This is a genomic window from Tenacibaculum mesophilum, assembly GCF_003867075.1.
GTDB lineage: Bacteria > Bacteroidota > Bacteroidia > Flavobacteriales > Flavobacteriaceae > Polaribacter > Polaribacter mesophilus.
Genome location: NZ_CP032544.1, coordinates 610,001 through 725,343, shown reverse-complemented (window position 1 = coordinate 725,343; position 115,343 = coordinate 610,001). Strand labels below are relative to the sequence as shown.

Annotated in this window: 111 protein-coding genes, 1 other RNA gene, 1 pseudogene and 1 riboswitch (2 of these 114 running past the window's edge); of the genes and pseudogenes, 66 read left to right on the top strand and 47 right to left on the bottom strand. The window is 31.3% G+C overall.

The annotated features are described in order from the left end of the window. The 4 genes from D6200_RS03385 to D6200_RS03375 form a co-directional block, all read left to right on the top strand. Positions 1–562, top strand: partial view of a pirin family protein gene (locus D6200_RS03385; protein ID WP_047788796.1) — the 3' portion only. 311 nt of this gene lie to the left of the window's left edge; only the last 562 of its 873 coding nucleotides appear in the window; its start codon lies off the left edge, out of view; it ends in the stop codon at positions 560–562. Between the two features lie 67 nt (positions 563–629). Beyond that, positions 630–1,520 (top strand): pirin family protein, encoded by an 891-nt coding sequence (locus D6200_RS03380; RefSeq protein ID WP_073184013.1) that lies wholly within the window; start codon positions 630–632, stop codon positions 1,518–1,520. A gap of 68 nt (positions 1,521–1,588) precedes the next feature. Then, positions 1,589–1,645 carry a hypothetical protein gene (locus D6200_RS15555; RefSeq protein ID WP_394364656.1) on the top strand — a complete coding sequence of 19 codons (57 nt, stop codon included), beginning with the start codon at positions 1,589–1,591 and terminating at the stop codon, positions 1,643–1,645. Positions 1,646–1,815: 170 nt separating this feature from the next. Then, a complete protein-coding gene (locus tag D6200_RS03375) occupies positions 1,816–2,004 on the top strand; it encodes a hypothetical protein (protein ID WP_047788794.1) in 189 nt (62 codons plus the stop codon). Positions 2,005–2,065: 61 nt separating this feature from the next. Here the strand turns inward: D6200_RS03375 and D6200_RS03370 are convergent, their stop codons facing one another. The 3 genes from D6200_RS03370 to D6200_RS03360 all read right to left on the bottom strand — a co-directional run bounded on the left by D6200_RS03370 (position 2,066) and on the right by D6200_RS03360 (position 4,800). Continuing rightward, positions 2,066–3,037: an NAD-dependent epimerase/dehydratase family protein gene (locus D6200_RS03370; protein WP_073184183.1), complete on the bottom strand. Its 972-nt coding sequence runs from the start codon at positions 3,035–3,037 to the stop codon at positions 2,066–2,068. 2 nt (positions 3,038–3,039) lie between these two features. Beyond that, positions 3,040–3,825: an SDR family NAD(P)-dependent oxidoreductase gene (locus D6200_RS03365; RefSeq protein ID WP_073184011.1), complete on the bottom strand. Its 786-nt coding sequence runs from the start codon at positions 3,823–3,825 to the stop codon at positions 3,040–3,042. A 126-nt stretch (positions 3,826–3,951) separates the two neighbouring features. After that, a complete protein-coding gene (locus D6200_RS03360; protein ID WP_164505158.1) occupies positions 3,952–4,800 on the bottom strand; it encodes a helix-turn-helix domain-containing protein in 849 nt (282 codons plus the stop codon). A 37-nt stretch (positions 4,801–4,837) separates the two neighbouring features. On the opposite strand from D6200_RS03360, the gene D6200_RS15255 reads away from it, so the two are divergent. Next, positions 4,838–5,032, top strand: coding sequence for a hypothetical protein (locus tag D6200_RS15255; protein ID WP_164505157.1), 195 nt, complete (start codon positions 4,838–4,840; stop codon positions 5,030–5,032). Between the two features lie 323 nt (positions 5,033–5,355). Here D6200_RS15255 and D6200_RS03355 read toward each other — a convergent pair whose 3' ends face one another. After that, complete coding sequence (locus D6200_RS03355; RefSeq protein ID WP_073184006.1) at positions 5,356–6,375, bottom strand: helix-turn-helix transcriptional regulator; 1,020 nt, start codon at positions 6,373–6,375, stop codon at positions 5,356–5,358. A gap of 150 nt (positions 6,376–6,525) precedes the next feature. Between D6200_RS03355 and D6200_RS03350 the strand changes: the two genes are divergently transcribed. The 15 genes from D6200_RS03350 (at position 6,526) to D6200_RS03280 (ending at position 24,887) form a co-directional block, all read left to right on the top strand. Continuing rightward, positions 6,526–6,981 (top strand): phosphatase domain-containing protein, encoded by a 456-nt coding sequence (locus D6200_RS03350; protein ID WP_125064364.1) that lies wholly within the window; start codon positions 6,526–6,528, stop codon positions 6,979–6,981. A 28-nt stretch (positions 6,982–7,009) separates the two neighbouring features. Beyond that, entirely contained in the window at positions 7,010–7,657 is a 648-nt protein-coding gene (locus D6200_RS03345; protein WP_073184004.1) for a hypothetical protein, read from the top strand. A gap of 145 nt (positions 7,658–7,802) precedes the next feature. Further along, the gene (locus D6200_RS03340) at positions 7,803–8,099 is read left to right on the top strand and encodes a S26 family signal peptidase (RefSeq protein WP_208857159.1); all 297 of its coding nucleotides are present in this window, start codon (positions 7,803–7,805) and stop codon (positions 8,097–8,099) included. A gap of 709 nt (positions 8,100–8,808) precedes the next feature. Next, entirely contained in the window at positions 8,809–10,200 is a 1,392-nt protein-coding gene (locus tag D6200_RS03335) for an RtcB family protein (protein WP_073184000.1), read from the top strand. A 100-nt stretch (positions 10,201–10,300) separates the two neighbouring features. Next, complete coding sequence (gene prfH / locus D6200_RS03330; RefSeq protein ID WP_073183998.1) at positions 10,301–10,993, top strand: peptide chain release factor H; 693 nt, start codon at positions 10,301–10,303, stop codon at positions 10,991–10,993. Between the two features lies 1 nt (position 10,994). Then, positions 10,995–11,510, top strand: a complete 516-nt coding sequence (locus tag D6200_RS03325) for a tetratricopeptide repeat protein (protein ID WP_047788785.1) — start codon at positions 10,995–10,997, stop codon at positions 11,508–11,510. 797 nt (positions 11,511–12,307) lie between these two features. Beyond that, positions 12,308–13,408, top strand: a complete 1,101-nt coding sequence (locus D6200_RS03320) for a slipin family protein (protein ID WP_047788784.1) — start codon at positions 12,308–12,310, stop codon at positions 13,406–13,408. 626 nt (positions 13,409–14,034) lie between these two features. Continuing rightward, positions 14,035–14,976 carry an alpha/beta hydrolase gene (locus D6200_RS03315; protein WP_073183996.1) on the top strand — a complete coding sequence of 314 codons (942 nt, stop codon included), beginning with the start codon at positions 14,035–14,037 and terminating at the stop codon, positions 14,974–14,976. A 64-nt stretch (positions 14,977–15,040) separates the two neighbouring features. Continuing rightward, on the top strand, positions 15,041–15,406 hold the full coding sequence (locus D6200_RS03310) for a hypothetical protein (RefSeq protein ID WP_073183993.1): 366 nt from the start codon (positions 15,041–15,043) through the stop codon (positions 15,404–15,406). A gap of 29 nt (positions 15,407–15,435) precedes the next feature. After that, a complete protein-coding gene (locus D6200_RS03305; RefSeq protein ID WP_073184181.1) occupies positions 15,436–16,548 on the top strand; it encodes an MBL fold metallo-hydrolase in 1,113 nt (370 codons plus the stop codon). Between the two features lie 39 nt (positions 16,549–16,587). Beyond that, entirely contained in the window at positions 16,588–17,520 is a 933-nt protein-coding gene (locus D6200_RS03300) for a helix-turn-helix domain-containing protein (protein ID WP_047788767.1), read from the top strand. A gap of 182 nt (positions 17,521–17,702) precedes the next feature. Further along, positions 17,703–18,485, top strand: coding sequence for a carboxypeptidase-like regulatory domain-containing protein (locus tag D6200_RS03295; protein ID WP_073183991.1), 783 nt, complete (start codon positions 17,703–17,705; stop codon positions 18,483–18,485). 79 nt (positions 18,486–18,564) lie between these two features. Continuing rightward, positions 18,565–20,046 (top strand): S41 family peptidase, encoded by a 1,482-nt coding sequence (locus tag D6200_RS03290; protein ID WP_073183989.1) that lies wholly within the window; start codon positions 18,565–18,567, stop codon positions 20,044–20,046. A gap of 101 nt (positions 20,047–20,147) precedes the next feature. Further along, on the top strand, positions 20,148–23,816 hold the full coding sequence (gene purL, locus D6200_RS03285; protein WP_073183987.1) for a phosphoribosylformylglycinamidine synthase: 3,669 nt from the start codon (positions 20,148–20,150) through the stop codon (positions 23,814–23,816). A gap of 645 nt (positions 23,817–24,461) precedes the next feature. Beyond that, complete coding sequence (locus D6200_RS03280) at positions 24,462–24,887, top strand: helix-turn-helix domain-containing protein (protein ID WP_073183984.1); 426 nt, start codon at positions 24,462–24,464, stop codon at positions 24,885–24,887. Between the two features lie 288 nt (positions 24,888–25,175). Here the strand turns inward: D6200_RS03280 and fabG are convergent, their stop codons facing one another. The 8 genes from fabG to D6200_RS03240 all read right to left on the bottom strand — a co-directional run bounded on the left by fabG (position 25,176) and on the right by D6200_RS03240 (position 33,039). Continuing rightward, positions 25,176–25,922 carry a 3-oxoacyl-[acyl-carrier-protein] reductase gene (gene fabG, locus D6200_RS03275; RefSeq protein WP_073183981.1) on the bottom strand — a complete coding sequence of 249 codons (747 nt, stop codon included), beginning with the start codon at positions 25,920–25,922 and terminating at the stop codon, positions 25,176–25,178. Positions 25,923–26,003: 81 nt separating this feature from the next. Further along, positions 26,004–26,876, bottom strand: coding sequence for a succinate--CoA ligase subunit alpha (gene sucD, locus D6200_RS03270; RefSeq protein WP_047788761.1), 873 nt, complete (start codon positions 26,874–26,876; stop codon positions 26,004–26,006). 74 nt (positions 26,877–26,950) lie between these two features. Continuing rightward, positions 26,951–27,871 carry a UDP-3-O-(3-hydroxymyristoyl)glucosamine N-acyltransferase gene (locus tag D6200_RS03265; RefSeq protein WP_073183978.1) on the bottom strand — a complete coding sequence of 307 codons (921 nt, stop codon included), beginning with the start codon at positions 27,869–27,871 and terminating at the stop codon, positions 26,951–26,953. A gap of 45 nt (positions 27,872–27,916) precedes the next feature. Further along, positions 27,917–28,483, bottom strand: a complete 567-nt coding sequence (efp, locus tag D6200_RS03260; protein WP_047788759.1) for an elongation factor P — start codon at positions 28,481–28,483, stop codon at positions 27,917–27,919. Positions 28,484–28,529: 46 nt separating this feature from the next. Next, complete coding sequence (gene lpxA / locus D6200_RS03255; protein ID WP_047788758.1) at positions 28,530–29,315, bottom strand: acyl-ACP--UDP-N-acetylglucosamine O-acyltransferase; 786 nt, start codon at positions 29,313–29,315, stop codon at positions 28,530–28,532. A 1-nt stretch (position 29,316) separates the two neighbouring features. Further along, positions 29,317–30,708, bottom strand: a complete 1,392-nt coding sequence (locus D6200_RS03250) for a bifunctional UDP-3-O-[3-hydroxymyristoyl] N-acetylglucosamine deacetylase/3-hydroxyacyl-ACP dehydratase (protein ID WP_073183976.1) — start codon at positions 30,706–30,708, stop codon at positions 29,317–29,319. Next, the gene (lpxD, locus tag D6200_RS03245) at positions 30,701–31,741 is read right to left on the bottom strand and encodes a UDP-3-O-(3-hydroxymyristoyl)glucosamine N-acyltransferase (RefSeq protein ID WP_047788756.1); all 1,041 of its coding nucleotides are present in this window, start codon (positions 31,739–31,741) and stop codon (positions 30,701–30,703) included. The genes D6200_RS03250 and lpxD overlap by 8 nt, the downstream gene beginning before the upstream one ends. 65 nt (positions 31,742–31,806) lie before the next feature. After that, positions 31,807–33,039: an HD domain-containing protein gene (locus D6200_RS03240; RefSeq protein ID WP_083574828.1), complete on the bottom strand. Its 1,233-nt coding sequence runs from the start codon at positions 33,037–33,039 to the stop codon at positions 31,807–31,809. Between the two features lie 152 nt (positions 33,040–33,191). Here D6200_RS03240 and porX point away from each other — a divergent pair, with 152 nt between their 5' ends. Genes porX through D6200_RS03220 form a run of 4 tightly spaced genes read left to right on the top strand, consistent with a single transcriptional unit; the run spans position 33,192 to position 36,816 of the window. After that, entirely contained in the window at positions 33,192–34,739 is a 1,548-nt protein-coding gene (gene porX / locus D6200_RS03235; protein WP_073184179.1) for a T9SS response regulator signal transducer PorX, read from the top strand. 50 nt (positions 34,740–34,789) lie between these two features. After that, a complete protein-coding gene (gene tsaE / locus D6200_RS03230) occupies positions 34,790–35,203 on the top strand; it encodes a tRNA (adenosine(37)-N6)-threonylcarbamoyltransferase complex ATPase subunit type 1 TsaE (protein ID WP_073183971.1) in 414 nt (137 codons plus the stop codon). Positions 35,204–35,209: 6 nt separating this feature from the next. Then, complete coding sequence (locus D6200_RS03225) at positions 35,210–36,406, top strand: alanine dehydrogenase (RefSeq protein ID WP_047788753.1); 1,197 nt, start codon at positions 35,210–35,212, stop codon at positions 36,404–36,406. Positions 36,407–36,444: 38 nt separating this feature from the next. Continuing rightward, on the top strand, positions 36,445–36,816 hold the full coding sequence (locus tag D6200_RS03220) for a DUF4258 domain-containing protein (RefSeq protein ID WP_047788752.1): 372 nt from the start codon (positions 36,445–36,447) through the stop codon (positions 36,814–36,816). On the opposite strand, the gene D6200_RS03215 is transcribed toward D6200_RS03220, so the two are convergent. The 3 genes from D6200_RS03215 to D6200_RS03205 are packed head-to-tail and all read right to left on the bottom strand — an operon-like array spanning position 36,813 to position 40,043. Further along, positions 36,813–37,406, bottom strand: a complete 594-nt coding sequence (locus tag D6200_RS03215) for a YdeI/OmpD-associated family protein (RefSeq protein ID WP_073183969.1) — start codon at positions 37,404–37,406, stop codon at positions 36,813–36,815. The genes D6200_RS03220 and D6200_RS03215 overlap by 4 nt on opposite strands. Continuing rightward, positions 37,406–37,834, bottom strand: coding sequence for a VOC family protein (locus tag D6200_RS03210; RefSeq protein ID WP_073183967.1), 429 nt, complete (start codon positions 37,832–37,834; stop codon positions 37,406–37,408). The genes D6200_RS03215 and D6200_RS03210 overlap by 1 nt, the downstream gene beginning before the upstream one ends. 13 nt (positions 37,835–37,847) lie before the next feature. Continuing rightward, positions 37,848–40,043, bottom strand: coding sequence for a RecQ family ATP-dependent DNA helicase (locus tag D6200_RS03205; RefSeq protein WP_047788749.1), 2,196 nt, complete (start codon positions 40,041–40,043; stop codon positions 37,848–37,850). 146 nt (positions 40,044–40,189) lie between these two features. On the opposite strand from D6200_RS03205, the gene D6200_RS03200 reads away from it, so the two are divergent. The 4 genes and pseudogenes from D6200_RS03200 to lptB all read left to right on the top strand — a co-directional run. Continuing rightward, a complete protein-coding gene (locus D6200_RS03200; RefSeq protein WP_047788748.1) occupies positions 40,190–41,161 on the top strand; it encodes a KpsF/GutQ family sugar-phosphate isomerase in 972 nt (323 codons plus the stop codon). A 1-nt stretch (position 41,162) separates the two neighbouring features. Next, positions 41,163–41,984 carry a twin-arginine translocase subunit TatC gene (tatC, locus tag D6200_RS03195; RefSeq protein ID WP_047788747.1) on the top strand — a complete coding sequence of 274 codons (822 nt, stop codon included), beginning with the start codon at positions 41,163–41,165 and terminating at the stop codon, positions 41,982–41,984. Beyond that, positions 41,959–42,306, top strand: coding sequence for a carboxymuconolactone decarboxylase family protein (locus D6200_RS03190; protein WP_047788746.1), 348 nt, complete (start codon positions 41,959–41,961; stop codon positions 42,304–42,306). The genes tatC and D6200_RS03190 overlap by 26 nt, the downstream gene beginning before the upstream one ends. 86 nt (positions 42,307–42,392) lie before the next feature. Next, positions 42,393–43,127: pseudogene (gene lptB / locus D6200_RS03185) on the top strand (LPS export ABC transporter ATP-binding protein); the annotation flags it as partial. A gap of 539 nt (positions 43,128–43,666) precedes the next feature. Here lptB and D6200_RS03180 read toward each other — a convergent pair. Next, complete coding sequence (locus tag D6200_RS03180) at positions 43,667–44,413, bottom strand: CDP-alcohol phosphatidyltransferase family protein (protein WP_073184177.1); 747 nt, start codon at positions 44,411–44,413, stop codon at positions 43,667–43,669. Positions 44,414–44,518: 105 nt separating this feature from the next. On the opposite strand from D6200_RS03180, the gene D6200_RS03175 reads away from it, so the two are divergent. After that, positions 44,519–45,496, top strand: a complete 978-nt coding sequence (locus D6200_RS03175) for a YheT family hydrolase (RefSeq protein ID WP_073183965.1) — start codon at positions 44,519–44,521, stop codon at positions 45,494–45,496. 83 nt (positions 45,497–45,579) lie between these two features. Further along, positions 45,580–46,767, top strand: a complete 1,188-nt coding sequence (locus D6200_RS03170) for a lipoprotein N-acyltransferase Lnb domain-containing protein (protein ID WP_240627197.1) — start codon at positions 45,580–45,582, stop codon at positions 46,765–46,767. Here the strand turns inward: D6200_RS03170 and aroQ are convergent. The 3 genes from aroQ to D6200_RS03155 form a co-directional block, all read right to left on the bottom strand. Beyond that, a complete protein-coding gene (aroQ, locus tag D6200_RS03165) occupies positions 46,744–47,160 on the bottom strand; it encodes a type II 3-dehydroquinate dehydratase (RefSeq protein ID WP_073183962.1) in 417 nt (138 codons plus the stop codon). The two genes, D6200_RS03170 and aroQ, sit on opposite strands and share 24 nt — an antisense overlap. 97 nt (positions 47,161–47,257) lie before the next feature. Further along, positions 47,258–47,734 carry an outer membrane beta-barrel protein gene (locus tag D6200_RS03160; RefSeq protein ID WP_073183960.1) on the bottom strand — a complete coding sequence of 159 codons (477 nt, stop codon included), beginning with the start codon at positions 47,732–47,734 and terminating at the stop codon, positions 47,258–47,260. 193 nt (positions 47,735–47,927) lie between these two features. After that, the gene (locus D6200_RS03155; RefSeq protein WP_073183958.1) at positions 47,928–48,449 is read right to left on the bottom strand and encodes a hypothetical protein; all 522 of its coding nucleotides are present in this window, start codon (positions 48,447–48,449) and stop codon (positions 47,928–47,930) included. A 96-nt stretch (positions 48,450–48,545) separates the two neighbouring features. Here D6200_RS03155 and xerA point away from each other — a divergent pair, with 96 nt between their 5' ends. Further along, the gene (gene xerA / locus D6200_RS03150; protein ID WP_073183955.1) at positions 48,546–49,472 is read left to right on the top strand and encodes a site-specific tyrosine recombinase/integron integrase; all 927 of its coding nucleotides are present in this window, start codon (positions 48,546–48,548) and stop codon (positions 49,470–49,472) included. A 20-nt stretch (positions 49,473–49,492) separates the two neighbouring features. Here the strand turns inward: xerA and ffs are convergent. Next, positions 49,493–49,591, bottom strand: an RNA gene (ffs, locus tag D6200_RS03145) — signal recognition particle sRNA small type. Positions 49,592–49,768: 177 nt separating this feature from the next. Between ffs and D6200_RS03140 the strand changes: the two genes are divergently transcribed. The 4 genes from D6200_RS03140 (at position 49,769) to D6200_RS03125 (ending at position 54,901) form a co-directional block, all read left to right on the top strand. Then, a complete protein-coding gene (locus tag D6200_RS03140; protein WP_073183952.1) occupies positions 49,769–50,296 on the top strand; it encodes a DUF4199 domain-containing protein in 528 nt (175 codons plus the stop codon). A 79-nt stretch (positions 50,297–50,375) separates the two neighbouring features. Then, positions 50,376–51,332, top strand: coding sequence for a glycosyltransferase family 2 protein (locus tag D6200_RS03135; RefSeq protein WP_073183949.1), 957 nt, complete (start codon positions 50,376–50,378; stop codon positions 51,330–51,332). A 33-nt stretch (positions 51,333–51,365) separates the two neighbouring features. After that, positions 51,366–53,075: a phospho-sugar mutase gene (locus D6200_RS03130; protein ID WP_073183947.1), complete on the top strand. Its 1,710-nt coding sequence runs from the start codon at positions 51,366–51,368 to the stop codon at positions 53,073–53,075. After that, positions 53,075–54,901, top strand: a complete 1,827-nt coding sequence (locus tag D6200_RS03125; RefSeq protein ID WP_047788738.1) for an ABC transporter ATP-binding protein — start codon at positions 53,075–53,077, stop codon at positions 54,899–54,901. Before D6200_RS03130 ends, D6200_RS03125 begins: the two co-directional genes overlap by 1 nt. A gap of 30 nt (positions 54,902–54,931) precedes the next feature. Here the strand turns inward: D6200_RS03125 and D6200_RS03120 are convergent, their stop codons facing one another. The 5 genes from D6200_RS03120 to D6200_RS03100 form a co-directional block, all read right to left on the bottom strand. After that, on the bottom strand, positions 54,932–56,356 hold the full coding sequence (locus tag D6200_RS03120) for a CCA tRNA nucleotidyltransferase (RefSeq protein WP_047788737.1): 1,425 nt from the start codon (positions 56,354–56,356) through the stop codon (positions 54,932–54,934). A 34-nt stretch (positions 56,357–56,390) separates the two neighbouring features. Next, positions 56,391–58,391 (bottom strand): LTA synthase family protein, encoded by a 2,001-nt coding sequence (locus D6200_RS03115; RefSeq protein WP_073183945.1) that lies wholly within the window; start codon positions 58,389–58,391, stop codon positions 56,391–56,393. A 72-nt stretch (positions 58,392–58,463) separates the two neighbouring features. Then, on the bottom strand, positions 58,464–59,018 hold the full coding sequence (locus D6200_RS03110) for an L-threonylcarbamoyladenylate synthase (protein WP_073183943.1): 555 nt from the start codon (positions 59,016–59,018) through the stop codon (positions 58,464–58,466). 2 nt (positions 59,019–59,020) lie between these two features. Then, positions 59,021–59,986 carry a Stealth CR1 domain-containing protein gene (locus D6200_RS03105; RefSeq protein WP_073183941.1) on the bottom strand — a complete coding sequence of 322 codons (966 nt, stop codon included), beginning with the start codon at positions 59,984–59,986 and terminating at the stop codon, positions 59,021–59,023. Between the two features lie 8 nt (positions 59,987–59,994). Then, positions 59,995–60,810 (bottom strand): 2,3,4,5-tetrahydropyridine-2,6-dicarboxylate N-succinyltransferase, encoded by an 816-nt coding sequence (locus D6200_RS03100; RefSeq protein ID WP_028891899.1) that lies wholly within the window; start codon positions 60,808–60,810, stop codon positions 59,995–59,997. Positions 60,811–60,930: 120 nt separating this feature from the next. Between D6200_RS03100 and ruvX the strand changes: the two genes are divergently transcribed. The 9 genes from ruvX to D6200_RS03055 all read left to right on the top strand — a co-directional run bounded on the left by ruvX (position 60,931) and on the right by D6200_RS03055 (position 67,768). Then, a complete protein-coding gene (ruvX, locus tag D6200_RS03095) occupies positions 60,931–61,341 on the top strand; it encodes a Holliday junction resolvase RuvX (protein ID WP_047788732.1) in 411 nt (136 codons plus the stop codon). A 54-nt stretch (positions 61,342–61,395) separates the two neighbouring features. Then, a complete protein-coding gene (gene def, locus D6200_RS03090; protein ID WP_073183938.1) occupies positions 61,396–61,980 on the top strand; it encodes a peptide deformylase in 585 nt (194 codons plus the stop codon). Positions 61,981–62,006: 26 nt separating this feature from the next. Beyond that, positions 62,007–62,429, top strand: coding sequence for a DUF5606 family protein (locus tag D6200_RS03085; protein ID WP_047788730.1), 423 nt, complete (start codon positions 62,007–62,009; stop codon positions 62,427–62,429). A gap of 3 nt (positions 62,430–62,432) precedes the next feature. After that, on the top strand, positions 62,433–63,212 hold the full coding sequence (mazG, locus tag D6200_RS03080) for a nucleoside triphosphate pyrophosphohydrolase (protein WP_073183936.1): 780 nt from the start codon (positions 62,433–62,435) through the stop codon (positions 63,210–63,212). 456 nt (positions 63,213–63,668) lie between these two features. Continuing rightward, on the top strand, positions 63,669–64,403 hold the full coding sequence (locus D6200_RS03075) for a (S)-benzoin forming benzil reductase (RefSeq protein ID WP_073183934.1): 735 nt from the start codon (positions 63,669–63,671) through the stop codon (positions 64,401–64,403). Positions 64,404–64,426: 23 nt separating this feature from the next. Next, entirely contained in the window at positions 64,427–65,059 is a 633-nt protein-coding gene (locus D6200_RS03070) for a hypothetical protein (RefSeq protein ID WP_073183932.1), read from the top strand. A gap of 9 nt (positions 65,060–65,068) precedes the next feature. Then, complete coding sequence (locus D6200_RS03065) at positions 65,069–65,662, top strand: FEKKY domain-containing protein (protein WP_073183930.1); 594 nt, start codon at positions 65,069–65,071, stop codon at positions 65,660–65,662. Between the two features lie 137 nt (positions 65,663–65,799). Beyond that, complete coding sequence (locus D6200_RS03060; protein WP_073183928.1) at positions 65,800–66,225, top strand: hypothetical protein; 426 nt, start codon at positions 65,800–65,802, stop codon at positions 66,223–66,225. A 145-nt stretch (positions 66,226–66,370) separates the two neighbouring features. Continuing rightward, the gene (locus tag D6200_RS03055) at positions 66,371–67,768 is read left to right on the top strand and encodes a gluzincin family metallopeptidase (protein WP_073183926.1); all 1,398 of its coding nucleotides are present in this window, start codon (positions 66,371–66,373) and stop codon (positions 67,766–67,768) included. A gap of 100 nt (positions 67,769–67,868) precedes the next feature. Here D6200_RS03055 and priA read toward each other — a convergent pair whose 3' ends face one another. The 4 genes from priA to D6200_RS03035 all read right to left on the bottom strand — a co-directional run bounded on the left by priA (position 67,869) and on the right by D6200_RS03035 (position 71,916). Further along, entirely contained in the window at positions 67,869–70,313 is a 2,445-nt protein-coding gene (gene priA, locus D6200_RS03050; protein WP_073183924.1) for a replication restart helicase PriA, read from the bottom strand. Beyond that, a complete protein-coding gene (locus D6200_RS03045) occupies positions 70,313–71,023 on the bottom strand; it encodes a hypothetical protein (protein ID WP_073183922.1) in 711 nt (236 codons plus the stop codon). The genes priA and D6200_RS03045 overlap by 1 nt, the downstream gene beginning before the upstream one ends. A gap of 107 nt (positions 71,024–71,130) precedes the next feature. After that, the gene (locus D6200_RS03040) at positions 71,131–71,352 is read right to left on the bottom strand and encodes a VF530 family protein (protein ID WP_073183920.1); all 222 of its coding nucleotides are present in this window, start codon (positions 71,350–71,352) and stop codon (positions 71,131–71,133) included. Positions 71,353–71,370: 18 nt separating this feature from the next. Beyond that, positions 71,371–71,916, bottom strand: coding sequence for a TlpA family protein disulfide reductase (locus tag D6200_RS03035; RefSeq protein WP_073183919.1), 546 nt, complete (start codon positions 71,914–71,916; stop codon positions 71,371–71,373). A gap of 300 nt (positions 71,917–72,216) precedes the next feature. On the opposite strand from D6200_RS03035, the gene gcvT reads away from it, so the two are divergent. Continuing rightward, positions 72,217–73,299: a glycine cleavage system aminomethyltransferase GcvT gene (gene gcvT, locus D6200_RS03030; protein ID WP_073183917.1), complete on the top strand. Its 1,083-nt coding sequence runs from the start codon at positions 72,217–72,219 to the stop codon at positions 73,297–73,299. Positions 73,300–73,559: 260 nt separating this feature from the next. On the opposite strand, the gene D6200_RS03025 is transcribed toward gcvT, so the two are convergent. The 4 genes from D6200_RS03025 to D6200_RS03010 are packed head-to-tail and all read right to left on the bottom strand — an operon-like array spanning position 73,560 to position 77,871. Then, a complete protein-coding gene (locus D6200_RS03025; protein ID WP_047788721.1) occupies positions 73,560–74,666 on the bottom strand; it encodes an efflux RND transporter periplasmic adaptor subunit in 1,107 nt (368 codons plus the stop codon). Positions 74,667–74,687: 21 nt separating this feature from the next. Then, on the bottom strand, positions 74,688–75,932 hold the full coding sequence (locus D6200_RS03020) for an ABC transporter permease (protein ID WP_073183915.1): 1,245 nt from the start codon (positions 75,930–75,932) through the stop codon (positions 74,688–74,690). Between the two features lie 2 nt (positions 75,933–75,934). Beyond that, positions 75,935–77,164: an ABC transporter permease gene (locus D6200_RS03015; protein ID WP_073183913.1), complete on the bottom strand. Its 1,230-nt coding sequence runs from the start codon at positions 77,162–77,164 to the stop codon at positions 75,935–75,937. A gap of 2 nt (positions 77,165–77,166) precedes the next feature. Then, positions 77,167–77,871, bottom strand: a complete 705-nt coding sequence (locus tag D6200_RS03010; RefSeq protein WP_073183911.1) for an ABC transporter ATP-binding protein — start codon at positions 77,869–77,871, stop codon at positions 77,167–77,169. A 149-nt stretch (positions 77,872–78,020) separates the two neighbouring features. Between D6200_RS03010 and D6200_RS03005 the strand changes: the two genes are divergently transcribed. Further along, positions 78,021–78,434, top strand: a complete 414-nt coding sequence (locus D6200_RS03005) for a thiol-disulfide oxidoreductase DCC family protein (RefSeq protein ID WP_073183909.1) — start codon at positions 78,021–78,023, stop codon at positions 78,432–78,434. A 63-nt stretch (positions 78,435–78,497) separates the two neighbouring features. On the opposite strand, the gene D6200_RS03000 is transcribed toward D6200_RS03005, so the two are convergent. The 3 genes from D6200_RS03000 to D6200_RS02990 form a co-directional block, all read right to left on the bottom strand. Beyond that, entirely contained in the window at positions 78,498–79,583 is a 1,086-nt protein-coding gene (locus tag D6200_RS03000) for a YncE family protein (protein ID WP_073183907.1), read from the bottom strand. Between the two features lie 4 nt (positions 79,584–79,587). Then, the gene (locus D6200_RS02995; RefSeq protein WP_073183904.1) at positions 79,588–81,468 is read right to left on the bottom strand and encodes a TonB-dependent receptor plug domain-containing protein; all 1,881 of its coding nucleotides are present in this window, start codon (positions 81,466–81,468) and stop codon (positions 79,588–79,590) included. A gap of 31 nt (positions 81,469–81,499) precedes the next feature. Next, positions 81,500–81,695, bottom strand: a riboswitch (cobalamin riboswitch). Between the two features lie 9 nt (positions 81,696–81,704). Then, complete coding sequence (locus tag D6200_RS02990; protein ID WP_073183903.1) at positions 81,705–82,643, bottom strand: ABC transporter substrate-binding protein; 939 nt, start codon at positions 82,641–82,643, stop codon at positions 81,705–81,707. A gap of 101 nt (positions 82,644–82,744) precedes the next feature. Here D6200_RS02990 and D6200_RS02985 point away from each other — a divergent pair, with 101 nt between their 5' ends. From D6200_RS02985 to D6200_RS02960, 6 genes are all read left to right on the top strand, one after another. Next, on the top strand, positions 82,745–83,248 hold the full coding sequence (locus D6200_RS02985; protein WP_047788714.1) for a bifunctional adenosylcobinamide kinase/adenosylcobinamide-phosphate guanylyltransferase: 504 nt from the start codon (positions 82,745–82,747) through the stop codon (positions 83,246–83,248). A 3-nt stretch (positions 83,249–83,251) separates the two neighbouring features. After that, a complete protein-coding gene (gene cobT, locus D6200_RS02980) occupies positions 83,252–84,289 on the top strand; it encodes a nicotinate-nucleotide--dimethylbenzimidazole phosphoribosyltransferase (protein WP_073183900.1) in 1,038 nt (345 codons plus the stop codon). A gap of 2 nt (positions 84,290–84,291) precedes the next feature. Beyond that, a complete protein-coding gene (locus tag D6200_RS02975) occupies positions 84,292–85,062 on the top strand; it encodes an adenosylcobinamide-GDP ribazoletransferase (protein ID WP_125064363.1) in 771 nt (256 codons plus the stop codon). Further along, a complete protein-coding gene (cobC, locus tag D6200_RS02970) occupies positions 85,047–85,574 on the top strand; it encodes an alpha-ribazole phosphatase (RefSeq protein WP_073183898.1) in 528 nt (175 codons plus the stop codon). Before D6200_RS02975 ends, cobC begins: the two co-directional genes overlap by 16 nt. 12 nt (positions 85,575–85,586) lie before the next feature. Beyond that, positions 85,587–86,699 carry an ABC transporter substrate-binding protein gene (locus D6200_RS02965; RefSeq protein WP_073183896.1) on the top strand — a complete coding sequence of 371 codons (1,113 nt, stop codon included), beginning with the start codon at positions 85,587–85,589 and terminating at the stop codon, positions 86,697–86,699. A gap of 140 nt (positions 86,700–86,839) precedes the next feature. Beyond that, the gene (locus tag D6200_RS02960; RefSeq protein ID WP_073183894.1) at positions 86,840–87,250 is read left to right on the top strand and encodes a DUF6896 domain-containing protein; all 411 of its coding nucleotides are present in this window, start codon (positions 86,840–86,842) and stop codon (positions 87,248–87,250) included. 46 nt (positions 87,251–87,296) lie between these two features. Here the strand turns inward: D6200_RS02960 and D6200_RS02955 are convergent, their stop codons facing one another. The 8 genes from D6200_RS02955 to D6200_RS02920 form a co-directional block, all read right to left on the bottom strand. Further along, positions 87,297–87,905, bottom strand: coding sequence for an alpha-ketoglutarate-dependent dioxygenase AlkB family protein (locus tag D6200_RS02955; protein ID WP_073183892.1), 609 nt, complete (start codon positions 87,903–87,905; stop codon positions 87,297–87,299). 132 nt (positions 87,906–88,037) lie between these two features. Beyond that, complete coding sequence (locus tag D6200_RS02950) at positions 88,038–89,234, bottom strand: hypothetical protein (protein ID WP_073183889.1); 1,197 nt, start codon at positions 89,232–89,234, stop codon at positions 88,038–88,040. Positions 89,235–89,318: 84 nt separating this feature from the next. Beyond that, positions 89,319–91,766 carry a M1 family metallopeptidase gene (locus tag D6200_RS02945; RefSeq protein WP_073183887.1) on the bottom strand — a complete coding sequence of 816 codons (2,448 nt, stop codon included), beginning with the start codon at positions 91,764–91,766 and terminating at the stop codon, positions 89,319–89,321. Between the two features lie 103 nt (positions 91,767–91,869). Beyond that, positions 91,870–94,602 (bottom strand): IPT/TIG domain-containing protein, encoded by a 2,733-nt coding sequence (locus D6200_RS02940; protein WP_073183884.1) that lies wholly within the window; start codon positions 94,600–94,602, stop codon positions 91,870–91,872. A gap of 81 nt (positions 94,603–94,683) precedes the next feature. Continuing rightward, positions 94,684–95,235 carry a DUF4252 domain-containing protein gene (locus D6200_RS02935; RefSeq protein ID WP_073183882.1) on the bottom strand — a complete coding sequence of 184 codons (552 nt, stop codon included), beginning with the start codon at positions 95,233–95,235 and terminating at the stop codon, positions 94,684–94,686. A 57-nt stretch (positions 95,236–95,292) separates the two neighbouring features. Beyond that, positions 95,293–95,808 carry a DUF4252 domain-containing protein gene (locus tag D6200_RS02930; protein WP_047788704.1) on the bottom strand — a complete coding sequence of 172 codons (516 nt, stop codon included), beginning with the start codon at positions 95,806–95,808 and terminating at the stop codon, positions 95,293–95,295. A 40-nt stretch (positions 95,809–95,848) separates the two neighbouring features. Continuing rightward, entirely contained in the window at positions 95,849–96,319 is a 471-nt protein-coding gene (locus tag D6200_RS02925; protein WP_047788703.1) for a hypothetical protein, read from the bottom strand. After that, on the bottom strand, positions 96,306–96,815 hold the full coding sequence (locus D6200_RS02920) for an RNA polymerase sigma factor (protein ID WP_073183879.1): 510 nt from the start codon (positions 96,813–96,815) through the stop codon (positions 96,306–96,308). The genes D6200_RS02925 and D6200_RS02920 overlap by 14 nt, the downstream gene beginning before the upstream one ends. Before the next feature lie 158 nt (positions 96,816–96,973). Between D6200_RS02920 and D6200_RS02915 the strand changes: the two genes are divergently transcribed. Further along, on the top strand, positions 96,974–98,422 hold the full coding sequence (locus D6200_RS02915) for a S41 family peptidase (RefSeq protein ID WP_073183876.1): 1,449 nt from the start codon (positions 96,974–96,976) through the stop codon (positions 98,420–98,422). A 162-nt stretch (positions 98,423–98,584) separates the two neighbouring features. Here D6200_RS02915 and D6200_RS02910 read toward each other — a convergent pair whose 3' ends face one another. Both D6200_RS02910 and D6200_RS02905 read right to left on the bottom strand, forming a co-directional pair. Next, entirely contained in the window at positions 98,585–99,478 is an 894-nt protein-coding gene (locus D6200_RS02910) for a DUF72 domain-containing protein (RefSeq protein WP_073183874.1), read from the bottom strand. Beyond that, complete coding sequence (locus D6200_RS02905; protein WP_047788699.1) at positions 99,475–100,434, bottom strand: patatin-like phospholipase family protein; 960 nt, start codon at positions 100,432–100,434, stop codon at positions 99,475–99,477. The genes D6200_RS02910 and D6200_RS02905 overlap by 4 nt, the downstream gene beginning before the upstream one ends. Before the next feature lie 150 nt (positions 100,435–100,584). On the opposite strand from D6200_RS02905, the gene D6200_RS02900 reads away from it, so the two are divergent. The 6 genes from D6200_RS02900 (at position 100,585) to D6200_RS02875 (ending at position 108,901) form a co-directional block, all read left to right on the top strand. Beyond that, the gene (locus tag D6200_RS02900; protein ID WP_073183872.1) at positions 100,585–101,631 is read left to right on the top strand and encodes a WD40/YVTN/BNR-like repeat-containing protein; all 1,047 of its coding nucleotides are present in this window, start codon (positions 100,585–100,587) and stop codon (positions 101,629–101,631) included. A 178-nt stretch (positions 101,632–101,809) separates the two neighbouring features. Then, positions 101,810–104,755: an amidohydrolase family protein gene (locus D6200_RS02895; protein WP_073183870.1), complete on the top strand. Its 2,946-nt coding sequence runs from the start codon at positions 101,810–101,812 to the stop codon at positions 104,753–104,755. A 19-nt stretch (positions 104,756–104,774) separates the two neighbouring features. Then, positions 104,775–106,073 carry an amidohydrolase family protein gene (locus D6200_RS02890; RefSeq protein WP_073183868.1) on the top strand — a complete coding sequence of 433 codons (1,299 nt, stop codon included), beginning with the start codon at positions 104,775–104,777 and terminating at the stop codon, positions 106,071–106,073. A gap of 603 nt (positions 106,074–106,676) precedes the next feature. Beyond that, on the top strand, positions 106,677–107,474 hold the full coding sequence (locus tag D6200_RS02885) for a TrmH family RNA methyltransferase (RefSeq protein WP_073183865.1): 798 nt from the start codon (positions 106,677–106,679) through the stop codon (positions 107,472–107,474). A gap of 178 nt (positions 107,475–107,652) precedes the next feature. Next, positions 107,653–108,192: a hypothetical protein gene (locus tag D6200_RS02880; protein WP_047788694.1), complete on the top strand. Its 540-nt coding sequence runs from the start codon at positions 107,653–107,655 to the stop codon at positions 108,190–108,192. Between the two features lie 94 nt (positions 108,193–108,286). Then, on the top strand, positions 108,287–108,901 hold the full coding sequence (locus tag D6200_RS02875) for a hypothetical protein (protein WP_047788693.1): 615 nt from the start codon (positions 108,287–108,289) through the stop codon (positions 108,899–108,901). A 54-nt stretch (positions 108,902–108,955) separates the two neighbouring features. On the opposite strand, the gene D6200_RS02870 is transcribed toward D6200_RS02875, so the two are convergent. Next, positions 108,956–109,921 carry an IS110 family RNA-guided transposase gene (locus tag D6200_RS02870; RefSeq protein ID WP_073184959.1) on the bottom strand — a complete coding sequence of 322 codons (966 nt, stop codon included), beginning with the start codon at positions 109,919–109,921 and terminating at the stop codon, positions 108,956–108,958. Positions 109,922–110,329: 408 nt separating this feature from the next. Between D6200_RS02870 and D6200_RS02865 the strand changes: the two genes are divergently transcribed. The 7 genes from D6200_RS02865 to chrA form a co-directional block, all read left to right on the top strand. Continuing rightward, positions 110,330–110,659, top strand: coding sequence for a hypothetical protein (locus D6200_RS02865; protein ID WP_073184948.1), 330 nt, complete (start codon positions 110,330–110,332; stop codon positions 110,657–110,659). 990 nt (positions 110,660–111,649) lie between these two features. Beyond that, complete coding sequence (locus D6200_RS02860; RefSeq protein WP_073184944.1) at positions 111,650–112,468, top strand: AraC family transcriptional regulator; 819 nt, start codon at positions 111,650–111,652, stop codon at positions 112,466–112,468. A 75-nt stretch (positions 112,469–112,543) separates the two neighbouring features. After that, positions 112,544–113,023, top strand: a complete 480-nt coding sequence (locus D6200_RS02855) for a hypothetical protein (protein WP_073184942.1) — start codon at positions 112,544–112,546, stop codon at positions 113,021–113,023. Continuing rightward, a complete protein-coding gene (locus D6200_RS02850) occupies positions 113,020–113,598 on the top strand; it encodes a phosphatase PAP2 family protein (protein ID WP_073184940.1) in 579 nt (192 codons plus the stop codon). Before D6200_RS02855 ends, D6200_RS02850 begins: the two co-directional genes overlap by 4 nt. Before the next feature lies 1 nt (position 113,599). Next, on the top strand, positions 113,600–114,079 hold the full coding sequence (locus D6200_RS02845; protein ID WP_073184937.1) for a DoxX family protein: 480 nt from the start codon (positions 113,600–113,602) through the stop codon (positions 114,077–114,079). Then, positions 114,064–114,612 carry a phosphatase PAP2 family protein gene (locus D6200_RS02840; RefSeq protein ID WP_073184935.1) on the top strand — a complete coding sequence of 183 codons (549 nt, stop codon included), beginning with the start codon at positions 114,064–114,066 and terminating at the stop codon, positions 114,610–114,612. The genes D6200_RS02845 and D6200_RS02840 overlap by 16 nt, the downstream gene beginning before the upstream one ends. Then, positions 114,591–115,343, top strand: partial view of a chromate efflux transporter gene (chrA, locus tag D6200_RS02835; RefSeq protein WP_073184932.1) — the 5' portion only. Its footprint extends 363 nt past the window's final position; 753 of the gene's 1,116 nt are visible here — the first part of the coding sequence; its start codon is at positions 114,591–114,593; the stop codon falls past the right edge of the window. The genes D6200_RS02840 and chrA overlap by 22 nt, the downstream gene beginning before the upstream one ends.

Below are 115,343 nucleotides of genomic sequence, written 5' to 3'. Positions count from 1 at the left end.
AGTTTTACACAAAGAGTTTCATGAAACCGAATGGAGTAAAACAGGAGGAGAGTTTCAAATGGTACAATTATGGGTAAATTTACCGGCTAAGGATAAAATGAGTTCGCCAAAATATCAAGCAATTGCTAATGCAGAAATGGCTAAAATACCTTTAGCAGATGGAGGAGGAGAAATAGAGGTAATTGCAGGAGAGTATAAAGGAAATAAAGGACCTGCATTTACATTTTCGCCAGTTAATATGTTTAATGTAAAGTTGAAGAAAGGAGTAAAAACACAGTTAACCTTTCCTAAAAACTACACTACTGCTATTTTATCAGTTGAAGGTAGTGTTAAAGTGAATGAATCAAACAATATTTTAGAGGATTACTTTGCATTATTCAAAAATGACGGAGATACTTTTACTTTAGAGGCTTTAGAAGATGCTATAATTTTAGTATTAAGCGGAGAGCCTTTAAACGAACCTATTGCGGCACACGGTCCGTTTGTAATGAATACTAAACAAGAGTTAATAGAAGCATTTCAAGACTTCAATACTGGAAAGTTTGGTTATTTAGAAGATTAACAATAACTTTAAAAGGCAACTCTTTGATTTAGAGTTGCTCTTTTTATTAAACCCTTAGGTATATAAAATGTCTAACACGAAACTAATAATTGAAGAGCGAGCAGCAAATATTGGTAATTTTCTAGTAGGTCGCTTGTTGCCATTTCGGCAAAAACGAATGGTAGGTCCTTTTATTTTTATCGACCATATGGGACCAGTAAAACTTACCGAAAATGATAATTTAGATGTTGATATGCATCCTCACATAGGTATATCAACTCTTACTTTTTTGTTTGAAGGAGCTATAGTACACCGTGATAGTATCGGAACTGAAATAGAAATAACTCCAGGAGCTGTAAATTGGATGACAGCAGGAAAAGGAGTAGTACATACAGAAAGAACTCCTAAAAGATTAAGGAATTCAACTAAGAAGCTTCATGGGTTACAAATATGGGTAGCTTTACCTTTAAGTGAAGAGCAATGTGAACCTTCTTTTACACATGTTTCCGAAAATGAAATTCCTAATTGGGAAGATGAAGGAGTTCAGTTTAAGCTCATCGCAGGAAAAGCGTTTGGAAAGCAATCTCCTGTTCCAGTATATAGTCCACTGTTTTTTATAGAAATTAAATCGAGTGAGAAGAAAACAATTACTATAGGAGAACATTTGTTTGGTGAAAGTGCCTTATATATTTTAGAAGGAAGTATTATTAGTGATGGACATACTTATGAGTCCAAAAAATTATTAGTAGCAAAAGACAGTACCTTGTGTTCTTTTGAAATTACAGCAAATTCTACTGTTTATATTTTTGGAGGAGAGCCATTTCCAGAAGAACGCTTTATAGAGTGGAATTTTGTGGCTTCTAATAAAGAATTGATAGAGCAAGCTAAAGAAAACTGGAAAAATAATAAGTTTCCTTCTGTACAAAACGAAACTGAACGAATCCTCTTACCAGAACAAAGACGTTTTGGGAGGAGTTAATAGTGTAATAAACAAAAAACATATGAAAACAGGTAGATTAAGAAGCATTTAACGATGGTGTTTTAGCTATTCTAATTACCATTATGTCAGTAGAAATTAAAGCTCCCAGAAGATACTACATTTAAAGGACTATTAGCTCCCGTATTTATATAAGTTAGGAGTTCTTATGGAAAAGTAATTCAAAAAAAATATGGTTTTTCCTTACTAAAAATATGGTTTTTTTTATAGTAAACTCTTTTTTAAAGGTTATTTTCGGAAAACAAAATAATATTTATAACCCCCAAAATACTTTATAATGAAAAAAGTAATTTTAAACGTAAAAGGATCACAAGAGTTAACAAAAACAACCTTAAAGAACATTAAAGGAGGAAATGCAGTACCTTTTCCTTTTCCTAAAGAATGTGGAGGAGATGGTTCTTTTATTTATCAAGATGGAGTAAAGGTATGTTGTTACAGACCTACCACTATGGACTATATTTGTTAAAAATTGTTTAATATAGGATATAAGGAAAAAGACTTTAGTTTATAAACTAAAGTCTTTTTTGTTAATTGTTTTTGATTTTGGAAAAATAGATAATAGCATCATCTATAGCCTTATTAATAGGTAGATATTCAATCTTTAAATCTCTTACTGACTTAGTATTAGAGAAAAAGTTGTTTATACATAAAGCACGCATATTCGTTAAACTTAAAGAAGTTTTTATACCCATACTTCGGAGAACATCTCCAAAATAACCTATCATAATAAGTATAAACTTAGGGATTTGAACCATCAAAGGTGATTGATTGGTTACTTGGTTAAGCTTATTAAAAAAATCTTTATAACTAAGGTTCTCGTTTGCTAATAAGTATTTTTCTCCAAAAGAATTTGTAGTTAGTACTTTTATAATGCCATTAGCAACATCTTTTACATGCACAAAGTTTTTTCCTCCAGGAGGATAAAATATTACTTTCTTTTTCCACCCCATATATATTATTTTTCCTGAACTTGGTTTAGTATCGTAAGCTCCTAACATAAAAGTAGGATTTACAATAGCTGTTTTTATCTTATGGTTATTTTTTAACAAATACTTTTCAGCTTCAAATTTACTTTTTGCATAATATGATTGTTTAAAAAGTTTACTCATTTTATTATTTTCAGCCCCCGGTTTTTGTAAAGAACCATACCCTAAAGTATTGGCGGTGCTCACGAAAACAAAGCGTTTAACATTACACATTATAGCAGCATTGTATAATTGTATGGTAGTGTTACAATTTATTTTCTTATAATCAGAATACCTCAATAAATTTTGACTAGTTGTTGCTGCAACATGTATTACTACGTCTAGATTATTTAATAAAGAAGTAAAGTCTATAAATAAATCACCTTCAATTAATTTTAAGTGTTTATGTTCTTTTCCTTTATAGTTTTGTTTTTTTCTGGTAAGACCAATAACAAAATAACCTTGTTGTAAAAGTTCATGACATAAATTAGTACCTAATAAACCATTAACTCCAGTAATAAAAATTCGTTTCATTTTTAAGCTTCTCTTTTTATTATACTTGTCATCATAGGTATTTTTATCCAATTAGGTAAAAGAATAGAAATAAACCAAATCATTGGGTTTATGACTATAAAAGCTTTTCGTTTAAACATTTTTTTTATTGAATACTTAGCAACCTTTTTTGGATCTAACAAGGTTAATTTACCTAAAAAGCCTTGTTTTTTTATTCTTGCAGTAATTTCTGGATTTGTTTTCATAGCTCCAGGGTTTATAACACTAACAGAAACATTAGTGTTTTTTAGCTCTTCTGAAAGACCTAATGAAAATGAGTGAACAAAAGCTTTTGAAGCAGGATAAACTGTTTTATAACCTAGAGGGGAAAAAGCAGCAATGCTTGATACATTTAAAATATATGATTTTTTTTGCTCTTTTAAATTAGGAAGTAATTGATGTGTAAGTATTGTTATTGCTTTTATATTGACTTGAATTATATTATTAATATAATTAAGAGAAACGTCTTCTATTTTTTTTGTTCCACCAGTACCAGCATTATTAATTAGAATATTAATAGCGTATTTTTCCTTTAAATAACTAGTTAATGATTTAAGGTTAGCATCTGAAGAAAAATCAGTTTCATAATAGGCTACTTTAACATTGTAGTATGTTTCAATTAGGTTAGCCAGTTTATTTAAATTCTGTTTAGGAAGACTAATTAAAATGAGATTGTGTTTTCTTTTGGCCAATTCTAATGCAAAAGCTTTTCCTAACCCTTGACTTGCTCCTGTAATAACTGCAAACGTATTATCTGTATATTCTTTCATTTGTCTTTTTTAAAATATGTAAACAAAATTAGAACAAGAGATGATTTAAAATGCCCTTGTTTATAAATGAGGACAGGAATTCAAACTACTTGCAATCAATGATTTAAACACTCGTATTGTTCTGTGTTATAAACTAGAACTTTGTTTTTTAAATTCCGAAGGTGTTTGATTTGTAAGCTTTTTAAATGTAGTATTAAAAGCAGTTTTAGAACTAAAACCAGACTCAAATGCAATACCTAATATAGATAGTTTTTCAGAAGATTTATCCATTAATAATTTTTTAGCTTTTTCTATACGATAACTATTGATAAACTGATAGAAATTTTGATTAAATCCATTATTAATAACATATGATAATTGGTGCGATGTTATTTGCATTTCTTCCGCTAAAGAAGCCAAATTAATGTTGTTATCTAAATACAAATGTTTAGTTTTCATCAAAGCATTTAATTTAGCTTTTAATATAACAAGCTCTTTGTCTTTAATAATTTTTCGTTTATTAGTATCAATTTCATCATCATCATCATTCTCAATAGCAATAATATCTTCACGGTGTTTTTGATTACTCGGAAAAATTTCTTTTTGTTTTAAGGAGTTGTAAGTCATAAACAAGACAACACCTAACGTAATAATGTTTAGGTATAGGTTTAAGGGTAGTCCAATATAAACAAGGTTAAAAACACTTATAATTAAAACTAGAACCATAATTACAAGAATAATATTTTCTAACCATTTCAAATTAATTTCATCAGTATTAGATGAAAACAAAGTTATTTTTCGCTGATGAATACGAAGTCTTAAAAACGATTTTGTAGTAAATATAATCGCATTAACAAGTATTAATGTTACTAATAAAAACTGATAATTAATAATCGAGATGTAATCATAAATAATTGCAATTAAATAAACTATTGGTATAATAAATACCGTGCTGTCTTTAAACGTAAAACTATAATTAGGATTAGAAAAAAACAAAACACTGATATATAGTAGTATAGGGGTGAAAAATTGTATGAATGAAATTAGTAAGTTTAGAAAAAGACCAAAAGGTTCTGTCTTTGTTAGCAAAACAATTTCTTCTAACCAAAAACTTGACCATAAAAATAAAGTTATCCCAAACCAAATATTAGCTTTTTTATTTACTCTCAATGGGTTTGAAAGCATGATAAAAGAAAGTAGTATTAATGAAGAAAAAACAAGTATTTGAATAAAATAGATAAGCAATTAATTTTGTTTTTCACAAATATAAGTTCTTATCTCTAATTTAATAGGGTCTAACACTTAAGTTTTTTTATTAATTAACCGTAGTATTACTTAGACTTTTTTAGTTGGTAATAATTCCTCAGGAAAAGGGAATAAAATTGTTAAGTTTTTCTCTGCGGCAATATATGTATTTACCAAATCTAAATTTAATACAGACCCTATTACCGATTGGCACTGCCATTTGCCAAATGGCTATACTTCTGATAATTAAAAAACTAAATAATATATTCGGATTAAAAGTTCGCTTTTTTGTACTAAAGAATAAAGCTACAGTTGTGTCTGCTTTTTAATAGCGTATCTGTTTAGAGAGTTTTCTAGTTTCTGAATCATTCTTTTTCTAAGTTTTTCAGGTTTTAATACTTCTATACTATCACAAAAGCCCAAAATTAAACGTTCCAATTCATAATTAGGAATAACTAAAATATTAAAGATAGCCCCGTCATCTGTATATTTTATCAATCGTTGAGATTTATGAAAAGGTTTCGTGAGTACATAAGGAGTATTTGCTTTATCTACCCAAAAAGCAATACGCTGTGGTTTCGTATTTGAAACTGTGACACCTACAACATCTTTATAATAAACATCACCATTAATTGCTTTGTCTATATAGGTTGTGTTTTCAACTTCCGCTACAGAATTTATACGATCTAAAGCTAAGGTTGTTTCTTTACCCTTTACGAGTGCTAATAAAAACCATCTATTATTAAACTCCTTTAATAATTGTGGGTGCAAGGTTATTGTACTGGCTTTTTCTGCTTTAAACGACTGATAATTTACTTTTAATACTTTTTTTTGCTGTATGGCATTGTATAAAGGATCTATAAATAACAAGCCTTTAAGTTGCTCATTTTTATCTAGATGAATGATAGCTCTATTATTTTTTTGAGAAGAATATACCGAATCTTCTAAACGTTGTAGCACTCCATCCATTTCTTTGAATAAAGAAAAGTCTTTAAACTGACGTAATACTTGAATGGCATCATTCATCACCTTTACATCGTTTTCAGTCACAGGAATATTCATAATAGAATATCCTTCTTCAGCATAACGGTAATATTTTCGTTGATAGACTTCAATCGGAGCATTATACCCTAATTTATCACTACGCATCAATTGAATATCTAACTGAACCGTTCTCTTACTCACATAAATATCTTTTCCTTCGTATTCGTATAAGGCATCAGAACAAGCATCAATTAAATCATTCAAAGTCCAAGTACGCATTGTGTTTCGAAGGCATTGATCAATTGTTTTGTATCGAATTAGGGCATTTTTATTAGAAGCCATTTTATAATTTTTTAGTAAAAATGATAAATTCTTTTTTGGTACGCAAAAAGATTGCGTAATACAATAAAATATTTGCAGTGTGATTAAGAAAAAGAAGTCGTTTAAGTGGGAAAATTGCTATGAACATAAAAATATTTAAACCGCAGAAAAATGAAAAAACTAAAAAATGAATATAGAAATCAAGATGAAGCTTTACCAAAAGCTATTATTTGTGATTTAGACGGAACTTTATCTTTGATACATAACAGAAGTCCTTTTGATGGAAGTAGGTGTGAACAAGATTTACCTAATGTGCCTATCGTTAATTTAGTAAAGAATTACCAACAATTAGGATATAAAATACTTCTTTTATCAGGTAGAGAAGCTAAATATCAACCAGAAACAGAGTCTTGGTTAAAAAAACATGAAATAGCTTATGACACACTATGGATGCGTAAATCAAAAGATAATAGGAAAGATGCGATTATTAAAGAAGAGGTATTTAAAAGAAAAATAGAGCATAAGTATTTTATTGAGTTTGTTTTAGATGATAGAAATCAAGTGGTTGATTTATGGAGAAAGGAATTAAAACTTCCTTGTTTACAAGTGTTTTATGGTGATTTTTAAAAAATCAAGAACAATTAATTAAAAAATAATGGAAAGAAAAATAACTCAAAAGTTAAAACAAAAGGCATATCAGCTTTTGGTAGATAAAATTGACATAGAAGTTTTTGAAAGCTTTTTATACAAACTGGTAGAAAATAACGAATTCAATAGTAAAGATTTACTATTTGACTTTATAAATATTAATTATAAATCTAATGATTATAGAAGAAGGTTATTAAACCTTATAAAAGATAACAGCTCTGAGAAAGAACTATTAAGTTTAGAAGTGTATTCTTTATGTTTGACACTATCAAGGTCTAATGAAAATGAGGTTGTTTTAAGTGCAATTAATTCATTATCAGGTTTAAATTCACAAACTGAATATCAATACGATATATTATTTGAATTTTATATGTTAAATGACAATATTTTAGGGGATGGTTTCTATTATTATTCATTAACAAATGAGCAGGTAATAGATAGAGCAAAATTATTTTCAGAAAAAGTCATTTCAAAATTTAATTCATTCAAAGAAAATGAAGATTGGTATGGATTTTTAAATTGCGAAATAGAAGTAAAAAATGATGATAAGGTATTAAAACAAAATAATGTTATAAAAGAAGTAAAACTAGATGAAAACAAAAGTTTAATAAGAAAGAGTATCGATTTATTTAAACAAGCTTTAGGAGTAGATTAAACTAGTAATACTTAATTTAAAATCAATCTAATAGGTAAAACCAACTAAAAATATCATATTTGCAGCAGTTCATTGAAATGGCTTGGTAATTTTATGAGATATGTAAGGCAATAGTGTTTTACATAATTTATAAAATATGATACTAATGAATTGGAAAATTCAAAAATTAAATAATGGAGAAACCATTATTTCAAAAGAGCCAGGTAATTCTATGTTGCCTATTTTAAAATCTAAACAACCAGTAAAACTAAAACCAATAAACTGGGAAGATTGTAAGGTTGGTGATATTGTGTATTGCAAAGTTCGTGGAAACTGTTTTACGCACCTTGTAAAAGGAAAAAACAATAAAAGAGGGTTACAAATAGGAAACAATCATGGAAGAATAAACGGATGGACTAAGAATGTATATGGAATAGTAGTAGAGATATTACCAATGCCATAGGCATTTTAAGAAAGAAAAAAAAAGAGAATGAAGGTTCTCCATATTTTATAAATTAATTAAACGAAATTTAACCTATGCCAATGCAATTTATACACATATCGGACGCTCAAAAGCGATTTTTATGGAGTTATCAATAAGGTTATTGTAGTATAAAATCACTAAAAGCGTCCAAATTATATAATTTGGACGCTTTTTTTTATAAAAAACTTCAAGTCTTTGAAAGTTACATGTAAAATGCTACATAGCTTACAACCAACAGGTTACTAGTCTGAAGAAATTCGGATAAGATACTTATATCTTTATTTTAGTGTAAGTGTTTGATTTTAAGTAAAATAAAACCGTTTTAAACTTGTGTAATTCAAAAAAGGCTCACATCTTTGCACCAGTAATTTTTATACAGAGCGCAGTTCAAGTATAAACATACTCAACAACAAAATAATAATTTTTAAAAACGAAGTAAGCATGTTCAAATATCAATTAAACATAAGTACAGTAAAAGAACCAGGTTCTTTTGTACACATGCTTCGCGATTTTCTTCATACATAGAAATAATAATAACCTATATATGAAAAATCCGAAGCCTCAATAACGTTTCGGATTTTTTTATGCTACACATTTCCGCATAGTTTTCAATTTCCGAAGCAAAGAGAAAAATATTGATACAAAGCACTAATTAGAAAATTGGTGCCCAACATTATAATGTCTCAACATGGGAAATAAACTAAAAGGAAAAGATCTAATCAAATTAGGCTTTCCAAAAAACAATAGTATAAATATTGCCTTAGGGCAAATTAACCGATATAGAAAAAAAGAAAAGAAAGAACGCATTTTAGAAGAAGCAAAAAATGTATTGCTTTATCCAGAAAAATATCAAGGAAATGCTATTTGGGGTAAAGTTGCTGAAGGTTTAACCAAGCCTGTTGAAATTAAAATGCATGAATTACGAAATACAAGAGCTCCGTTTTCTATTTATGGAGAAAATGAAATTGATGAGCAAGCTAAGTTTCAGTTGTACGATGCTTTAAAATTACCAATTGCGGTACAAGGAGCTTTAATGCCTGATGCACATTCAGGGTACGGATTACCCATAGGTGGCGTGCTTGCTACTGAAAATGCAGTAATTCCGTATGGGGTAGGAGTAGATATTGGCTGTAGAATGGCATTGAGTATTTTTCCGATGAAAGCTTCTTATTTAAAAGGGAAGCAACATCAATTAGAAAATATCTTGAAGGAACATACCAAGTTTGGAATGTATGAAACACATGATAAAAAACAAGACCATGAAATTTTTGAACGGAATGAGTTCCAAGACATCCCCTTACTAAAACGGTTAAAAGTAAAAGCATATAATCAATTAGGAACTTCTGGAGGTGGAAATCACTTTGTGGAGTTCGGAATGGTAACTATAACAGATGAACACAATGAATTTAATGTGCCTGTAGGAGAGTATGTGGGATTGTTAACGCATAGCGGATCACGTGGATTGGGAGCAAACATTGCAAAACACTATACCTATTTAGCGAGTAAACAATGTCCGTTACCTAAAAATGTACAACATTTAGCATGGTTAGATTTAGATACGCATGACGGACAAGAATATTGGCTAGCAATGAATTTAGCAGGTGATTATGCCAAGGCATGTCATGATAATATTCATAAACGAATTGCAAAGTTATTAGGAATAAAACCTTTAGCAATGATTGAGAATCATCACAATTTTGCTTGGAAAGAACAGCTAAATGGAGTTGAATGTATTGTACATAGAAAAGGAGCAACACCTGCTAATAAAGGAGCATTGGGTATAATTCCGGGGTCTATGACCGCACCAGGATACATTGTTAGAGGTTTAGGGAACCAGGAGAGTTTACAATCGGCATCACACGGAGCAGGAAGAAAACATTCAAGAAGGAAGTGTAAAGAGAAATTTACCAAAAGTGATATTAAGCATCAATTAAAAATGAATGAAGTTACGCTCATTGGAGGTGGAGTAGATGAAGCTCCTATGGCGTATAAAAATATCAAAAAGGTAATGGCTAATCAACAAGAGTTAGTTGAAGTATTAGGCACTTTTACACCGAAAATCGTACGAATGGATAAGTAAAAAGAATCGTCATTCTGAAAGAGATAACAACTGAAGCAATCTGCTTACCGATTAACAGATTGCTTTGTTTCACTCGTAATGACAGGAATAGGAAATTAAAATGAACATAAAAATAATACAATTTACAGCGGGTCGTGGACCTTCGGAATGTTGCTGGGTAGTAGCAAAAGTGCTAAAAGCATTTATAAAAACTGTAGTAGAACATAAGATAACGTATGACATTCTTCATAAAGAAAATGGAATAGAGAATGGCACCATACAATCAGTAAGTGTTCAACTCAAAGGAAATAACCTGTCTTTATTTTTAAAAGATTGGTTGGGCACTATTCAATGGATAGGAAAATCAACCTTTAGAAAATACCATAAACGCAAAAACTGGTTTATAGGTTGTTTTGAATTGGAATATAATAATGAGTTAACTATACAAGAAAAAGACATCGAGTTTCAGGCAATTAGAAGTTCTGGACCTGGTGGACAACATGTAAACAAAGTAAGTTCGGCTGTTAGAGCTAAACATAGCACAACAGGAATTCAAGTATTGGTTTCAGAAAGTCGTTCACAGCATCAAAATAAAAAGATAGCTATACAACGCTTAAAAACCTTGATAGCAAATCATAATGTGCATCAATTACAAAACACCATAAAACAAGAATGGGAGAACCATTTAGATTTAGAAAGAGGAAATCCAGTAAAAGTATTTGTAGGAACTGACTTTAAAGTTAAAAACAACAAAAAAAGATTTAAAACAACGCGTAATCAATTAAAAAGCGATTTGCGTAAACAATTAGAATAAGATGAAAACATTAGCAAACAATTACATATTTAAAGCATTAGATGCTTTTCCATATGAATTAGAAGAAACCATGGAGGCATTAACATATGCTTTGGCGTATGAAGAAAAAAATGTAGTCGCGTTGTGCTTAATGGGACGCATTTACGCTGAGCACTTAGGTGATTTTGAAAAAGCAAAACTGTATTACAAAGAGGCTTTAGCAGAAAATATGTATGCTTTTAACGTATATCCACATTATATTAATGTGTTATTATGGAATGAAGACTATGAAGAAGCTGAACGATTCATTGATTTCGCATTAACCGTAAAAGGTTCCGATAAAGCTATTTTATATACTGGTAAAGCCCAATTATATGAACAGAAAGAAGCGTATAAAAAATCATTACAAACTTTAAAACTTGCTAAGAAACACACGTATAATAGTGACTATATGCGAACTGTAAGAGAACATATAGAACGTGTAGAGGATAAACTTCCTAAGAAAAAGAAGAAAAAAATTAAGAAAAATCAAAAATAATTTTTAGTACGCAAAAACATTGCGCAATACAGTGTAATATTTGCAGTGTAATTATGAAAAAGATGTTTGCTGTGAGATAAAAATTGCTATGAAAAGCCTCATTATAACAAAGGGTATAATGAGGTAGTTATAAAAGTTCATTTACATATTATAAATAAAAATATCAAGCAAGTCTTGTTGCGTGTTTCTGTATAGCACCATTGTATACACTCTTACAGTATTTGTATTAGAATTGTATATGCAACTAGTCTTGAAGGTTTTGATTATTCACCAAAAAATAATCGCACTCTATGTACGCAGGTTCGAATCCTGCCATAACGAAAGTTATGTAGCTAAGTCCGGTTAAAGCAATAGAGAAAATTCGTGTGGGTTCGAATCCCACTATCCGAAAGGATATGGCGGAATGGTAGACGCGCTAGATTTCGGTTCTAGTAATTATGGTAAGCCTAACGGCTGTCGGTTCGAGTCCGACTTCACGACTTGAGAAAAGTCATCAGGAAGCTCATCACCTTGTAAAACTGATGAACTAAAAGTGTTGAATGTTTAATGAGTTTTTAAATAAACACTTATAAACGTACTTTGAAATAATAACCATTACATAAACAATGTATTGATTTTTAGTATGTCAGTTATAGTATCAATTAGTATAACCCATGTAGTAAACAACAATACAAAAGCTATGCAATCTTATTATTTCCGTGGACTTATAAGCATTAACATTCAGTACTTTTTACAAAAACAAACAAATTTCTCCATGGTGAGAAAACAACGTATAAACAATTAAAAACAAAAAGATTATGAAAAGAATAACAATTAATCAAGGAAAAGTAGGATTAGTATTTAAAAAAGGAGATTACATAAAGGTAATTAAAGGGGGTACACATTGGTTAGGATTTAATCAAACAGTGGCAGTATATGATTTAACAAAAGATTTTTATGCATCAGTAGCTTTAGAGGTGTTGTTGCAAGACGCAACTTTAGCAGCAATGTTAGAAGTTGTTGAAGTACAAGACAACGAGTTAGTTTTTATGTATGAAAACAACAACTTTAAAAGAGTTTTAAATGCAGGAAGACACGTTTTCTGGAAAGGATTTATTACTAGAACCTTTCAAAGAATAGATATAAGCAAGATTGAGATTACTGAAAAAGTTGATGCTTCTTTATTCAGTAATTATGAAGTAAGCAAATATGTTAGAACTTTTGAAGTTGCTGCCTACGAAAAAGCGGTGTTGTTAGTGAATGATACCTATCAAAAAACATTGGTAGGAGGGACGTATAGGTTTTGGAAAAATGAAACAACTATTAAAATAGCGAAAGTAGACACCAGACAATTACAATTAGAAATTGCAGGTCAGGAATTGTTAACTAAAGACAAAGCAAATGTTAGAGTTAACTTTTATACGCAATACAAAGTAATTGCTATTGAAAAAGCGTTATTGGCTAACAAAGACTATGAAAAACAATTGTATGTAAACATGCAATTGGCATTAAGAAAATATGTAGGGCACTACACATTAGATGAATTATTAGCAAATAAAGAAGATGTTTCTACAGCTGTTTTTGAAGAAACCAAATCGAATGCTGAAAAATTAGGTGTAGTAATTCAAGGTTGCGGAATTAGAGATGTTATTTTACCGGGAGAAATGAAAGAAATCATGAATCAGGTATTAGTAGCACAAAAGCAAGCCCAAGCTAATATTATTACCAGAAGAGAAGAAACAGCCTCAACAAGAAGCTTATTAAATACTGCTAAATTAATGGAAGACAACGAAATGTTGTTTAAGTTAAAAGAAATGGAGTATGTAGAAAAAATTGCTGATAAGATTGGAGAAATTACAGTTACTGGAAACGGAAATGTAATTAAACAGTTAAAAGAAATATTTGTAGCTAATAAATAATTACATTGGCAAAATTAGAATTTTAGAAGTTTAGAAGATAGTTTTCAGACGGAGATATAAGAATTATATTTAACATAATATTTAAAAATATAATTCAAAAAGTTTAGACAAAATAAGCTATAGATTTCAGCAAGTTTATAGTCGTAACAAATATTCTCTTAATTTTACGTATCTCAGACAAACGAAATGTTTATATGTTTCAGAAACTTCAACGAATATTAATCACTTTTAAAATAGATTATTACAGGTTATATACATGTGGATATGAATAAAATTACAGTGTCGTAAAATGACTGTAACAAATTTGTAGATACTATAAAACATATCTACAATTAAATAAAAAACACTTCGTCATTCTACTTACACAATTCAAAATGAATCATAATTAATATTATGTAAAATAGAAATTAAATTATTTAACCATTAATACCTTTAGAAATTTCTTCTTGCAATAAATTGTTTTAACCAAAATGTGTAAGTCTGATACCAAAATGTATAAGTATTGTAGGATAATACGGCTATAAATTTGCATTGTAATTAATTCTATAGCTGTACAGTTGCTATAAGCAGAATCAAGAGCAAAAAAGTATAACAGATAACACAATATCGACTAAAAAATAAAAACGATGAACAATTTAAAAGCAGGAAAAAATAGTGTGACATTCACGTCATTTGGAGTAGAATTAGCAGGAGATCTTTACCTACCTAAAGGATTTGATTCAAACAAGAAGTACAAAGCCATAATAAGTGCTAGTCCGTTTCCACAAGTTAAAGGACAGATTATGGCAACCTATGGACCAGAAATGGCAAAAAGAGGGTTTGTTTTTTTGGGATTTGATTATTTAGGAATGGGAGATTCTCCAGCATTACCAGGAGAATATAAAAAATCTAGATACATGTTTAGATTAATAGAAAATACTTGGGATGCAGTATCTTATCTCGGTACACTTCCTTTTATAGAAGAGATTGAAGGACTAGGTGTTTGTCAGGGTGGTTCTATCATTGCATCAGCAGCAGTTACAGACCATAGAATTAAGAAAATAGCAATGGTTTCTGGTATGATGGCAGCAGATGGTTTTCAATGGTTAGGTAGAGAAGTTACAGATCCTATGATTGCAGCTGCTAATGATTCTATGCAAAAACAGTACGAAACTAGAGAACCTGATTATTATGCTCCATTTGGATTAGATGATGAAATGACTAAAGAAGAGTTTGTTACTACTGCCGCTTACCCAGTAATGGCAGAAGAAACGTATAATTACTATGGGAAAAACGGTGAAAAAGGCCCTGGAACTGTTAAAAATGCTTCAAACATACATATTGCAGACCAAGCCATGCAGTCTTTAATTTCTATTGGAGAGGCTTATGCAGATAAAATTGTACAACCAAGTTTAGTAATATATAGTACCAATGCATCTACTGCCCCCTGCTCTACCCAATTTATAGCAAAACTTACTAATGATAACACAACATTAGCATTTGATGAGTTTACTCATGTAGATTTTTATTATAAGCCTGAAGCTGTAAAAGCATCAACAGATGCTGTAGCAGAATTTTTTAATAAATAATTTAGATAGAATTTTTACAAGTATTAAACTCCTAATCGATTAATAACGTCTTAAGCTTTTCAATATGAAAATACAAGAACTAGAAACACTAGTGAAAGGACAGAAAGTACATCAAATTAAATGTGGTAATCATCGTTTTATTGATATCACTATCGTCGCAATTGAAGGACGTTTTTTTGTACGTCAGTATAAGTTCGGAAAACGAAGCTGGCATCATGCTTTTTTAAAGCATCCTGAAGGTACTATGAAAACTGGTAACACAGTTGTAGATATTGATGGTGTTATTCCTACGGATTTAGAAGAAATAAACCCTAAAGTAAATAAAGCATATCTAAAATTATTAGGATTGATTTATCCAGTAATGCGATTGACTTTTGACACAAAAAAACATGAAGCGTCTACTTTAGAACTTATTCCCAAAAGTCTATGAAAAATAGTATACAAAAAATTATAAAAAAAATGTTGATTACCCTCTTATCACTTATTGGTATTTTGATAGTTGCTTACGTTTTGATTGTCAAATTTTATCCTTCTTTCGGTGGCGACGTCACAAAAAAAGATTACCAATCTTATACTAGTTCTAAACAATACGAAAATGGCAAATTCCGTAATAAGGATGCAAACGTTCCGCAAAATTTAGGGTTTAATGATATGGTAAAATTATCTTGGAAATTCTTTACTACCAAAGTTAAAAACGGAAGACCAAAGCAAGACTTACACGTTCAAAAAATAGATTCGATAAATGTTGCTGATTATAAAGGTGACACACGCTTCATTTGGTATGGGCATTCGGCTTTCTTAATGCAAACACAAGGAAAAAACATTCTAATTGACCCAATGTTTGGTAAAGTAGCTGCACCAATGAACTTTTTAGGTGAAAATCGTTTTAATAAAGAGATACCTCTAGAAATTGAGAAATTACCTAAAATAGATGCTGTAGTCATTTCCCACGACCATTACGATCATTTAGATTATGAAAGTATTGAAAAGCTAAAATCAAAAGTAGAACACTATTTTGTTCCACTAGCCGTTGGAGTGCATTTAAAAGCTTGGGGAATTTCCGAAGAAAAAATTACGGAACTTGATTGGTGGGGAGAAACAACATATAAAGGTTTGCAGTTTATCTGTACACCATCTCAACATTTCTCTGGTAGAAAAATGAATAATCATCAGAGTACTTTATGGAGTTCATGGATAATCAAAACACCAACTGATAACATCTTTTTTAGTGGAGATAGTGGTTATGGTGAACACTTTACAGAAATCGGCAACAAATATGGACCATTCGATTTTGCAATGCTAGAATGCGGACAGTACGATGAGCAATGGCAAGACATACATATGCTTCCAGAGCAAACTGCGCAAGCAGGCGTAGATTTACAAGCAAAAAAAATAATGCCAATTCATTGGGCCGGTTTTAAACTGGCATTACACTCTTGGACAGACCCAATTGAACGTGTTACTAAAAAAGCAAATGAACTAAACATACCTTTGGTAGCACCAAGAATTGGCCAAACATTTACCATAAATAATATCGAAAACAGTGATTCCAGCTGGTGGAATGAATATTGATAATAAATCGTAGATTTACAAAGTACAGAAATCATGAAAATGTCAAGTCTTAACTTCAATTCCATAACAGAATTCCACGACCATTTTAGTTTAAAAGTTCCTGAAAATCCTTTATTTAGTATTATCCATACTGAATTAGAAGAAGATGAATATGAGAGTTGTGAAGCTTATGCTTTTGACGAACCTGTAGAAATAAATTGCCAGTTTTATGGTATCAGCCTAAAGAACATTATTTCAGGGGAACTCTCTTATGGACGTACTAAATATGATTGTACTAAAGGAACAATGTTGTTTACAGCGCCAAACCAAACTTTAATATTTAAAGATTTGGTGTTTAGTTCAGAGAGTTATCATATAGCATTTCATAAAAATTATATACAAAGCCTTGATATTTATGAAAAAATCAAGACCTATAATTTCTTTAATTACAATGTAAACGAAGCACTTCATCTATCACCTAAAGAAGAAGAGATAGTAAAAAATATTTTCAAGAGTATTAAAGCCGAATATTATAATAATCATGATGAGTTTAGCAAAGAAATCATTATTTCTCAATTAGAAACTTTATTAAAGTATGCTGATAGATTTTACAAAAGACAGTTTTTAAATAGAACTGATGATAACAAGATTTTAATTACCAAATTTAAAGATATATTAAACACCTATTTTGAACAAAACTTATTTGCTGAAGAGGGAATCCCTACTTTAGATTGGATGGCTACACAATTAAATGTAAGTCATCGTTATATGAGTGACACTATAAAAGCTGAGACAGGAAAGACAGCTGTAGACCAAATCAATTTATTTTTAGTTGATGAAGCTAAAAGTTTATTGTTGAATCCAAATTTTTCAATATCTGAAACGGCATATAAACTGGGGTTTGAATATCCTCAATATTTCACTAGAGTTTTTAAAAAAAAGGTAGGAATGAGCCCAAAAGAATATATAAAAAAGTATTCTTCTTTGAATTAGATTTTAACTAATTGTTTCCATTCCATACATATTTTTGTCACTACTTTATTCTAACGAAAAAGAGTCACCCTCCTCTCCTATTTAATATAATCTATTATCATAGCTTGAAATGATTATATGTAGAGGGATTAATTTCACATATTATTAACGAGAACAAAGCCTATTATTCTTATTTTCGCCCTATGCAAAAACGATTATTATTCTTAATAGCAATAGTATTTAGTCTATCTATTCAATCACAAGATAAATTAAAAGGGCAAATAATAGATTCAGAATCTAAAAAACCTTTAAGTGCGGCTCATATTTTAAATCTTAATAGCGTAGTAGGTACTATTACTAATGAAAATGGGCTCTTTGACCTTGTTGCTCAAGCAAACGATACCGTTCTAGTTTCTTATTTAGGTTATGCTTCTATTAAACTAAAAGTTACTAATGATCTTTTAAAAGGAAATGAAGTTGTTATATCTTTAGAGGAAAAGCCAGAAGAGGTAAAAGAAGTTGTAATTAAGTCAACTGAACTAATTGGTGTTTTAGAGGTAGATATAAAACAAGTTCCAAAAGATCGTTTTACTAGAATACATATTAATGGATTGCCACAAACGTATGAAGTTGGAAGGCCTCAAAAAATTTCCTCTCCTATTGCTAAACTCTTAAATCCGGTTGATTTGGTATATAACCTATTCGGAAGCAAACCTAAACAGCTTAAAAAATTAAAGAAGCTTAAAAAAGAAGACGATTTGCGTAAAATGTTAGCTGGTAAATTTGATCGTGAAGTTATGATGGAATATCTTGAAATGGATAGGACTGAGTTAAATAAGCTATTATCTGACTGTAACTATTCTGAATACTTTATAAAAAAAGCCAGTGACCTACAATTAATTGAAGCTGTTTTAAATTGTTACGAAAACTATAAAACAGTAAAAAAAGGTAAAATAGAAAGAAACAGAATACCTGATAAAAATTAATTTTTTTGTAAAAAAAATAGGGTAAGTGATATTTTATATGTTATATTGTTTATAAATTAATATATAATTACTTTAAATAATGAAAAAAATCATATTACTATCCTTTATGTTTACAATTCTTTTAAGTTGTAGTAAAGATGATAAACTAGCTGAACCAGTAGATGAAGTTAAACTAAACAATAAAGTAAATAATTTTGTATGGAAAGCCATGAACTCATGGTACAATTGGCAAGAAGATATTTCTAATTTAGCAGATAGTAAAGATGATAATATAAATGAGTATTATACTTACTTAAACTCATACGGTACTCCAAACGATTTATTTAAAAGCTTACTGTATAAATATCAAGAAGTAGATAAGTTCTCTTGGTTTATTGAAGACTATATTGAACAAGAAAAGGCTTTTCAAGGTACTAGTACTAGTTTTGGCTTTAGACCTACGTCCATAAAAATTAATGATACCAATATTATCTTATTAGTAACTAAAGTATCTGAGAATTCACCAGCTTCAGAAAAAGGATTAAAAAGAGGTGATATTATAATTGGTATAGATGGTCAAAAATTTACTACAACCAACTTCGATGCACTTATAAAAAATTACTATAATGAAACTGCCGAATTTATTTTAGGTGAAAATGATGGAGTTACTGAAAAATCAAAAATAACTTTAACTAAAAGAGAAGTTAATGATAATGCTATACAGCTAGCTAAAATTTTTAATAATATAAATGGTAAAAAAGTAGGTTACTTAGTTTACAATGGGTTTAGGTCATCTTACGATAAAGAACTTAATAATGCCTTTGCTAATTTTAAAGCAGAAGGAATACAAGAGTTAATATTAGACTTTAGATACAATGGAGGTGGCTCTGTATTAACTTGTGGATACTTAGCCAGTATGATTTACGGTGAAGGAGCTGCAGAGCAAGATGTTTTTGCTAAAACTATTTATAACAAAAAACATACTGACAGAAGCTTTTTATTACCTTTTTTAAATGGTATTTTTCAGTATGACTCTGATGGAAATTACTTAGAAGGTCAAGATATTCCTTTAAATAGACTCACAGGGCTTTCTAAAATTTATGTTATAACTTCAAGTAATACAGCTTCTGCTAGTGAAATGATAATAAATGGCTTAAGACCTTATATTGATGTGGTTACTGTTGGTAAAACTACCTATGGTAAAAATGTTGGATCTATTACGTTATATGATTCTCCAACTACAGATTACACCGATAAAAGCAAAGCTAATACTACTCACAAAATGGCTATGCAACCTATTACTTTCCAAATATTTAACAAGTTAAATCAAAGTGATTATGTTAACGGTTTTGCTGCAGATATAGATATTAATGAATTTGCCAGTTGGGATAATTTTTTACCATTTGGAAATGAAAACGAAATTTTATTAAAATCTGTTTTAGATAACATAAAAGGTATAGCTTCAAAAGCTCAAAAACCTTCCAATATACAGGTGATAGATAATTTACAAAAAAATCGTTTTGAACAAGAAATGTATTATGAAAGTGATTTTTTAAAAAATATTAATCATCTTAATCTTTAAACGAAAAAAGCAGCAAAATTTTGCTGCTTTTTTTATGCTTTTATTTCATCCAAAAGAATTAAATTTACACCTTTCAAAAACATACACAAACACAACTAACAATGATTCATTTCTTTGGAAACGTAAACAGCAAGGTTTTTGCTGTTCAAACAACAGAAGAATTAACATCTGAAACAATTTCGAAGTTAACTTGGTTATTTGGCAACCAACCGAAAATAAACGCGGCGTCTCTTGACGCCTTTTTTGTTGGCCCTAGAGCAGCTATGATTACTCCTTGGAGTACCAACGCTGTTGAAATTACTCAAAATATGGGAATTTCTGGAATTATCAGAATTGAAGAATTTGATGCAGTAGCTAATGATTTTTCTGACTTCGACCCAATGATTTCTCAAAAATTTGATGGATTAAACCAAGAAACTTTTACCATTGATATTCAACCTGAACCAATTTTAGAAATTGATGATATTGCTACTTATAACGAGCAAGAAGGATTGGCGTTGAGCGATGAAGAAATTGGGTATTTAGAAGAAGTAGCTACCAAAATTGGAAGAAAATTAACCGATTCTGAAGTATTTGGATTTTCTCAAGTAAATTCAGAACACTGCCGTCATAAAATTTTCAACGGTACTTTTGTTATTGATGGTGAAGAAATGCCAACTTCTTTATTCAAGTTAATTAAAGAAACCTCTAAGCAAAACCCTAACGATATTGTATCTGCTTATAAAGACAATGTTGCTTTTGTTAAAGGTCCAAAAGTAGAGCAATTTGCTCCTAAAAGCGCAGATAAACCAGACTTTTACGAAACAAAAGAATTTGAATCTGTTATTTCATTAAAAGCTGAAACACACAACTTCCCTACTACTGTTGAGCCTTTCAATGGTGCTGCAACAGGTTCAGGAGGTGAAATTCGTGATAGATTAGCTGGAGGAAAAGGATCGTTGCCATTAGCAGGAACAGCTGTTTATATGACTTCTTACTCTCGTTTAGAAGAAAATCGTCCTTGGGAAAAAGGAATGGACGAACGTAAGTGGTTATACCAAACTCCTATGGATATTTTAATCAAAGCTTCTAACGGAGCTTCTGATTTCGGTAATAAATTTGGTCAGCCATTAATCTGCGGTTCTGTTCTTACTTTTGAACATGAAGAAGATGCTCGCAAACTTGGTTTCGATAAAGTAATTATGCAAGCAGGTGGTATCGGATATGGTAAAAAAGAACAAGCATTAAAAGATACTCCACAAGAAGGAGATAAAATAGTAATTTTAGGTGGTGAAAATTACCGTATTGGTATGGGAGGAGCTGCGGTTTCTTCTGCTGATACTGGAGAGTTTTCAACAGGAATTGAGTTAAACGCAATTCAGCGTTCAAATCCTGAAATGCAAAAACGTGCTGCCAATGCGGTTCGTGGTATGGTAGAAAGTGATGAAAACTTTATCGTTTCTATTCACGATCACGGAGCTGGTGGACACTTAAACTGTTTATCAGAATTAGTAGAAGATACTGGTGGAAAAATCGACTTAGATAAACTACCTGTTGGGGATCCTACCCTATCTGATAAAGAGATTATCGGTAACGAATCTCAAGAACGTATGGGATTAGTAATTGCTGAGAAGCATATCGACACCCTTAATAAGATTGCTGAACGTGAGCGTTCACCAATGTACACTGTTGGTGATGTTACTGGTGACCACCGTTTTACTTTTGAATCTAAAACCAATGGAAACAAACCAATGGATTTAGCTTTAGAAGATATGTTTGGTAGTTCTCCTAAAACGATTATGACTGATAATACAGTTGATCGTAATTATGCTGATGTTGACTATTCTAAAGAAAACTTCACTAACTACTTAGAACAAGTTTTACAATTAGAAGCTGTTGCCTGTAAAGATTGGTTGACGAATAAGGTTGACCGTTGTGTTGGAGGAAAAGTAGCGAAGCAACAATGTGTTGGTTCTTTACAAATTCCATTGAACAATGTCGGTGTAATGGCGCTAGATTATAAAGGTAAAGAAGGTATTGCTACTACGATTGGGCACTCTCCTATTTCTGGATTGATTGATCCTGTAGCTGGAAGTAAAAACTCAATTGCTGAAGCATTAACGAATATTGTTTGGGCACCTTTAAAAGATGGTTTACAATCGGTTTCATTATCAGCAAACTGGATGTGGCCTTGTAAAAATGAAGGTGAAGATGCTCGCTTATACAAAGCTGTGAAGGCTATTTCGGATTTTTCAATCGATTTAGGAATCAATGTTCCAACAGGAAAAGATTCTTTATCAATGAAACAAAAATATCCTAATGAAGAAGTAATTTCTCCAGGAACTGTTGTTATTTCAGCTGCGGCTAACTGTAATGATATTACTAAAGTAGTAGAACCTGTTTTACAACCAAACAAAGGAGATATCTATTACATCAATTTATCGCAAGATGATTTTAAATTAGGAGGAAGTTCATTTGCGCAGATACTAAACAAATTAGGAAACTCTGCTCCTACGATTACTAATAATGAGTTCTTTAAATCAACATTTAATGTTTTACAGAATTTAATTAAGGAAGGAAAAATTGTTGCAGGTCACGATGTTGCATCTGGGGGATTGATTACTACTTTATTAGAATTGTGTTTTGCAGATGTAAACATAGGTGCGAACTTAGATTTATCAACTTTAAATGAAGCTGACAGTATCAAGTTGTTATTTGCTGAAAACTCAGGAATTGTTTTCCAAGCAACTGACGCTTCTATAGAACAAACTTTAGCTGATAATAACATCGAGTTCTTTAAAATTGGTTCGGTAATTGAATCTGATCGATTAAATATTAAAAATGGTTCTGATATTTTTGCTTTATCAATTGCTGAATTAAGAGATACTTGGTATGAGACTTCTTATTTATTAGATCAAAAACAAACGGCTAATGGTTTAGCTAAAAATCGTTTTGATAATTATAAAAATCAACCTTTACAATATACATTCCCAACGCATTTTACAGGAAAGCTTGCTGATACTGTGGGTACTATAACTAACAGACCTAAAGCAGCTATCATTCGTGAAAAGGGTTCAAACTCTGAACGTGAAATGGCAAATGCTATGTATTTAGCTGGTTTTGATGTGAAGGATGTTCACATGACTGATTTAATTTCTGGTCGTGAAACTTTAGAAGATATTCAATTTATTGGAGCTGTTGGAGGTTTTTCTAATTCAGATGTTTTGGGTTCTGCTAAAGGATGGGCTGGAGCATTTTTATATAATGAAAAAGCGAACACTGCTTTGAAAAACTTCTTTAACAGAGAAGATACACTTTCTGTTGGTATTTGTAACGGGTGTCAATTGTTTATGGAGTTAGAATTAATCAATCCAGAACATAACGAACACGGTAAGATGTTACACAACGATTCTAAAAAGCACGAAAGTTCATTTACATCTGTAAAAGTTCAGGAAAATAATTCAGTAATGTTATCTAGTTTGGCTGGAACAGAATTAGGAGTTTGGATTTCTCACGGAGAAGGAAAGTTCAATTTACCTGAAACTGAAGATAATTATAATATTGTTGCTAAGTATGCATATGAAGGATATCCTAACAATCCAAACGGTTCAGATTATAACACAGCAATGCTATGTGATAAGACTGGTCGTCATTTAGTAACTATGCCACATATTGAACGTTCTACTTTCCAATGGAACTGGGCTAACTATCCACAAGACAGAAAAGATGAAGTTTCACCTTGGTTAGAAGCTTTTGTTAATGCAAGAAAATGGATAGAAAATAAAAAATAAGTAGAATACTACATTCTCAACTACAAAAAGCACTCTGTAAACAGGGTGCTTTCTTTTTTTACAAAAGTAAACAACAAAACATATAGTTTACACTTGTTAACTATCTAATTATGGTAACATTTGTAATATTCTTCTTATTTAACTTCTATTTCTAAGTACATAATAAATTTATATAAGCACTTTGAAAGGATATAATTAAACTCATAAGTAATTTAAAGTAATTATTGAAGTATTATAAAGGTTATAGCCTTATTTATATTTATTTAAACTATTACTTCTGAAGAGTCATTATTATTAACCTTAAAGTTGCTTATTTGATGTTTAAGTCAGTTAAATAAGGATAAATGGTTATTTAAACACATTATATTTATTAAAAAAAAGAGATTTTTACATTTATAAACTTAACAAAACAAATAATTAGTTTAATTACAAATGTAAATAAAGATATTTAACAAAAGAATAAGTTTTCTCTATACCTAACCCTTAAAATATTGTTTTACAGTAATTTAAACGTTATTTGTTAAAGTGTTTAATCGCCTTGTTTTGAATTATTTTGAAGAAATATTAAATTTTTCTTGTCTACATTTATAAAACAATATATATTTACAATCGTAAACAATTCCTAATGTTTACATAAGTAAATAAATGATTGAAAGATTAAAACAGATATTAGACTATTACAATTTATCAGCGTCAAGCTTTGCTGATAAAATTGATGTTCCAAGATCTAGCATTTCTCACCTATTATCAGGAAGAAATAAACCGAGCTTAGATTTTATTATAAAAGTTGAAACGGCTTTTGATGAAGTTGATCTAAATTGGTTAGTGTATGGTAAAGGCAGTTTTCCTCCAAATGTAAAAAATCAAGAGAAAGAGATAAATATAGAGAAAAATGAAGCTCCTTCTCTGTTTACTGAAAATGTAGTATTTGACCAAGAACCCGAAAAAAAATCAAATACGAAATTCTCAGAGAGTACTATGAAACCAAAAGAATCAGCCGCTTTTAGAGAAATTAAAAATATTTTAGTTCTATACGATGATGGAACCTTTGAAGATTACAAAAAAAAATGATCGCATAAATGATTCCCTTATAATCCCAAAAGAATTTAATGAATTGTAAAATTCAAATAACCCCTCAGTATTTGTATCCCCCAACAAATCGTTTGAATTTTATGAGTCATTAAAAAATAAACTCCCCCTAAAACTTATATCCTCTTTAAGTTGAGTTTATAGAAATTGTCCCCCAAGGCAAATCCCTCGTGCTTGCCCGCTTACAAGCAAATCAACCCATTAAAATAGAAAAAGCCTGTATTATAAAAATAACACAGGCTTTTTTACTTTTTATATTTAAGTCAAATCTTATGTTAACATTCCTCCGTCAACTGATAATGTTTGACCAGTAATATATGAACTCATATCAGATGCTAAGAATACACAAGCGTTTGCAATATCTTCTGGAGTACCACCTCTTTTTAAAGGAATTTCATTTCTCCAACCTTCAACTACTTTTTCATCTAATTTTGCAGTCATTTCAGTTTCAATAAAACCGGGAGCTACAACGTTACTACGAATATTACGAGAACCTAACTCTAAAGCTACAGATTTTGAGAACCCTAAAATTCCTGCTTTTGAAGCTGCATAATTTGCTTGACCTGCATTTCCTTTTAATCCAACTACAGAACTCATATTGATAATTGAGCCTGCACGTTGCTTCATCATCGGACGAATCACTGCTTTAGTTAAATTGAAAACTGATTTTAAATTTACTTCGATTACTTTATCAAAATCTTCTTCAGAAATACGCATTAATAAATTATCTTTTGTAATACCTGCGTTGTTTACTAATACATCAATAGTTCCGAATTCTGCTAAAACATTTTTTGCCAACTCTTGAGCTGCATCAAACTCTGCCGCATTAGATTGATATCCTTTAGCGTTTACCCCTAATTCTTTTAATTCATTTTCTAAAGCAGTTGCTGCTTCCACAGAAGAACTATAAGTAAATGCAACATTACACCCTTGGTTTGCAAACTCTAATGCAATTCCTCTACCAATTCCTCTAGTAGCTCCTGTAATAATTGCTGTTTTATTTTCTAAAAGTTTCATTTATTAGTTGTTTTAATAGGGTCAAATATAAAAATAAATTCCCGTTATAAACGGGAATCTATTCTAATATGTATATGTTTATTAAGCTAAAACCTTAGCTACCATTTCTCCAATTTTAGCAGGAGACTCTACAACGTGTACTCCATTTTCAGCTAAAATCTTCATTTTAGCTTGTGCTGTATCATCTGCACCACCAACAATAGCACCTGCATGTCCCATTGTTCTACCAGCTGGAGCAGTTTGACCTGCAATAAAACCAACAACTGGTTTACGATTTCCATCAGCCTTAATCCATCGAGCAGCTTCCGCTTCTAAATTACCTCCAATTTCACCAATCATTACAATTGCTTCAGTTTCATCATCATTCATTAATAACTCAACAGCTTCTTTAGTAGTAGTTCCAATAATTGGATCTCCACCAATACCAATAGCTGTAGTAATTCCGTAACCCTGTTTTACAACTTGATCAGCAGCTTCATACGTTAAAGTTCCTGATTTAGAAACAATACCTACTTTACCTTTTTTGAAGATAAATCCTGGCATAATTCCTACTTTAGCTTCTTCCGGAGTAATTACTCCTGGACAGTTAGGTCCTACTAAAGTACAATCTAACTTATCAATGTAAGCTTTTACTTTTACCATGTCTGCAGTAGGAATTCCTTCGGTAATACAAATAATTACTTTAATTCCTGCTTCAGCAGCTTCCATAATAGCATCAGCAGCAAATGCTGGTGGTACAAAAATAATAGAGGTATCAGCTCCTGCTTTTTGTACAGCCTCATCAACTGTATTAAAAACTGGCTTTCCTAAATGCTCTTGACCTCCTTTACCTGGTGTTACACCTCCAACTACGTTTGTTCCGTAATCGATCATTTGGCCAGCGTGGAAAGTTCCTTCGCTACCTGTAAAACCTTGAACTATAATTTTTGAATCTTTATTTACTAAAACACTCATTGGTTTGCTTTTTATTATTTTTTTAAGACAGACAAAAATAACTTTTTAATTGTGTTTTCACAATTAATTTTACGTTACTTTTTTTGTTTATTAGTTTCGTTTTTTAAATAAATTACTTCACGCATTTTTTGACGGTATTCTTTTTGAGGTGTACCAAAATAGACTCCCTTTTTTAAAGATTTCATCACACCTGTTTGTGCCATTAAAACGGTTCCTTTTTCTATAGTTAAGCCACTAACAATTCCTACTTGTCCCCAAATAGTTACTTCATCTTCAATAACAGTACATCCTGCAATACCTGTTTGAGCTGCTATTAAACACTTTTTACCTATTACTGTATCATGACCTATATGAACTTGATTATCTATTTTTGATCCAGCACCTATTAAAGTATCTCCGGTTACACCTCTATCAATTGTACAAGAAGCTCCTAAATCTACATTATCTTCAAGTACTACTCTACCTCCAGAAATTAGTTTATCAAAACCTTCTGGTCTGTTTTTATAATAGAATGCATCTGCTCCTAAAACTGTATTGGCATGGATTGTTACATTATCTCCTATTATACAGTTATTGTTAATTGACACATTTGCATGTATTAAACAATTTTTTCCAATTTTTACGTTTTCTCCTATGAAAACGTTTGGTTGTATAACAGTTTTTTCTCCTATAATAGCAGATTCAGCAATACTACTTTTTGAAGCTATAAAAGGGTTGAAATATTTTGTTATTTTATTAAAATCTCTAAAAGGATCTTCAGAGATTAATAATGATTTACCTTCAGGGCAATCTACTTTTTTATTTATTAGTATTGTTGTAGCAGCTGAATTTAATGCTTTATCGTAGTATTTTGGATGATCTACAAAGACTATATCTCCTTTTTCTACTACATGAATTTCATTAATTCCTGTTATAGGAAAACTATTTTTTCCTACAAACTTTACATTTAGTAAAGTAGCAATCTGCTCTAAGGTTTGAGGCTGTTTAAATTTCATCTTTAAAAAGAAATTCCCGCCAAAGCGGGAATAATAATAGTATATTTATTCTTTGATACGCTCTGTGTAAGCTCCTTTTTCTGTATCTATTTTTATTTTGTCTCCTTCATTTATAAATAAAGGAACATTAATTCTCGCTCCTGTTTCAACAGTTGCTGGTTTTGTAGCATTTGTTGCAGTATTACCTTTTACACCTGGTTCAGTATGAGTTACCTCTAAAATAACATGAGAAGGCATTTCTACTGATAACGGCATTCCATCTTCAGTATTAATCAAAACAGTAACAACTTCTCCTTCTTTCATTAAATCTGGAGCATCTAATACTGATTTTTGAAGTGTAATTTGGTTATAATCTTCCGTATTCATGAAGTGATATAGATCTCCTTCAGGGTATAAATACTGAAACTTATGTGTTTCTACACGAACGTCATCAATTTTATGTCCTGCAGAAAAGGTATTATCAATTACTTTTCCGGAGGTAACGCTTTTAAGTTTCGTACGAACAAAAGCAGGTCCTTTTCCTGGCTTTACATGTAAAAACTCAATAATTTTGAATATGTCGTGATTATACTTTATACATAAACCTTTTTTAATATCTGATGTTGATGCCATTTATTTTGATCTTTATAGTATTGCTCTTTAAGTGCAATTTTAATAATTAATTTGCTTTAAAATATCCTTTCATGATTCCACGATGCGAATCTTTGATAAACTGAATAATCTCATCTCTTTCTGAAGTTGCTTCCATTTCAGCCTCTATAATATCTATAGCCTGAGTATTATTATAATTTTTTTGAAACAATATACGGTAAACGTCTTGAATTTCTCTTATTTTTTCAGTGCTAAATCCTCTTCTTCTTAATCCTACAGAATTGATCCCCACGTATGATAAAGGTTCTCTTGCTGCTTTTACATAAGGAGGAACATCTTTACGTACCAAGGATCCACCTGTTACAAAGGCATGATTACCTACAGAAGCAAATTGATGTACTGCCACCATACCTGCTAACACTACATTATCACCAACAGTTACGTGTCCTGCTAATGTTGAATTATTTGAAAAGATACAATTATCTCCCACTTTACAATCGTGCGCAATATGACAGTAAGCCATTATTAAACAGTTATCACCAATAACTGTTCTCATTCTATCAAGTGTTCCTCTATTAATTGTTACACACTCTCTTATGGTTACATTATCTCCTATTTCTACAGTCGTATCCTCATCATTATACTTTAAATCTTGAGGGATTGCTGAAATTACAGCTCCTGGAAAAATTCGACAATTTTTACCGATGCGTGCACCTTCCATGATAGTTACATTAGAACCTATCCATGTTCCTGATCCAATTTCTACATTTGCATGAATAGTTGTAAAAGGTTCAATAACTACATTCCTAGCTATTTTTGCTTGAGGGTGAACGTACGCAAGTGGTTGATTCATATTATTTTACTTTTGAAATTTGTGCCATAAGCTCTGCTTCACACACCAATTTTCCATTAGCGTATGCATAAGCTTGCATATGAGCAATACCTCTTCTTATTGGAGTTATTAATTCACTTTTAAATATTAATGTATCTCCTGGTAATACTTTTTGCTTGAATTTAACATTATCCATTTTCATGAAGTATGTTAAATAGTTTTCTGGGTCAGGAACTGTATTTAATACTAAAACTCCTCCACATTGTGCCATAGCCTCCACTTGAAGAACTCCTGGCATAACTGGTGCTCCAGGGAAATGTCCAACAAAGAAATTTTCATTCATTGTTACATTTTTCATACCTACCACATGTTTGTCTGATAATTCAATAATTCTATCAATCAATAAAAATGGTGGTCTGTGAGGTAAAATATCCATTATTTTATGGATATCCATTAATGGTGGTTGGTTTAAATCATAAGAAGGAACATTGTTTCTTTTTTCCTTTTTTATGATTTTAGCTAATTTCTTAGCAAAAGCAGTGTTTACAGAATGCCCTGGCTTGTTGGCTATTACTTTTCCTTTAATTCTAACGCCTGCTAAAGCTAAATCACCAATAACGTCTAACAATTTATGACGTGCAGCTTCATTAGCCCAATGTAATGTTAAGTTGTCTAAAACTCCGTTAGGCTTTACTGTTATGTTGTCTTTATTAAAGGCTTTTTTTAACTTTTCCATTGTACTGTCAGACAACTCTTTGTCAACATAGACAATAGCGTTATTCAAATCTCCACCTTTAATTAAATCATTTTCTAACAACATTTCAATTTCGTGTAAGAAACTAAATGTTCTTGCCGCTGAAATTTCTTCTTTAAAGTCTGAAATTGTATTTAATGTGGCATTTTGAGTACCTAAAATCTTAGTTCCAAAATCTACCATAGTAGTTACTTGGTATTCATCTGAAGGCATTAAAATAATTTCACTTCCTGTTACTTCATCTTTATATGAAATAACTTCTTTTACCACATACTCTTCAATTTCTGCTTCTTGCTCAACAATTCCAGCTTCTTCTAGAGCTTCTATAAAAAATTTAGACGATCCGTCCATTATTGGAGGTTCAGAAGCATTAATCTCTATCAATAAATTATCAATATCTAATCCAACTGCTGCAGCTAAAACGTGTTCAGATGTTTGTATTTGAACGCCATTTTTTTCAAGGTTTGTTCCTCTTTGTGTATTTGTTACATAATCAGCTTTTGCTTCTATCACGGGTTCCCCTTCTAAATCTACTCGCTTAAAAGCAAATCCATGATTTTCTGGAGCTGGTTTAAAAACCATTGTAACTTCATTACCAGTGTGCAATCCAACACCTGATAACGTAACTTCGTTTTGTATTGTTTTTTGTTTCTTACTCATTTTTTATTTTTTGAGCATTCAACTCTTTTTCTATTTTATGTATTGTAGTTGCTAATTTTGGTAAGTTTTTAAAGTGTACATATGACTTACTGTAGTCTGAATATCCAAATGCTGGAGAACCTTGTACTACTTCTTCATCTTTTAAACTTTTTCCTATCCCTGATTGGGCTTGGATCTTCACATTGTTTCCAATAGTGATATGACCAACAATACCTACTTGACCTCCAATCATACAGTTTTCTCCTATTTTAGTTGATCCTGCAATCCCTGTTTGAGAAGCTATCACGGTATTTTTACCAATCTCTACATTATGAGCTATCTGAATTTGGTTATCTAATTTTACTCCTTTTCTAATTATTGTAGATCCAAGAGTAGCTCTATCAATAGTTGAATTAGACCCAACATCTACATTATCTTCTATAATAACGTTTCCTATTTGTGGAATTGCTTTATATTCTCCATTTTCATCTGGTACAAATCCAAAACCATCTGCTCCAATAACTGTTCCTGAATGTATCTTACAATTATCACCTACAACGGTTTCAGAGTAAATTTTTACTCCTGCAAAAACAACTGTATTATCGCCAATAGTAACATTATCGCCTATATAAGAATTAGGATAAATTTTAACATTATTACCTAAAACCACATTTTCTCCAACATAAGCATAAGCTCCAATGTACTCGTTATCTCCAATAGTAGCTGATTCAGCAATAAAATGAGGATTTTCTCTTCCTTGCTTATTATTCTTTACCTCATTGTAAAACTCCAAAAGTTTTGAAAATGCTTTATACGCATCTTCTACTTTAATCAAAGTAGTTTCTATTTCCTTTTCAGGAATAAAACTTTTATTTACAATAGCTACCGATGCTTTGGTTGTATATATGTATGAGTTATATTTTGGGTTTGATAAAAAGGTTAAAGAACCTTGTTTGCCTTCTTCTATCTTAGAAAGTGTGGATACTTCAGCTCCTGGATTTCCATCAATCTCTCCTTCTAAAATATCGGCTATTTGTTTTGCTGTAAATTTCATTATCTGCAAAAGTAATTATTTTTGTTCAAATACTTCTTGATTAGAGTTTGTTTCTAAGTATTCACCTACTTTATTTTCTTAGGATAGCACAGGTAATATTTTACTACAGGTTTTGTTAATGCTTTAAGATTTAGCTGATCAGAAGCTTTTGCTATGTCTTTTAACTTCCCTTTTTTTGTATAAATTTTAATTGGTTTCTTTGTATTGTATGCTTGATGTTTTATTTCATTTGAAAAAACAAAATATTCGAGCTCTTGTTCACTTAAGTCTACAAGTTTTCTGAGCTTTCTACGCCTCTTTTCAATATACTCCTCAGTAAATGGTTTTTCCTGAATTTCAATCTTTAACAAACTTCTGTCTATAATTTTTGTTGCTAATGTAGATAATATAAAGTCTTCATGATTCTTCCATTCTTTTATTGCTGATAAAACATCATAATCGTCTAACTCTGAAAATATTTCTAATGTTGCATTTGAGAAATTTTCTTTATTTATCGGATTATACAAGAAGTACTTGAGTGCTCTACTAGAAGGTAACTCTACTCCTTTTGTTGCTAACTCCTTTGCTCTCTTTAATATGCTTACCAAAAGGTTTTCAGCTACTAAACCTGTTTTATGTAAATAAACTTGCCAATACATTAGGCGTCGCGCAATAACAAATTTTTCTACCGAATAAATTCCTTTTTGCTCAATAACCAATTCGTTATCTACCACATTCATCATTGCTATTAAACGATCTGATGAAATGTTTCCCTCTGCTACTCCGGTAAAAAAACTATCTCTTTTTAAATAATCCAATCTGTCAATATCTAATTGACTTGATATTAATTGGTATAAAAACTTACGTGGGTGTTTCCCTTCAAATACTTGAATAGCTAAACTTAACTTCCCAGCAAACTCATCATTCAAGACTTTCATAAATTTTAATGAAATTTCTTCGTGAGTTATTCCATTCACAATGCTATGCTCTAAGGCATGTGAGTATGCTCCATGACCTATATCATGTAACAAAATAGCTATATATAAAGCATTTGCTTCTTCTTCTGAAATTTCAACGTTCTTCATTCGCAATACATGTACCGCTTTTTGCATTAAATGCATGCAGCCTATTGCGTGATGAAAACGTGTGTGGTTAGCTCCAGGATAAACCAAGTTTGACAAGCCCATTTGTGTAACTCTACGTAGCCTTTGAAAATATTTGTGCTCGATAATATCAAATATTAGAGAATTTGGTATGGAGATAAATCCATAAATAGGATCGTTAATTATCTTTAATTTGTTGGTTTTTGATTTCTTCAAAATATATAAATCCTTGAATTTTAAACAAAAAAATCATAATTTATCTACAAAACCAAATTAACCAGCGTTTAATTAACGTATTTTTAGCTTTTAAAAACACAACAAAACAGCTTTTAGGCGTTATTTAGGTAGTAAATAAATTGAAAATTATGATGAGAAACATACATATTCTTTGGGTAGATGATGAAATAGATTTATTAAAACCACATATACTTTTTTTAGAAAAAAAAGATTACAAAGTTACAACCTGCACCAATGGTACAGACGCTATTGACTTGGTTAGTGAAAATAATTTTGATATTGTTTTTTTAGATGAAAACATGCCAGGTATTACTGGATTAGAAGCACTTTCAGAGATCAAACAGAAGAATACAAACCTTCCTATTGTTATGATTACTAAAAGTGAAGAAGAGTATCTTATGGAAGAAGCTATTGGTTCAAAAATTGCTGATTATTTAATCAAGCCAGTAAACCCAAATCAAATACTATTGAGTTTAAAAAAGAATTTAGACCACTCTCGCTTAGTTTCAGAAAAAACAACATCTAGTTACCAACAAGAGTTTAGAAAAATTTCGATGGATTTAGCTATGGTTAATTCTTATGAGGAATGGGCTGAACTTTATAAAAAATTAGTTCATTGGGAACTTGAGCTGGAAAACATCAACGACACGGGGATGTTAGAAATTTTAGAATCTCAGAAATCTGAAGCTAACTCACAATTTTTTAAGTTCATTAAAAAGCATTACCAACATTGGTTAACAGGAGATGATAAACCCACATTTTCGCACACTTTATTTAAAGATTATATAGTTCCTAATTTATCCAAAAGTCAGGGAGTTTTATGGGTAGTGATTGATAACCTCCGTTATGACCAATACAGAGTTTTAGAACCTTTTATTAATAATTATTTCAAGAAAGAAGAAGAATACTCTTATTATAGTATATTACCCACAGCTACTCAATATGCACGTAATGCTATATTTTCTGGATTAATGCCTTCTGAAATGGAAAAAAGACATCCAAACTATTGGAAAAACGATATTGATGAAGGGGGAAAAAATTTATTTGAGGCTAATTTTTTAGATGAACAAATAAAACGTTTAGGTCTAAATATTACTCACGAATATTACAAGATAGTTTCTTTAAAAAGTGGAAAAGATTTAGCTGATAACTACAACGGAACACGACAAAATGACCTTACTGCTGTAGTTTACAACTTTGTTGATATGCTTTCGCATGCCAAAACTGAAATGGAAGTTATTAAAGAACTTGCTGGTGACGATAAAGCCTATCGTTCTTTAACAGTAAGTTGGTTTAAAAACTCACCTCTTTACGAGATTATTCAAAAAGCACAAAAATTAGGGCAAAAACTAATAATTACAACCGATCACGGTACCATAAACTGTAAGCACCCTACTAAAGTTATTGGTGATAAAAACATTAGTTCCAACTTACGATATAAAACTGGTAGAAGTTTGAGCTACGAAGATAAAGATGTATACGCAGTTAAAAATCCAAAAGATATTTTCTTACCCGCAGTAGCTATTAATAGCCCTTTTATATTTACAAAAGAAGATTTGTTTTTTGCTTATCCAAACAATTATAATCACTTTGTAAAGTATTATAAAAATACTTATCAACATGGAGGAGTTTCACTCGAAGAAATGATTATTCCTTGTGCTGTTTATAATCCAAAATAGTGAAAAAGTAAATTTTATTAACAAACATTACTTCATTATTTTTGCTACTTATGAACAGAAATTATTCACTTAGCGAGTTGACAGCTGTAGCTAAAGAAATCATTGCTACTTCCCAACATAAAATATTACTTTTTTTTGGAGAAATGGGAGTTGGTAAAACGACATTAATTAAAGAAATATGTAAAGTTTTGGGTGTAGAAGACATTGCCCATTCTCCTACTTTTTCTTTGGTCAACGAGTATAAAACAAACTCAAACGAAACAGTATATCATTTTGATTTTTACCGTATTGAATACGAAGAAGAAGCTTATGATATGGGGGTTGAAGACTATTTATACAGCAATAACTGGTGTTTAGTTGAATGGCCTGAAAATGTTAAAAATTTACTACCTTTAGATACTGTTTCAATATCAATTAGCTTGCTAGAAAACGGGCAACGAAACATTCAATTAAAAACTAACTAAATTTAGATGGGTTCTATTTCACCTTTTACCAAAGAGCAGTTAATGCCACAAACCGAAATGCTTGAAATTAAAAAGCAGAAAGGAGATTTATTTATAGGGTTACCAAAAGAAACTCATTTTGAAGAAAAAAGAATTAGTTTATCTCCTGATGCTGTTGCTGCATTAGTAGCTCACGGACATAGAATTGTAATTGAAACTGGTGCTGGTGAAGGAGCTAATTATAGTGACCAAGAATATTCTGATGCTGGTGCAAAAATATCCTACGATATCAAAGAAGCTTTTGCTTGTAATATTGTACTAAAAGTAGAACCACCGTCTTTAGAAGAAATTCAGATGTTAAACCCTCAAACGGTTTTAATTTCTGCTCTACAATTAAAAACACAAAACAAAAAATACTTTGAAGCTCTTGCTAAAAAAAGAGTAACAGCAATTGCTTTTGACTATATTAAAGATGAACACGGTGTATTTCCTATAGTAAAATCACTAAGTGAAATTGCCGGAATTGCCTCTATGCACATTGCAGCTGAGCTTATGACTGCTTCTAATGGAGGAAATGGTTTATTACTAGGAAATATAGGAGGAGTTCCTCCAACTGATGTAGTTATTTTAGGTGCAGGAACTGTTGGAGAATTTGCAGCCAAAACAGCAATTGGACTGGGTGCAAGAGTTAAAGTTTTTGACAACTCAATAACAAAACTTCGCAATTTACAATCATGTGTACAAGCACCTATTTATACGTCAACAATTCAGCCTAAAACCCTACAAAAAGCTTTAATGCGCTGTGATGTAGCTATAGGAGCTATTAGAGGAAAAGACCGCTCTCCTGTGGTTGTTACTGAAGAAATGATTGAACAAATGAAAGATGGTGCTGTTATTGTTGATGTTAGCATTGATAGAGGTGGCTGTTTTGAAACTTCTCAAGTTACCACACATAGTAAACCTACTTTTTCTAACCATGGGGTAATACATTATTGTGTGCCTAATATTCCTTCTAGATATTCTAGAACAGCTTCTGTATCTATTAGTAATATTTTCACTCCTTACCTCCTAGAAATAGCTGAAGAAGGAGGTTTTGAAAATGCGGCTCGCTTTGATAAAAGTTTACGTAATGGCATGTATTTTTACCATGGAATCTTAACTAATAAAACTGTAGCTGACTGGTTTGACCTTCCTTATAGAGATATTAATTTATTGATTTTATAGTTCAATTTTACTTACTTTTGCACTTCAATTTTTAAATTATGCAGTGGTTAAAACGTGTTGGTTATTATTTAATAGGGATTGCCTTAGGTAGTTTAGTCGTTCTTTTTATTTGGAAAGGTAAAGATGTTTCTTTCGATTATGGAATGGATGCTCGTACTTTAAAGACTATTAGAATAAAAAAGCGTTTGTTTTCTGATAACGCTCAGCAAATATTAGCTACTTCAAAGATTGATACTACTACCATTTCTACTATTTTAAATAATGGAGATGTAGATTTTGGAAAAAGCAAACCTCGTTTAAAACCTTGTGCAGAGTACTTTATAACTGGAAAAGATAGCTTAAGTCACATTGACTTATATGTTATACGTTGTGACTCAACTGCTACAATTGATAAGATTACAATTAACTAACAATTTTTATACTTATCATACAGTCCTATACCGTTTAGTATCATCGGAATTATTTTTTCAAGTCGTTTTTCTTTGGTCGCTACTCTTTTTGCTTCAGAAATATAATTGATAAACTCTCTTTGCTTACTCAAAGTAAACTCGTTAAAAGTTTCCTTTAACCTATCGTTTTTATCCAATTCTAACTGTAATTCTTTAGGTATAATTATGGGTTTAGTATTCTTTTTAGCTTTTAATTCTCTTCCTTCTTCAGAGTTTTTAATAGCTTCTAATACATATTGTTTAATAAGTATGGTATCAATCTCACCCAATTCATTAAATCGCCATTGACGCATTGCTTGTGTTTTTCCTTCTTGAACATTTACCAATACTTTTTCTTTATCAACTAAAAAACTCCCCTGAAAAAACCATAATCCACAATAGTTTTTAAAAGCAGATAATCCTACTATATTTTTTCCTTTATGCACATAAACAGGTGCTCCCCATTTAATAGTTTCTTCAACAGGAAGATCCATAAAAACAGAACGCAAGAGATTTAACTCTTGCGTCCAATTATTTTTATCTAATATATATTGTGTTACTTTAGGGTTCATTACGCTATTTGTTCTTCTAAAGATACCATCCAATTTACACCATACTTATCTTTTAACATTCCAAACTTACCTCCCCAAAAAGCTTCTTCAAAAGGCATCATAACAAAAGCCCCATCAGAAGAAAGTCCATTAAAAACAGCAACTGCTTCATCTTCGTCTTCAGTATTTATACTTACTGCAAAGTTATTTCCTTTTGTAAACGCTTCTTTTTCATTTAAAAAATCAGACCCCATAATAGAGAAACCTCCTGCTTCTACAGTACAATGCATTGTTAATTCCATTGCTTCTTCAGGAATGTTTTTACAAACTTCTTCTGGAGCATCTTTAAATTGCATCAACATTGTCATTTCACCACCTAAAACATCCGCATAAAAAGTCATTGCTTCTTTGCAGTTTCCGTTAAAATGTAAGTAAGTACTTGCTTGCATATTGTTAAGTTTTTTAGTTAGCTATTTCACTGGTAAATTTAATACGCATTAATCGTAATTCATCATCATCATAATCTCCATCAAACTCATCCAAGGCTTCTTGAATTTTATCTGTCTCAGCTTCCATAAAATAATCATGAATTTCTTCCTGCTGATCCTCATCAAGTAAGTCATCTACTGCATAATCAATATTAAGTTTAGTTCCCGAAAACACAATAGCTTCCATCTCCTTTATTAATTCAGACATTTCTAAACCTTTAGACTTAGCAATATCTTCTAAAGGCAATTTTCTATCAGTATTTTGAATGATGTATAGCTTTAATCCAGAATTAACTCCAGTACTTTTAACTATTAAATCATCAGGACGCATAATATCGTTGTCTTCCACATATTTTGAAATAAGCGCAACGAAATCTTTACCATATTTTTTAGCTTTCCCCTCACCAACACCATGAACCTTTGCAAGTTCATCTAATGTTACAGGGTATTTTAATGCCATATCATCTAAAGATGGGTCTTGAAAAACCGCAAAAGGAGGAACTCCTAAACGTTTTCCTACTTTCTTTCTTAAATCTTTTAGCATTACTACCAATTTATCATCTACTCCTCCTGCTGATTTTTCATTGGTTATAATAGTACCATCATCTGCTGTTTTATAAACGTGATTTTCTGTCATCATAAATGATGATGGATTTTTTATAAACTCTTTACCTTCTTTTGTTAATTTTAGAACTCCATACTGTTCTATTTCTTTCTTGATTAAATCTGCAACTAGAACTTGACGAATTAAAGCCATCCAGTAATGATTATCTTTAGCTTTACCAATACCAAAAAAAGGTTGATCGTTTGTTTTATGAGATTTTAACAATGCATTTTCTTTACCAATAATTGTGTTTACAATTTCTTTTGGTTTATACATTTCACTAGTATCTCTAATAACAGATAATAAAGTTACTACTTCATCTTTAGCTTCGTGCTTCTTCTTAGGATTTCGCATATTATCATCCATATCAGCGCCTTCTCCATTTACTTCATCAAATTCTTCTCCAAAATAATGCAGTAAATACTTACGTCTGTTCATTGATGTTTCAGCATACCCTACAACTTCTTGTAATAGAGCATGTCCAACTTCTTGTTCAGCAACAGGCTTGTTCGCCATAAACTTCTCAAGCTTTTCGATATCCTTGTACGAATAAAAAGTTAAACAATAACCTTCTCCTCCATCACGTCCTGCTCTACCAGTTTCTTGATAATAACTCTCTAAACTTTTAGGAATGTCGTGGTGTATTACAAAACGAACATCTGGCTTATCAATTCCCATACCAAAAGCAATCGTAGCTACTACAACATCACAATCTTCCATTAAGAACATGTCTTGATGCTTTACACGTGTTTTTGCGTCTAAACCTGCATGGTAAGGAACAGCATTAATTCCGTTAACTTGTAAAATTTGCGCTATTTCTTCCACTTTTTTACGACTCAAACAGTAAATAATACCTGATTTTCCTAATCGTTGTTTTATAAAGCGAATAATGTCCTTTTCTACATCTTTAGTCTTAGGTCTAACTTCGTAGAATAAATTTGATCTGTTGAAAGATGCTTTAAACACATTTGCATCTGACATTCCAAGAGTTTTAAGAATGTCTTCTTGTACTTTCTCTGTTGCAGTTGCAGTTAAACCAATAATTGGTACATTATCAATCTGTTTAATAATATTTCTCAGGTTTCTATACTCAGGTCTAAAGTCATGTCCCCATTCAGATATACAGTGCGCTTCATCAATAGCTACAAATGATATTTTTTGTCTTCTTAAAAACTCAGCGTACTCTTCTTTAATTAAAGATTCAGGAGCTACGTACAATAACTTGGTAATTCCCGATTCAATATCTGATTTTACTTGTGCAATCTCCGATTTGTTCAACGAAGAATTTAACACATGGGCTATTCCATGATTTTCAGAAATACCCCTAATGGCATCTACTTGGTTTTTCATTAAAGCAATTAATGGCGATACCACAATTGCTGTACCTTCCTTCATTAAGGCAGGTAATTGATAACATAGCGACTTACCACCCCCAGTTGGCATAATAACAAATGTGTTTTTATTCTCTAACACACTGTTAACCACATCTTCTTGTAGCCCTTTAAACTGGTTAAATCCGAAGATTTTTTTTAATGATCCATATAAATCCGTCTGCTCTTTATTCATCTTCTAATATCAAAAATTAAAAACGAGAACTAATTTACAAAAATTCCCAACAATACATAACGTAAACTTTCTTTTTATTAAAAAAGATTTTCTTCTCAAATTATTCCTATTTTTACACTTTAAAATATATTTAAAACTTTTTTAACTTGAAAGACGCAAACGCTATTCTCTCAACCGCAAAAGAAACTATCCTTTTAGAAAGTAATGCTATTGCTAATTTAGCAAATTTATTAAATAGCTCGTTTACGGACGCTGTTAATTTTATATTTAATTCAAAAGGTCGTGTTATTGTAACTGGTATTGGAAAAAGTGCCAATATTGCAACTAAAATGGTCGCTACTTTTAACTCAACAGGTACACCTGCTGTTTTTATGCACGCTGCTGATGCTATACATGGTGATTTAGGTAACGTACAGGATAACGATGTAGTTATTTGTATTTCTAAAAGTGGAAATACTCCTGAGATAAAAGTCTTAGTACCTTTAATTAAAAACTATAACAACAAAATTATCGCTATAACAGGGAATCCTGACTCTTTCTTAGGAAAAAATGCTGACTTCCTTTTAAATTCTTTTGTTGAAAAAGAAGCTTGTCCTAATAACTTAGCTCCAACAACTAGCACAACAGCTCAGTTAGTTTTAGGAGATGCTTTAGCTGTATGCTTATTAGAATTAAGAGGTTTTTCAAGTAGTGATTTTGCAAAATATCATCCTGGAGGTGCTTTAGGCAAGCGGTTATACTTAAGAGTTTCTGACCTTATTAAAAATAACGAATTACCTAAGGTGAAAAGTATCGACAAAGTTACCCAAGTAATTGTAGAAATTTCTGAAAAACGTCTAGGTGTGACTGCTGTTGTTGATACTAATAATAAAATTACAGGAATCATTACTGATGGAGATATTCGTAGAATGTTAAGTAAAACGACAAAGATAGATGAACTTACCGCTGCTGATATTATGAGTACATCACCAAAAACAATTGATGCAGATGCTATGGCTGTTGAAGCTCTAGACACGTTAGAAAACAATAATATCACTCAAATTTTAGTTACTGACATTAATAACAATTATGTAGGTGTAGTTCACTTACACGATTTAATTAAAGAAGGAATATTTTAAGATGGCAGAAAAAGAAATGTCTTTTTTAGACCATCTTGAAGAGCTAAGATGGCATTTAGTAAGAAGTTTTGTAGCTATTTTTATTGTTGCAATTGTAATTTTTGCAAACATTAATTTTGTTTTTAACGAGATACTTTTAGCTCATCTAAAACCCGATTTTGCAACCTATCAATTCTTTTGTAAAGTATTTTCTTCTATTGGAATTGACAGTAGCTTTTGTACAATAAAATTCAAACAAACACTACAAGCTTTAAATCCTACTCAACAATTAATGACAGGGATTTGGTCTTCTCTAATTTTAGGTTTTGTAGTTGCTTTTCCTTATATTTTATGGGAATTTTGGCGATTTATAGCTCCTGGTTTACACGAAAGTGAAAAGAAAAAATCAAAAGGATTTATTTTTACTTCTTCTTTTCTATTCTTTCTAGGTATTTTGTTTAGCTATTATGTTATTTTACCTATGTCTGTATACTTCTTTTATAATTTTGAAATATCAGACGCCATACAAAATAATTTTAAATTAGAAGCCTATATTGGTCTTATTACTAACACATTATTAGGCGTAGCTATATTTTTTGAACTTCCTGTAGTTATTTTCTTTCTTTCTAAGATAGGATTGATTACACCAGATTTTTTAAGAAAATATCGTAAGCACGCCTTAGTAGTGGTGTTGGTATTATCTGCAATTATTACACCTCCAGATGTGGCTAGCCAAATAATAGTATCAGTTCCTATTATGATCTTATATGAGATGAGTATATATGTATCAAAATTTGTCATAAAAAAACAACAAAAAAATGTCACAAAAAATCCAAGAGTTTAACGACTATCGTGCTAAAATGAACGAAAAGATTTTAGCTTCAGACAATAAAGTAATCAAACGTATTTTTAATTTAGATACTAACGCATACACAGAAGGACATCTTCCCGTAAAAACAAAAGAACTTTTAGGCTTAGTAGCTTCTGCTGTATTACGTTGTGATGACTGTATTGCTTACCATTTAGAAACAGCATATAAAAATGGTGTAACAAGAGAGGAAATGATGGAAACCATGAGCATTGCTACATTAGTAGGCGGTACTATTGTTATTCCTCATTTAAGAAGAGCTGTAGAGTTTTGGGAAGCTTTAGAAAACGAAGCTTAATTTATGTATAAATTGATTTAAGAAGTTTTTAAGAAACAGTTTTGTTACTTTTATTCTTTAATCAATTCTATTTTCAACAAAAATAAATGAAGTTAAGAGCAGACAACATACAAAAGGTATACGGTAGTAGAAGAGTAGTTAAAGGAATTTCTTTAGAGGTTGAGCAAGGTGAAATTATTGGATTATTAGGTCCTAACGGAGCTGGTAAAACAACCTCTTTTTATATGATAGTAGGAATGATTAAACCTAATGATGGTCATATTTTTTTAGATGATGAAGAAATTACTACCGATGCTATGTACAAACGTTCTCAAAAAGGAATTGGTTATTTAGCACAAGAAGCTTCTGTTTTTAGAAAACTTTCAGTGGAAGATAATATTATGTCTGTTCTTGAATTTACTGACAGAACTAAAGCTGAAAGAAAACAACGCTTAGAAGAACTAATTGATGAATTTAGTTTAGGACATGTACGTAAAAACCGTGGTGATTTGTTATCTGGTGGCGAGCGTCGTAGAACAGAAATAGCACGTTGTTTAGCTTCTGACCCTAAATTCATTTTATTAGATGAGCCTTTTGCTGGTGTAGATCCTATTGCTGTGGAAGATATTCAAGGAATTGTAGCACAGCTGAAAAATAAAAATATTGGTATTTTAATTACCGATCATGATGTACAAGCAACATTGGCAATCACAGATAGAACTTACTTAATGTATAATGGAGGTATTTTAAAAGAAGGAACTCCTGAAGAACTGGCTGAAGACGAAACTGTTCGTAGAGTATATCTTGGAAAGGATTTTGAGCTTAAAAAGAAGAAGTTTGATAATCAAGCTGTAACACAAAATCATTTTATAATTGAAAACGCAAAAGAAGAAGATATCTTCTCTTCTTTCTCAGAAGCATACCGCACTCATAATTTAAAAGAAGGTTTTAAACTATATAGAAAAAAAGGAAATGTTAATTCATTTCTTGTAGTACCTGCCGATAATATGAGCTTTGTTGATTTCTGTAATCTTTCAATTGATATAAAAGGCTTAGAGGTGAAAGGAAACATTAAAGTTTCTGATCATGGCTATAAAAAAATAGCTAATTATAATGATTGGTGCAACTTTGAAATAAACGCTGATAAAATTATATTAACCAATAGAAATAACGAAAGCTGGGATGTGTATAAAAAAGGAGAGTTATCAAAAAACAAACTTATAAGTAAAGTCTTTGTTGAAGATAAAATATCTTTAGACAATTACCATTTTATAAGTAATATTTTTAAAACTCAAAAAGACACCTAAAACAACTTTCAAAAACAAAAAAGCACGTTGATTTATAACGTGCTTTTTTGTTTTATTTAAAAGGGTAACTAATTCTATTTTAAAGAAAGCTTTTTGTCTGAATTATTTACTATAGATAGTATTACATAAGAAAGAATAATTATTGGAATTGCTACTATTTTTAGCGTTACAATTAATATAACTGACAAAGCTAAAAACACATACTTAATCACATTATCTTTAAAATAAAAGTTCTTAAATTTCAGAGAAAATAAAGGAATTTCAGCATTCATTAGATACGTAAATAATATTGTAATTAACATCAAAAAATATTGATTTTCAATAAAACCTATTAAAAACGATTCTTTATCAAATTGAGCTATTAATGGCAATGAAATCACAAATAAACTCATTGCTGGTGTCGGCACACCTATAAAACTATCAGATTGACGTTCATCAATATTAAACTTCGCTAAACGATATCCAGCTCCCAGTGTTAACAATAATCCTAAATATGGTAAGTTACTACCTGTTGCTCCGTATTCATCAACTCCAAAATATCCAACAGCATCTATGTCTAAAGCATTCACCAACATTTGCATCATTACAATTCCCGGTACTACCCCACTCGTTACCATATCTGCTAAACTATCTAACTGCTTTCCTAATTCACCCTGTACCTTTAACATACGAGCGGCAAATCCATCAAAAAAATCAAAAAGTATCCCTAGCATTACCAAAATTGCTGTGGCAAAAAAATCACCTTTTATAGCAAAAATAGTAGCAATAGTACCACATAACAGGTTTCCTAAAGTTAATAAATTAGGGATATATTTTTTAATATTCATAGTATTCATAATTTACAGCTAAAATAAGAAATCATTCAATGGTTTTTACATTTTAGCTATTTTTTGTCATCTTTGTTTAAAAAGCTATAAAATAGTATTATGCCAATCATTTCAGATACATTTTCTCCTAGTTTACCTTTTAAAAGTGCTCATTTCAACACTGTTTACCGACCTTTATTCATGAAAGACACTATTGAATATAACCGAAAAAGAGTCACAACCTGGGATGCTGATTTTATTGATTTAGATTTTTCCATAGTAGAATCTAAATCACTTGTGTTATTAATTCACGGACTAGAAGGAAGTTCTCAATCAAACTATATGATCAGAACATCTAATCATTTAAACAATATTGGTTTCGATACAGTTTGCATGAACTTAAGAGGTTGCAGCGGAGAAGATAATTTACTTTTAGAAACTTACCATAGTGGAAAAACTGATGATGTTGAGTTTATTATTAAACATTTAAACAGCAATTATAATTACGAAAATATTATAATTATTGGTTTTAGCTTAGGAGGTAACCTAACACTGAAGTTTTTAGGAGAGTATAACAATATTCCTTCCGAAATAAAAGGAGGAATAGCTGTATCTGTCCCTGTGGATTTAACATCATCTCAAGCCGAATTAAACAAACTAAAAAACAAAATTTACCTAAATGAGTTTTTACGTACCATGAAGTTGAAACTGTTACAAAAAGCCGAAAAGTTTCCTGATTTTCAGCTCGACAAAGAACTTTTATTCAAAGCAAGTAAATTCAGACATTTAGAAAAACAATATACAGTTCCTGTTTTTGGATTTAAAAGTTCAGAGGATTATTGGGAAAAAGCAAGTGCAAAACCTTTCATTCCTGAAATAAAAGTACCTACATTACTCATAAATGCTTTAGATGATAGTTTTTTATCAAAAGAGTGTTACCCAATAAAAGAAGCTAAAAACATGAAAAACTTTTACTTATCCACACCAAATTATGGTGGACATGTTGGCTTTATATCTTCTTTTTCTAATACAGAAAACAGGTGGTTAGAACAACGGATTTCAAAGTTTATTCATGAAACTCTTGGAATTAAACCTTAAACAATAACCTAAAAAATCCTCAGTTATATTAATCAGATTTATGATATTTGTATAAACACCAATAATAACCCTCTCAGGTCCTTATGATGATAAAAAAACATGTATTTCTTTTACTTTGTTTAGTAGTTATTAACCTAGGTTTTTCTCAAAGAGTTAATACTTTAGGTTTATCTAAGTTTTCTCAAATCAGTATCATTACTTCTGGTCCTGGAGAAGCTTTATATGAGAAATTTGGACACACAGCTATCCGTGTGAAAGATCCCGTTTTACAGTTAGATTTACTCTACAACTATGGTATTTTTGATTTTGACGACCCTAACTTTTATGTAAACTTTACTAAAGGATATATGAAATATAAATTAGCTCGTTATCCTTTTCATTTATCTTTAAAAAGTGCTCAACAAGACAAACGTTGGGTTAAAGAGCAAATTTTAAATTTAACACAGCAACAAAGAAATGAGTTCTTTCAGTTTTTAGAAACAAATTCTCTGCCTGAAAATGCAAGCTATTTTTACGACCCTTTTTTTGATAACTGCGCTACTAGACCTCGTGATATAATTCAAAAAATCACAAATGATAATTTAGTTTTTAAGGATGATTTTGTTACTAAAAAACAATCTCTAAGACAATTAATGAACAAAGAAATCAATCCGAACACTTGGGGTAGTTTAGGAATTAATATTGCATTGGGAAGTAAATTAGATAAAATTGCAACACCTTTAGAATATTTATATCTGCCCGATTATGTTTTTGAAGCTTTAAAAGCATCTAGGGTAATTAAAGGTGAAAAAGAAGAAAACTTAGTACAAAAAACTAATATTTTGCTCGATTTTAAAGAGAAAGAATCAAAAAGTGATGCTCTTAGTCCGTTTTTAATTATTTTATTATTCTCTCTACTGGGATTATTTATTACTTATAAAGACATTAAAAACTCTAAAAGAAGTAAATGGCTTGATTTTGTTTTATTTTTCACCACAGGAACTTTAGGATTGTTAATTGTGTTCTTATGGTTCTTTACCAATCACTCCACAGCTCCAAATAACTTTAACTTTTTATGGGCGTTTGCTCCAAATCTTATCATAGCTTTTTTCTTGTTAAAAAATGAGCCGCCTCTTTGGATTTACAAATACTGTCTAGTTCTATTATTTTTTTTAATAATTATACCAATTGTATGGTTAACTAAAGTACAGTTATATACTTACCCTACGATTCCTTTATTTGTATTGTTAGGAATACGTTATTGGTATTTACAACAAACTTTGAAGTGCTAATTCATACCCTTTCAAGCCAAAACCAAAAATAACTCCTTTTGCATTCGGAGCTATATAACTTACATGACGAAACTCTTCTCTGGCATGTATATTAGATATATGTACTTCAACTACAGGTGTTTCAATACCTTTTACAGCGTCGCCAATACCAACAGAAGTATGGGTGTACGCTGCTGCATTTAGAATAATACCATTATAATCAAAACCAACTTCATGCAGTTTATCTATTATTTCTCCTTCAATATTCGACTGAAAATATTCTAACTGAATATCTACATATTTATTTTTTAATTCTTTCAAATAGTCCTCAAAAGTGCTTGATCCATAAATAGTTGGTTCACGCTTCCCTAATAAATTCAAATTAGGCCCATTAATTATGATTACTTTTTTCATTCTTAATATTTTCTAAAGTAAAAATACTCTTTTTAACTTTTAAGCATAAAAAAAGGAAGCAAATTTGCTTCCTTTTTTCTTATTGTAAAGTTTATTACTATAAAGAGAAAGAATAAACTCCTCCTAAACCAAATGTAGCAACGTTAGCACCATCAACACTAATTCCTTTGTAATCAGCTTGAATTGTGATTTTTTCAGTCACTTTGTAACCTACAACTGGTCTGTAATAGAATCCACTTTCTTGACCATCTTGATAAACTCCAATTCCATAACCTAAGTCAGCCCCAACTACAAACTTCTCAGATACATCATAACGAGCAGCAGCAGCTAAAGGTAAGTAACCTAAATCTGGTCCGTCTCCGTTAATGTGTAAGTAAGATACAGATGGTCCTACTTTAAATCCTTCAGCTACATTAAATAAATAATTAGCTTCAATTGCTCCAGAAACATCATATAAATCACTATTTAAATCTCCTGAAGGTAAACCGATAGTTCCACCAACGTTTAATTCTGTTTCTTGTGCATTAACAGCTAAACCGAAAGCCATCATAGCAACTACTAAAAATTTTTTCATAATTTTTGTTTTATAAGTTTTGTTTTGAGCCGGCAAATATACATTTAATTAAGAATCTAGTTGCTCTTTTTTTTAAAAAAAAGTCTTACAAATATATTTTAACACCTAAATCATTAATAGCAAAACACTTATACTTAAAATAAAAAAGGGATGCACATGTGCATCCCTTTTTTACTCTTTATTGATATATTTCTTAGAAATGTAAAGCAAACCCTACATTAAATTGGAATGTGTTAATATCTTCTGTATCACCTAAACCTAAGTTATATCTTAAACCTGGCTCTATACTTACCATATCTCCTAAGAAAATAGCATAGCCTGCTTGGAATCCTAAATATGACGCATCATAAGCATCATAAGAAGCTCCTGAGTAATCAATTTGTACTGGAATCATACTAGAAATGTAATATTTTGCTCCGATTTTGTAAGAAAAAGCATCGTCATTACCTCTATCATTGTACCCTAATCCTAATTTAATTGCTAAATCATCCATAATGAAATAACCTGCTTCAGCTCCAATTCCCCAAGTTGTAGTTGATCCAGATGGTGTATCTCTATTAGATAATTGGAATCCTGTAGCAGCTTCATGAGCAGCTCCAAATCCTGTGTTACCTTCTACTAACCACTTCCCTTTTGCTGTTTGTCCATTAGCTTCTTGTGCATTAGCTGTAAAACTAGCAGCTACCATAGCAATTACTACTAATAATTTTTTCATAATTTTTAAATTTATAATTTTAAGTTTGTGCTGCAAAAATAATTTTATTTTTATTTTTAACAATGTCTTTTTCTAAAAAAAACACCTCTTTTTATAATGAACTGGAAACAAGCTATATCTGATTATACTAACTATTTAAAAATCGAAAGAGGGCTTTCAAAAAACTCTATAGACAGCTATCAAAGGGATGTAAATAAGCTATTTTTATTTTTAGATAATCTAGAAAACTCCCCTTCTCCAATTCATATAACTGCAGAAACTATTCAGCAATTCGTCTATGAAACTAGTAAAAGTATCAATGCTCGTAGTCAAGCTAGATTAATTTCAGGTTTACGTAGCTTTTTTGATTTTCTGGTATTTGAAGATTATCGAGAAGACAACCCAACTGATTTAGTAGAAAGCCCTAACATTATTAAAAAATTACCTGATACTTTAGAAAAAGAAGATATAGATAAATTAATTGCTGCTATCGATTTAAGTCATCCACAAGGGGAACGCAACAAGACTATTATTGAAACTATTTATAGTTGTGGTCTTCGTGTGAGTGAGTTGATTAATTTACAATTATCCGATTTATTCTTCGACGAAGGATATATACGCATACTAGGAAAAGGAAATAAATATCGTTTTGTTCCAATACACATTACAACAATTCATAGACTTAGCTTTTATATTAATGAAATCAGGTCTCAAATTACTCCAAAAAAAGAAGATGAAGACACTGTTTTCTTAAATAGAAGAGGAAAACGTTTAACTAGACAAATGATTTTTATAATTCTAAAAGAGTTAGCCCAAAAAATCGATCTTCAAAAAAGTATTGGTCCGCATACATTAAGGCATTCTTTTGCGACCTATTTACTTAAGAATGGAGCTGATTTACGTGTTATTCAACAATTATTAGGACATGAAAGTATTACAACTACAGAGATTTATGTGCATTTAGATACTAGTTTTCTTAAAAAAGTAGTAGAAGATCATCACCCTAGAAGTGATAAGAAAATAAAAAACGAAGAAGAGGAATAAACGAAACTATTGAATACAAAAAAAGGCAAGCTACCTACATCACACCGCTACGACCTAATACCCTTGCTGCGTTCCCGCCCTGGGGGATTCAAAGGGAGCTGGTTGTGTAGGACTTGCCGATGCAAATTTACAACCATTTTTTCGTAAAAAACAACAAAATTTCAATAAAAAAACTGTAACATTTCTAAGTTTTTGAATACTAATAGTTTGTTGTTGTTATTTTTTGCTTTTACCAGTATTAAATAAACGTAACATTAAAAAAAGAATATATTTGTATCACTAACTAAATTCACACAATGGAAAATCAAACAAACAGCAAAAACATTATTTTAAACTATGGGTTAATTTACGGAGGAGCTATAGTTTTAACCAACCTTATAATTTATGCTTTGGGTATGACCTTCGATACTGTGGGAGGAATAATTAATATGATTGTGTTAGCTGCATGTATTATTGCTCTTCCTATTTTAGCTATTAAAAAATTTAAAAAAGATAATAATTCTTTTTTAACCTGGGGGCAAGCTTTAAAAATAGGTGTAGGTGTTGTTGCTATTGGCGCTTTAATAAGTATTATCTATAGTCATATTTTCACTGGCCTTATTGAACCAGATTTCTATAACCAATTAAACGAATTCCAAACTCAAAAATTACTAGATGCTGGTTTAACAGACGAGCAAGTTGATACTCAATTAGCTATGCAATCTAAATTTCAAGGAACTCTTATTGGAGATGCTTTAGGGTTTTTATTTTATATTTTTCTTGGCTTTGTAGTATCTGCCATCGGAGGAGCTATCATGAAAAAAACAGAAGAAGATCAATATTAAAAATAGTTTAAAGTAGTAAAAGTTTTACATAAAAGTAATACTTCGTAACTTTACCTTTTTTTAACATCGAATAAAATATATGGATATATCGGTAGTAATACCACTTCTTAACGAAGAAGAATCTTTACCAGAATTATATGATTGGATTGCAAAAGTTATGCAATCCAATCAATTTTTATATGAACTTATCTTTATTGACGATGGTAGTACTGATAATTCTTGGAAAATAATACATGAGTTATCGCAACAACACCAAGAAGTAAAAGGCTTACAATTCCAGAAGAATTATGGGAAATCCCAAGCCTTAGACGCTGGTTTTAGCTTAGTACAAGGGCGCGTTGTAATTACCATGGATGCCGATTTACAAGACAGTCCGGATGAAATTCCTGAACTATACCGTTTAATCACTGAAGATAATTTTGATTTAATTTCTGGATGGAAGAGAAAACGCTATGACAATGTAGTCACTAAAAATATTCCATCTAAGCTATTCAATTGGGCAGCACGTAAAACATCAGGGTTAAAATTACATGATTTTAACTGCGGACTAAAAGCTTATAAAAATGAAGTAGTGAAAGCTGTAAAAGTAAGTGGTGAAATGCACAGATACATTCCTGTGCTAGCTAAAAATGAAGGATTCAACCGTATTGATGAAAAGATAGTACAGCATCAAGCTAGAAAATATGGAGAGACAAAATTTGGTATGGATCGCTTTGTAAATGGATTTTTAGACTTAATAACCATTTCATTTTTATCTAAATTTGGAAAACGTCCTATGCACTTTTTTGGCTTGTGGGGAACGTTAATGTTCATATTTGGTTTCCTTTCAGCCTTTTATATTGGAGCGATGAAAATTTACCATCTCTCTACAGGTACCAAAACAATACTTGTTACCAGTAACCCTTGGTTTTATATTGCCTTAACCTCTATGGTTTTAGGTACACTTTTATTTTTAGCAGGCTTTTTAGGCGAGCTGATTATTAAGAGTAATCCGCAACAAAAACATTATACAATCAAAGAAAAACTGAACTTTTAAACCCGTATCTTTGTATGTTTTTAAATTTTACACATGAAAGAGATTTTAAACAACGCTAAACAATGGCTTTCTGACACTTTTGATTCAGAAACACAACAAGAAATTCAGCAATTAATCAGCTCTAGTGCTGAGGATTTAGCTGATCGCTTTTATAAAAACCTAGAATTCGGAACGGGTGGAATGCGTGGAGTTGTAGGTGCAGGTACTAACCGAATTAATAAATATACCTTAGGAAAGGCTACCCAAGGGTTAAGTAATTACTTACATAAAACATACCCTAATAAAGCGTTAAAAGTAGCTATCGGTTATGATTGCCGTCATGATAGTGAATGGTTAGCAAAGGTGGTTGCCGATGTATTATCAGCAAATAACATTCAAGTATTTTTATTTGAAGATATGCGTCCAACTCCAGAATTGTCTTTCGCTGTAAATTACTTAGGGTGTGATGCTGGAATTGTTTTAACAGCTTCTCATAACCCACCAGAATATAACGGATATAAAGTATATTGGAATGATGGCGGACAAATAGTACCTCCACAAGATACAGAAATCATTAATGAAGTAAATTCGTTAGCTTTTTCTGAAATCAATTTCAATACGAAAGAAGAATTAATTACTTCTATAGGAAGTGAAATAGATGAAGCTTTTTGGAAAGCTTCCTTAGCCAATGGTACTTTTGATATAAAAGGACGTGAAGATTTAAAAATTGTATTTACTTCATTACACGGAACTTCAATCAAATTAATTCCTGAAGTTTTAAAACGTGCGGGATATACACAGGTTCATATTGTTGAAGAACAAGCCATTCCTGATGGTGATTTTTCTACGGTTGAATCTCCAAATCCTGAAGAACCAGCAGCTCTTAAAATGGCCGTAGATTTAGCTAATAAAATTGACGCCGATATTGTTTTAGGAACTGATCCAGATTCAGATAGAATTGGAATAGCAGTAAGAGATATAGATGGAAACATGACCTTGTTAAACGGAAATCAAACCATGAGTATGATGACCGATTTCTTAATCAACGATTGGAAAAAACAAGGAAAACTAAACGGAAAGCAATTCGTAGGATCTACGATAGTTTCTACTAATTTGGTCAATGAAATCGCCGATTCTTATGGAGTTGAAACTAAAGTTGGTTTAACAGGTTTCAAATGGATTGCTAAAATGATCAAAGATCACCCAGATCTTAATTTTATTGGTGGTGGCGAAGAGAGTTTTGGCTATATGGTAGGTGACTTTGTTCGCGATAAAGATGCAGTTACCTCTGCCCTACTTGCTTGTGAAATTGCAGCTAATGCAAAAGCTAATAATAGTTCTTTTTATAAAGAATTATTAAACTTATACACACGTCATCATTTATACAAAGAACATTTGATTTCTTTAGTGAAAAAAGGAATGGACGGTGCGCAACAAATCAAACAAATGATGATTGATTTACGCAACAATCCATTAACTGAAATAGATGGTACTAAAGTTGAATATTTGTATGATTATCAATCTTCAATAAGAAAAAACTTACTAACTGGTGAAGAAACTGTAATTGATATTCCTAAATCAAATGTATTAATCTATCAAACCCAAGACGGAACTAAAATTGCCGCTCGCCCAAGTGGTACTGAACCAAAGATTAAATTCTACTTTAGCGTTAATAGTAAATTAAATGATATTTCCAATGCTAAGGCAGTAGAAGAAGAGCTAGACACCAAAATACAACGAATTATAAAAAAATTAAACCTATAATGGACTACTTTAAAAAGATTATTAAATATGCTATTCCATATAAAAAGTATGGCTATTTAAATGTATTATTTAATATCTTATATGCTCTTTTTTCTACACTTTCTTTCTTGGTATTAATGCCTATGTTAGAGGTTATCTTTAAACCAAATACTATTAAAGTAACTGAAAAACCAGTTTTTGAAAGTGTTACAAAAATAATCGACTATTTTAAGGCTAATGTTTCTTATTATGTATATGAAATTGCTGGTGACGATAAATCAAAAACGTTAATGGTTGTTGTAGGTTTAGTTATAACTACGTTCTTTTTTAAGAATATTTTTAACTACTTAGCTATGTATTTCATTACTTTTTTAAGAAATGGTGTTTTAAAAGATATTCGAAATGATTTATATAGAAAGACTATAGAATTACCTATCTCCTATTTTTCTGAAAAAAGAAAAGGTGACACCATGGCTAGAATAGGGACTGATGTATTGGAAATCCAGCATTCATTTTTATCTATCTTGGAAATGTTGGTAAGAGAGCCTTTAACTATTATTTTCACCATTACTGCAATGATAGCTATTAGCTTTAAACTTACTCTTTTTGTGTTTGTTTTTATTCCTATTTCCGGATATGTTATTTCTCTAATTGGTAAAAGCTTAAAGCGAAAATCAGATAGTGTACAAAAAGAACAGGGATATTTCTTATCGCTTTTAGAAGAAACTTTAGGAGGACTAAAAGTAATTAAAGGCTTCACTGCTGAAAAAGAATTTCAACAGAAATTTGAAAAATCAACCAATCGTTTTTACCATTTTTCTAATACTCTACTTAATAGAACAAATTTAGCAAGTCCAGCTAGTGAGTTTTTGGGAATTGGTGTTATTGCTGTATTACTTTGGTATGGAGGTATATTAGTTTTAGAAGAAGGCACGTTACAAGGAGAAGACTTCATTGCTTATATGGGATTAGCTTATAATATTTTAACACCTGCTAAAGCTATTTCTAAAGCTAGCTACGGAGTTAAAAAAGGAAACGCTGCTGCTGAACGTATCTTAGAAGTTTTAGAAACTAGCAATCCTTTAAAAGATATTCACAATGCTGTTGATAAGAAGACTTTTGATACTAAAATTGTTATAGAAAACGTTTCTTTTAAATACGAAAATGAATATGTTTTAAAAGATTTCTCCTTAACTATTCCTAAAGGAAAAATGATTGCTTTAGTAGGGCAATCAGGAAGTGGTAAATCAACCATTGCTAATTTATTAACTCGTTTTTATGATGTAAATAAAGGTACCATTCTACTTGATGGAATAGATATAAGAAACCTTAAAAAACAGTCATTAAGACAACTAGAGGGCTTAGTTACACAAGACTCTATTTTATTTAACGATACTGTAAAAAACAACATTACTTTAGGAGTTGAAGGTAAAAGCAACGAAGAAATTATTGAAGCTGCTAAAATAGCCAATGCACACGAGTTTATTAAAGATTTACCAAATGGTTATGATACCAATATTGGAGATAGTGGAAATAAATTGTCTGGAGGGCAAAAGCAACGTTTAAGTATTGCGCGTGCTGTACTTAAAAATCCTCCGATCATGATTTTAGATGAAGCAACATCGGCTTTAGATACAGAATCAGAAAAATTAGTACAGGATGCTTTAGAAAAAATGATGCAAAATAGAACTTCAGTTGTAATTGCACACCGTTTATCTACCATTCAAAAAGCAGATATGATTGTAGTAATGAAAAAAGGTAAAATTGTAGAACAGGGAACTCATGAAGAATTAATATCTAAAAGCGGAACATATAAAAAACTTGTAGAAATGCAGTCTTTAGGATAATAAAAAAAGAGAAGCTAATGCTTCTCTTTTTTATTGATTTGTTTTTAATCCTAACTGTACTCCTTTTTCCAACATAAACTGGTAAGAAGCCTCGTGTTCATTAGGTATTTTGCCATCTAAAATGGCTTCTTTAATAGCTTCTTTTATCTGACCTATTTCTCTACAAGGCTGCAAATTGAAAGCTTCCATTATTTCTTCTCCTGTAATTGGAGGTTGAAAATTACGCACTCTATCACGTTCTTCAACTTCTTTAATTTTTTGACGAACAATCTCAAAATTCTTGTGATAACGTTTAAATTTCTTTGGGTTTTTCGTTGTAATATCTGCTTCGCATAAAGTCATTAAAGACTCTACATCATCTCCTGCATCGAAAATTAAACGACGTACAGCAGAGTCTGTCACTTCACTCGCTAAAACAATCGGACGAGAGCTCAACATCACCATCTTTTGAACAAATTTCATCTTATTGTTCAATGGCATTTTTAAACGTTTAAATAACTTGTATACCATCTTCGATCCCACAAATTCATGAGAGTGGAACGTCCAACCTATTTTTTTGTGATAACGTTTCGTTGGCGCTTTACCAATATCGTGCAACAATGCTGCCCAACGAAGCCAAACATCCTCCGTATTCTCAGAAATATTATCAACTACTTCTAAGGTGTGGTAAAAATTATCTTTGTGCTTTTGTCCCTCTACTTCTTCTACCCCTTTTAAAGCAGTTAATTCAGGAATAATTAGATCTAATAAGCCTGTTTTTTCAAGTAACAAGAATCCAGTTGATGGAACTGGAGCTTCCAATATTTTATTCAGTTCAACCACAATGCGTTCACGAGTTATAATTTTAATTCTCGAAGAATTTTTTGTTATTGCATTTAATGATTGTTCTTCTATTTCAAAGTTCAATTGTGTAGCAAAACGAATGGCACGCATCATGCGTAGTGGATCGTCAGAATAGGTAATATCTGGATCTAACGGAGTTCTAATTATTTTAGCTTCCAAATCAGCCATTCCTCCGAAAGGATCAAGTAACAATCCGAAATCATCTTCATTTAAACTTAATGCTAAAGCATTAATTGTAAAATCTCTCCTATTTTGATCGTCTTCTAAAGTTCCTTCAGAAACTTTAGGGTTTCTACTTTCTTCTGAATATGATTCTTTTCTAGCCCCAACAAATTCTATTTCAATATCTTGAAAACGTAACATAGCTGTTCCGTAAGTCTTAAATACTTGAACCTTTGGCTTATTGGGTAGTAATTCAGCTACTTTTTGTGCTAAATCTATTCCACTTCCAACTGCAACCACATCAACATCTTTGGCTGTACCACGTTGTAAGATAAAGTCACGTACAAAGCCACCAATTACATAACTCTCTAATTGCAATTCTTTGGCTGCTTGAGATATATATTGAAATATTTCTGCAGAAATGGCTTCTTTAAAATATTGTTTTTGCATATACTACGCTGTAATAACCTTATATTATATTGTGTTATTTCTTTTTATTTTTATAATACAAATACTTTGTACTATGATAAAAACCATTTAATAAACTATCCATTTCTTTTGTTTTAGTAGGATATTCTTTACTAATATCATCTAAACTATTGGTGTTTAAATTAATGAGTTTCGATTTTTTATTAAATACTGTTTGATAAAAGTATAAAGAGTCTTGAATAACTCCTGAAGCAGGTTCTCCATCAATATCTCTATAAATAAAAGAAAAATGGTTTGTCCTCGTAGAGTCTAAAGCATTAATACCTAAAGTATAATTTATATGATTTATTTTAGCTAGGGACATTACAGTAGGTACAACGTCTACTAAATGAGTATTTCTTGTAATTTTTTGTGTTTTTACCAATTTAGGAGCATGGATAAAAAAAGGTGTATTATGCCTTAAAATACCTAGTTTATCTTCTGTAGGTTTATAATAATTAATATCTTTCATTCCTCCTTGATGATCTCCAAAAAACACAAAAATTGTATTGTCAAAATATCCACTTTTTTGTGCTCTTTCTAAGAATCGTTTAATATTAAAATCTAAATAACGAATAGCATTTAACTGTGCTAAACTTCGGTATGCTGATTTATTTAATAATTCTTCATCTATTTCCTTTTCATGTATAGGTCGGTAGGTGTCCTTTACCTCTGGTACTGTAAAAGGCATATGATTTGTAGCTGTTTGTATGTAAGCTACAAATGGGATATTTTTATTGTGTAATTTTTGAAGTTCTTTATCTGATTCTTTAAACAAATCATAATCATCAATACCCCAAACATCTGCTCTATTTTCTTCTTCATAACTACCTTCTTCAAATATCTTTAAATCTTTTATATTAGATTGAAAAACAGCTCTAATATTAGCCCAATTAGCACTACCTCCTAAAAAATACAACTTTTCATAACCTTTAAATTGGTCAAATAATATACGTTGATCAATAATCATAGGGTTTCTTGAAGCTGATTTTATATTGTCTACATCTGGTAAACCAGTTACACTAGAAAATACACTACCTGCTGTGGTAGATTTATGTACATAATGGTTAGTAAAATTAATACTATTATCCAAAAGGCTATCCAATACAGGAGTACTATTTGCAGGATTTCCATAGTAACTCAATGCTCCATTCCCTGTTGATTCTAACATAACAAAAACAATATTAGGTTTTTTTTGATGCTTAATAGAATCGTTATAGCTTATTTTTCTTGTAAAGTTTAACGTGTCTGAATTTATACCTAAATGTTTGTTTGTTATTTTTATATATTCTTTTGTCTTTTCTAAATCAAAACCTTCAGACCTAAATTTAAAACTATCAAAAAAATATAATACTGGGTTAAGTGCAAACTGATTGATTTTTTTATCTTTTGAAAAAAAAGCTTCACTCCAACGTAATGGATAATGTTTTAAACTACCATAACCTCCTAAGCTTAATAGCAATACTGCTAAAACTCCAAAAACAATTCGATTTTTTTTAGGTGATATAAAATCTATCTTTTTGAAAATCGAGTAGATTATTTTATGGAGTTTTATCACTAAAAACAGAAATATAAGAATTCCTATTCCTCCTTTAAAAACAGGATAACTTTCCCAAAAAACTTTTGAAGAAATTCCTAAGTTTTCTAGGAAACGAAGTGCGTTTGCATTGACTCTTAAATTTAAATAACTAAAATGACCAAAATCAAACAAATAAAATACCAGAATTATAAAATATAATATAACACTATAATAAACGCTAAAAGATTTATACTTTTTATTTTCAAAGAAATTTTTAATGAAAAGATAACATAATGCCAAAGGCACATAAGAAAAAACTGCTAATCTTAAATCAAACCTAGCACCTAAAAAAAGAGCTTTACTAATATCATTAGCATCTACAGCTAGATTATTTATAAAAAAAACATAAAAAATAATTCTAAAAATAAAAAGCAATACAAATAGCACAAAAACATTTGTAAAGATGTATTTTAGATAATTCGGTATTTTAGCACTCATAAAGTAATATTAAGTTTGCAAAAATATAAACTTAATATCACAAAACACAGTATAAGGAAAATGATTATTAAACTATTTTCTTATTGTTATAATACTCCCTTTTTCTATTTTTAAAATTGTAGAAGCTTTTGTTGAAACCTTATCTATATTGACCTTTACAACAAAATCAACATTTTGTTTTATTTCTTCACTTATTTCTAAAAATGATTTTGGCGTAGGCTCTCCACTTACATTTGCAGAAGTAGAAACAATAGGTTTTCCAAATTCTCTAATTAACTGAATACAAAACTCGTCCTTTGGAATACGAATAGCAATTGTATTATCAACTGCAATCGTATTGGGAGCTAAACCTTTTGGACTATTATAAATAATAGTAGTTGGTTTTTCTGATGTCTTTAAAATTTCAAAAGCTTTTTCAGGGATGTTTTCTATATAATTTTGCAACATTTCAATAGAGTCTACCAAAATGATAAGGCTCTTCGATTCTTCCCTGTTTTTTAATTTATAAACCTTTTTTACAGCTTCTTCATTTGTAGCATCACAACCTACTCCCCAAACTGTATCGGTTGGATAAAGAATTGTACTTCCTTTTTTTAAAAAAAATAATATTTCTGATATTCTATTCAAAGCTATTTAAATTTCAATTCAAACCAATTTAAAATAAAGTTGAGCTTACTCTTAGAAGCTTGATCTAGACTTTGAAGACATAAAAATAGCTTGTCTTTATTTTTTGATTTTATTAACACCTTATACTTTAACCAAAGAATCGGTTTTTTAAAATTCTGTATATATATAAGTTGATAATCTTTCAATAACTCACTTGAACTGTTTTTAATCTCTAAGTGATTAACCAAAGACTCTATTAAGAACTGGGAAGGGTGTCTAAATCGATGTTTAATATTATTTATAAATTCATTTTGATTTTCTTTAAAATATTCTTCAAAAGTAGATTTTCTCATAGGCATAGGAACATGATGTAGCTTATAATACTTTTTAAATCCTAACTTTTTTGCTATGATTTGTTGAGCTTTAAAATGTCCTGCGAAATTTTCTTTTTTTGGTTTACCTATTAACTTTAAAAAAGATCTATACACTTTTTTATGTAATATATTTTCATCAAAAGATTTCCATTCCCCTCTTAACCTAGGTACATTATTTTTGAAATAATCTTCAGGAGATGTTTTATTTATTAAAAAAAAATCATCGCACATACATATAAAATGTTCAGATAAACCTGGAATTTTATATAGCATGCTTGCTATTGCTCTAGAATTAAATGTTGGTAAATATTCTTCATACCCTTTAAAGACATCTGTATGATCAACCATTTTAACCTTCTTGTACAAACTATTTCTCTGTTCTTTATCTAACAAAAATTTAGGTACTTGATTATCTGTAAGTATAAAAATATTCCTTACAAAACTTGCATTTTTAATTACAGATTTAACAGCAAACTCAATTTCATCTACTTGATTATATCTAGATTTTATTTCTTTACTCGAAAGCTCTTTCTTTGCATTTAAATAAGTGTTCATCTTATTCCTATGCTTAGGATCACTTCCATCAACCCACATAAAAACTACATCTATTTCCATATACGTTCTTAAACCGCTACATCATACTCTCTAAGAGCATCATTCAACGACGTTTTTTTGTTTGTACTCTCTTTACGTTTACCAATAATTAAAGCACAAGGAACTTGATATTCACCTGCAGCAAACTTCTTGGTGTAACTTCCAGGAATTACTACAGAACGTGCTGGTACTACTCCTTTCATTTCAACTGGTTCATCACCTGTTACATCAATAATTTTAGTACTCATTGTTAATACTACATTCGCACCTAAAACAGCCTCCTTCTCTACTCTAACTCCCTCAACAACAATACAACGAGAACCGATAAAAGCTCCGTCTTCAATAATTACTGGTGCTGCTTGTAAAGGCTCTAAAACCCCTCCAATTCCTACTCCACCAGATAAGTGTACGTTTTTACCAATTTGTGCACAAGAACCTACAGTTGCCCAAGTATCTACCATAGTTCCTTCATCAACATACGCTCCTATATTCACATAACTAGGCATTAAAATAGTTCCTGCTGAAATATAGGCTCCGTGACGAGCTACTGCATTTGGTACTACACGAATTCCTTTTGCTTCATAACCTCTTTTTAATGGAATTTTATCGTGATATTCAAAAATACCTGCCTCTAACGTTTCCATTTTTTGAATTGGGAAGTATAATACTACTGCTTTCTTTACCCATTCGTTTACCTGCCATCCATTGTCTGTTGGTTCAGCAACACGTAAATCTCCTGCATCTAATAAATCTACTACTTTTCTAATAGCATTAATCGTAGTTTCTTCCTTCAGTAAATCGCGGTTATCCCACGCTTTTTCTATAATTGATTGTAATTCTGTCATTTTTCTAAAATATTTTCAGCAAAAATAAAATTGCTTTCCATAATATACTGCGAAGATACATTTTTTAAACAGATATTTCTTCCTTGTTTAATTTAGCTACCTTTGCAAAAACTTAATAGAATGGGCAGGATATTAGCCATAGATTTTGGAAAAAAAAGAACAGGAATTGCGGTAACCGATGAGCTTCAAATTATTGCCTCAGGATTAACAACTGTGGATACCTCTAAACTTATTCCGTTTTTAAAAGATTACACACAAAAAGAAAATGTTGAACTTTTTTTAGTAGGAAAACCAAAGCAGATGGATAATTCTGATAGTGAAAGTGAAGTTCTTATTCTTCCTTTTCTCGAAAAACTTGAAAAAGCGATTCCTTCTATCCCTATAAAACGTGTAGATGAGCGTTTTACCTCTAAAATGGCTTTTCAAACTATGATTGATAGCGGTTTGAAGAAAAAACAACGTCAAAACAAAGCTTTGGTAGACGAAATAAGTGCGACAATCATCTTACAATCGTATTTATATAACAAATAATTTTCTACCCAAAGCATTCTTTGTATTTTTGCGTTCCTAAAAATTAAAAAGTAAATGATTTTACCCATTGTAGCATACGGAGATCCCGTTTTACGTAAAGTAGGAAAAGAAATCGATAAAGACTATCCGCAGTTAGACAAATTAATTGCCGATATGAGAGAAACTATGTACAATGCTAACGGACTTGGTTTAGCAGCTCCTCAAATAGGAAAAGACATTCGTTTGTTTGTTATTGATGCCTCTCCTTTTGCAGAAGATGACGATTTAAGTGAAGAGGAAAAAGAAGTTTTCAAAAACTTTAATCGCGTATTTATCAATGCTAAAATCATTAAAGAAGAAGGTGAGGAATGGGCTTTTAACGAAGGGTGTTTAAGTATACCTACTGTTAATGAAGATGTTTTTCGCCAAGAAAAAGTTACTATTGAATACCAAGATGAAAATTTTGAAAAACACACAGAAACGTTAAGCGGATTACCTGCACGTGTTTTTCAACATGAATACGATCATATTGAAGGAGTTTTGTTTACCGACAAACTTTCTTCACTAAAGAAACGATTAATTAAAAAGAAATTAGACAATATTTCTAAGGGGAAAGTAAACGCTGGATATCGCATGCGTTTTCCTAATGCTAAGAGATAATAGTTATACACTAAAAACATTAAGACATGGAATTTAACAAAATTATAGCTGTAACAGGTAAGCCAGGTTTGTATGAAATTTTATCACAAACTAAAACAGGAGTTATCGTAAAATCTATTGTTGACGGTAAACGTTTTCCTATTACTGCAACTCATAACGTAAGCTTATTAGAAAACATTGCTATTTACACGTACGAAGAAGAAGTGCCTTTAGCGCAAGTATTTAAAAATATTGCTGATAAAGAAGATGGTAAAGATGCAATTTCTCACAAAGAAAGTGCTAATAAATTAACGGAGTACTTCGGAGAAGTTTTACCTGGGTTTGATGAAGAACGTGTATACGCTTCAAACATTAAAAAAGTAATTCAGTGGTACAATATTTTAGCGAAAGCTGAATTTGATTTTAGTACGTTAACTGAAGCTGAAGAAACAACTACAGAAGAAGCTTAAATCGTGAATACTCGTAAGCAACAGTTAGCCGCCTTTAATCGTTTGTTAGACATCATGGACGATCTTCGTGAGAAGTGTCCGTGGGATAAAAAACAAACCTTACAAAGTCTGCGTCATTTAACTATTGAAGAAACTTACGAATTAGCAGATGCTATTTTAGACAACGATTTACAAGAAATAAAAAAAGAATTAGGCGATGTGCTTTTGCACATCGTCTTTTATGCTAAAATAGGTAGCGAAAAACAAGCTTTTGACATTGCTGACGTTGCCAACGCCATCTCAGACAAACTTATCGATCGTCATCCGCATATTTATGGTGATGTAGTTGTTGAAAACGAAGAAGACGTTAAGAAAAACTGGGAAAAGCTCAAACTAAAAGAAGGTAATAAATCGGTTTTAGAAGGTGTTCCTAAAAGTTTACCTGCGGTAGTAAAAGCCAATCGTATTCAAGATAAGGTTGCAGGTGTTGGTTTTGATTGGGAAGAACCACATCAAGTGTGGGAAAAGGTTCAAGAAGAGCTTTCTGAATTGAACGACGAAATTAAAAACAACAATCAAGAGAAAATAGAAAAAGAGTTTGGAGACGTGTTGTTCTCCATGATTAACTACGCACGTTTTATTGGGGTAAACCCCGAAAATGCACTGGAAAAAACCAACAAAAAATTCATCAATCGCTTTCAGTTTTTAGAAGAAGCTGCCAAAAAAGAAGGCAAGCAACTTTCTGACATGACCCTCGCTGAAATGGATGTGCATTGGGAGAATTCGAAAGAATTCTTCAAATAATCATAATTGGGAATAAAAACATTTTTAGTAGGCACTAAATACCACTTCTATTAGGCACTAAATGTCTTTTCCACTATGCACGAAAAGGCTTTTCCACTATACATATCAAGTTTAATAGTACTTTAGCTCGTTTCGAGTTAAGTTTAGGTTCAATGACCTCCCTACTATGATATTTCCTGTCATTCCGAACGCGAGAGAGGAATCTCAGCCAATGAAGTTCCAAGTACTCTTTGGAGTCACAAACAATCAACTATAAGATTTCGCAGTTGTACCTCCTTCGAAAGGACAACTAACAACCCAACCGTCATTGCGAGTGAGAACGAAGCAATCTTTGTATCCACTAAAAGATAGCCACGTCGTTATCACTCCTCGCTATAACGTTACTCGTCATTGCGACCGAAGGGAGAAATCTCACAATTTAGAGTACAACTACTAATATTTCCTTATTTTTATTCTATGAACATTATCATCATCACCGGAGGAAGTAAAGGAATCGGTAAAGCCTTAGCCGAAAAATATGCACAAGAAAATTACAGAGTATACTCACTATCCAGAAGCATTGTCGATTTGGAAAATGTGGTACAGCTTTCTGTAGATTTATCTGATACCAAAGCCACGCATAACACATTTAAAATGTTATTAGACGAAATTCAGAAATTGGAAGTTTCATCGATTACCTTGATGAATAATGCCGGAAGACTCGGTACCATAGCGAACCTAGAAAACATTCCTTCGGAAGATATTGCCAAAAGCATTCATTTGAATACCACTACTCCACTTATTTTATCCAGTTTGTTTATTGAAGCGACACAACAGTTGATGTGTAAAAAGCAGATTATTAGTATTTCATCTGGAGCAGCCGTAAAACCTTATGAAGGTTGGAGTATTTACTGTACGTCTAAAGCTGCGATTGATATGATGACCAAAACCATTGCTGCGGAACAAAACGAGCTTGAACATGGTGTAAAGTGTAATGCTATTTACCCTGGTGTGGTAGATACCAATATGCAAACTGATATTAGAAGTACCAATGAAAAAGATTTTAAAAACGTACAACGTTTTATCGATTTAAAAGAAAACGACCAGTTGTACACTCCTGAGTACGTTGCTGAAACCATTTTTACCATAGACACCCAAAACAAACTACAAAATGGGGATATTGTGGATATTCGGAATTTTGATAATGATTAGTTTCAATACTTAATTGAATAAATATGAAAAAGAATTTACTTATACTTTTTAGCACTATTTGTCTTTTTAGCTGTCAGAATTATGAAAGCGAAAAATATATTGAGAATGAGAATATAGCTATTAATGATCTTATCCTTGAAATGATAAAATTCGATGAAATAGTAAAACTTAATAATTGGGAGGATAAACAATTAAAACTTTATATTTTTTCTAAACTGGATACAAATACAGCTAATTCTGTTAAACCTAATGGATATGATACTGGAGCAAATGGAATTAGTTATTCTAAAGAGAAAATAAAGGAAAATAAAGAGAGGTTTGAAAATGAATTAGAAAAATTTGAGAAAGAAGAACGTTTATTTTACGACTTGAAAAAAGGAAAGATAAAAGAGCGAAACTTAGATTACAATTTCTCGAATGAAAAAATTGCCTTTGAATACATTAATCCTCAAAACATAAAAGACTTTAACCCCCAAAAAAATGAGTATGGTTACTTGGGCGTTTCAAGAATTATATTTAATTGGAATTACACTGTTGGTTATTTACATTACACCTTTTTTTGTGGAGATTTATGTGCTTGGAGCGACAATATTAAAATAGAAAAGATAAATGGGAAGTGGAAGATAGTCGAACGCTATTCTGGAGGAATTTCTTAAAAATGAAATATGAAAAAGAAAATAAAATTGCTAACAATTAGTCTTCTAGCGTTTATAACTATAGGACATTCACAATCAAACGATACAATAAGAGGGAAAATTATTTCTTCTATCACTCGCAAAAAACCAGTAGGAGAAATAGTTATCTCTGAAAAAGGTAGTACTGATTTTATTAAAGCAGATAGCTTAGGCTATTTTAAATTTATAACCAAAAACAAAAAATCTGAATATCATTTAGTTATAATTGCAGGAGATTATGATGTTCAAGAATTTGTCTTTAAATCTAAATGGTTAAACTATAAAAGACCTAAACATATAGTTGTTAATGCTAAATGTAGACTGAATAAAGAGAAAGCCTCATCAGATTGGAAAGCTGGGAAAGCTAAGCTTTATTTAATGAGTGGAATTACCCCCATAGCTACTACTAAAAAAGATAAAAGATTTGAAAGAAAATATGGGCTTAAATATTACGATTTTGGTTGTGAAGCAAGACTACCTGAATGCTTAATTGATTACAATACAAGGGTTTTTAAAAATTTAGATTTAACATTTGGAAGGAAATGGAGAAAGAATGTAAGGAAAGAGGTTATTGGGTATCAATAACCATCCTTAACATAGACACCCAAAACAAACTACAAAATGGGGATATTGTGGATATTCGTGAGTTTTAAAAAGTATTTTACCAACAAAGACACAACAGGTATAATTATTAGGTGCATCTATAAAATGAAAAATACATATTGAAAAAAGAAATCAAATTAACTCCAATTTTAACACTTATCATACTAGCCATACTTTTTTCATTTATTTATGGTCTTAGAGCTTACCAAAAAAACAAACTGAATAAAGGAGCATTTATAACTTATGCTACAATTGAAAAACTTAAAGAAAATACGAGAAAAGGAAAATCAGGGAGGACAGATATAGTATATTTTTATTTTATAAAAAATGATAGTGCATTTCACAAGCTCAAACAAATACCTCCTAAAAGTATAAAGAAAAAAAAGTTAAAGCTTAATGAAACATTTAAAATTCGTGTCGCCAAATCAGACTATAATGTTTTTGAAATTGATTTTGATGAAAGAATAGATACAGTTATTAGAAAACAAGACTACAAAACACAGGTATATAATACATTTACACATCATAACATAATTGAACAATAAGTTTTCTTTAGAGAATTAGTTTGATTCTTAACCTAAATTCCAATACCTTTCGCTAACGTTGAATATAACTCATTGAATGGATTTATATTCTCAAGCGAATTATTGGCAGTTTTAAAACAAACTCCCTAGAATAATAAATTCTTATATGAAAAAAATCTTTTTAGTACTGACTATCATTTTATCATCAATTCAACTTCAAGCACAGGAGAAAGCCCCGATGATTACAGGAAAAGTAAACATTTCAATAAAAGAAGGAACATTTGAGTGTGATGTAACTTTAAGTGATATTCCTCATTTAAAAGATTATTTTATCAGACTTAATTCAGGAATGAATGTACTTCATTTTAGAAGTAAAGAACCTAATGACTTTTTGATTTATGCAAACAAATCCTGGTCAGACTCAACTTCTACAGGAGAGTCTTTAGCATATTATTTTGCTGGTAATGACGGGAAATTTCTACCCAAATCTTTACAAATAAAATATGTTGGTAAATTTCCGGTAGTGAATGATACCATTGAAAATTACAGCAGAAAAGATTGGAAGGGAAATATTGCTTTTAATCATAATTCTTTAAGAACTGACGGAGTTCAATCGGCTTGGTACCCTGTTCTTTATGATATAAAAAAAGATAAAGCTTTTGAAAAATTGAGATACGACATTAAAATTGTTTGTGAAGATTGCAATACAATTTATGTAAACGGAAGTTTACCTGTTAAAAAGCAGTCGACTCATTTTAAAAGTGAAATTCCACAAGAGTTAACACTTTTCTGTGGTAAATATGAATATTCCAATATTGATGAAACTTATATTTTGAATTCCGATTTTACCAACGAACAAATAAACGAATTTAGTTCTGTTATTAACGATTACAAGAAATTTTATGAATCCAAACTCAATATTCCGTATGAGCTAGCAACGGTTTTTGTAAATACTACACCAACGTCAATAAAAGACGGCTGGATGTTTGTATCATATCCAACAATTATGAGCATTGGTTGGCAAAATGGATTAGAGAAGGTTATAGAACCAGAATATCAAAATTTTTACCGTCCATTTATCGCTCACGAATTAGGTCATTTTTATTTCGGTACATATAAAGTATTTAATTCCGAACTCGGGGATATGATGAGTGAAGGTTTTGCAGAATATTTAGCTTTACAGCTAACTAAAAATAATATCGGAAAAGATGTTTATGAAGAAATGATAAATAAAAAGATTGAAAATTTACAAGAATTTAAAAAAGAAGCTATCCCTTTTAGCAAAATAAAATCACAATCAGAGTATTTAAACAGGCAGTTATACGTTTATAATTATGCACCGCTTATTTTTCTTGCTATCGAAAAAGAAATTGGAGAGAAGAAAATGTGGCAATGGTTAAATACTATTTTAAAAACTAAAACCACTTATACAAATTATGACTTTTTAACTACCACACTAAAATCAACAATTAATAACGACCAACTATATGAAAATATTAAATATTTGTATTTTGAAAGCAAGCAATCAATTGATAATGCCGAAAATAAAATTGTGGAAAAATAAAAACTGTCACTAGCAAGGGTTTAGCAAAATGGAGGGGTTTCGTCTAAATTGAAACTTTCAGTTTCGTAATCCGCAAAAGCCCCAGACGTTAGCAAACCTCTTAATAAGCATCCACATCTACAATAAAACGGATAGGTCTAAAATCTTTTACGGCTTCAAAGGTATTTTTAATTTTTTGTAGCTGTTCTTTGGTTTTTCCTAAGGATTGTTTTGGCGGAATTTTAATCACCAAATTTTTAATATACTGGTTTCTGATACGAGAAACCGCAGGTGCTGTAGGACCTAATACATTTTCATGAAATACATTTTGTAAGGCTTTGGCTAACCAGTTGATACCGTTATCAACACGCGTGTAATCTTTGTGTTTTAGGGTAATTTTTATCAAACGATAGTACGGCGGATAATGAAATTGCCAACGATCTTGTAACTGCTCTTTATACATTTCTGTATAATTATTAGTAGATACCTGCTGCAAAATTTGATGATATGGGTTGTAGGTTTGTATCGCTACATTCCCTTGTTTTTTGGTACGTCCTGCCCTACCCGATACTTGTACCATGAGCTGAAAAGCACGCTCATGAGCTCTAAAATCAGGAAAGTTGAGCATAGAATCTGCATTTAAGATTCCTACCAACGATACATTTTCAAAATCCAATCCTTTAGAAAGCATTTGCGTTCCTACCAAAATATCAATTTCTTGTGCTTCAAAAGCCCCAATAATTTTTTGATACCCATATTTACCACGCGTGGTATCCAAGTCCATTCGTCCAATGTTATGATTTGGAAATAACTCTTTGAGTTCTAATTCTATTTGCTCCGTTCCAAAACCTTTGGTATCTAAGGTAGCACTTCCACAAGCTCCACAGCTATTCGGCATTGCACGTTGGTAATGGCAATAATGACATTTTAACTCTTTACGGAATTTATGATAGGTTAAACTCACATCACAATTCGGACATTGAGGAGAAACTCCACAAGTAGTACACTCTACCACAGGCGAAAACCCACGTCGGTTTTGAAATAAAATAACCTGTTCTTTTTCGTCTAAAGCTTCGGTAATCATTTTTAATAAACGATCCGAAAAATGACCGTTCATTTCCTTTTTTCGATGCTTTTCTTTAATGTCTATCAATTCAATTTTTGGCAATTGAATGTTTCCAAAACGACGCGTTAATTCTATAAATCCGTATTTGTTTTGCTTAGCATTAAAATAACTCTCTATTGATGGTGTTGCAGAACCTAACAATACTTTTGCTTGGTGCAAATGACCTAATACTACCGAAGCATCGCGTGCGTTGTAACGTGGTGACGGTTCAAATTGCTTGTACGACGTTTCGTGTTCTTCATCCACTACAATTAATCCTAAGTTTGAAAATGGTAAAAACAACGAAGAACGCGCTCCTAAAATAACCTGCGCTTTCGGTTTGTTTTCTAACACGTTATTCCACACCTCTACCCGTTCGTTCATCGAATATTTAGAGTGGAATACCGAAATAAAGTTTCCAAAATAATTTTGTAAACGGGTGATGATTTGGGTTGTTAAAGCGATTTCTGGTAGTAAAAACAATACCTGTTTTCCTTCAGCAATCACTTCTTTAATTAGTTTTACATAAATTTCTGTCTTACCTGAGCCTGTAACCCCGTGTAATAAACTTACCTGTTGTGTTTCAAAAGAAGTTTTTATTTGATTGAAGGCTTCTTGTTGAAACTCATTCAATTCTTTTATCTGATTCGTTTCTCCTTGATAGTTAATTCGATCGGTTTGAATATGATAAAATTCAAAAATATCTTTCTCTACCAAGGCTTTTAAAACTGCGGAAGAAGCTCCCGACTGCTCTTCTAAATCTTTTGCTTTTATAGGCTTTTTAGCCGCTGCTAACTGAAAATACGTCAGTACCGCTTCTCGTTGCTTTTTAGCTCTTGAAAGTTCTTCTAAAAGCGTTTGTAAGCCTTCATTTGAGTTATAGTTGTTATGTAACCGAACATACTTAACCAGTTTAGGTTTGTATGTTTCGTAAATTTCTTCTTTAATGTAAATCGCACTCTTCTCTATTAACCCATTAATGATAGGAAGTACGGTTTTCTTTCCTAAAATATCAGCAACTTGATGAATGGTTAACTGTGAATGATGTTGTAAGGCTTCAAAAATTAAAAACTCTTCATCAGTTAGTATTGCTTCCTCTTCAAAGTTTTCATTTTTATAGATGATGGTTTCACTTTCTAACAGAAAAGCGGATGGTAAAGCTGCTCTATATACATCGCCTAACGAGCACATATAATAGCTCGAAATCCATTGCCAATGTTTTAACTGTTGTTCCGTTATAATAGGCGTATCATCTAATATTTGATGAATGTCTTTGGCTTCGTATACTTCGGGTGCATTTTGGTGAATGTTAAACACCAATGCGGTATATATCTTACTTTTTCCGAAAGAAACCGCTACACGCATTCCTTTTTTTAAGAAAGAAGCTTCTGCTTCGGTTACCGTATAGGTAAACGTTTTTTGCAACGGAATGGGTAATATGACGTCGATGAAATATGGCATTATTCTACTATTTCTAATGGAGCTGGTGGTGGGGGTGGCGGAAACTCTATTAAATTACCCTTCTTATCAAACAATCTGAAGTCTTTTTCCAATAATATTTGAAGAGGATATACTCTCTTTAAAGAATCTATATTTTTCTTTTGAAAACTATTAATAAAATTAAAATATGATACTGATATAGTATTCAATGCTTTATATACTCTTTCTTTAGATTTTTTAGTTAAATCGCGATACCTAAATAGTATTATACTTCTATCTGGACTATCAGAATATCCATAATCTTTTCCCCAATTTAACAACTGTTTATTTAAATACTTTTCAAAATTTTTAACACTAAGAACTTTTTCATCTTCATGAAAAAAAAGTGTTTTTTCTTCTTTAAAGTCGCCTTCCAATACAATTATATTTTTTTCTTTAATACAAAAAGTTGGCAAATGACACTTTATAAAAAAATTAATATTTAGGGGTATATCATTATTTTGTGTTCTTACATACTGTTTCTTGTGAGTAATCTCCTCATAATACTCGCATTTTTCTATATAGTTTTTGAAACTAATAATTGTATCTAAATCAAAAACAAAAGTTGAGTCTGTATTTTTCTGTGTAGGAAAAACATCTTTCATAGTTAAGGCTTGTTCCTTTACTGTTTTGGAACAAGAAATAATTAGCAGAAATAAAACAGGAAGTATGTAAAAAGTGGGTTTCTTCATCTAATATCAAAACTACACAAAAATGAGTAGACTATAAATACTAAGTTTGTGTATTTAACCTTTAGCTTGTACGGTATTTTATACTAAACTCTAAAGGGTTGTTTGATTTAATTACTTATCATTTCTAAGTACAACCTTTCTACTTTAGCTCTCGCCCAAGGTGTTATTCTTAAAAATTTTAAACTAGAGGTATAGGTTGGATTCTTTTTAAAGGCATTTATATTCAACATCTCTCCCATTTCTTCCCAACCATATTCCAAGTATAATTCTTCTAACATGGTGGCTAGTTTTATTCCGTGAAGCGGATTGTTTGGTTGTTCTTGACTCATGCTACAAAGGTAAATATTCTATTGTAGTAATTCGTCTAACAAAATTCTAAATTTATCACTATTCCAATCGGCAGGTCCTTTTTTATCTACGACAATAGTTCCGTTTTTATCAATTATAAACGTCGCAGGAATTGAATTGCTTACTAGTTGATCTGGTACTTTTGATAAAATGTTATACGTTGGTAAATCATACCCTTTGTCTTTATAAAAAGCCTCAATAGTCGTCCAGTCTTCGTTACTCACAAATACAAATTCAACCTTGTCTTTATAATCGTCATATAACTTTTGAATACTTGGCATTTCGGCAATACAAGGTGGACACCAAGTTGCCCAAAAATTTACAAAAACTACTTTATTCTTAGTTTCATTAAAATCTATATTCGAAGTATTTAAGCCTTTAAGATTCCAATTGTAGTCGTTTAACATTTCTCTTTTTTCTTCAGTAATAGTTGAAGGAGAAAACGAAACTAACCTAATAAAATAAATTTTAGTTGGTGGGTATAATAATAGGCCAATTATTATAACAAATGCAATGTTTAAGATTGTTTTTTTGTTCAGCTTCATTAAGTTTATCCTTTGATTCAGGTTGTCGTTTCAAACGTTAAGAAATTACAACAACTTTTTCTTTTAATTTTTCATCAAATCTAATATTCTTAGCTAAAACAAAGAAAATATTAACAAACATTTGGGTAATATACTCTTACATATTACTCAGATTCAACTGTATTGTTTGCTAATTTTTCAATACTTTAGCATCACTTTTTTAAACAAACAATACACAATAATAAAACCAACATGAATAAAATAATGTTTACTCATTATTTTATTCGTTAAAAGGTTACAAAAACAATAAAAAACAAACACATGAAAAATACAGCTTTATCACATGTACATGAGGCTTTGGGAGCAAAAATGGTTCCTTTTGCAGGTTATAATATGCCTGTACAATACGAAGGAGTAACTGCTGAACACGAAACTGTTAGAAAAGGAGTTGGTGTTTTTGATGTAAGCCATATGGGAGAGTTCTTTTTAAAAGGAGAAAACGCTTTGGCTTTAATTCAAAAAATATCTTCTAACGACGCTTCTAAATTAGTTCCTGGAAAAGCACAGTACAGCTGTATGCCGAATGCTGATGGAGGAATTGTAGATGATTTAATTATTTACATGATTGCTGAAAATGAGTATATGTTGGTAGTAAACGCTTCTAATATTGAAAAAGATTGGAACTGGATTTCTCAACACAACGATTTGAATGTTGAAATGGAAAATCGTTCTGAAGATTGGTCGTTATTGGCTATTCAAGGTCCTAAAGCTGCAGAAGCAATGCAATCGTTAACTTCAGTTGATTTATCGAATATTAAATTCTATACTTTTGAAATCACTGATTTTGCTGGAATTCCGAATGTAGTAGTTTCTGCTACTGGATATACTGGTTCTGGTGGATTTGAAGTATATGTAAAAAATGAAGATGTTGAACAACTTTGGAACAAGGTTTTTGAAGCTGGTAAAGATTGGGGAATTAAGCCTATTGGGTTGGCTGCTCGTGATACTTTACGTTTAGAAATGGGATATTGCTTATATGGTAACGATATTGATGATACGACCTCTCCTTTAGAAGCTGGCTTAGGATGGATTACTAAGTTTACGAAAGACTTTGTAAATGCTGAAGCTTTAAAAGCTCAAAAAGAAGCGGGTGTTACTCGTAAATTAGTTGCATTTGAATTAACTGAGCGTGGTGTTCCTCGTCATGATTACGAAATTGTTGATACCGATGGAAACAATATTGGTCGTGTTACTTCAGGAACGATGAGTCCGTCATTAGGTAAAGGAATTGGATTAGGATATGTTACTATTGAAAACTCTAAAGTTGATAGTGATATTTTTATCCAAGTTCGTAAAAAACAAATTCCTGCTAAAGTAGTGAAGTTACCTTTTTATAAAGGTTAATAATATTTCTTAAAAAAAAAGCAGCTTTTAAAAGCTGCTTTTACCCCTTAAAGAATAATTTAATTTTCCCCAAAAAATTAAATTAAATGCTCATTTTTACTTTGAGCACTTCAAATATCTAGAACAAAAAAGCCTTTTTAGTTTTAACTTCCTTAAATGACGCCTTTTTAGATATGAGTGTGTTATTTTATTCCTTAAAAGTAAAAAAGCAGCTCCTAAAAGAACTGCTTTAACACTGTAAATCAATAATTTAAATATTATTAATCTTTTTTCTCATCGTCTTTTGATGCTTTGTTCCAGATTTTAATTTCATCAGAAGCAGTAACTCCTTCTAAAACTTCAATATTTACTCCGTCTGAAACTCCTAGTTTTAACTCACGCTTTTCAAACTCCTCATCTCCCTTTTTTATTTCTACATAAGGCTCTTCTGTTTTCTTATCAAAACGTAATAACGATTCTTTAATAGATAAAACACTATCTTTTTTCTCTAATACTATATCTGCATTTGCACTGTACCCTGCTCTTACAAAATAATTATCATCAAGTTTTACATCTGCTTTAATTTTAAACTGTACAGCACCATTTTCTTCTGTTCCTTTTGGCGCTATAAAGTTTAATATTGCAGGGAACTTTTTATTTTCAATAGCTCCTAATGAAACTTCAATGTTTGATCCTTTTACTAATTTTCCTACTTCTGATTCATCTACTTTACCTTCAAAAATCATTTTCTCCATATCAGCTATTGTTGCTATGGTTGTACCTTCATTAAAGTTATTTGATTGAATAACTTGATATCCTTTTTTTACAGGAATTTCTACAACCATACCAGAGGTTGTCGCTCTAATATTTGTATTAGCTCCGGCAGAACCTACAGACCCTTTCTTAATTATTTGATAATCGTTTTGAGCATTTCTTAAGTCATTTTTTGCTTGATTGTATGATAATTGCGATGCTTCAAAATCTTGACTAGAAATTACGCCTTTGTCGAATAAGTTTTTATTTCTATCATATTGCGTTTTTGCATTGTTTAGTCTAATTTGTATAGAGTTAATCATTCCTCTGGCACTTTGTAACGATTGTTCGTTAGGTACTACTCTTACCGTTGCTAACAAATCACCTGCTTTCACTATTGCTCCTTCTTCAACAACTATTTTATCTATAATTCCTGCTATTTGAGGTTTTATTTCAACTTCTTCTAAAGGAACAACTTTTCCTGTAGCTACTGCTTTTTTAACAATTGTAGTTCTGAATGGTTTCTCTGTTTCATAGGTTACCACACTTTTTTGATTTTTCTTTCCTAACCAAATTAGGATGACTACAAATAATAGTGCTACTATTCCTAAGATAATTTTTGCTCTTTTGCTCATGATTAATTGATTATTTCTTTTTTATTCTTCTCTTAATGCTTCGATTGGTTTTACTACTGTTGCCATATATGCTGGTATTAATCCTATTAAAGTTCCTAAAATTACTAGGATTGAAAAGGCTAGCATTACTATGGGTATATTTACGGTTGGATTTACTAATGTTGGATCGTCTCCTCCTCCTACTAAAAGATCTAATAGGAATAGAACAAGTCCTCCAAAAATAATTCCTAGCATTCCTGCCACAGTGGTTAAAAACACTGACTCTAATACTATTTGTCTTTTAATACTTATTGGAGTTGCTCCTAAAGCTCGTCTAATTCCAATTTCTTTCGTACGCTCTTTTACGGTAATTAATAAAATGTTACCAATGGCAAAAACTCCTGCTATTAAGGTTGCAATCCCAACAAACCATGTTAAAAACTGCATTCCTGTTAAAAAGCCCATTAATTTATCTATTTGGTCTCCTAAATTTACACTTCCAAAAGCTCTTTTATCTTCTGGGTGTACTTTATGCAAGTTTTTTAAGGTTAACAAAATATCTTTTTCCATCTGCTTGATATCTACTCCTTCATTAGCTGTAATCATCATCCAATCTACTTTATTAGATGTGTTGTATACTTTTTGAAAGGTTGTAAATGGAATGTAAGCTGTATCTCCATCAATATCTATAGTATTTGAAGGTTTATATACACCTACAACTTTGTAATTAACGTTACTAATTTTTACATACTGCCCAATAGGTACTTCTTTTTTATCAAAGAGTTGTTTGTACATATCTTCAGAAATAACACAAACTTTAGAGTTGTTCTTTATATCATTCTGATTGAGAAATCTTCCGTAGATTAAATCCTTCTTTTGTACACGATCTAAAACGGGATAATCTCCACTAACCTGAAAATCACCTGATTTAAAATCTTTAACAACAGTACCATTAGTTTGATTTCTAGGCGCCAATAACTTTATTTCATTACTATATTCTTTTTCAAGAACTTCAATATCTTTAAATGTTAAATCAAATCTTCTTCCTTTTTGAAACCCTTTAAAAGGCGTATCTGTTCTCTGTGTCCATAAAAAAACACTGTTGGTAGCAAAATCTCCAAAAATTCTTTTAAAGTTATTTTCCATACCACGAGCAGCGCCTAACAAGACTACTAATATGAAAATTCCCCATAGTACCCCTACAATAGTAATACCTGTTCTTAATTTATTTTTACGAATACTTCCGTAAATTTCTTGCCAAGTGTCTGAATCAAATAAAAACTTCATAATTAGTCTGCTCTTAGTGCTACAATTGGTTTAATTTGTGCTGCCTTTTTTGCTGGTAAATACCCTGCAATTAATCCTGATAAGATTAAAATAATAGTAGCTCCTATTACAATTCCCGGACTTACACTTGGGTCTTTTATAAAGTATTTTTCTAAACTATCTCCAATAGCACTTAAAATATAGGTTCCTAAACTTAAACCTAAGTACCCTGCTATGGTTGTTATTAAAATAGACTCTTGAATTACCATACCAATAATTGATGCAGGTTTTGCTCCTAAAGCCTTACGAATTCCGAATTCTTTTGTACGCTCTTTAATAACAAAAATCATAATATTACTAATACCAATAATTCCTGCTATTAAAGTTCCAGAGCCTACAAATATGACAATAAAGTACAACGCAAACATAAATTGGTTGATTCCTTTGTTTGCTTCTGCCATATTTCTTACGGATAAAGCACTTTGGTCATCAGGGTGAATGTCTAACTTTTTACGTAAATCTCTTTCTAGTCGATTACCAAACGTAATAGCCTGATCTAAATTTAAATCTGGATTATACCCTATATTAATTTGACTGATATAATCGTTATTTCCGTATAGTTTTTGTGCTGTTGTTACAGGCATGTAGGTTAATCGTTCTTCATTATCTCCTCCTTTATCTGAAAATATTCCGACTACTTTATATGAAATTCCATCAACGTTTACCCTTTTTCCTAAAGCTGGTTTTTCTCCAAATAAGTCTTGCTTTACAAGTCTACCAATTACAATTACTTTAGATTTGTCTTTTAAGTCTAAGTCGTTAATATACCTTCCTTCATCAATAATTGTTTTTTCTAAAAATTGATGATCTGGATGGACTGCTCTTAACTGATAGTTATTTTGATTGTTCTTGTAGGTAATATTTACACTCTTGTATATTCTTGCCGTTAAATGTTGAATTTTGTTTTCATACTCATCTTTAACGTAGTCAAAATCTTTATTTTTTAACTGAATTCTTCTTCCTGTTTGTAATCCTTTATAAGGTTTGGATGTTTTCCATACTCTTACAAACATAGCATTGGTTGCATCGTCTACAAAAGCTGTTTTAAACTGATTTTGTAATCCAGATACAATTCCAAATAATAGTGTAAACAATAAAATTGCAAAAGCTACCGTAAATCCTGATAAAACCGAACGCAGCTTATTTTTACCAATACTTTGAAATATTTCTCTCCAGCGATCTAAATCAAACATAATTAAATTGCTTTTGCTTTATTCGTTGCTGTTTTTGTTAACTCATCGCTAATAATAACACCATCTTTTAACCGAACAACTCTATTAGTTTGTTCTGCTACTTCTTCTTCGTGTGTAATTACAAAAACAGTCATACCTTCATCGTTAATTTCTTTTAATAAATCCATTACCGAATCGGTTGTTGTAGAATCTAACGCTCCTGTTGGTTCATCTGCTAATACAACTTTTGGCTTGGTAGCTAAAGCTCTTGCAATTGCTACACGTTGCTTTTGACCTCCAGAAAGTTCATTTGGTAAGTGATTAGCCCATTCTTTTAACCCTACTTTTTCAAGATATTCTAAGGCTATTTCTAATCGTTCTTTTCTACCAACTCCTTTATAGTATAATGGTAATGCTACATTTTCTAAAGCTGTCTTATAAGAAATCAAATTGAATGACTGAAAAACGAATCCTAAAAACTTATTACGTAATACTGCAGCTTTCTTTTCATTTAAGTTTTCTATCAACTGTCCGTTTAAGTAGTAGTTTCCTTCATCATGTGTATCTAATAAACCTACAATATTTAATAAGGTAGATTTCCCCGATCCTGAAGACCCCATAATTGATACAAATTCGCCTTCTTTTATATGTAAATCTAATCCTTTTAAAACATGAAGTGAGTCTTTTCCTATAGGATAAGATTTGTGAAGATTTTCTATTCGAATCATAGTGTTAGTTAATTTTTAAGTAAAAAATAAATACTAATTCTTCTAATCTACTAATAAATTATTGTTAAATCATTATTTACTTTCTTACAAGACGCTTAATTTTGATTTATGTTACAAGTTAACACTTAATTTTTTGAAAAAAATTAAATATGAACAATTTACCTAGTAATAAAAAAGTGATTTTATTTGATGGTGTCTGTAATTTTTGCAACGATAGTGTGCTAAAAGTTATAAAATATGATGTTAAAAATCAGTTTGTTTTTACTTCTCTTCAATCGGATATAGGAAAAGAAATAACACAATATTTAGGGATAGACACTTCCAAGGTTGATTCTATTATTTTATACGAGCCAAATGTTGCTTATGATATTAAATCTACAGCTGCGCTAAAAATTATGAATGCTTTTGGTGGAGTTTGGAAATTAACGCAATTTTTTTTGATATTTCCAGAGAGTTTTAGAAACTTAGTATACGATTACATTGCTAAAAATCGCTATAAATGGTTTGGTAAAAAAAATGCCTGTATGGTTCCTTCTAAAGAAATACAAGAAAAGTTTTTATAAAAAACAAGCTCACCAAATTGGTGAGCTTATTCATAGCAATATTTCCCTTTTCTAGGGGACGACTTAATTAAAATAAATTTTTGAAGCTCCTACTCCTACTTCTGTTGAATATATTTTATTCTTAGTATTAATATCATACACCATTAACTCACTTACTTCTTGAAATTCATATTCAGCAACAAATAATTGATTATCTCTTACATTCATTCCATAAATAACTCCTACATCAATACCTTGTTCAGCTAACTCATTTGCTGTCTCTTTAATACCGTAAACTTTATCTGTATTTCCTTGATAATAATATATTTTGTTATTAGAATATGCTAAATATGTAGCCCTTTTATTTTCAGGAAAAGCTAATTCTTTGATTATTGTATTATCAGTTGTATTAATAATAGAAATTGAAGAAGGAGTATTTTTAGTAGCTTTATAGTATGGAGCTGGTCCATATTCTAAAGGTTTACCTTCAGACAAAACAATTAAATTACCTGTAGCATCAAAAGCCATATCATCAGGATTATCTTTTACTGTTATTGTTGATACTACATTATTATTATTTAAATCTACTACAGAAACAATGTTGTTTGATGACCAACCTCCTTTATGTGAGATATATAATTTATTACCTTTATTTACAATTTGCTCTACACCATTAGCTAGTGAAATTGTATTCTCTTCAATAGTATTAGTTTCAATATCTATAATAGCTACATAATCATCATTCTCATTTGCACCATCACCCCAGTTTGTAACATATCCTTTTCCATTTACAATAGTCATATATCTTGGATTGTTTAACCCTGTTGTAATTTGTCCCTTCTTTTTAAAAGTATATCTATCTGCAATTACAATCATATTAGCATCATTTAAAATGATATAAGCATCTGTTTCAGAAAAAGCTATTGATTGAATTAATCCTGCTAACAATGCTCCATTTTTACCTGCATAAATAAAATTTTGTGACTCAGATAACTCATTATTCACGTAAGAAATAAATCCATCTTTATTTCCATAAAGTCCTTCTCCACTTACAATAACTCCATTATCGTATTTGTCTCTAATTACTTCAACTATTTTATCTTCACTAGAACAAGAGATAAGTACTATACTTATTAAAAAAAGTTGTAAAAGTAGTTTTGTTATTTTCATTGGTTTAAAATTTATAATTTAAATTGATATTAAAATTTGTTCCTGGCATAGGACGCAAATTTGAGAAATAATACACTTCATTAAATATATTATTAAGCATGAATCCTATCGTTGGAAGTTTTGATTGTTCTCTAGATAACTTAAAGGTTACTCCTAAGTTTTGAACATTTACCGATTTTACAGAATAAGTTTTTGAGTTTGTTGGGTTTGTATATACACTACTTTGATATAAACTTTGTATAAAAATTTTCATCCTTTTATAATCATATCCCACATTAAAATTTAATAAATGCTTTGGTGCAAATGGTAATACTTTTCTTGTTTCTATATTTTCCGCTAACGTAAACGTATAATTGGAAGAGAAGTCAACTATATGTTCTCCTATCTCTTTCTTAAAACTCACATAAGTTTCAATTCCTTTATTAACCACATCACCTACATTTCTTGGTCTCCACAAATTGCTGCCACCTGTTGGTAACCAAAGAATTTTATCATTAATATGGATATAAAATAATGTAGATGTTATATTTATATTTTCATTTTTAAGAGAAGCTCCCAATTCCCCTTGTTTTGAATTTTCTGGTATTAAGTTTAAATTTCCTACTACAGGCCAATACATTTCATTATAAGTAGGTACTCGATAATTTGTTGAAAAATTGGCTAGGATGTTTAATTGATTAGCTAATCTATATTCTCCTCCTACGAATAAAGACAGAGGCACATTAAAATCTGAATTAATTTCTTTTCTAACTTGTAAATTCGTTATTAATTTTTCAGTAGGTTGATATTTAACACTTCCTACAAAAGCAACTGAATTTCTTATTTCAGTACCTATATCAGAACTACTGCCGTTTATATTTTCATAAATAGTTTTGTAATTAAACGACAAAACATTAGATGGTCTATAAGTTAAAGAGTGGTTTATAAATACATTTTTTGACTTTCCAAATTCAAAATTTTCAACATCCTTATTCCTATAATAACTATACTTTTGTGTTAGATAGGCTAAGTTTAACTCCTGTTTAAACTGTGACGAAAACGCATACTTCCATTGTAATAAATTTCGTTCATTGAAATCTTCATTTCGTTCGCTACTCGCAGATGGATTTGGGAAACCGTTGGAAAAAAAACGATTTCCATAGTAAGCGGTCGAATAAAACGATAAAGTATTTGTAGGAGTAAACTTATAACCTATGACAAAATTAATTCCGTAGTTTTTGTAATTACCATTTTCATTAGTTAGTAGGTTTCCATAATCATCTTTATACCGCTCATCAATATATGTGTAATCATTATCGGAATAATTAAACGTAGAAGCTAATTTTATACTCCACTTATCTGTTCCTACTGAGCTTTTAAAAAAATTAGACGTTGTATTGTAACTTCCGTAAGAAGTAAATAATTGAAATTTTTGATGCTCTTTAAACAACAATTCATCTTTCAAGTGTACCGTACCACCAATGGCACCAGAACCATATTCAGCACTATTTCCTCCACTTTGAACAATGATATTATCATTCAAACTTGCAGATAATGAATTAAAATCTGTTTGTCCGCTTCCTACAGCATTTATAGGTATTCCATTCCATAACACCAATGTATTTGAAGCCGATGTTCCTCTAAAACGAGCGGTACTCACACCTCCATTTCCATAATCTCTAAAAGCTATTGGACTATTATATCGTAGAAGGTTTGTTAAGTTGATAGGGTTTTTTGTTTGTTCTTTTATCCCAATCTTTAATTCTTTTGTAGCAATGCGTTTTTTTTCTACATTTCTCTTCCCGTTAACTATTACCTCTTTTAATTTGTTAATAGCTATTGTATCTTTTTGAGAAAAAAGATTAATCGTAAAAAACAGTATAAATATTATTGTTATTTTCTTCATTATACATTAAACTTTTATCCCGAAAGTTTTAATTAAATTATAATAATTGGCAGGTCTCCTGGCTTGCGTCTTGTAACATACCTTCCCATTAAAAAAACAGTGGTTTGAGTATTTGTTACAAGCTTAATAGCTTACAGTTGCGGGAACAGCTTCGGTTTTACACCGAATTCCCTTTTAATTCTCTTTAATAAGATGATTAAAGAAAAACCAAAAATCACGGCAAATGTATAGTATTCTTATAAATTAGCAACCATCAAATCATGATAATTTGCGAATTTTGTTTGTAAGTTTTCTGGAAGGGTATAATACGCTGGATGAATCATTTTTGCCAAACATTCAATTCCTTCCACCAAAGTACCAGCAGAAGATTGTGTAAACATGGCAAAGTCGGCAATATACACTTGTTTATTTTTTACCGCTCTCAAAGAGGTCCACTCTTCTCTTTCTTCTAAAAATTTCATATCTTCAAGAGTTCTATCAATTCCGTATCCGCAAGGAGCGATAATCAATACCTCTGGATTGTATTTTACAATTTTATCCCAAGAAATTACAATACTATCTCCTGATGGATGCGATAACAAATCAATTCCTCCAGCATAGCCTATTTGATGAGGAATCCAGTGCCCGCAGTTAAACAACGGGTCTATCCACTCTAATAACATCACACTTTTCGATTGGATTCTATGTTCACGTTGCACATCTACAATATCATAAATACGTTTTTTCAATCCACTCACATATACCTCTCCTACCGCTTCCTGCTTCATCGCTTTTGCAATGGTTAACGCATTCTCAAAAACGTCTTCTAAAGAATTGGGAGTAATTGATATTAATTCTGGAACTTTAGGTAATTTATAAGCTGATTTTGCCACAGATTCTGTATCTATCTGGCAAACATCACATACATCTTGTGTAAAAACAATGTCGGGTGCGATACTTTCCAAAACAGGTTCATCAACATAGTACAACGTCTTTCCTTCTGCCTTGGTTTTAGAAAAAATAGCCGTTATTTCTTTACTCGTTAACACTTTTCCTTCCAACTTATATCGAACAGCTACTTCTTTTTCTTGTAAAGCTACTTCTGGACACTCAAAAGTAATTCCGTTTAAATAGTTCTGTAAGCCCATGTCATAAATCATTTGGGTTACTGCTGGCATAAAAGAAGATACTGTCATAATTCGTGGTTTTAGTTCAGCAAAAATAAACAGTTCTCTATTTTAATTTGTTTTTTATTAAAAATCTTTCCAATCTTTGTGTCAATATAAAATACGATTTCATGATATATTATATCTCAGGAGGTGAACGTTCTGGTAAAAGTAGCTATGCTCAAAAGCTAGCCGAATCTTTATCTGACACCCCTATTTACCTAGCCACCTCTCGTATTTGGGATGAAGATTTCAAACAACGAGTTGACAGACATATTTCTGATAGAGATGAACGTTGGACCACTGTTGAAGAAGAAAAATGGTTAAGTAACGTAATTTCTGAAAAACAAACTGTCGTTGTTGATTGTGTTACACTATGGTTAACGAACTTCTTTGTAGACACAAAATATGATATTGAAAAGGCGTTAGAAATTGCCAAAGAAGAAATCAATAAATTGGTTGGAATAGACGCCAATATTATCATAATTTCTAATGAAATTGGTATGGGATTACATGCCAATTCCGAATCTGGAAGAAAATTTACACAACTACAAGGCTGGACAAATCAACACATAGCTAAACTAGCTGATAAAGCTACTTTTATGGTATCTGGACTTCCTTTAACTTTAAAATAACACATGACAACAACAATAACTCCTCTATCAAAAGATTTACAGAACGAACTTCAAGAAGAAATCAACTTCAAAACCAAACCTATTGGTGCTTTAGGAAGTTTAGAAAAAATCGCCATGCAAATTGGTTTAATTCAAAATACCACTACACCTGTACTCTCAAAACCTACTATTATGGTTTTTGCAGGAGATCATGGAATTGCTACCACAGGAAAAGTGAGTCCGTACCCACAAGAAGTTACGCAACAAATGGTGTTTAACTTTTTGCAAGGAGGTGCTGCTATTAATGTGTTTTGTAAACAGAATAACATTCATTTAAATATTATAGATGCTGGTGTGAATGCTGATTTTGAAACACATCCACAGCTTACCAATGCCAAAATAGCAAAGGGAACACAAGATTATAGTACTACCAAAGCTATGACTTCAAAACAATGCCAAGAAGCTTTAGAAAAAGGAAGACAATTGGTAAGAAAGGTGTATAGTGAAGGTTGCAATGTTATTGGTTTTGGTGAAATGGGTATTAGCAATACGTCATCTGCGGCTTTGTTAATGAGTTATTTTACCAATACACCTATTGAAAACTGTGTAGGTAGAGGAACTGGAGTTGATGATAAAGGACTACAAACAAAAATCGACATATTATGTGAAGTCTATAAGTTACACGCCGATTCTATTTCAACACCTATGGAAGCCTTAACTGCTTTTGGCGGATTTGAAATTGTAATGATGTGTGGAGCCATGTTAGAAGCTGCTTCTTTAAAAATGACTTTACTTATTGATGGTTTTATTGTTACTGCTGCCCTATTGGCCGCTCATGCTATGGAATCTGATATTTTAGACTATTGTATTTTCTGTCATAATTCAGGAGAACAAGGACATCAAAAAATGTTAGAATTTTTAAATGCTGAACCACTTTTAAACTTAGGTTTACGTTTAGGTGAAGGCACAGGTTGTGCGGTTGCATTTCCTATTATTCAATCGAGTGTAAACTTTTTAAACGAAATGGCTACTTTTAAAAGTGCCAATGTTAGCGAAGCCTAGTTATGATAAAAAGACAAATCCATTATTTTTTAACTGCTGTATTGTTTTTTACACGAATTCCGTGTCCTAAATGGGTAGATCATTCTCCTGAAATACTCAACAAAAGCAGTCGCTATTTTTCTTTAGTAGGAATTGTAGTCGGAAGCATTGCAGCATTAGCCTATTTTGCTTTTTCTTATATTTTTCCTACGGATATTGCTATTGTAATTAGTATGATTAGTTCTATTTGGATTACAGGAGCTTTTCATGAAGATGGATTTGCCGATGTTTGTGATGGTTTTGGCGGCGGATGGACCAAAGAAAAGATTTTAACCATTATGAAAGATTCCAGACTCGGAACTTTCGGAGTAAGCGGTTTGGTCTTTATCCTAGCTATAAAGTTTTTAGCTCTATATCATTTACAAAACCTATCTATTGATTTAATTTTAGTAATTATCTCAGGACATAGTATTAGCCGATTTATCGCTACGGTTTTATTGTATACACATGACTATGTAAGAGATATTGACAGTTCTAAAATAAAACCAACCACCAAACAAATGAGTAGTAAATCGCTACTCATATCAGCTATTTTCGGAGTAGTTCCCTTATTTTTCTTTCAAAACCCAATGGTGTTTTTAGTATTACTTCCCTTATTACTTACCTATTTGTATATGGGACATTTCTTTAAAAAATGGATTGGTGGTCAAACAGGAGATTGTGCGGGTGCTTTGCAACAAGTAGCTGAAATTGTTTTTTATCTAAGCCTACTCGTCTTATGGAAGTTATTTTAGTACGACATACCACACCTGATATTGCCAAAGGTATATGCTATGGTCAAGCAGATATAAAGGTTGCGACTACTTTTGAAGAAGAAGTGAGCGATATTCTAAAAAAAGTTCCTGTGAATGATCCTGAAGTTACCTATTACAGCAGTCCCTTACAACGCTGTAAGCTTTTGGCTGAAAAACTTTCATCCACAGTAATTTTTGACAACCGATTGAAAGAACTCAATTTTGGTGATTGGGAGCTACAAAAATGGAACGATATTGATAAGAAAGAACTCGATATTTGGATGAACGATTTTGTGAAAACGCCTGCTAAAAACGGAGAATCTTATATCGATTTACACAATAGAACCACCGATTTTTTAACCGAATTAACAACCAAAAACCATCAAAAAGTCGTGCTTGTTACCCATGCGGGTGTAATGAGAAGTCTTTGGTCGTATATGAATGAAATTCCCTTGGAAAAATCATTTGAATTAAAACTAAATTACGGAGATACTCTAACCTTCCACTTATAAAAACATCTTACTATGAAACGTTATTTACTTATTTTTTCTTTATTCCTTCTGTTTGCACAGTGCAAGCAAAAAACTAAAAAAACTACCGAAAAGAAACCTGCTAAAAGCACTGTAAAATATGCCAAAGGGTTTGATATTATCTTAGAAAACGAAGTGAAAAAATTAGTGATTAAAAAAGCTTTTCAAAGCTCTCACGACCTATATTCTTATACGCTTACCGATAAAACCGACCTTTCTAAAAATGAAATTAAAGTTCCTATCGAAAAAATGGTGGTTACCAGTACTACACATATTCCGATGTTGGAACTTTTGAATGCTGAAAACACTATTGTTGGTTTTCCGCATACCAAATATATTTCTTCAAAAAAGACAAGAAATAGAATTGACGAAGGTTACATTGTTGAATTAGGCTTGGAACAAGACATGAACACTGAAAAATTGATTGATATGGAGCCTGAATTAGTGGTTGGTTTTGCTTTGCATCCAAATACGAAACTATACCAAAACATCAAGAAAACAGGAATTCCTGTCATTTTTAATGGCGATTGGTTGGAAGAAACTCCGTTAGGAAGAGCGGAATGGATTAAATTTTTTGGGGCTTTATACGGAAAAGAAAAGGAAGCAGATAGTATTTTCAACAACATAGAAAAGGAATACCTAAAAGCGAAAGAAATTGCTAAAAACAGCGATAAACAGCCTACCATTTTATCTGGAAGTATGTTTAAAGATGTATGGAATATTCCTGCGGGTGAAAGCTTTATTGCGACGTTTTACAACGATGCAAACTTAAATTACTTATGGAAAGACACGAAAGGAACAGGTAGCTTACCTCTAAGTTTTGAAAGCGTATTGGAAAAAGGACAACACGCTGATTTTTGGTTTAACTGTGGCTTGTATGCTACCAAAGAACAGTTAACTACCGCAAACATTCACTACAAAGAGTTTGATGCGTTTACCAATAACAAGATATTTTCTATCGGGCATAACAAAGGAGAAACAGGTGGTTTAATTTACTTTGAACTCTCTCCTGTACGCCCAGATTTGGTATTAAAAGATTTGATAAAAATTACACACCCTAATTTGTTACCAGAATACGAATTGACTTTTTATAAGGAAGTGGAGTAAATTTTTTAATTATGAATTATGATTTACGAATTTTGAACTGACTAAAAAGAATTAGTTTACATTTATTATTAATTATAGACTATAATAAAACTGTTAATAGTTAATATGAGTCATAAAAACGAGCTTTTAACATCTATAAAATGACATTACAAATACTAACGGAGGCTATTAAAGAGTATAGAAGAGAAGGAATTGAACTAATGGAACGACTGGGAAAGAAGTTTGGTTATGATATTTCTATTAAAGAGCAATATGAAGAACTTATTAGGAAAGGGAATTCAAAAGTTCCTAGAAAAGGACAACTTTCACAAAGGGTTAATTATGCTTTTCACGGTGGAGAATGTCATTTTCATAAAAAAAAGACTCAACAAAATATTGAGGTTATACTCACCAACCCTCCAAAATTTGGAAAAATTGATTCTTGGTTTTTAAAATCATTTTTAGATAGTACTAAAGAATATTCAGAATTGACTAAGAATATAGATTGGAAAGAATTGAAGTTAATGGTAAATGAGTTATATAAAACTGGTAAAATAGAAGAAATAAAATAAATGTAAATAAAGATAGGAAGCTCAAAAGATAATTGTTTTTTTTACCCTATCTCGCAATCGTTCTAAACGTTAAGTTTATCCGTGGTCGGTGGACTTTTTTTGTAGGTGGTAATCGGTGTAGCCAATGAGTTTGTGTTTCGTCTTTCATTACCAATAACGAACCGTGTTCTAATACTTTGTACACCGTTTCTTTCGTCTGTTTGTGTTTAAAACCAAAACGTCTTTCTGCTCCAAAACTCAACGACGCAATCGCTCCGTTCTTTTTTAAATCTTTTTCCCCATCACTATGCCATGCCATTCCTTCAGAACCATCGTGATATAAATTCAACAAACAAGAGTTATAGGTTTCATTGGTTTCCTTTTCAACTAATTCTTTTAACGCTAACAATTCTTTCGTAAACGGTAACGCTATTTTGGTAATGTTTGAATACGAATATTCAAAGGGTTGTTCTGCGTACCAAGCTACTTTTCGTTTGGTTACCATGCGTTTTCCAAAAATAATAGCTTCGTCGTTACGCCATTCAATAGAATTTAATAAAGCTTCGTAATAATGGTCTGCTAGTTCCTTAGATAAAACTATTCCATAGTAGTTTACTGTTCCATCTTTTGGAAGTAAGTTTTTAGGAGTATCGTCAAATTGTGAGAATAAATCCATCGTTGTAAAAATACGACTAAATAATAAACGACATAGCGAGGAGCAACAGCGACGTGGCTATCTCATCATTTAGAAAAAGATTCCTTCATCCCGCTCCGAAGTTTTGGAAACGGGATTCGGAATGACGATGTCTTAATTTCTAAACTTATTTCGTGTGATAATATGTTTGAGCTTCTGTTTTAAGTCGGTTCCTGTATCGTATACCATTTGCTCGTTAGAAGGAAACGCTACCGAAGTTTCATCTAGTAAATCTATAAACGATTTATCCAAAGCTCTTCTGTCTCCATCATAATCAGCATAAATATGTTCAAAAATAAACTCACTTTGTATAGGAAAACGATGTAATAACTGATTTGTTCTATTGTCAATATATTTTACAACACCTGTAACTTTACTACTCTTAAATTGTGTAAACTTATAAAAGTTACAACGTATTCTTTTAAACTTATCTACTTTTATTTTGTTTCCTAAACTGTCTTTTACATAGTTTCCGTTATTATCTCTTAAATACTTAAAACCATCTTTTATACGTCGTTCTTTAATAACTTCTTTTTCGTGTACTTGTTCAGGAGAAATTAAAATATCTGTAAAATCTAACTCTAAATCAAAATCATAACGAATATTTCTATCCTTTTTAGCGTGATATTGTGTCCATAAATCATTCAATCCATAAGTATCAATCGCTAATAAATCTCTTTCTAATCTTTTTGGAATTATTTGATCTGTTCTATTTCTAACAGAAACATGTACATAATCAATTCCTTTAGCATGTGCTTCTTCTATTAAGTTTCTTGTATCTCTATAATTAGGACTAATATTGTCCAAGTGTCTTAATTCATCAAAAGCTCTTCTATAGTTAATTTTATTTCTATATCCTTCATTTAGCAAGGCTACACCATTTTCGTACAAGTAACCAGCATAGTTTTCTTTTGCCGCAAGAATTTCATCAGTATAATTAACAAGTTTAAACTTGGCATTTCTACCAGAAGATAAAATTCGTAATGGCAATAATGGTTTTATTCGCTCTTGTCTGTTGTTAAGACGTTGATACAATGTATAAATTGTTTCAAAGTTTTCAGGGTTTTGCTCTTTTTCTAAAAAAGAAATTCTATCTAAATCTCTATCTGTTGCTTTTCTAAAAGCTTCCTGAAGCATTAGCACATGAGGTTGATTCTTTTCTTTGGTTTTATTCTTAGCTAATTTTTCAATAGATAATGAAATTGCCTTCTCATAGTTACCAGAATTAAGTGCCTTTTCAGTAGTTTTTACACTACTACAAGATGCTAGTACTAGTACTGATAAAACAAGTAGTAAAGTAGTTTTTCTCATAAAGTTTAAGTTTCGCAAGAAAATTCAATTATTGTGCCAAAACTAAGTATTCTTTTTAACTTAAACTTTATGAAACTATACTATTTATTCAAGTAGCTTCGCCATAGCTATTTGAATAACTTTAAGATGCTTTTCTTTATTTGATGGCTTGTTAGTTTTTTGCATTTGAGCCATTTGACGTAACAAGTTAACTCCTACCTGATCAAAGTTATATTGTTTGTATTGAAGTCCTTTTGCTACAATATCGTCTGATAGGTTTTGAATAGCCTCTGTATTATTACTTTTTCCAATCTTATCAAATGCTTTTTTATACAATGATTGAATTTTCTTGTTTGGACTTAAAAACATTCCAGACATTACATTACTTGCTATGAAACTTAACTCTTCATCATCGTTTTCTTCTAAATAAATACGTGTTAATGGTGTTGCAATAATCTTTTTTACTGCTAAAGGCAATGTTTTTGATTTTTGAATGGCTAACTGCTTATCGATATAATACATTCCTACCAACGACTTTCCTAATACAGAATATGATTTACTTTCTAACCCTTTTTCAAACACCGGTTTTAATGCTGGATCTGTTAACTTTCCTAACGTTTCAATTGCCGCTGCTTGTACCAACGTTTTTGGATCGTTTTGAGCTATTTTCATTATTTGATCAATCACATTCTTTTTTGAATATTTATTGATTAAATTAATGTTCTCCAAGGCTAAAATCCTAATCTTATAAAAATCGTTATTCAGAGCGTCTGCAACGGCATTAAACGCTTTTTTATCATCTTGATGTTTTGCTACTTCTAACAAAGCTTCTCTTTTATGCACGTAGTTTTGAGCATATTTTAATTGATGAATATAATCGCTCAATACTTTATTTTCGTTAATATCGCACAACAATACCCCGTCTGCATTTACTTGAATTAAATCTGGATGGTTTGTAAAAGGAAATGTAAATGACGCATCTCTTCCTTCAACAAACACGTTATGTCTTGTTCTTTTACTTCCTTCAAAAACATCAATAGCAAACGGAAATTTAAATTCATTAAGTTGAGATTGAATAATATTTACGGTTACTGTTTTTCTTAGTTTATTAAAGTCATAAGAAATAGATAACTTCGGGTGTCCGCTGTTAAAATACCACTGATTGAAAAACCAGTTTAAGTCTTTTCCACTTACTTTTTCAAATGCTAAACGTAATTGATGTGCTTCTCCTGTTCCGTACTTATTATCTGTTAAATACGTATTTAATCCTTCGTAAAAAGCTTCATCTCCTAAATAGTTACGTAACATATGTAAAATAGCGCCTCCTTTGTTATAACTAACCGCATCAAACATATCTTCTTTATCATCGTAATAAAAACGAACTAAATGTTTATCAAAATTTTGTCCGCTTTTATAACCTTCAATATCTTCAAACAAGTGTGCATCTGCCTCATCTTTTCCATATTTATACTCTAACCATAAATACTCGCTATAATTAGCAAAACTCTCGTTTACAGTTAAGTTACTCCAACTTTCGGTAGTTACTAAATCACCAAACCAATGATGAAAAGCTTCGTGTGCAATTGTGTTTTCTTGTACGTTTTCATCAATTAATTGTCCTGGTGTTTGATACGCTCTTTCCCCATGAATTACTGCTGTGGTATTCTCCATTGCACCACTTACATAATCACGTCCAACAATTTGTGCATATTTATTCCATGGATATTCAATTCCTGTAATTTTTGAAAAGAATGCTAACATTTCAGGAGTATTCCCAAAAATATCTTTTGCATACGGAGCATATTCCTTCTCTACATAATAATCTACAGGAATATCTTTGTATTTATCTTTAATAATCTCATATTCTCCTACTCCCATAAAAAACAGATATGGTGCATGTTTTTGAGTAAAATTCCAATAATCGGTACGAGTTCCATCAGCATTGGTAGTTTGTTTTTCTAATTTCCCGTTAGAAAGTGTTACATATTTTTGCGGAACAGTCATATAAATTTCCTGTGATGTCTTTTGGTTTGGAGCATCAATTGTTGGAAACCAACAACTACTTGCTTCGGTTTCACCTTGCGTCCAAATTTGAGTTGGTTTGTTTTTATCAAAACCTGTTGGATTGATAAAGTACAACCCTTTTGCAGATGTAATAGCTGCACTTCCTTTTTGTTTTACCCTTTCTGGTCGCGCCGTGTATTTAATATATAATGTAAACTCTTCGTTTCGCTTATAGGTACGAGGTAAGTTGATAATTAACTCATAGTCGTCATAATTATACTCTAGTGGTTGATTATTCATTGTTACTTTATGAATAACCATTGCTTTAGCATCTAACGTAACTTTATCTGTTTCATAAAAATGAGGTGTTAAGGTTACCCATTCTTCCCCATTCATTTCTTTTTCTTGAAAGTTAAAATCTACTTTTAACTTCGTATGAACTAAATTATGAACTTTATCTCTTTCAGCTCTATATACTTTATTTGATTGGGAAAATAAGCTTGCTGTAAAGAAAACAGCGATAAAAACAAGGAGTTTGTTAAATTTCATATGTTTTTGTTTAGAGTTCAAAAATATGAAATTCTATTGGGAGGCTTGTTAATGAGCCGTTAAAAAGAAAAAGCCACCAGATGATCTGATGGCTCTTATATACTTAATATAAATCTTTATTTATATAATATTTATTTAAGGTTTTATTATCATAGCCATATAAGTCTTTTCCTAAACCTATATAAAAGACTCCATCTTTAATATGTATAGAATTATCAAAGCCTTTAATTAGCATGGGGGTTTTTTCTTTCCAATTATTTTCTATAAAATCATATTCATATATTCTATGTTCTTTACCTCCATCTGTTAAACCTCCTATATAATAAAGTTTATCATTATAGTACTTTAAAGCTACATTTTGATATGTACCAAAATGATTCCTTGGTCTTCCTATATAATTAAATTGTTTTGTTATGATATCAAAATAGAATACTTGTCCTTGCCAAGGATTAACAAAAATTTTATTGTCTCCGTAAGTTACTGTTTCATAATTGTAAGTGTTAAATTTTTCTCTATAAATTTTTTCTTTTGTTTTTACATTATATTCATATAACTTACTATAATCCATACCGTAAAGTATATCTCCTATTAAGATTCCTTTATTAACAAGTATGTCATTTTTTTGACTAGTCCAACTTTTATTTATTATATCATATTTATAAATATATTCATTAAGAGGTAATATTAATTCAGCATCTGTAACTGTCAACACCCTTTCTTCTCCCATAAAAGTTGAAAAAGGAGGTGGATTGTTATCAATCATATCCCATTTTTCAGAACTGTGATTAAATTTAAAGACTCCTAAATAATTAATAAAATACCAATCTTTAAAATTTGATCCAGAAATACAAGTTCCTAAAAGGTTAATATTATCAAGCGTATTATTGATCAGGTTATGCGGCTCAACTCCTTTTAAGGTTGCTATATCAAATTTTTGATCTCCTACAGATCCTGTAATTTTTATATCACCTTCTAGTTTTCTGTAATAAGGAAATTTAAACTCAGATTTTGTAGGGCTACTCGATATATTTTCACAATTTTCTCCATTTGCTTTAATGGACAATCTTTCAATATTATCTCCATATACGATATAATTATCTTTTCTTGTAGCTTCATTTTTACTAACTGAATGTACTTCTGATTTCTCTATTTCATATTCTACTTCATTTGACTTTTGTCCACCAACCTCTACGTATAATCTATGTGTACCAGGAGTTGTATTAATTCCTAATCTAAATTTAATTTCGGTATTCTTTACTGTATATGAAGAATTATTAGGGTTTGTAACTAGCTCTCCATCTATATAAATTTTATTAATTCTGCCATATCCGAAGTCGTTTCCTTTAATAGTAACGTTATCTGCGTACATGTAAACTTTTTTATCTAATGAGTTAATTTGAGGTGGATAAATTTGTATCATAGAAGAGTCATATCCAAATTGATTTTCTAGTTCCACTTTTAATTTACCCTCTTCTTCCATAACAAAACTTGGGTAATATGTATTTAAATGTAACCACTCGTTTAAGGATATCTTTATAGCACCATCATCATCTATTTGATAGTTATTTCCATACTTTACAGGGGTATTTCCTATTTTTAAATTATTTCTATCAATAAAAGCATCTGTTTTAATAACAACTTCATCTGTAAAGTGATATTTTGGTTTGCCAAACTCTAAAATTTTTGGAGCTCTCATTTTTACTGTAGCTACATCTACAAAACCATTAATCTCAATTTTTAACTCTGGATTGGAGGTATAAAAATATCTGTTTACTAATATTTTGATTTCTTCTTTATTGTAACTTAATAAAGTTTGATTTGATCCTCCTATAGTTACTCTTGGAATTTCATTTCCTTGTTTAAAATAATTTCCTTTAATCGTAACTATATCAAAAAAACCTATTGTTTCAGGGATAGTAGAAATAATATATGGACTAGTAGTTTGATAAAAACTTTTCTTCTCTGTAATTCTATCTAAAACTTTTAACTTTAAATCTACTTTCCCTTTTGATAAACCCTTTGGTACTATAACCAATAAAGTATCTTTATAATCAGTATACTTAATTTCTGTTTTAATATTATCTAACCATAACTCTGATATAGAATGGTGTAAATTTTTACCATAAAGTTTTAATACTTCTCCTACATACCTTTCTTTAGACTCAATAGAATCTAATATAGGGGCGTTTATTGTATATATGTCTTTTATGTTTTTGGTTATTGCACAAGTTCTTACTCCTAAACTTAGGTTAGAAGTTTTTAAATATGGAGGGATAACAACTTTCATTATGGAGTCTGAGACTGAAAAAGGTCTATATCCTCCTCCATTGATATAAATTAGATTACGAAATTCAGAATCACAAAAATTTTTACCTTTTACTGTTAAAGTATCGTAAATAAAACCATTCTTAGGATAGATACTATCAATAACTATAGGTGTTGTAAAATTGCTTATAAATTCTAATGTATCACTAGTAATAATCTTATCTTTAAACTTTACAAAAGAAAAGGTTTTATAAATTGAGTCTTTTAATAACTTCTCTGTTATAGACGCATCAAAAAAACTTGACTGTAATCCTGTGTATTCTTTCTCATAGAATTCTTTTTTAGATTTTCTAAACCATTTTATTCCATAAGAAACAATGTTATCATAGCTAGTATTGTGAAACTCTAGTTCTGTCTTTGTACTTACTCCATTTATTGTATTATCGACAATATTGTAAGAACTAATTTTTACCTCATCAACTAAAGACTCTTCATTTTCTTCAGTGTCACACGATAATATACAAAACGTAATTAATGGCACTAAAAATAACTTTAAAGTAATATTTTTCATATAATTTTTTTGAAAATTTGCCAAATATATAAAAAAGCCACCAGGTAATCTGGTGGCTTTTTATATTCTTACTATTAATTTTTATTCTGTTTCTACTGATTTATCATCGAAAATCATTTTAAATTGCTTTAAATCTAAATTCCCTGCATCCATCTTAGCTTTTTGCATCATTTCCATAATCTTTCCAACATTCATGTTTTCTCCTAAAATTCGTGCAACTCCCACTCCCATTTCTTTTCCGTAACCAAAAGCTACGATTTCGTCAATAGCATCAGCATCTCCTGTGTAGTAAATTGCTGCATTCGCTCCATCTTTTTTGAATTTCATTAATTCTTTATAACTAGATTTTTTAAAGATAGCTTTCAGCTTTTCTTTTTCCGCCTCATAACTAGCTTCGTCTAAGTTCTTATAAGGAACTCCTGTAATATTTATTTTCTTTATGCTTTCATACGCTTCTTTATCTTGTTCAGATGCCTTATCCATACTTAACTGTAATACACTAGCGGGTACATCAAACGTAATAAAGCCTTCCTTTTCTTGGCTTTCTACCAAATAGCTTTGTAAAGATTCTGTTTTACAAGAAACTGTTACAAACGCTACTAGTAACATTGAGTATATAAATAGTTTTTTCATTGTTGTTAGTTTTTGATTAAAAGCAGCGTTAACTGGTTAACGCTGCCTTATTTGTTTTTATTTGTTCTTCTTTCCGTCTTTAGAAAACGTCTCTGCTAATTTTGACATTTTGTTGATGTCGATATTACCAGTTAACGAAACTATTACAGATTCTGGTGAGTTACCATTAGAATTTTTGTCTTTTACAAACATTAATACTTCGCTTACAAAGTCTTTGTTTTTTGTAGACTTCACATAGATTTTAACACGAGAATCTTTGTCTTTTACACGCATTAACTCTATTAAATTACTTTTTTTAATAGCAGACTTTACCATGCTTTCCATTTCAGCAGACACTTTTGCGCTTTCAGTTGAAAATACTTTTAATTCTTGTAAGTCTTGAATCATTTTAAAAACCTCCATTGCTTCATTATCTTCTGACTCTACTTTGAATTTAGATAAAATCTCAAAAGCATCTTTATTTACTACCACTGATGATACCTCATCTAGGTCTTCTAATTTATCGAACATTGATTGCCCGAAACTAACATTAGCTATAAATACGAATGCGAATAATAATATTACTTTTTTCATGATTTTCTTGGTTTATAAGTACTTGGTTTTACTTTCTTAATTAATTTACTGTGTTTATTACTTTGTTTACTGTTTCTTCGTAGGCTCCTAATTGTTCAATAGCATCATTTCCTTTTTTTAGGTTGTTTGAAACTGCATATAATGCATCGTTTCCTTTGTTTAAATTGACTGAAACTAGTTGCAACGCTTCTTTAATTTGTGCAAACTGTTTACGTTGTTGATACTTTTTGTACTCTTCATTACCCATGAATACACTAAATAGTAAGACTACTGACGCTGCTACTGATAACCATTTCCAGTTCTTCTTAGTTTTCTCAGGTTTTAACTGAATGGTTTTCGTAAAGGTTTCGTCTTTACTTTGTTTAAAATAGCCAAACATCATACTATATTCTTGCAAATGCGGTGCCACGTTGTTTGAGGTAAAATACTCTTGTAACGTTTGCTCTTCTTGCAATGTTGTTTCTGCGTCTAGGTATTTATCTAATAACTTCTCTATGTTAGCTAACTCCATAGTTGTTTTGTTTTATTAATTCTTGTCTTATTGCTTTTCTAGCTCTTGATAATGCTACTCTTACAGCTGTCGGTTTCATATCAACCATTTTACATATTTCATCAAAATCATATTGTTCAATATCTCTTAATTGTATGATTATTTTTTGCTGCTCTGGTAACTTCTCTATAAGCTCATGTACTCGGTTTACACTGTCTTTATGTTCTACTCTCTTTTCTAGAGGAGTGTCTTTCTCTTTATAGTTACTATGAACCAATGTTAAATTACTTGCTTGTTTAGACTTTAATCTGTCATAACAGTAATTCTTCGTCATGGTCATAGCAAATGCCTCTACATTTTTATAATTAGAGAGCTTCTCTTTATTTCTCCACAATTTAAAGTACAGCTCTTGTGTAGCGTCCTCAGCTTCTTCAGTAGAAACCAATAATCTTTTCGCTAAACGAAAGACTTTGTCTTTAAATGGTAATACAACTTTTAAAAAGTCCGATTGGTTCATGGTTTGGTTAATTAGTTTTGTAAGCCTATTAAAACAATTGCGTCTTATTTAACAGGTTTACATATCTACGACGACGCAGTTTCAAGTTTGTTACATCAATAATAAAAAAAATAATATTATTCAGTAAATTGCGTTGTTGTTACAACTAATATACTCTTATGAAATTATTAAAAGCATCCCTAATCATCTTTTTTTCAATACTACTTGTTTCATGTAGTGAAAAAGACGATGCACCCAAAAATATTGAAGTCCAAAATTTCGTTTGGAAAGGTTTAAACGCTTACTACTTATGGCAAGACTTAGTCCCTGACTTAGCTGACAGACGTTTTAATAACGATAATGAACTGTATAGTTATTTATCAACATATGACGATCCTACTAATTTATTTTACAGTTTATTGTACATGCCTAATGAATACCCTAAAGATCCTAACAGAACCTATTCATGGATTGTAGACGATTATATTGCATTAGAAGAATCTTTTGCGGGAATACGTCTTACAAGTGGGATGAAATTAGAAGGAGCTGACTATGCTGATGGTTCTGGAGGCTATTATATATATGTATACGATGTTGTTACTGGTTCTAATGCCGATGCACAAGGAGTTACTCGTGGAATGATTATTACTGAGATTAACGGAACAACTATAACCAGAAGCAACGTAAATGATTTATTAGATAATGATACATTCACTATTCATTTAGCTGATTATAATGGAGGAAATCCTGTTAGTAACGGAACAACTATTACAGTTACCAAATCTCAAGTAACAGAAAACCCTATAAAAGTTACCAATGTAATTACTAATGGTAGCCATACCATAGGGTATTTAATGTACAATCAATTCTCTAGAAACTTTGATGGAGAGTTAAATGCTGAATTTGCTAAGTTTCAATCAGCAGGTCTTACCGACTTAATCATCGATTTACGTTATAACGGTGGTGGTTCTGTACAAACAGCTACTTATTTAGGAAGTATGATTACCGGACAGTTTAACAATGAGTTATTTGCGAAACAAGTATGGAATCATAAAGTAATGGAGGTAACAAACCCAGATTTATTAATCAATAACTTTACTAATCAGATTTTAAATAAAGACCAACAAGGAAATGTAGTATTGGATGAAGCTATTAATAGCTTAAACCTAAATACTATTTACTTTATAGTTTCTGATGATTCTGCCTCTGCATCCGAATTAGTTATCAATGCACTAAAGCCTTATATTGATGTAAAGTTAGTAGGAACTCAAACTTACGGAAAGCATGTTGGTTCTATTACCTTATACGATTCTGACGATTATACTCGTAATGGCGATAACTTAAAGAGTCATACGTGGGCAATGCAACCTATCGTATTAGAAATTCAAAATAAAGATGGTGAAAATGCTCCTGAAGGGTTTATTCCTGAGGTTATCATTGATGAAGATCCAGGTAACTTAGGTATTTTAGGTGACCCTAACGAACCTTTATTACAAAGAACCATTCAATACATTACTACAGGAGCAAAAGGAGTACCTACCATGAAAAAAGGAGTTCAATTTTCTCCATCATGGAATTCAAATATGATGCGCCCTGATTATAACAATATGTATGTGGAGTTGAAATAAAGAACAAAACAATATAAAATAAAATCCAGCTTACTCAGCTGGATTTTTTAATACTATTTATTCAATAACCTACCATCTTATTACACACGACACTAGCATACGGTACCATTAGACACCATTGTCTTGTGATTAAAGACAGTACTGTCTGAAGTTTAAGACAAATTACAACAAACTCATTTGTTGGTTATTCTCTTCATTAGGAATCTTTAAATCAACTCCTAATTCCTTATTTAGCTTTTTTATAAAGTAGGCTGCCAACAATGGTGATTCTACTTCTAAATTTTGATGGATAAAAAAGTGAATATTCTCTAATCCTAAATCATTCCATTCTTTTAAGCGAACTACCCAATCATCCAAACGTGTATAATCTGATGGGTGATTTGCTCCAACATAACGAACAAAAGCCTCGTTATTCGTTAAACGCATATGCATCATATCTCTTCTACCTGCTGTATCTACTAACACATTGGCTATGTTATGTTCTTCAAACAGCTGTGTAAACTCTTCAAACACCCTTGTATCTTCAAACCAATCTGGATGGCGTACCTCTATAGCTAATGGTATACCTTTAGGCCAGCTCACTACAAAGTTTTGTAATCTATCAAAGTTTTTATTTCCAAAATTAGCATGTAACTGTAAAAAGATGGTACCTAACTTCTCTTGCAAATGCGAGGCATTATCTAAATAAACATTCACCGCATCTTGTACACCCTGTAAACGCTTCCAATGGCTTATCTCCTGCCCTAGTTTGGGAAAGAATTTAAAGTTCTCAGGGGTTTTAGCTTTCCACTTTTCAAACTGTTCTGCAGGAAACTGTCGGTAAAAAGTAGCATTGAGCTCTATTGAGTTAAACTGTTTCGAATAATACTCCAATTCATCTTTGGTTCCTCTCGGATAAAATCCTTTTAAATCTGCTTTATTCCATTTTGCACAGCCCACATACACATTAGGCGTACCACCCTTTTCATAAGAGTTTAATAGCTCTATTGTTTTAGGGTGTGTTTCAGGTAATGTAAAATCTATTAACTCTGGTTGTGCTACTTTTCCAAACTTCATACTTCACTATTTTCTATTCCTTCCTCTATTTCCTGATTATCTACCATCTCTGGTCTAAATTCTGTCATTCTATCATCATTCAGCTTTTTCGCATACTTATAACCTGACTTCCACCATTGCTTCATCTTCTCTTTATCAAAAACTAACGAGTTCGTTGTTAATACCGTTGGCGTATAGTATAAATTCAGTTTTACATTATGTTGTTTTGCAGAAAGCTTTCCTATGGTAATATTATGTCGCTCAACATTCTCCAACATAAAATCAAACGTATCCATCATCAGTGAAAAAGGGTTTTTAGCAGGCAATCTATTCATTTGTGTTACTTCCGTTGCTAAAATAATAGCATCCACCTCCGTCGCACCTCTTGCTATAGCTTCTCTTATAGGTATTAAACTTCCAAAACCACCATCAGCATACTGACAATGATCTTTTTCCAGTAAACTCATAAAAGGCACATAATTGCACGAACCCCAAATCCAATCGCAAAAATCTTCATATTCACATTCTAAGATAGATTTGTATTCAATTTGATTCGCTGTTAAATTAGATACTGTGACCACTACCTCTTTATTCAGCCTTCTAATTTCGTCGTACATTTCTTTAGTAACACTTTTACTTATAAGCTTTCGTAAGTTTTTACTCTCACCAAAAGTTTTACGACCATTTAAAAAGTTCCAAATCGTGTTTCTATGTCGTATAGAAACCACCTTTTCTCCATGTACCGATTTTACTCTGAACGGGCTGTTACTAAAAATAGCTTTTTGATCTACCGATGTATATATTTCTTTTAATTCATCAATCATACCCAAAGCCAAATGCGAAACCATTAAACTACCTGTTGATGTTCCTAAAAGCATGTCGTAATCTTTATTTTTATTTTTCATCAGGTATTGTGCAACACCGCCCGCAAAGGCTCCTTTACTTCCTCCTCCTGAAATTACTAGGGCTTTTTTCATTGATTTAAGTTTGGTTTTCCTATTTTTAGTTCTGTAAAAATATCAAAAATATGGAACCAACATAGGTAAAGTAAATTTTCTCTACATATTTACTAATTAATTTAAATTTCTAAGGTTACTTGTTCCATTTAAAACAACTAAAACAAACACATGAAACGATTATTATTCCTTTTCTTACTCTCTTTAACAATACTATCTTGTAAGCAAGAAAAGAAAGCCCCAAGAACTTTTGAAACTATTAAAATTACCGAGTTTAAACAAGATAGTACCAGTATTAGAGCTATACTAGCTATTAGTAACGATGAGTTAATTTTTGCAGGCTCTAAAGGAGATATTACAACAACAAAAAATGGTGGTAGAACATGGCAAACACAAAGTTTAAAGTATAACGATACTATTATACCGCACTTTAGAAGCATTGCTAAAAATGGTGAAAATATATTTGCCTTATCGGTAGCAAACCCAGCCTTACTATATAAAGGATATGAAAACAAATATGAATTGGTATATAAGGAAGAACACGAAAAGGTTTTTTACGACTGTATGCAATTCTTTGCCGATGGAAAACATGGTATTGCCGTTGGTGATCCTACAGAAGATTGTCCGTCTATTATTCTTACCTCAGACGGAGGAAATACGTGGACAAAACTACCTTGCTCACAGCTGCCTACTTTTGAAGAAGGAGAAGCCTTCTTTGCTGCTAGTAACACCAATATTGCTATTGTAAACAATGCTGTTTGGATAGGTTCTGGAGGAACCAAAGCACGTATTTTAAAATCTACCGATTTTGGAAACACTTGGGAGATTTTTGACACCCCAATTGTACAAGGTAACGGACCACAAGGAATTTACTCTATTGATTTTTATGATGAAAACCATGGAATTGCTATTGGAGGAAACTACTCAAAACCGGAAGACAATAACGCTAATAAAGCAATTACTACCGATGGTGGTAAAACATGGACACTCGTAGCTAATAATACCAATCCTAATTACAAAAGCTGCGTACAGTATGTACCTAACACGAATGGAAATGAAGTTTTTGCAGTTGGAAAAACAGGAATATCATTTTCTAACGATGGTGGACATACTTGGAAACAAATAAGCAAGGAAAGCTACTATGCTATTCAGTTTATTGACAGTAATACAGCCTGGTTATCTGGTCATGAAAAGATTGGAAAGCTAGTTCTTAACTAAACTATCTTAGGCTAAGTAAACAAAGAACTATAAGAAAACCCATTTTAAGTCTATTAGGTAAGCCTTGGTGGATTAAATTCTTGGCTATCACCCTGTGATTAATTCTTAATGTTTTGTTAAAAGGAATTGTTTTCCTCTTTAACTATCTATTTTTATAAGCTAATCAACTCAATATTAAATGAAAAAAATACTATTCTTACTCTTATCCCTGTGTATTAGTACCTCTTTTGCACAAGAGTACTTTCCTACCAACACAGGAGTAAAGTCATCCAAAAACAACGTGTATGCATTTACCAATGCTACTATTTATGTTACCCCTACCCAAGTAGTAAAAAAAGGAACACTGCTTATTAAAGACGGTAAAGTTGTTGCTGTAGGTAAATCCGTTAACATACCTAACGAAGCACAAGTAATTAACCTAGACGGAAAGTCTATGTATCCTTCGTTTGTAGATGCCTATTCAACCTTTGGTATCGCAAAACCTAAACGTGAGAGTGGTCGTGGTAAAACACCACAATACGATGCTGGTAGAAAAGGATATTACTGGAACGACCATATTCGTCCTGATGTAGATGCTGCTGCTGAGTTTAACTTTGATACTAAAAAAGCTAAAGAATTATTGTCTTTAGGTTTCGGTGCTGTTAATACACACCTAGAAGACGGTATTATGCAAGGTAACGGAGTTTTAGTTGCTTTAAACCCTAATAGTTCTGATGCTTACAGAATATTAGACAAACAATCAGGAAACTACTTATCGTTTTCTAAAAGTGCTAAATCACGTCAAAGCTACCCTACTTCACGTATGGGAGCCATGGCATTATTACGTCAAACATATTTAGACGCTGACTGGTATGCTAAAGGAAATGCAAAAAATACCGATTTAGCTTTAGAAGCTCTAAACAGTAAAAAAGAGTTATCTCAAATATTTAATGCAGGTGGATATTTAGATAATATGCGTGCTGATAAAATTGGTGACGAATTTGGAATTCAATATACCATTGTAGGTGGAGGTAACGAATATGAAAGAATCAATGATATTAAAGCAACTAATGCTACTTACATTCTTCCTATTAACTTTAGAAATGCTTACGATGTATCAAATCCATTTTTAGCAAATAAAATTGCGTTAAGCGATATGCGCTCTTGGAATCAAGAACCAGCAAATCCTTCAATTTTAGCAAAAAACAATGTTCCTTTTGCATTAACTACCTACAAGTTAAAAAAAGCAAAAGAATTTAGTAGTAACCTACAAAAAGCAATTACTTATGGATTAGATAAAACTACAGCTTTAGAAGCATTAACTACAGTACCTGCCAAAATTTTAAAGAATGATAAAATAGGAAACTTAAAAGCTGGTAGTTATGCTAACTTCTTAATTACTTCTGGTGATATTTTTGACAAACAAACTACTTTATATGAAAACTGGGTACAAGGTGATAAAAACACCATTAACTCAATGGATATTAAAGATATTACAGGTAAGTACACGTTAACAGTTAACGGAAAATCGTACGATATGACCATTACTGGTAAAGGAGCTAAACAAACAGCTGCTTTAAAAAGTGGAGATAAAAAGGTAAACAGCAAATCGTCTTTTAGCAACGACTGGTTACATATAGCTTTTAAAGATGGTGACAACTATACTCGCTTAACAGCATTTGTTAAAAACAAACAACAAATTACAGGTACAGCTACCGACAACGATGGGAATGAAAGTACATGGAATGCTACTTATACTGGAAAAGCTGACGCTAAAAAGAAAGGCGGCAAGAAAAAAGAGACCACTCCTGAAGTAGTAGCTGTTTCATACCCAAATATCGGATTAGGAAACCCTACAGCTCCGCAAAAAGAAACTATTTTAATTAAAAATGCTACGGTTTGGACTTCTGAAAACAACGAAGTACTAAACAATACCGATGTATTAATTAAAGATGGTAAAATAGCCAAAATAGGTACCAACTTATCTTCAAGAGGAGCAAAAGTTATTGACGGAACTGGTAAGTATGTAACCGCAGGTATTATTGATGAGCATTCACATATTGCTACTTCAGCAGTAAACGAATCAGGACATAACTCAACAGCTGAGGTTACTATTGAAGATGTTATCAACCCTAACGATGTAAATATTTACAGAAACATTGCGGGAGGTGTTACTTCTATTCAGGTATTACACGGTTCTGCCAATCCTATCGGTGGACGTTCGGCAATTATCAAACTAAAATGGGGAGAGAATGCTGACGGAATGTTATACAACAACACTCCTAAATTTATCAAATTCGCCTTAGGTGAAAACGTAAAACAATCTAACTGGGGAGATTTAAATACCATTCGTTTCCCTCAAACACGTATGGGAGTTGAACAAGTATATATTGACTACTTCCAAAGAGCGAAAGAATACGATGCTAAAAAGAAAAGCGGACAGCCATATCGTAAGGATATTGAGTTAGAAACCTTAGCAGAAATTATTAATAAAGAACGTTTTATTTCTTGTCACTCTTACGTACAGTCAGAAATCAATATGTTAATGAAAGTTGCAGAACAATTCAACTTTAACATTAATACGTTTACCCACATTTTAGAAGGATACAAACTAGCAGATAAAATGAAAGAACACGGAGTTGGCGGTTCTACTTTTGCTGACTGGTGGGCATATAAATACGAGGTTAACGACGCGATTCCATACAACGCAGCTATTATGCACAACCAAGGAGTTACCGTTGCTATTAATTCTGATGATGCAGAAATGTCTCGTAGATTGAATCAAGAAGCTGCTAAATTGATTAAATATGGAGGTTTAAGCGAACAAGAAGCTTGGGCTACAGTTACTATCAATCCTGCTAAATTATTACACTTAAACGACCGTACAGGTAGTATTAAAGAAGGTAAAGATGCAGATGTTGTAGTATGGAGCGGAAATCCACTTTCAGTATATTCTAAAGCAGAGAAAACAATTATTGACGGAGCTGTTTATTTTGATATTGAAAAAGACTTAGAAAAGCGTAAAGCTATTAAAGCAGAGCGTGCTAAGTTAATTAACATGATGTTACAAGAGAAGATTAAAGGAGGTAAAACACAAGCTCCTAAAAAGAAAACTCAGAAATTATTTCACTGTGATACAGAATAAGAACTTAAAAACACACAACATGAAAATTAAATTAATATATAGTTTATTATGTTTCTTATTCTTAGGAAATATAATAGCGCAACAAACACCAGCACCCAAGCAAACTGAAGCTTATAGTATTGAAGGTGCTACAGCACATTTAGGAAACGGAGAAGTAATTGAAAACTCCTTAATCATGTTTTCTAACGGTAAAATAGCCCATGTAGGAAATGCTAATAGCAGAATTGCTCGTATGGGAACTGTTATTAATGCCAAAGGAAAACACGTGTACCCAGGTTTTATTGCAGCAAACACCTCTTTAGGTTTAGCTGAAATTGATGCTGTACGTGCAACAAGAGACTTTGATGAGGTAGGTTCAATGCTACCACACATTCGTAGTATTATTGCCTATAATGCAGAAAGTAAAGTAGTAGAAACCATGCGTCCTAACGGAGTATTAATGGCACAAATTGCTCCACGTGGTGGTGTTATTTCTGGTACGTCTTCTGTGGTACAATTAGATGCTTGGAACTGGGAAGATGCTACTATTAAAACCGATGATGGTATTCACATGAACTGGCCTCAAGTATTTTCGAGAGGTCGTTGGTGGATGGGTGAAGATCCAGGATTAAAGCCTAACAAAAACTATCAAAAAAGTATTGATAAGCTTAAAGAATTTTTCGCCAATGCAAAAAGCTACCTAGCAGGTAACAAAACACCTAAAAACTTACCATACGAAGCTTTACAAGGAGTTTTAAACGGTAATCAAAGAATGTTTGTACACGTATCAGGAGAAAAAGGAATTACTGATGCTGTAAATGTATGTAAAGAATTAGGAGTTAAAAACATCGTGATTGTTCGCGGACAAGAGGCTGAAAAAGTTGCTGACTTATTAAAAACGAATAATGTACCTGTTATTTTAGAACGTGCTCACCGTTTGCCTAATGGTGAAGATGCAGATTATGACAGACCTTTTAGAGCAGCTAAGATATTAACCGATGCAGGTATTTTAGTAGGTTTAGGTATGGAAGGAGATATGGAACGTATGAGCACACGTAACTTACCTTTTTATGCAGGAACGTATGCTGCTTACGGATTAGGTAAAGAAAATGCCTTGCAATTAATTACTCAAAACAACGCTAAAATTTTAGGTGTTGACAACAATGTAGGAACCTTAGAAGTTGGTAAAGATGCTACCCTATTTATTTCTGAAGGTGATGCTTTAGATATGCGTACTAACATTTTAACAGCTGCTTTTATACAAGGAAGAAAAATTAGCCTAGAATCGCATCAAACAAAATTATGGAAGCGTTATGCTAATAAGTATAAAAACCAATAGAATATCTTTCTAAACTAAGAGATAGCCACGTCATTATCATTCCTCGCTATGACAACAATTTTAACGTCATTCCGAGGAGTTTGTTGAGCCTTTCGACTTCGCTCAAGATAAACTTAAGTCGAAATAATGACGAAGGAATCTCTTCAATTCAATAAACTATTAAACATCATTCCGTAAAAAGAATGATGTTTTTTTATGCACTGATAGTAAACTACCTCAAAGCAAGCTCACGAAACTTTTATAGGAAAAAAAGTTCTTGATTTTCGAAGCAAGTCTCGGGGTATTAAACCCTTTGGCGGTGCCAATAAGCATGCGCTACTGTATGGTAACTTCATATACCACTATATCGTGACACCATATAGTAGTGTCGGGTGACTTCATACACTACTGTATGAAGCTTAATACAAACTAGTATACCCCATATTTTGGTTTTGTTTGAAGGTTCAAACAGTAGCATCTAGTGTTAAACAACAGTGGTGTTTGGTGTTGGGCAACAGTACTGTTGTTTGCCTAACAACAGCTATAGCTAGTAATTATTCTTTTAGCAAGATGGTATTTTATTATAAAACAGAATAGTACTTTTGTATTTAGATATAATAGCAGATGAAACAGATTAGTAGTACACAAAACGCCTATATAAAAGAGCTTTTAAAGCTTCAAGAGAAATCTAGAGAACGCAAGAAGAAAGGATTGTTTTTAGTAGAAGGACAACGTGAAATTTCGTTAGTTGTTAAAGGAGGTTATGAAATAGATACCCTGCTGTTTGTTGCTGATATGTTTACCGAAGAAAGTGTAAACAAAATTCTAAATAAGGCTGCTAATTGTATAGAAATAACAAAAGAGGTATACCAAAAGCTTGCCTATCGTGATACTACCGAGGGTATTATTGCTGTAGTAAAAGCTAAAAACTTCGATTTAGACACTATTGAATTCAACACCACTACCCCACTCGTATTAGTTATGGAAGGTATTGAAAAACCAGGAAATATTGGTGCTATGTTACGTACCGCCGATGCTGCTAATGTGGATGCTGTTTTTATTGCCAACCCTAAAACGGATTTATTCAATCCTAATATCATACGTTCTAGTGTGGGTTGTGTATTTACCAATCAGATAGCTACAGGCACTTCTGAAGACATTATAGCGTACTTACAGGAGCATAACATTAATATTTACAGTGCTACCCTACAAAACTCAAACGAATACCATAAAAATGACTATACTAAGGCTACTGCTTTGGTAGTGGGTACTGAAGCTACAGGATTAACGCAAGTTTGGCGAGACGAAGCTACTCAGAATATCAACATCCCAATGCAAGGGGAAATAGATTCTATGAACGTATCGGTTGCCGCAGCCATCTTAACTTTTGAAGCGAAACGTCAACGTAATTTTATACAGTAAGCTTACTTATCAATATTGAAAACATCATTTTAACCGTACATTTTTGTGCGGTTTTTTATTTTGTTTTATCTTGGCTAACGCTAATAAAAAAAGAATAAAATTGCTATAGACTTCTTTCCTAAACAAGTAAGCTTAGCAATAAAAGTATTTATATAACCGTTAGCTACAATACCATAAAATGAGACCTAAAATAAAAAAAGAAGATTTTTTAAATGCTGATGATAAATGGTTAGTTCAATTAATTGGACAAACCACGGATGTAGAAATAAATCCAAACATAACAAATCAAAAAAAAGACTTATACTATAAAAGAATTCAACTATGTAACTTAATTATTCAGATTGAATTTACTATTGAAAGTTATGGACAAATAAATTTCTTTATAGATTATTCGCATGAAATACCTGATTTAATAGAACTTAAAAAGTTATTATCTGAATTTAACGAACATGACACTGTTAATGCTATTGATAAAACTTTATTATTCTATGACAACAACAAAAAAGAATTTGATTACTTAACTAATGATGTTGAGCCAACTGATTATGATTTAAGACATGAACAACTTGAAAAAAAGTATCATGATTTAGAAGAGACAAAAGATGGTGGATGGTTTCATATCCCTCTTTCTGAACCTATTGAAAACTTGGCTAAATATATTAGATTGAATCCTAATGAATTCTTAGTTGATGAGAATGGGAAAGAGTACAGTAACTAATAATTACTTGTTCTCGCCTACTTCTGGAATTTATTGCTAAATTCAAGCAACTACTCATAGCCGAGACAGTTAGGCAACATTTAAAAAATCACTAATGAAAAGAATATTTATAGTCATAATATTATTAATTCCTGTTTTGACATTCGCACAAAATAAAGTGGAATTGAGAGATCTGACTTTTTTCATCTCAACCGAATTTAAATATTTCACTGAACAAGATAGAAAGCTTGATTATAAGAACTTTCACGAAGTAGGAAAAATTTATACTGATTCAACTGATTTGGAGAAATTCCCTAAAATCCAATATCAGTATTATGAAATACCTGAATTTGGTCTTGAAAGTTCTAAAAAAGTTCTGATAAGCCTAAATCAAGTAATGACAAAAGATATAAATGCCGACACGCTAATTATTAAAGAATCGGAGAACTACTCGTTAGCCAAATATTCGATAATGGGAAAATCATTATTTGAAATGAAGAGTTTGGGTAAAAAAGGTTGGGTAAATATTCAATATTTCGATTTGCCAAATAATGATAGTAAAAGCTTTAAAACAGCAAAAGAAATTATTAGTTCAATTAAACATAAACAAAAATATGAATCGGAAAATGATAGCCATATGAAAGAGTCTGAAGAACTTTCAAAAAGAGCATTGATTTTTTTGTCAATTGGGCTATTATTATTTCTGACTCCTAAACTGATTAAAAAATAAAAAACGTTGCCTAACAAAGAACTGAGGTAAAAAACAAGTACATTTTATACTTTTTTAAACCAACGTACTTTTATAATTTGCGTCATAAGGCAAACCACTCTTTACAATGGCAAAAGCTTGTTTTAGTAGCTTATTACACACCGCTATTAAAGCTAGTTTTTTACTCTTACCTTTAGCAACTATTCGGTCATAAAGTTCTCTACATGCTTTGTTGTATTTACAAGCATTAAAGCTACACATAAATAATAAATTTCTAAGCTTTGGATTCCCCATTTTACTTATTCGAGGGCGTCCTTTTATACTACTGCCTGATTCTCTAATAGTGGGTGTAATACCTGCGTAACTACACAACTCTTTTGCTGAAGTAAAACGCTTAAATCCATCGGTAAAAACTAATAACATTAATGCTGTTTTACCCCCTATTCCTGGAATAGACTTTAATAAAGTTATTTCTTCTTGATAACTCTTTTTTACGTTCTCTAGCAACAAATCTTCTAATTTAACTATCTCTTTTTGTATGTTTTTCAGCTGCCTTTTTAAGGAATTAACTACCAATTTTGAGGGAGTTCCTAATACTGATTCGCCATGAAGCTTGTTCTTTAATTGAGTAGATTGTTTCGTATAAACACTCAACAAACGTACTATTTGTAAACATTCTTGTTGTTCCTTACTATCTCCTTTCCATATAGAAGGAGATTGACTTACGCCATAATTATATAACTGCTTTGCATCACTCTTATCCGTCTTTACTTTTGATAAATTCATCTGAATAAAACGCTTAACCTTCAACGGATTTTCTACCGATAACAAAACTCCTTTTTCTGTTAAAAAATAAGCTAAGCGTACATGATAATATCCTGTAGCTTCCATTATACAATGTGTTAAATCAGTTGTGATTAACAACAGCTCTTTAAAACCTGATGCATCATTTTTAAACTGATACCAATTTCCTTGATAATCATATACATCTAAAACGTCTTTACTTACATCGATTCCTAAAAATTGTTTATTTTTACTCATAAGAAAAAAGGATTGGAAAGAAAATAACTACTATCAATTAAACAACTTGAAATCGAGATCTTGGTCTCACAGAACTGAACGAATTCGAAGTAGTAAAAGCGTAGGGATTATCAATGTTGACGAAATCTAGGTTTCAACGTATATCATAACCTTACTCTACGCTTTTTTCTTTCTGGTTTTTATTACTAAATTTAAACAATTGCTAACTTAAGATGTGTATAAGTAATAGCGGTTTAAGTGCAAAAATTAAAGTAAGTAAATCTAAAAAAGGTCTGTCTTTAACCGAAAATTGACGCGTATTAATCCGTAACTGACGGTTATACTAGACCGCTATATACAAGTTAAAAATCAAACTAATTGAATTAATAATATAGTGTTTACTATATCACTCTATAAAAAAACAAATTAATGGAATCTACTCAAACAATACTTAATAAAACAACCAATTATAGAACTTGGTCTTTTCGGTTTCTAATTTACCTTATTTCATTAAACTTTTTGATTGCTTATATCATTACAACTTCAACAACCCTAAAATTAGAAGATTCCGAAAAAACAACAAATAACTCTGATTTAATTTTGTCCATAATAGTTATTTTAACTAATATTTTTCTAATATCAGGAGTAATGTTAACAGCTTTAAGTATCGTTAAAAAAGAAAAAAAAGATTATAAATATATTATTTCAATTATAGGATATTCGATTTTTTTAATAATAGCTATTTTATCAATTATTTGAATCTAGATTAATAAGATAAAAGTGATATATATAAATGTGTAAAAATAATTACTTGTTCACTCCTACTTCTGAAAATTTTCACGGATTTTCAGTTTGGTGTGTGTACTTACTGAGTTAAAAGTAACACAACACAACTACTTATAGTCAAGCTTGTTGTGTAAAATTAGAGAAAATGAAAAATAGGAAACCAGAGATATTATTTAAACTATTATGGATTGGATTGACTTTATTTACAATCTATATTTTTGGTTGGTTAACCTTTATTTATTTGACTTTCGGAAATATTGAAACCGGTCAATACAGCTCTTGGAATTTACTTATACCGAATATTTTGACAATTGGGCTGCTTATATTCTACGCAAAAGAAATATTAATTGGATATAAACCAACATCAATAGCTCGGAATCTGAAATCATTACTAATATTCTCAACTCTCATAATAATTCTGGCTATAATTCAAATCCCACAATTCGAATTATTATTTGATTTTCCTAAATCAGAGTCTTGGCAAATAATTTTATCATTGATTATAGTTTTGACCTCTTACGTTGGAATTATAACAAATAGAACATTAAAGATTAAAGAACTAAAAAACAACCACATATAACAAAACACACACAATCACTGAGAGGTTCATCATTACTTATCTTTCAAAGTCAAAAACATCATTTCAACCGTACATTTTTGTATGGTTTTTTATTTTGTTTTATCTTGGCTAACGCTTAATAAAGAGAATAAAAATTGCTACAGACTTCCTTTTTTCATTTACTAAACAAGAAAGCTTAGCAACAAAAATAAAGAACAGTAAAGTACTCTTATATCTCCTTTTTAGTTGTATAACGATGTATTTTATATCTATATAAACAAGTTGTAGGTAATGTAAAAAATCAGCCGCACATTAGGCACATTTAGTTTTTGCCAACACAAAGCCAACGCTGAAAAAACCAAAAGAGCCTAATTTTTGCCACCGAACGGACAGCAATACAATAAATGAAAGCAGAACTCGAAATAAAAGACAAAACCAGACAAACCGAAGGATTAAAAATTGCTCCGTTCAGACGGCACATTAGAAAAACATCTCCACACAAACACAACAGTTATTTTGAAATTATCTATCTGACTAAAGGAAAAGGTTCCCACACTATTGACACCAAAGAATATGAAATAAAACCACCTGTTATTTTCACAATCCGTAAAGAGCAGGTACATTTTTGGGACATCAAAACAGAACCCAAAGGCTTTGTACTCATCATCAAAAAATCCTTTATCGACAACTGTTTGGACAAAGATATCAAACGCCTGATTTCAGAATTGAGTGCACAAACTTGTCTTTTTCCCAAAGACAATATTGCAATTGACATTTTCAACATTTTACTAAACGAACATCAAGAAAATAAAAAGCTAAATCAACCAATAATAGACGGACTGTTAAAAGCACTTTTGGCAAAATTTCTTGAATCGGCAACACCAAAAACTTTTAAAAACGGTAACGGTACAATCTTTCAAAAATTCACTGCCCTTTTGAGCAAAGACGATGGACTCAAAAATAAGGTAAACCATTATGCCAAATTGTTAAACACCACTGCGCAAAACCTAAATGCAACTTGCAGAAAAGAAACAGGACAATCTTCTGCTGAGATACTTTCAGAACACATTATCAATGAAGCAAAAAGGCTTTTGCTTTACACAGACATTACCGTAAGCGAGATTGCCCACAGACTTGATTTCAAGGACAATTCCCATTTTTCAAAATACTTCAAACGACACGTTGACCAAACTCCAGTGGGCTTTAGAAACAACAACAGATAAATACCATTCTTTTTTCAAATAGACCACATTATTGGTTATGTGTTGTATAATTTTACAGCATTAAAATCACAAAATATGAAATGGTCAATATCAATTATCGCTTTGCTTTTGCTTAGTTCTTGTGGAAACAATCAAGAGCAAAATGCCCAAGGCAAATGGATAAAAGGAACGGGACAGAAAAAATTAGAAACCATTGAAAACCAATTCAGGGGTTTTGATATGTCAATGGTGGAAACAGGCTACCGCTATCAGGAACTCTATTGGGCAGGACAAGATGAGAATTGGGAATATGCCAACTATCAAATAGAAAAAATCCGTAAAGCGATTGAGCGTGGTTTGGAAAGAAGACCCAAACGTGCAAAATCCGCAGAGCATTTCTTAACCGTAACACTTACAGAAATGCAAAAAGCACTTGAAAAAAGAGATACGGTGGTATTCAACAATAACTTCCAAATGCTGACTAACAGTTGTATCAGTTGCCACGCAATGGAAAAAGCACCTCATTTTACAGTAAAGAAACCTCTTTACAGACAATCACCTATTAGGAAGCAATGATAGAACTTATCAAACAGTTCGATATTGATATTCTGTTATGGTTAAATGGTAATCACAATAAATTTTGGGATGATATAATGTGGTTTGCTACCAGTAAATTTACTTGGTTACCGTTTTATTTTCTACTGACATTACTGCTTATATGGAAGTATAAAAAGAACTCTACCCTAATGATTTTGTTAATTGTCTTGCTCATAACTATTAGCGACCAGTTAGCTTCAGGACTTTTTAAACCACTTTTCGAAAGATTGAGACCAAGTCATAATCCTGATTTAGCAGGACAACTTCATTTTGTAAATGACTATAAAGGAGGAAAGTTTGGCTTTATTTCATCTCACGCAGCTAATGTATTTTCATTAGCGTTCTACTTGACTTTAGTAGCCCAGAACAAGCTAAAATGGCTACCATTTATACTTATTCCTTGGGCAATTTTTGTAAGTGTCAGTAGAGTTTACCTTGGTGTTCATTATCCAATGGATATAATAGTACCAGCTATTTTAAGCCTACCTATCGCTTGGACAGTAGCTCGAATTTACAAAGCATATAATCCTATTTTGATTGAAAAAATAACTTGAAATGTTTCAAAAAATAATTAGTTCAGACCATTCTAAAACCACCATCATCATACGCTTAATGGTCGGTTCAGTTTTCCTTTCAGAAGGCATTCAAAAATTTATGTATCCCGCTACTCGTGGTGCAGGAAGGTTTGTTAAAATGGGTTTTCCAAACCCGGAGTTTTTCGGAAATTTTGTTGGTGTATTTGAAATAGCTTGTGGCATTCTTTTACTGATGGGGCTATTGACACGGGGAGCTTCTTTAGCAATGCTTATCAATATGACGGTTGCCATTGTCGTAACTAAAATTCCCATTGCCTTTGGAGAGAGTTTTGGGCCATTCAACCTTCGGGAACTAAACAGTTATGGATTTTGGAGTATGACTCACGAAATGCGTACCGATTTTGCTATGTGGTTTGGAAGTTTGTTTTTGCTTATCAAAGGGGCAGGAAAATGGTCGTTTGATAATTATTTTCAAAGTAAGAAATGGGCAAACAGATAGAAGTGGATATTTTTTTACTGCGCTTGATTCATAATAATCGAATTGAACTATTCGACTCAACATTACTTTGGATTTCAAAAACGGCCTATCTCATAGCAATCGGTATTATTTTTTGTTTAGGATGGTTTGTCTTTTTCAAGAAATCGGAAAATGCAAAAGACATTTTTTTGAAATTACTCCTTATGCTTTCAACTGCAACGCTAATTGTTATTTCATTAAAATATGCTATACACAGAACAAGACCTTTTGATTTGTATGGTGACATAGTAAATTTATCAATAGCAAATAGTCCATCTTTCCCCTCAGGACATACTGTTATAGCATTTATATTATCTTTCGGCTTGCTATTTTCAAACCTAAAAAGACTTTACTATTTACCTGTTTTAGTTTGGGCGTTATTAGTAGCTTATTCCAGATTGGCTTTAGGAGTTCATTTCCCAACAGATGTTATAATATCAATAATTATAGCATTTGTTGTTACTATAATATTTAAAAATTTTACTATAACAAAATGGAAACAAAAGGTACTTTAATAGAAGTCGCAAAACTCTTTTTCAAATTAGGTAGCATTGCTTTTGGCGGTCCTGCGGCTCATATCGCAATGATGGAAGATGAAGTCGTGAAAAAAAGAAAATGGATGAGCCAACAGCATTTTCTTGATTTGGTGGGTGCGATCAATATTATTCCCGGCCCCAACTCAACCGAAATGACAATGCACTGCGGACACGAAAGAGCAGGTTGGAAAGGATTGATAGTTGCAGGTGTTTGTTTTGTTTTTCCTGCGGTTGTCATCACAATGTTTTTTGCTTGGCTTTATCAACAATACGGACAATTCCCAAAAGTTGAACCTTTCATTCATGGAATAAAGCCAGCAGTAATTGCCATTATTCTCGGGGCAGTTTACCGCCTTGGAAAAAAAGCACTCAAAAATGTGGAACTCGGAATTTTAGGAACATTGACGTTGATTGCCTGTTTGCTTGGAGTACACGAAATTTTGGCGTTGTTTGCTTGCGGATTTCTCGGTTTAGTTTGGCATTTCATCTGCAACTCTAAAAACAATCTGAACAGTTTCACTCCACTTGTTTTATTACAGGTAACAGCATCAACGAGTACCTTAAAAATTCTTTGGACTTTTTTTAAAGTCGGTGCACTACTCTATGGAAGCGGATATGTTCTATTTGCTTATTTAGATGCAGAATTGGTCAGTACAGGATTGCTGACACGACAAAAATTAATTGATGCCGTTGCAGTTGGACAATTTACG

What these genes read in the sequence shown, in the direction of transcription:
- D6200_RS03380 (WP_073184013.1), top strand. Translation starts at nt 630, where the DNA reads ATGTCTAACACGAAACTAATAATTGAAGAGCGAGCAGCAAATATTGGT.
- D6200_RS03375 (WP_047788794.1), top strand. Translation starts at nt 1,816, where the DNA reads ATGAAAAAAGTAATTTTAAACGTAAAAGGATCACAAGAGTTAACAAAA.
- D6200_RS03370 (WP_073184183.1), bottom strand. Translation starts at nt 3,037, where the DNA reads ATGAAACGAATTTTTATTACTGGAGTTAATGGTTTATTAGGTACTAAT.
- D6200_RS03365 (WP_073184011.1), bottom strand. Translation starts at nt 3,825, where the DNA reads ATGAAAGAATATACAGATAATACGTTTGCAGTTATTACAGGAGCAAGT.
- D6200_RS15255 (WP_164505157.1), top strand. Translation starts at nt 4,838, where the DNA reads ATGAATGAAATTAGTAAGTTTAGAAAAAGACCAAAAGGTTCTGTCTTT.
- D6200_RS03355 (WP_073184006.1), bottom strand. Translation starts at nt 6,375, where the DNA reads ATGGCTTCTAATAAAAATGCCCTAATTCGATACAAAACAATTGATCAA.
- D6200_RS03350 (WP_125064364.1), top strand. Translation starts at nt 6,526, where the DNA reads ATGAAAAAACTAAAAAATGAATATAGAAATCAAGATGAAGCTTTACCA.
- D6200_RS03345 (WP_073184004.1), top strand. Translation starts at nt 7,010, where the DNA reads ATGGAAAGAAAAATAACTCAAAAGTTAAAACAAAAGGCATATCAGCTT.
- D6200_RS03340 (WP_208857159.1), top strand. Translation starts at nt 7,803, where the DNA reads ATGAATTGGAAAATTCAAAAATTAAATAATGGAGAAACCATTATTTCA.
- D6200_RS03335 (WP_073184000.1), top strand. Translation starts at nt 8,809, where the DNA reads ATGGGAAATAAACTAAAAGGAAAAGATCTAATCAAATTAGGCTTTCCA.
- prfH (WP_073183998.1), top strand. Translation starts at nt 10,301, where the DNA reads ATGAACATAAAAATAATACAATTTACAGCGGGTCGTGGACCTTCGGAA.
- D6200_RS03325 (WP_047788785.1), top strand. Translation starts at nt 10,995, where the DNA reads ATGAAAACATTAGCAAACAATTACATATTTAAAGCATTAGATGCTTTT.
- D6200_RS03320 (WP_047788784.1), top strand. Translation starts at nt 12,308, where the DNA reads ATGAAAAGAATAACAATTAATCAAGGAAAAGTAGGATTAGTATTTAAA.
- D6200_RS03315 (WP_073183996.1), top strand. Translation starts at nt 14,035, where the DNA reads ATGAACAATTTAAAAGCAGGAAAAAATAGTGTGACATTCACGTCATTT.
- D6200_RS03310 (WP_073183993.1), top strand. Translation starts at nt 15,041, where the DNA reads ATGAAAATACAAGAACTAGAAACACTAGTGAAAGGACAGAAAGTACAT.
- D6200_RS03305 (WP_073184181.1), top strand. Translation starts at nt 15,436, where the DNA reads ATGTTGATTACCCTCTTATCACTTATTGGTATTTTGATAGTTGCTTAC.
- D6200_RS03300 (WP_047788767.1), top strand. Translation starts at nt 16,588, where the DNA reads ATGTCAAGTCTTAACTTCAATTCCATAACAGAATTCCACGACCATTTT.
- D6200_RS03295 (WP_073183991.1), top strand. Translation starts at nt 17,703, where the DNA reads ATGCAAAAACGATTATTATTCTTAATAGCAATAGTATTTAGTCTATCT.
- D6200_RS03290 (WP_073183989.1), top strand. Translation starts at nt 18,565, where the DNA reads ATGAAAAAAATCATATTACTATCCTTTATGTTTACAATTCTTTTAAGT.
- purL (WP_073183987.1), top strand. Translation starts at nt 20,148, where the DNA reads ATGATTCATTTCTTTGGAAACGTAAACAGCAAGGTTTTTGCTGTTCAA.
- D6200_RS03280 (WP_073183984.1), top strand. Translation starts at nt 24,462, where the DNA reads ATGATTGAAAGATTAAAACAGATATTAGACTATTACAATTTATCAGCG.
- fabG (WP_073183981.1), bottom strand. Translation starts at nt 25,922, where the DNA reads ATGAAACTTTTAGAAAATAAAACAGCAATTATTACAGGAGCTACTAGA.
- sucD (WP_047788761.1), bottom strand. Translation starts at nt 26,876, where the DNA reads ATGAGTGTTTTAGTAAATAAAGATTCAAAAATTATAGTTCAAGGTTTT.
- D6200_RS03265 (WP_073183978.1), bottom strand. Translation starts at nt 27,871, where the DNA reads ATGAAATTTAAACAGCCTCAAACCTTAGAGCAGATTGCTACTTTACTA.
- efp (WP_047788759.1), bottom strand. Translation starts at nt 28,483, where the DNA reads ATGGCATCAACATCAGATATTAAAAAAGGTTTATGTATAAAGTATAAT.
- lpxA (WP_047788758.1), bottom strand. Translation starts at nt 29,315, where the DNA reads ATGAATCAACCACTTGCGTACGTTCACCCTCAAGCAAAAATAGCTAGG.
- D6200_RS03250 (WP_073183976.1), bottom strand. Translation starts at nt 30,708, where the DNA reads ATGAGTAAGAAACAAAAAACAATACAAAACGAAGTTACGTTATCAGGT.
- lpxD (WP_047788756.1), bottom strand. Translation starts at nt 31,741, where the DNA reads ATGAAATTTACAGCAAAACAAATAGCCGATATTTTAGAAGGAGAGATT.
- porX (WP_073184179.1), top strand. Translation starts at nt 33,192, where the DNA reads ATGAGAAACATACATATTCTTTGGGTAGATGATGAAATAGATTTATTA.
- tsaE (WP_073183971.1), top strand. Translation starts at nt 34,790, where the DNA reads ATGAACAGAAATTATTCACTTAGCGAGTTGACAGCTGTAGCTAAAGAA.
- D6200_RS03225 (WP_047788753.1), top strand. Translation starts at nt 35,210, where the DNA reads ATGGGTTCTATTTCACCTTTTACCAAAGAGCAGTTAATGCCACAAACC.
- D6200_RS03220 (WP_047788752.1), top strand. Translation starts at nt 36,445, where the DNA reads ATGCAGTGGTTAAAACGTGTTGGTTATTATTTAATAGGGATTGCCTTA.
- D6200_RS03215 (WP_073183969.1), bottom strand. Translation starts at nt 37,406, where the DNA reads ATGAACCCTAAAGTAACACAATATATATTAGATAAAAATAATTGGACG.
- D6200_RS03210 (WP_073183967.1), bottom strand. Translation starts at nt 37,834, where the DNA reads ATGCAAGCAAGTACTTACTTACATTTTAACGGAAACTGCAAAGAAGCA.
- D6200_RS03205 (WP_047788749.1), bottom strand. Translation starts at nt 40,043, where the DNA reads ATGAATAAAGAGCAGACGGATTTATATGGATCATTAAAAAAAATCTTC.
- tatC (WP_047788747.1), top strand. Translation starts at nt 41,163, where the DNA reads ATGGCAGAAAAAGAAATGTCTTTTTTAGACCATCTTGAAGAGCTAAGA.
- D6200_RS03190 (WP_047788746.1), top strand. Translation starts at nt 41,959, where the DNA reads ATGTCACAAAAAATCCAAGAGTTTAACGACTATCGTGCTAAAATGAAC.
- D6200_RS03175 (WP_073183965.1), top strand. Translation starts at nt 44,519, where the DNA reads ATGCCAATCATTTCAGATACATTTTCTCCTAGTTTACCTTTTAAAAGT.
- D6200_RS03170 (WP_240627197.1), top strand. Translation starts at nt 45,580, where the DNA reads ATGATGATAAAAAAACATGTATTTCTTTTACTTTGTTTAGTAGTTATT.
- aroQ (WP_073183962.1), bottom strand. Translation starts at nt 47,160, where the DNA reads ATGAAAAAAGTAATCATAATTAATGGGCCTAATTTGAATTTATTAGGG.
- D6200_RS03160 (WP_073183960.1), bottom strand. Translation starts at nt 47,734, where the DNA reads ATGAAAAAATTTTTAGTAGTTGCTATGATGGCTTTCGGTTTAGCTGTT.
- D6200_RS03155 (WP_073183958.1), bottom strand. Translation starts at nt 48,449, where the DNA reads ATGAAAAAATTATTAGTAGTAATTGCTATGGTAGCTGCTAGTTTTACA.
- xerA (WP_073183955.1), top strand. Translation starts at nt 48,546, where the DNA reads ATGAACTGGAAACAAGCTATATCTGATTATACTAACTATTTAAAAATC.
- D6200_RS03140 (WP_073183952.1), top strand. Translation starts at nt 49,769, where the DNA reads ATGGAAAATCAAACAAACAGCAAAAACATTATTTTAAACTATGGGTTA.
- D6200_RS03135 (WP_073183949.1), top strand. Translation starts at nt 50,376, where the DNA reads ATGGATATATCGGTAGTAATACCACTTCTTAACGAAGAAGAATCTTTA.
- D6200_RS03130 (WP_073183947.1), top strand. Translation starts at nt 51,366, where the DNA reads ATGAAAGAGATTTTAAACAACGCTAAACAATGGCTTTCTGACACTTTT.
- D6200_RS03125 (WP_047788738.1), top strand. Translation starts at nt 53,075, where the DNA reads ATGGACTACTTTAAAAAGATTATTAAATATGCTATTCCATATAAAAAG.
- D6200_RS03120 (WP_047788737.1), bottom strand. Translation starts at nt 56,356, where the DNA reads ATGCAAAAACAATATTTTAAAGAAGCCATTTCTGCAGAAATATTTCAA.
- D6200_RS03115 (WP_073183945.1), bottom strand. Translation starts at nt 58,391, where the DNA reads ATGAGTGCTAAAATACCGAATTATCTAAAATACATCTTTACAAATGTT.
- D6200_RS03105 (WP_073183941.1), bottom strand. Translation starts at nt 59,986, where the DNA reads ATGGAAATAGATGTAGTTTTTATGTGGGTTGATGGAAGTGATCCTAAG.
- D6200_RS03100 (WP_028891899.1), bottom strand. Translation starts at nt 60,810, where the DNA reads ATGACAGAATTACAATCAATTATAGAAAAAGCGTGGGATAACCGCGAT.
- ruvX (WP_047788732.1), top strand. Translation starts at nt 60,931, where the DNA reads ATGGGCAGGATATTAGCCATAGATTTTGGAAAAAAAAGAACAGGAATT.
- def (WP_073183938.1), top strand. Translation starts at nt 61,396, where the DNA reads ATGATTTTACCCATTGTAGCATACGGAGATCCCGTTTTACGTAAAGTA.
- D6200_RS03085 (WP_047788730.1), top strand. Translation starts at nt 62,007, where the DNA reads ATGGAATTTAACAAAATTATAGCTGTAACAGGTAAGCCAGGTTTGTAT.
- D6200_RS03075 (WP_073183934.1), top strand. Translation starts at nt 63,669, where the DNA reads ATGAACATTATCATCATCACCGGAGGAAGTAAAGGAATCGGTAAAGCC.
- D6200_RS03070 (WP_073183932.1), top strand. Translation starts at nt 64,427, where the DNA reads ATGAAAAAGAATTTACTTATACTTTTTAGCACTATTTGTCTTTTTAGC.
- D6200_RS03065 (WP_073183930.1), top strand. Translation starts at nt 65,069, where the DNA reads ATGAAAAAGAAAATAAAATTGCTAACAATTAGTCTTCTAGCGTTTATA.
- D6200_RS03055 (WP_073183926.1), top strand. Translation starts at nt 66,371, where the DNA reads ATGAAAAAAATCTTTTTAGTACTGACTATCATTTTATCATCAATTCAA.
- priA (WP_073183924.1), bottom strand. Translation starts at nt 70,313, where the DNA reads ATGCCATATTTCATCGACGTCATATTACCCATTCCGTTGCAAAAAACG.
- D6200_RS03045 (WP_073183922.1), bottom strand. Translation starts at nt 71,023, where the DNA reads ATGAAGAAACCCACTTTTTACATACTTCCTGTTTTATTTCTGCTAATT.
- D6200_RS03040 (WP_073183920.1), bottom strand. Translation starts at nt 71,352, where the DNA reads ATGAGTCAAGAACAACCAAACAATCCGCTTCACGGAATAAAACTAGCC.
- D6200_RS03035 (WP_073183919.1), bottom strand. Translation starts at nt 71,916, where the DNA reads ATGAAGCTGAACAAAAAAACAATCTTAAACATTGCATTTGTTATAATA.
- gcvT (WP_073183917.1), top strand. Translation starts at nt 72,217, where the DNA reads ATGAAAAATACAGCTTTATCACATGTACATGAGGCTTTGGGAGCAAAA.
- D6200_RS03025 (WP_047788721.1), bottom strand. Translation starts at nt 74,666, where the DNA reads ATGAGCAAAAGAGCAAAAATTATCTTAGGAATAGTAGCACTATTATTT.
- D6200_RS03020 (WP_073183915.1), bottom strand. Translation starts at nt 75,932, where the DNA reads ATGAAGTTTTTATTTGATTCAGACACTTGGCAAGAAATTTACGGAAGT.
- D6200_RS03015 (WP_073183913.1), bottom strand. Translation starts at nt 77,164, where the DNA reads ATGTTTGATTTAGATCGCTGGAGAGAAATATTTCAAAGTATTGGTAAA.
- D6200_RS03010 (WP_073183911.1), bottom strand. Translation starts at nt 77,871, where the DNA reads ATGATTCGAATAGAAAATCTTCACAAATCTTATCCTATAGGAAAAGAC.
- D6200_RS03005 (WP_073183909.1), top strand. Translation starts at nt 78,021, where the DNA reads ATGAACAATTTACCTAGTAATAAAAAAGTGATTTTATTTGATGGTGTC.
- D6200_RS03000 (WP_073183907.1), bottom strand. Translation starts at nt 79,583, where the DNA reads ATGAAAATAACAAAACTACTTTTACAACTTTTTTTAATAAGTATAGTA.
- D6200_RS02995 (WP_073183904.1), bottom strand. Translation starts at nt 81,468, where the DNA reads ATGAAGAAAATAACAATAATATTTATACTGTTTTTTACGATTAATCTT.
- D6200_RS02990 (WP_073183903.1), bottom strand. Translation starts at nt 82,643, where the DNA reads ATGACAGTATCTTCTTTTATGCCAGCAGTAACCCAAATGATTTATGAC.
- D6200_RS02985 (WP_047788714.1), top strand. Translation starts at nt 82,745, where the DNA reads ATGATATATTATATCTCAGGAGGTGAACGTTCTGGTAAAAGTAGCTAT.
- cobT (WP_073183900.1), top strand. Translation starts at nt 83,252, where the DNA reads ATGACAACAACAATAACTCCTCTATCAAAAGATTTACAGAACGAACTT.
- D6200_RS02975 (WP_125064363.1), top strand. Translation starts at nt 84,292, where the DNA reads ATGATAAAAAGACAAATCCATTATTTTTTAACTGCTGTATTGTTTTTT.
- cobC (WP_073183898.1), top strand. Translation starts at nt 85,047, where the DNA reads ATGGAAGTTATTTTAGTACGACATACCACACCTGATATTGCCAAAGGT.
- D6200_RS02965 (WP_073183896.1), top strand. Translation starts at nt 85,587, where the DNA reads ATGAAACGTTATTTACTTATTTTTTCTTTATTCCTTCTGTTTGCACAG.
- D6200_RS02960 (WP_073183894.1), top strand. Translation starts at nt 86,840, where the DNA reads ATGACATTACAAATACTAACGGAGGCTATTAAAGAGTATAGAAGAGAA.
- D6200_RS02955 (WP_073183892.1), bottom strand. Translation starts at nt 87,905, where the DNA reads ATGGATTTATTCTCACAATTTGACGATACTCCTAAAAACTTACTTCCA.
- D6200_RS02950 (WP_073183889.1), bottom strand. Translation starts at nt 89,234, where the DNA reads ATGAGAAAAACTACTTTACTACTTGTTTTATCAGTACTAGTACTAGCA.
- D6200_RS02945 (WP_073183887.1), bottom strand. Translation starts at nt 91,766, where the DNA reads ATGAAATTTAACAAACTCCTTGTTTTTATCGCTGTTTTCTTTACAGCA.
- D6200_RS02940 (WP_073183884.1), bottom strand. Translation starts at nt 94,602, where the DNA reads ATGAAAAATATTACTTTAAAGTTATTTTTAGTGCCATTAATTACGTTT.
- D6200_RS02935 (WP_073183882.1), bottom strand. Translation starts at nt 95,235, where the DNA reads ATGAAAAAACTATTTATATACTCAATGTTACTAGTAGCGTTTGTAACA.
- D6200_RS02930 (WP_047788704.1), bottom strand. Translation starts at nt 95,808, where the DNA reads ATGAAAAAAGTAATATTATTATTCGCATTCGTATTTATAGCTAATGTT.
- D6200_RS02925 (WP_047788703.1), bottom strand. Translation starts at nt 96,319, where the DNA reads ATGGAGTTAGCTAACATAGAGAAGTTATTAGATAAATACCTAGACGCA.
- D6200_RS02920 (WP_073183879.1), bottom strand. Translation starts at nt 96,815, where the DNA reads ATGAACCAATCGGACTTTTTAAAAGTTGTATTACCATTTAAAGACAAA.
- D6200_RS02915 (WP_073183876.1), top strand. Translation starts at nt 96,974, where the DNA reads ATGAAATTATTAAAAGCATCCCTAATCATCTTTTTTTCAATACTACTT.
- D6200_RS02910 (WP_073183874.1), bottom strand. Translation starts at nt 99,478, where the DNA reads ATGAAGTTTGGAAAAGTAGCACAACCAGAGTTAATAGATTTTACATTA.
- D6200_RS02905 (WP_047788699.1), bottom strand. Translation starts at nt 100,434, where the DNA reads ATGAAAAAAGCCCTAGTAATTTCAGGAGGAGGAAGTAAAGGAGCCTTT.
- D6200_RS02900 (WP_073183872.1), top strand. Translation starts at nt 100,585, where the DNA reads ATGAAACGATTATTATTCCTTTTCTTACTCTCTTTAACAATACTATCT.
- D6200_RS02895 (WP_073183870.1), top strand. Translation starts at nt 101,810, where the DNA reads ATGAAAAAAATACTATTCTTACTCTTATCCCTGTGTATTAGTACCTCT.
- D6200_RS02890 (WP_073183868.1), top strand. Translation starts at nt 104,775, where the DNA reads ATGAAAATTAAATTAATATATAGTTTATTATGTTTCTTATTCTTAGGA.
- D6200_RS02885 (WP_073183865.1), top strand. Translation starts at nt 106,677, where the DNA reads ATGAAACAGATTAGTAGTACACAAAACGCCTATATAAAAGAGCTTTTA.
- D6200_RS02880 (WP_047788694.1), top strand. Translation starts at nt 107,653, where the DNA reads ATGAGACCTAAAATAAAAAAAGAAGATTTTTTAAATGCTGATGATAAA.
- D6200_RS02875 (WP_047788693.1), top strand. Translation starts at nt 108,287, where the DNA reads ATGAAAAGAATATTTATAGTCATAATATTATTAATTCCTGTTTTGACA.
- D6200_RS02870 (WP_073184959.1), bottom strand. Translation starts at nt 109,921, where the DNA reads ATGAGTAAAAATAAACAATTTTTAGGAATCGATGTAAGTAAAGACGTT.
- D6200_RS02865 (WP_073184948.1), top strand. Translation starts at nt 110,330, where the DNA reads ATGGAATCTACTCAAACAATACTTAATAAAACAACCAATTATAGAACT.
- D6200_RS02860 (WP_073184944.1), top strand. Translation starts at nt 111,650, where the DNA reads ATGAAAGCAGAACTCGAAATAAAAGACAAAACCAGACAAACCGAAGGA.
- D6200_RS02855 (WP_073184942.1), top strand. Translation starts at nt 112,544, where the DNA reads ATGAAATGGTCAATATCAATTATCGCTTTGCTTTTGCTTAGTTCTTGT.
- D6200_RS02850 (WP_073184940.1), top strand. Translation starts at nt 113,020, where the DNA reads ATGATAGAACTTATCAAACAGTTCGATATTGATATTCTGTTATGGTTA.
- D6200_RS02845 (WP_073184937.1), top strand. Translation starts at nt 113,600, where the DNA reads ATGTTTCAAAAAATAATTAGTTCAGACCATTCTAAAACCACCATCATC.
- D6200_RS02840 (WP_073184935.1), top strand. Translation starts at nt 114,064, where the DNA reads ATGGGCAAACAGATAGAAGTGGATATTTTTTTACTGCGCTTGATTCAT.